This is a genomic window from Kitasatospora sp. DSM 101779 (assembly GCF_025655475.1).
GTDB lineage: Bacteria > Actinomycetota > Actinomycetes > Streptomycetales > Streptomycetaceae > Kitasatospora.
The window spans coordinates 6930066-7016504 of record NZ_JAHTIK010000001.1 but is presented as its reverse complement, the minus strand read 5'-3'; the positions used below and the strand labels follow the sequence as shown (position 1 = coordinate 7016504).

Annotated in this window: 70 protein-coding genes and 5 pseudogenes; 30 read left to right on the top strand and 45 right to left on the bottom strand. The window is 74.8% G+C overall.

What is annotated here, in order from left to right:
* Window positions 1-66 precede the first annotated feature (66 nt).
* The 4 genes from KSNIM_RS31800 to KSNIM_RS31785 all read left to right on the top strand — a co-directional run bounded on the left by KSNIM_RS31800 (window position 67) and on the right by KSNIM_RS31785 (window position 9039).
* Window positions 67-3531, top strand: a complete 3465-nt coding sequence (locus KSNIM_RS31800) for an amino acid adenylation domain-containing protein (protein ID WP_263106593.1) — start codon at window positions 67-69, stop codon at window positions 3529-3531.
* A complete protein-coding gene (locus KSNIM_RS31795; RefSeq protein ID WP_263106592.1) occupies window positions 3528-4328 on the top strand; it encodes a class I SAM-dependent methyltransferase in 801 nt (266 codons plus the stop codon). The genes KSNIM_RS31800 and KSNIM_RS31795 overlap by 4 nt, the downstream gene beginning before the upstream one ends.
* 36 nt (window positions 4329-4364) lie before the next feature.
* The gene (locus tag KSNIM_RS31790) at window positions 4365-7664 is read left to right on the top strand and encodes a non-ribosomal peptide synthetase (protein ID WP_263106590.1); all 3300 of its coding nucleotides are present in this window, start codon (window positions 4365-4367) and stop codon (window positions 7662-7664) included.
* 67 nt (window positions 7665-7731) lie between these two features.
* Entirely contained in the window at window positions 7732-9039 is a 1308-nt protein-coding gene (locus KSNIM_RS31785) for an MFS transporter (RefSeq protein WP_263106589.1), read from the top strand.
* Window positions 9040-9046: 7 nt separating this feature from the next.
* On the opposite strand, the gene KSNIM_RS31780 is transcribed toward KSNIM_RS31785, so the two are convergent.
* Window positions 9047-9412 carry a VOC family protein gene (locus KSNIM_RS31780; protein WP_263106588.1) on the bottom strand — a complete coding sequence of 122 codons (366 nt, stop codon included), beginning with the start codon at window positions 9410-9412 and terminating at the stop codon, window positions 9047-9049.
* The gene (locus KSNIM_RS31775) at window positions 9409-10074 is read right to left on the bottom strand and encodes a LuxR C-terminal-related transcriptional regulator (RefSeq protein WP_263106587.1); all 666 of its coding nucleotides are present in this window, start codon (window positions 10072-10074) and stop codon (window positions 9409-9411) included. The genes KSNIM_RS31780 and KSNIM_RS31775 overlap by 4 nt, the downstream gene beginning before the upstream one ends.
* 498 nt (window positions 10075-10572) lie before the next feature.
* On the opposite strand from KSNIM_RS31775, the gene KSNIM_RS31770 reads away from it, so the two are divergent.
* Window positions 10573-11163 carry a DinB family protein gene (locus KSNIM_RS31770; RefSeq protein WP_263106586.1) on the top strand — a complete coding sequence of 197 codons (591 nt, stop codon included), beginning with the start codon at window positions 10573-10575 and terminating at the stop codon, window positions 11161-11163.
* A gap of 291 nt (window positions 11164-11454) precedes the next feature.
* On the opposite strand, the gene ligA is transcribed toward KSNIM_RS31770, so the two are convergent.
* The gene (ligA, locus tag KSNIM_RS31765) at window positions 11455-13491 is read right to left on the bottom strand and encodes an NAD-dependent DNA ligase LigA (RefSeq protein ID WP_263108200.1); all 2037 of its coding nucleotides are present in this window, start codon (window positions 13489-13491) and stop codon (window positions 11455-11457) included.
* 110 nt (window positions 13492-13601) lie between these two features.
* Between ligA and KSNIM_RS31760 the strand changes: the two genes are divergently transcribed.
* From KSNIM_RS31760 to KSNIM_RS31750, 3 genes are read left to right on the top strand one after another with little or no spacing between them, the layout of a single operon-like run.
* Window positions 13602-14213: a PadR family transcriptional regulator gene (locus KSNIM_RS31760; protein WP_263106585.1), complete on the top strand. Its 612-nt coding sequence runs from the start codon at window positions 13602-13604 to the stop codon at window positions 14211-14213.
* A complete protein-coding gene (locus KSNIM_RS31755; RefSeq protein WP_263106584.1) occupies window positions 14206-15183 on the top strand; it encodes a hypothetical protein in 978 nt (325 codons plus the stop codon). The genes KSNIM_RS31760 and KSNIM_RS31755 overlap by 8 nt, the downstream gene beginning before the upstream one ends.
* A gap of 55 nt (window positions 15184-15238) precedes the next feature.
* Window positions 15239-16006: an alpha/beta fold hydrolase gene (locus KSNIM_RS31750; protein ID WP_263106583.1), complete on the top strand. Its 768-nt coding sequence runs from the start codon at window positions 15239-15241 to the stop codon at window positions 16004-16006.
* A gap of 25 nt (window positions 16007-16031) precedes the next feature.
* Here the strand turns inward: KSNIM_RS31750 and KSNIM_RS31745 are convergent, their stop codons facing one another.
* The gene (locus tag KSNIM_RS31745) at window positions 16032-16274 is read right to left on the bottom strand and encodes a hypothetical protein (RefSeq protein ID WP_263106582.1); all 243 of its coding nucleotides are present in this window, start codon (window positions 16272-16274) and stop codon (window positions 16032-16034) included.
* A 55-nt stretch (window positions 16275-16329) separates the two neighbouring features.
* On the opposite strand from KSNIM_RS31745, the gene KSNIM_RS31740 reads away from it, so the two are divergent.
* The 4 genes from KSNIM_RS31740 to KSNIM_RS31725 all read left to right on the top strand — a co-directional run bounded on the left by KSNIM_RS31740 (window position 16330) and on the right by KSNIM_RS31725 (window position 18861).
* Complete coding sequence (locus tag KSNIM_RS31740) at window positions 16330-16575, top strand: hypothetical protein (protein WP_263106581.1); 246 nt, start codon at window positions 16330-16332, stop codon at window positions 16573-16575.
* A 104-nt stretch (window positions 16576-16679) separates the two neighbouring features.
* Window positions 16680-17201, top strand: coding sequence for a DUF6584 family protein (locus KSNIM_RS31735; protein ID WP_263106579.1), 522 nt, complete (start codon window positions 16680-16682; stop codon window positions 17199-17201).
* Between the two features lie 97 nt (window positions 17202-17298).
* Window positions 17299-17976 carry a DUF6445 family protein gene (locus KSNIM_RS31730; protein WP_263106578.1) on the top strand — a complete coding sequence of 226 codons (678 nt, stop codon included), beginning with the start codon at window positions 17299-17301 and terminating at the stop codon, window positions 17974-17976.
* A 108-nt stretch (window positions 17977-18084) separates the two neighbouring features.
* The gene (locus KSNIM_RS31725) at window positions 18085-18861 is read left to right on the top strand and encodes a polysaccharide deacetylase family protein (RefSeq protein WP_263106577.1); all 777 of its coding nucleotides are present in this window, start codon (window positions 18085-18087) and stop codon (window positions 18859-18861) included.
* Window positions 18862-18940: 79 nt separating this feature from the next.
* Here KSNIM_RS31725 and KSNIM_RS31720 read toward each other — a convergent pair whose 3' ends face one another.
* The 9 genes and pseudogenes from KSNIM_RS31720 to KSNIM_RS31680 form a co-directional block, all read right to left on the bottom strand.
* Window positions 18941-20689, bottom strand: a complete 1749-nt coding sequence (locus tag KSNIM_RS31720; RefSeq protein WP_263106576.1) for a discoidin domain-containing protein — start codon at window positions 20687-20689, stop codon at window positions 18941-18943.
* A gap of 188 nt (window positions 20690-20877) precedes the next feature.
* Window positions 20878-21894 carry a LacI family DNA-binding transcriptional regulator gene (locus KSNIM_RS31715; RefSeq protein WP_263106574.1) on the bottom strand — a complete coding sequence of 339 codons (1017 nt, stop codon included), beginning with the start codon at window positions 21892-21894 and terminating at the stop codon, window positions 20878-20880.
* Window positions 21895-22086: 192 nt separating this feature from the next.
* Window positions 22087-23142, bottom strand: coding sequence for a LacI family DNA-binding transcriptional regulator (locus KSNIM_RS31710; protein ID WP_263106572.1), 1056 nt, complete (start codon window positions 23140-23142; stop codon window positions 22087-22089).
* 208 nt (window positions 23143-23350) lie between these two features.
* The gene (locus KSNIM_RS31705) at window positions 23351-23773 is read right to left on the bottom strand and encodes a hypothetical protein (protein WP_263106570.1); all 423 of its coding nucleotides are present in this window, start codon (window positions 23771-23773) and stop codon (window positions 23351-23353) included.
* Window positions 23774-23960: 187 nt separating this feature from the next.
* The gene (locus tag KSNIM_RS31700) at window positions 23961-24317 is read right to left on the bottom strand and encodes a hypothetical protein (RefSeq protein WP_263106569.1); all 357 of its coding nucleotides are present in this window, start codon (window positions 24315-24317) and stop codon (window positions 23961-23963) included.
* Entirely contained in the window at window positions 24314-24910 is a 597-nt protein-coding gene (locus KSNIM_RS31695) for a Rieske 2Fe-2S domain-containing protein (RefSeq protein ID WP_263106568.1), read from the bottom strand. The genes KSNIM_RS31700 and KSNIM_RS31695 overlap by 4 nt, the downstream gene beginning before the upstream one ends.
* Window positions 24907-25152, bottom strand: a pseudogene (locus KSNIM_RS31690) (4Fe-4S ferredoxin); the annotation flags it as partial. The gene KSNIM_RS31695 and the pseudogene KSNIM_RS31690, both read right to left, overlap by 4 nt.
* An 89-nt stretch (window positions 25153-25241) precedes the next feature.
* Window positions 25242-26327: an MFS transporter gene (locus tag KSNIM_RS31685; protein WP_263106567.1), complete on the bottom strand. Its 1086-nt coding sequence runs from the start codon at window positions 26325-26327 to the stop codon at window positions 25242-25244.
* Window positions 26328-26440: 113 nt separating this feature from the next.
* Window positions 26441-27226 (bottom strand): hypothetical protein, encoded by a 786-nt coding sequence (locus tag KSNIM_RS31680; protein WP_263106565.1) that lies wholly within the window; start codon window positions 27224-27226, stop codon window positions 26441-26443.
* Between the two features lie 54 nt (window positions 27227-27280).
* Here KSNIM_RS31680 and KSNIM_RS31675 point away from each other — a divergent pair, with 54 nt between their 5' ends.
* The gene (locus KSNIM_RS31675; RefSeq protein ID WP_263106563.1) at window positions 27281-27844 is read left to right on the top strand and encodes a hypothetical protein; all 564 of its coding nucleotides are present in this window, start codon (window positions 27281-27283) and stop codon (window positions 27842-27844) included.
* Window positions 27845-27944: 100 nt separating this feature from the next.
* Here KSNIM_RS31675 and KSNIM_RS31670 read toward each other — a convergent pair whose 3' ends face one another.
* Entirely contained in the window at window positions 27945-30023 is a 2079-nt protein-coding gene (locus tag KSNIM_RS31670; RefSeq protein WP_263106561.1) for a SpoIIE family protein phosphatase, read from the bottom strand.
* 151 nt (window positions 30024-30174) lie between these two features.
* Between KSNIM_RS31670 and KSNIM_RS31665 the strand changes: the two genes are divergently transcribed.
* Entirely contained in the window at window positions 30175-31848 is a 1674-nt protein-coding gene (locus KSNIM_RS31665) for a SpoIIE family protein phosphatase (protein WP_263106559.1), read from the top strand.
* Window positions 31849-31880: 32 nt separating this feature from the next.
* Here the strand turns inward: KSNIM_RS31665 and KSNIM_RS31660 are convergent, their stop codons facing one another.
* Window positions 31881-33968: an MDR family MFS transporter gene (locus KSNIM_RS31660; RefSeq protein ID WP_263106558.1), complete on the bottom strand. Its 2088-nt coding sequence runs from the start codon at window positions 33966-33968 to the stop codon at window positions 31881-31883.
* Between the two features lie 102 nt (window positions 33969-34070).
* Between KSNIM_RS31660 and KSNIM_RS31655 the strand changes: the two genes are divergently transcribed.
* Both KSNIM_RS31655 and KSNIM_RS31650 read left to right on the top strand, forming a co-directional pair.
* Entirely contained in the window at window positions 34071-34598 is a 528-nt protein-coding gene (locus KSNIM_RS31655) for a 2'-5' RNA ligase family protein (RefSeq protein ID WP_263106557.1), read from the top strand.
* 84 nt (window positions 34599-34682) lie between these two features.
* Window positions 34683-36254, top strand: a complete 1572-nt coding sequence (locus tag KSNIM_RS31650) for an ATP-dependent DNA ligase (RefSeq protein ID WP_411543806.1) — start codon at window positions 34683-34685, stop codon at window positions 36252-36254.
* 45 nt (window positions 36255-36299) lie between these two features.
* Here KSNIM_RS31650 and KSNIM_RS31645 read toward each other — a convergent pair whose 3' ends face one another.
* Window positions 36300-37250, bottom strand: coding sequence for an RluA family pseudouridine synthase (locus KSNIM_RS31645; RefSeq protein WP_263106554.1), 951 nt, complete (start codon window positions 37248-37250; stop codon window positions 36300-36302).
* A gap of 116 nt (window positions 37251-37366) precedes the next feature.
* Between KSNIM_RS31645 and KSNIM_RS31640 the strand changes: the two genes are divergently transcribed.
* Both KSNIM_RS31640 and KSNIM_RS31635 read left to right on the top strand, forming a co-directional pair.
* On the top strand, window positions 37367-41086 hold the full coding sequence (locus KSNIM_RS31640) for a SpoIIE family protein phosphatase (protein ID WP_263106552.1): 3720 nt from the start codon (window positions 37367-37369) through the stop codon (window positions 41084-41086).
* Window positions 41087-41215: 129 nt separating this feature from the next.
* Window positions 41216-41503 (top strand): hypothetical protein, encoded by a 288-nt coding sequence (locus tag KSNIM_RS31635; protein WP_263106551.1) that lies wholly within the window; start codon window positions 41216-41218, stop codon window positions 41501-41503.
* Between the two features lie 98 nt (window positions 41504-41601).
* Here KSNIM_RS31635 and KSNIM_RS31630 read toward each other — a convergent pair whose 3' ends face one another.
* The 5 genes from KSNIM_RS31630 to KSNIM_RS31610 are packed head-to-tail and all read right to left on the bottom strand — an operon-like array spanning window position 41602 to window position 47420.
* Window positions 41602-42369 (bottom strand): 3-oxoacyl-ACP reductase, encoded by a 768-nt coding sequence (locus KSNIM_RS31630; protein WP_263106550.1) that lies wholly within the window; start codon window positions 42367-42369, stop codon window positions 41602-41604.
* 5 nt (window positions 42370-42374) lie between these two features.
* Window positions 42375-43739 carry an aldehyde dehydrogenase family protein gene (locus tag KSNIM_RS31625; RefSeq protein WP_263106549.1) on the bottom strand — a complete coding sequence of 455 codons (1365 nt, stop codon included), beginning with the start codon at window positions 43737-43739 and terminating at the stop codon, window positions 42375-42377.
* 53 nt (window positions 43740-43792) lie between these two features.
* Window positions 43793-44491 (bottom strand): gamma-glutamyl-gamma-aminobutyrate hydrolase family protein, encoded by a 699-nt coding sequence (locus tag KSNIM_RS31620; RefSeq protein ID WP_317634078.1) that lies wholly within the window; start codon window positions 44489-44491, stop codon window positions 43793-43795.
* Window positions 44488-45846: a glutamine synthetase family protein gene (locus KSNIM_RS31615; protein ID WP_263106548.1), complete on the bottom strand. Its 1359-nt coding sequence runs from the start codon at window positions 45844-45846 to the stop codon at window positions 44488-44490. Before KSNIM_RS31615 ends, KSNIM_RS31620 begins: the two co-directional genes overlap by 4 nt.
* Entirely contained in the window at window positions 45843-47420 is a 1578-nt protein-coding gene (locus KSNIM_RS31610; protein ID WP_411543805.1) for an amino acid permease, read from the bottom strand. Before KSNIM_RS31610 ends, KSNIM_RS31615 begins: the two co-directional genes overlap by 4 nt.
* Window positions 47421-47636: 216 nt before the next feature.
* Between KSNIM_RS31610 and KSNIM_RS31605 the strand changes: the two genes are divergently transcribed.
* Window positions 47637-48368 carry a FadR/GntR family transcriptional regulator gene (locus KSNIM_RS31605; RefSeq protein WP_263106547.1) on the top strand — a complete coding sequence of 244 codons (732 nt, stop codon included), beginning with the start codon at window positions 47637-47639 and terminating at the stop codon, window positions 48366-48368.
* Window positions 48369-48434: 66 nt separating this feature from the next.
* On the opposite strand, the gene KSNIM_RS31600 is transcribed toward KSNIM_RS31605, so the two are convergent.
* The 5 genes from KSNIM_RS31600 to KSNIM_RS31580 form a co-directional block, all read right to left on the bottom strand.
* Window positions 48435-49595, bottom strand: coding sequence for an acyl-CoA dehydrogenase family protein (locus KSNIM_RS31600; protein ID WP_263108197.1), 1161 nt, complete (start codon window positions 49593-49595; stop codon window positions 48435-48437).
* An 8-nt stretch (window positions 49596-49603) separates the two neighbouring features.
* Window positions 49604-50821, bottom strand: coding sequence for a CaiB/BaiF CoA transferase family protein (locus KSNIM_RS31595; protein ID WP_263106546.1), 1218 nt, complete (start codon window positions 50819-50821; stop codon window positions 49604-49606).
* 169 nt (window positions 50822-50990) lie between these two features.
* Window positions 50991-51500 carry a YbaK/EbsC family protein gene (locus tag KSNIM_RS31590; RefSeq protein WP_263106545.1) on the bottom strand — a complete coding sequence of 170 codons (510 nt, stop codon included), beginning with the start codon at window positions 51498-51500 and terminating at the stop codon, window positions 50991-50993.
* A gap of 78 nt (window positions 51501-51578) precedes the next feature.
* On the bottom strand, window positions 51579-52070 hold the full coding sequence (locus tag KSNIM_RS31585) for a hypothetical protein (RefSeq protein WP_263106544.1): 492 nt from the start codon (window positions 52068-52070) through the stop codon (window positions 51579-51581).
* Window positions 52071-52196: 126 nt separating this feature from the next.
* Window positions 52197-53609, bottom strand: a complete 1413-nt coding sequence (locus tag KSNIM_RS31580; protein ID WP_263106543.1) for a DUF6777 domain-containing protein — start codon at window positions 53607-53609, stop codon at window positions 52197-52199.
* A gap of 187 nt (window positions 53610-53796) precedes the next feature.
* On the opposite strand from KSNIM_RS31580, the gene KSNIM_RS31575 reads away from it, so the two are divergent.
* Window positions 53797-55152 (top strand): streptophobe family protein, encoded by a 1356-nt coding sequence (locus tag KSNIM_RS31575; RefSeq protein ID WP_263106542.1) that lies wholly within the window; start codon window positions 53797-53799, stop codon window positions 55150-55152.
* Between the two features lie 325 nt (window positions 55153-55477).
* Here the strand turns inward: KSNIM_RS31575 and KSNIM_RS31570 are convergent.
* From KSNIM_RS31570 to KSNIM_RS31560, 3 genes and pseudogenes are all read right to left on the bottom strand, one after another.
* Window positions 55478-56318 (bottom strand): annotated as a pseudogene (locus KSNIM_RS31570) (serine/threonine-protein kinase); the annotation flags it as partial.
* Window positions 56315-56845, bottom strand: coding sequence for a hypothetical protein (locus KSNIM_RS31565; RefSeq protein ID WP_263106541.1), 531 nt, complete (start codon window positions 56843-56845; stop codon window positions 56315-56317). The pseudogene KSNIM_RS31570 and the gene KSNIM_RS31565, both read right to left, overlap by 4 nt.
* 6 nt (window positions 56846-56851) lie before the next feature.
* Entirely contained in the window at window positions 56852-59203 is a 2352-nt protein-coding gene (locus KSNIM_RS31560) for an FHA domain-containing protein (RefSeq protein WP_263106540.1), read from the bottom strand.
* A 203-nt stretch (window positions 59204-59406) separates the two neighbouring features.
* On the opposite strand from KSNIM_RS31560, the gene KSNIM_RS31555 reads away from it, so the two are divergent.
* The 3 genes from KSNIM_RS31555 (at window position 59407) to dacB (ending at window position 62917) form a co-directional block, all read left to right on the top strand.
* Window positions 59407-59682 (top strand): hypothetical protein, encoded by a 276-nt coding sequence (locus KSNIM_RS31555; RefSeq protein WP_263106539.1) that lies wholly within the window; start codon window positions 59407-59409, stop codon window positions 59680-59682.
* On the top strand, window positions 59663-61060 hold the full coding sequence (locus tag KSNIM_RS31550; RefSeq protein WP_263106538.1) for a PQQ-binding-like beta-propeller repeat protein: 1398 nt from the start codon (window positions 59663-59665) through the stop codon (window positions 61058-61060). The genes KSNIM_RS31555 and KSNIM_RS31550 overlap by 20 nt, the downstream gene beginning before the upstream one ends.
* A gap of 234 nt (window positions 61061-61294) precedes the next feature.
* Window positions 61295-62917 carry a D-alanyl-D-alanine carboxypeptidase/D-alanyl-D-alanine-endopeptidase gene (dacB, locus tag KSNIM_RS31545; protein WP_263106537.1) on the top strand — a complete coding sequence of 541 codons (1623 nt, stop codon included), beginning with the start codon at window positions 61295-61297 and terminating at the stop codon, window positions 62915-62917.
* A 72-nt stretch (window positions 62918-62989) separates the two neighbouring features.
* Here dacB and KSNIM_RS31540 read toward each other — a convergent pair whose 3' ends face one another.
* The 6 genes from KSNIM_RS31540 to KSNIM_RS31515 all read right to left on the bottom strand — a co-directional run bounded on the left by KSNIM_RS31540 (window position 62990) and on the right by KSNIM_RS31515 (window position 68494).
* Complete coding sequence (locus KSNIM_RS31540; protein WP_263106535.1) at window positions 62990-64108, bottom strand: hypothetical protein; 1119 nt, start codon at window positions 64106-64108, stop codon at window positions 62990-62992.
* Between the two features lie 151 nt (window positions 64109-64259).
* Complete coding sequence (locus KSNIM_RS31535; protein ID WP_263106534.1) at window positions 64260-65468, bottom strand: hypothetical protein; 1209 nt, start codon at window positions 65466-65468, stop codon at window positions 64260-64262.
* A gap of 10 nt (window positions 65469-65478) precedes the next feature.
* Window positions 65479-67185: a serine/threonine-protein kinase gene (locus KSNIM_RS31530; RefSeq protein WP_263106533.1), complete on the bottom strand. Its 1707-nt coding sequence runs from the start codon at window positions 67183-67185 to the stop codon at window positions 65479-65481.
* 179 nt (window positions 67186-67364) lie between these two features.
* Window positions 67365-67670, bottom strand: a complete 306-nt coding sequence (locus tag KSNIM_RS31525; protein WP_263106532.1) for a DUF1876 domain-containing protein — start codon at window positions 67668-67670, stop codon at window positions 67365-67367.
* On the bottom strand, window positions 67667-67837 hold the full coding sequence (locus KSNIM_RS31520; RefSeq protein WP_263106531.1) for a hypothetical protein: 171 nt from the start codon (window positions 67835-67837) through the stop codon (window positions 67667-67669). Before KSNIM_RS31520 ends, KSNIM_RS31525 begins: the two co-directional genes overlap by 4 nt.
* A gap of 153 nt (window positions 67838-67990) precedes the next feature.
* Window positions 67991-68494, bottom strand: coding sequence for a phosphohydrolase (locus KSNIM_RS31515; protein WP_263106530.1), 504 nt, complete (start codon window positions 68492-68494; stop codon window positions 67991-67993).
* 92 nt (window positions 68495-68586) lie between these two features.
* On the opposite strand from KSNIM_RS31515, the gene KSNIM_RS31510 reads away from it, so the two are divergent.
* Window positions 68587-69216, top strand: coding sequence for a uridine kinase (locus tag KSNIM_RS31510; RefSeq protein WP_263106528.1), 630 nt, complete (start codon window positions 68587-68589; stop codon window positions 69214-69216).
* 108 nt (window positions 69217-69324) lie between these two features.
* Window positions 69325-70317, top strand: coding sequence for an RNA ligase family protein (locus KSNIM_RS31505; RefSeq protein WP_263106527.1), 993 nt, complete (start codon window positions 69325-69327; stop codon window positions 70315-70317).
* A gap of 30 nt (window positions 70318-70347) precedes the next feature.
* Here KSNIM_RS31505 and KSNIM_RS31500 read toward each other — a convergent pair whose 3' ends face one another.
* Window positions 70348-71136, bottom strand: a complete 789-nt coding sequence (locus KSNIM_RS31500) for a DNA-formamidopyrimidine glycosylase family protein (RefSeq protein WP_263106526.1) — start codon at window positions 71134-71136, stop codon at window positions 70348-70350.
* 153 nt (window positions 71137-71289) lie between these two features.
* Here KSNIM_RS31500 and KSNIM_RS31495 point away from each other — a divergent pair, with 153 nt between their 5' ends.
* Window positions 71290-71721, top strand: a complete 432-nt coding sequence (locus tag KSNIM_RS31495) for a hypothetical protein (RefSeq protein WP_263106525.1) — start codon at window positions 71290-71292, stop codon at window positions 71719-71721.
* Here KSNIM_RS31495 and KSNIM_RS31490 read toward each other — a convergent pair.
* Window positions 71700-73169: a bifunctional phosphatase PAP2/diacylglycerol kinase family protein gene (locus KSNIM_RS31490; RefSeq protein ID WP_263106524.1), complete on the bottom strand. Its 1470-nt coding sequence runs from the start codon at window positions 73167-73169 to the stop codon at window positions 71700-71702. The two genes, KSNIM_RS31495 and KSNIM_RS31490, sit on opposite strands and share 22 nt — an antisense overlap.
* Window positions 73170-73405: 236 nt before the next feature.
* Window positions 73406-74546 (bottom strand): annotated as a pseudogene (locus tag KSNIM_RS31485) (lytic polysaccharide monooxygenase).
* Between the two features lie 28 nt (window positions 74547-74574).
* Between KSNIM_RS31485 and KSNIM_RS31480 the strand changes: the two are divergent.
* Complete coding sequence (locus tag KSNIM_RS31480; protein WP_263106522.1) at window positions 74575-75126, top strand: hypothetical protein; 552 nt, start codon at window positions 74575-74577, stop codon at window positions 75124-75126.
* Between the two features lie 53 nt (window positions 75127-75179).
* Here the strand turns inward: KSNIM_RS31480 and KSNIM_RS31475 are convergent, their stop codons facing one another.
* The 6 genes and pseudogenes from KSNIM_RS31475 to ligD form a co-directional block, all read right to left on the bottom strand.
* A complete protein-coding gene (locus tag KSNIM_RS31475; RefSeq protein ID WP_263106521.1) occupies window positions 75180-76337 on the bottom strand; it encodes a sensor histidine kinase in 1158 nt (385 codons plus the stop codon).
* 5 nt (window positions 76338-76342) lie between these two features.
* Entirely contained in the window at window positions 76343-77038 is a 696-nt protein-coding gene (locus KSNIM_RS31470) for a response regulator transcription factor (protein WP_317634117.1), read from the bottom strand.
* Window positions 77039-77213: 175 nt separating this feature from the next.
* Window positions 77214-78111 (bottom strand): annotated as a pseudogene (locus tag KSNIM_RS31465) (ADP-ribosylglycohydrolase family protein).
* Between the two features lie 45 nt (window positions 78112-78156).
* Complete coding sequence (locus KSNIM_RS31460) at window positions 78157-78870, bottom strand: SMI1/KNR4 family protein (RefSeq protein ID WP_263106520.1); 714 nt, start codon at window positions 78868-78870, stop codon at window positions 78157-78159.
* Window positions 78871-79591: 721 nt separating this feature from the next.
* On the bottom strand, window positions 79592-80677 hold the full coding sequence (locus KSNIM_RS31455) for an IS110 family transposase (RefSeq protein WP_263106518.1): 1086 nt from the start codon (window positions 80675-80677) through the stop codon (window positions 79592-79594).
* Between the two features lie 225 nt (window positions 80678-80902).
* Window positions 80903-81799 carry a non-homologous end-joining DNA ligase gene (gene ligD, locus KSNIM_RS31450; RefSeq protein WP_263106517.1) on the bottom strand — a complete coding sequence of 299 codons (897 nt, stop codon included), beginning with the start codon at window positions 81797-81799 and terminating at the stop codon, window positions 80903-80905.
* Between the two features lie 32 nt (window positions 81800-81831).
* Between ligD and KSNIM_RS31445 the strand changes: the two genes are divergently transcribed.
* Entirely contained in the window at window positions 81832-82821 is a 990-nt protein-coding gene (locus KSNIM_RS31445) for a Ku protein (protein WP_263106516.1), read from the top strand.
* Window positions 82822-82996: 175 nt separating this feature from the next.
* On the opposite strand, the gene KSNIM_RS31440 is transcribed toward KSNIM_RS31445, so the two are convergent.
* Window positions 82997-83884: an S-methyl-5'-thioadenosine phosphorylase gene (locus KSNIM_RS31440; protein ID WP_263106515.1), complete on the bottom strand. Its 888-nt coding sequence runs from the start codon at window positions 83882-83884 to the stop codon at window positions 82997-82999.
* 223 nt (window positions 83885-84107) lie between these two features.
* Between KSNIM_RS31440 and KSNIM_RS31435 the strand changes: the two genes are divergently transcribed.
* A complete protein-coding gene (locus KSNIM_RS31435) occupies window positions 84108-84839 on the top strand; it encodes an alpha/beta hydrolase (protein WP_263106514.1) in 732 nt (243 codons plus the stop codon).
* A 168-nt stretch (window positions 84840-85007) separates the two neighbouring features.
* Window positions 85008-86439 (top strand): annotated as a pseudogene (locus KSNIM_RS31430) (hypothetical protein); the annotation flags it as partial.

Genomic DNA, 86439 nt, shown 5'->3' with positions numbered 1-86439 from the left:
GGCCACTGCACCCCGCGCCCCCCCCCCGGCCCGAAGGGCCCGCCCCAGCCGAAGAGGTGTTGCCCGATGGTCCACGACCCAGCCGAAGCCCCGCCCGACGCCCGCACGGCCGGCGTCCGCTCGCTGCTCGCCCGGCGGCTGCGCGGGGCGGCCGGCGGTCCTGCGGCCGAGGACCGGATCACGCCCCGGCCGGACCGGGACGCACCCGCGCCGCTCTCCGCCGCCCAGCGCCGGCTCTGGCTCGTCGAGCAGCTGTACCCGGGTACCGCCGCCTACAACGTGTCGACCGCGTTCCGGCTGCGCGGTCCGCTGGACACCGCCGTGCTCCGCCGCTCCCTCGACACGCTGCTCGGGCGGCACGAGTCGCTGCGCACCGCTTTCCGCACCACCGCCGACGGCACGCCCGTCCAGTGCCCGCGGCCCGCCACCCGGCTCGCCCTGCCGGTCGCGGAACTCACCCCCGGCCGCGACGAGCAGGAGACCCTGGACTCCGCCCGCAGCCTGCTCACCGACGACTGCGCCGTCCCCTTCGACCTGGGGGCCGGGCCACTGCTGCGGGCCGGTCTGCTGCGGCTGGCCGAGGAGGACCACGTCCTCGCCCTCACCGTGCACCACCTGGTCGCCGACCACTGGACCCTCGCGGTGCTCTGCGAGGAGCTCTCCGCGATCTACCCGGCGCTGCTCCGCGGCGAGCCCTCGCCGCTGCCCGAACCCCCGCTCCAGTACGCCGACTTCGCCTCGTGGGAGGCACAGCGCGGCACCACCGGCGACGGCGCCTCGCTCGACTGGTGGACGGAACGGCTCGCCGGCCTCGCCCCGCTGGAACTGCCCACCGACCGGCCGCGCCCCGCCGTCCGGGCCTTCACCGGCGCCCGGGTGTCCGCCGTGCTGCCCGCCGCCGCCACGGCCGCCCTGCGCACGGCCGCCAAGGACGAAGGGGCGACCCTCTTCATGGCGGTCCTCGCCGGCCTGCAGGCGGTGCTGGCCCGCTGGACGGGCAGCACGGACATCGCCGTCGGCGGTGCGATGGCCGGCCGCGACCGGCCCGAACTCGAACGGCTCGCGGGCTTCTTCGTCGACCTGCTGCCGCTGCGCGGCGACCTCTCCGGCGATCCGTCCTTCGCCGAACTCCTGGGCCGGACCAGGGAGTCGGTACTCGCCGCCGCCGACCACCGGGACGTGCCCTTCGACCGGCTGGTCGAGGCGGCGGCACCGGCCCGCGACCTCAGCCGCCCGCCGCTGGTGTCCGTCGCCCTGTCCTACCTCTCCACCCCGCCGCCGCGGCTGGCTCTCGGTCCGGCCGAGGCGAGCGAGTTCCCCTTCGACCCGGGCGCGGCCCGCTTCGATCTGGACCTGTTCGCCCGGGAGCTCCCCGACGGCGCCCTCGGCCTCGAACTCGACCACCGCACCGACCTGTTCGACCGCGGTACCGCCGAACGACTGCTCGCCGGACTTACCGCGCTGCTCACCGCTGCCGCCGACGACCCGGGCAGCCCGCTCTCCGCCCTGACCGCCCCCGGCGACGCCGAGACCGCCGAACTCGCCGCGCTCGGCAGCAGCCCCGTTCCGCACCCCACCGCGCCGCTGGTGCACGAGCTGGTCGCCCGACACGCCGCCGCCGACCCCGGCCGGCCCGCCGTGGTGCACGGCGCCCGCACCGTCGGCTACGGCGAACTCGACGCCCACGCCGACCGGTTGGCCCGGCGACTGGTCCGCCGCGGGGTCGGCCCCGGCACCCTGGTCGGGGTCTGTCTGGAGCGCTCGCCCGAACTCGTCGGCGCCCTGCTCGCCGTCCTCCGGGCCGGCGGCGCCTACCTGCCGCTGGACCCGGAGTACCCGGCCGACCGGCTCGCCCACATGCTCGCCGACAGCGGCACCCCCTTGGTCGTCACCGACGCCCACTGCGCCGGCCGGCTGCCGGCCTCCGCCGCAGCCCTGCTGCTCGCCGACGCCGAGGACCCCGCCGATCCTGAGGACCCCGCCGAGACCGAGGCCCCCGCCGACACCGAGGACCCCGCCGAGACCTCAGCGGGCCCCGGCGGGCGGCCCGTCGCCGCGGACGACCTCGCGTACGCCATCTACACCTCCGGTTCCACCGGACGGCCCAAGGGCGTGCTGGTCGAACACCGCGCCCTGCTCAACCTCTGCCACTGGCACAACCGCCGCCACCGGATCACCCCGGAGGACCGCGGCACCATGCTCGCCGCCCAGGGATTCGACGCCGCAGTCTGGGAGTTGTGGCCCTACCTGGCCGCCGGGGCCTCGGTCGCGGTGGTCGACGCCGCGGTCCGCACCGACCCGGCCGGGCTGACCGCCTGGCTGGCCGACTCCGGGGCCACCGTCGCCTTCCTGCCGACGCCGCTGGCCGAGGCGGTGCTCGCCGAGGAGGGCTGCGCGAGGCTGCCGCTGCGCTCGCTGCTCACCGGCGGCGAGCTGCTGCGCCGCCGGCCGCGGCCAGGCCTGCCGTTCACCGTGGTCAACCACTACGGGCCGACCGAGAACGCGGTGGTCGCCACCGAGGGCGAGGTCGCCCCGGAGGGCGTCGGCGAGGGCCCGGCGGACATCGGCCGGCCGATCGACAACGTGCTGGCCCGGGTGCTGGCCTCGGACGGAACGCCCGTACCGCGCGGCGCCGTCGGTGAGCTGTACCTGGGCGGCGCCGGGCTGGCCCGCGGCTACCTGGGCGCCGAGGCGCTCACCCGGCAGCGCTTCGTCCCGGACCCGCAGGGCCCGCCCGGTGCCCGGCTCTACCGCACCGGCGACCTGGTGCGCTGGCGCACCGACGGCCGGCTGGACTTCCTCGGCCGCGCCGACCGGCAGGTCAAGGTGCGCGGTCACCGGATCGAGCCCGGCGAGATCGAGGCCCGCCTGGTGGAGCACCAGGGCATCGCCGAGGCCGTGGTCGTGCTGCACTCCCCCGCCGGCGGCGAGGCCGCCCTGGTCGGCTACCTGACCCTGCCCGGCCGCGGCACCACCGCCCCCGAGGGGCTGCGCGAGTGGCTCGCCGAACGGCTGCCGGAGCCGATGCTGCCGGCCGGCTTCGTGGTGCTGGACGCGCTGCCGCTGACCCCGGCGGGCAAAATCGACCGGGCTGCGCTGCCCGACCCTGGCGCACTGCGCCCGCCGTTCCGGGCGCCCCGGCCCGGCACGGAGGCCAGGCTCGCCGCGCTGTGGGCCCAGGTGTTCGGCCTGCCCGAGGTCGGCGCCGACGACGACTTCTTCGCGCTCGGCGGCCACTCGCTACTGGCCACCCGGCTGCTCGGCCGGGTGCGCCGCGCGTTCGCCGTCGAGGTGCCGCTGCACGCGCTGTTCCGCTTCCCGACCGTCGCCCGGCTCGCCGCGGGCGCCGTCGACCCCGCACTGGCCGCCGCACAGGAGGAGACCGACCGCCGTCTGCGCGCCCGGATGGCCGCCCTCTCCGAGGAGCAGATCCGGGCCCTGATCGCCCACGCCGCCACCAGCACGGAGAACACCGCCGCCACGAGCGCGGAAGGCACCGCCGCCACCGCCACGACCGAGGAGACCCGATGACCACCGGGACGACGCCCCAGCCCGCCGACGACGACTACTTCTTCGAGGCCGACCTGTACGACACCCTGTGGGCCGGGCTGAACAAGCTCGACCTGCCGTTCTTCCTCTCCACGGTGAAGGAGTTCGGCGGCCCGGTGCTCGAACTCGCCGCCGGCACCGGCCGGGTGCTGCTGCCCGCGGTCAGGATCGCCGGCAGCGGCGTCGGCGTCGACCTGTCGGTGTCGATGCTGGAGCAGGGCCGCCGCAACGCGGCCGCCGAGGGCCTGGACGAGACCTCGGTGCGCTTCGTCGAGGGCGACCTGCGGACGGTCCGCCTCGGCGAGCGCTTCCCGCTGATCCTGGCCGCCGGTCAGCCGCTGTTCCACTGCGCGAACGACGAGGACTGGGCCGAGGCGCTCGCCACCGTCCGCGAACACCTCACCCCCGGCGGCCGGTTCGTCTCCGGCATCCCGTACTTCCGCTTCGACGAGATGGCCAAGTACAGCGAGCGCCTCTACCTGGCGGGCGAGATCCGCCACCCCGGCACCGGGCAGCGGATCGCCATGTGGGACTACAACACCTACGACCTGCAGGAGCAGTCCATCACCCGCCGCCGGGTCAGCGAACTGCTCGACGAGGACGGTCTGGTGACCGAGCGCCGGCACACCTTCCGGAAGAACTACTACCGGTACCCGAACGAGGTCCGGCGGACCCTGCAGCAGGCCGGCTTCACGATCGAGCGCGAGTACGGCGGCTACGACGAGTCGCCCTACGGCCCCAACTCCGAGCACTACGTCTGGGTCGCCACGGCCCGCTGACCGGCGACACCCGCCCGCCCCGAGGAGGAGACGGCGATGGACGGCATCGAGGAACTGCTCGCGGGCCTGGACCCGCAGCAGCGCCAGGCCCTGCTCGACCGGTTGGAGGCCGCGGACGCCCCGCGCGGGCCCGGGCCGGCGGGCGCACCGGCGCCGCTCTCCCCCGGGCAGCGGCGGCTCTGGTTCCTGCACCGGCTGGAGCCCGGAAACCCGGCCTACCACATCTGCCACCAGGTGGACTGGCCGGGCGTGTTGGACACTGACGCGCTGGCGGCCGCCCTCGGCGACCTCGCGGAGCGGCACGAGGCGCTGCGCACCCGCTACACCGCCGAGGGCGAGGACTTCCGTCCCGTGGTCGACCCGCCCGCCGCCGTCCCGGTGCGGGCCGTCGACCTGACCGCCCTGCCGGCGGCCGATGCCGAACGCGAACTCGCCGCCACCGCACGGGCCGAGGCCGACCTGCCGTTCGACCTGGAGAACGGCCCGGTGCTGCGGGTCACCGCCGTGCTGCTGCCCGGCGGTGCCGCCCGGGTCGTCCTCGCCCAGCACCACATCAACAGCGACGGCTGGTCGGTGGACGTGCTGCTCGACGAGCTCTGGCAGGCGTACCGGGCCCGTTCGGCGGGCCGCGCACCGCAGTTCGCCGGGCGGGCGGGCCAGTACCGGGAGTTCGCGGCCTGGCAGCAGGAGCGGGCGGCGTCCGGAGCGGTCGCCGAGGACCTCGCCTGGTGGCGGGCCGAACTCGCGGACGGCGTCCAACCGCTGGAGCTTCCCGTGGACCGTCCGCGCGCCTCCGGCCGGGGCCGCGGCGCGGTGCTGCGCCGCACCCTGCCCGCGGACCTCACGGCAGCACTGGAGGGCCTCGGCAGGTCGTCGGGCAGCACCCTGTTCATGACCGCGCTGGCCGGCTTCCAGGCGGTGCTGCACCGCTGGACGGGCAGCCCGAAGGTCCCGGTCGGGGTGCCGGTGAGCGGCCGCAGCCGCCCCGAGTTCGAGTCCGCAGCCGGGTTCTTCCTCAACACCGTGCTGCTGCAGGCCGACCTCTCCACCGACCCGGCCTTCACCGAACTGCTCGGGCAGGCCCGCGACCGGGTGCTCGGCGCCTTCGAGCACCAGGAGGCCCCGTTCGAACGGCTGGTGGAGGAACTCGCGCCGGGTCGCGGGGGCCGCAGCCCGCTCACCCCGGTGCTGTTCGCCTTCAACGCGCACCCGGCGGGCGCGGCCCCGGGCCCGCTGCGGGCCCGCACCATCGAGATCGACACCTCCGGCGCCCGGGCCGAGCTGTGCGTCGTGGTGGAGGCGGGCCCGGAGGGCGGGCTGCGGGTCGCGTACGAGTACGACCGCGACCTGTTCGAACCCGCCACCGTCGAACGGCTGCACGGCCACCTGTGCCGGCTGCTCGCCGGTGCGGCCGCCGACCCGGCGCTGCCGGTCTCCCGGCTGCCGCTGCTCACCGAGGAGGAGGAGCGGCAGCTCGCCGCGTGGAACGCCACCGCGATGGACCTGCCCGCCGACACCACCGTCGCCGATCTGGTCGCGCAGCAGGCCTCCCGGACCCCGGACGCCGTCGCCCTGGTCCGCGGGGACGAGCAGGTCGGCTACCGCGAACTCGACCGACGGGCCAACCGCCTGGCGCACCGGCTGATCGGCCTCGGGGTGCGGCCGGGCGACCGGGTCGGTGTCCTGCTGGAGCGCTCCCCCGCCCTGGTGACCGCTCTGCTCGCGGTGCTCCGCGCGGGCGCCGCCTACGTGCCGCTGGACCCGTCCTACCCGGCCGACCGGCTGGGGTACGTGCTGGCCGACGCCGAGGTGCCCGTGCTGATCGGCACCGCGGAGCTTGCCGGCCGACTGGAGGGCCCACTGCCCGCCCTGGTCGAGCCCGGCGAGGACGCCGGATTCCCCGACACCGCGCCGCAGATCGCGCGTGCCGCCGCCGACCCGGCGTACGTGCTCTACACCTCCGGATCGACCGGGCGGCCCAAGGGCGTCGTCAACACCCATGCCGGGCTGCTCAACCACACCGTCTGGCTGCGCGACGCCTTCGCCGTCGACGGCCGCGACCGGGTGCTGCAGAAGACCCCGATCGGCTTCGACGTCTCGCTCTGGGAGCTGCTGGTGCCGCTCACCGCGGGCGCCGCGCTGGTGCTGGCCGAGCCCGACGGCCACCGTGACCCGCGCTACCTGGCCGAGGTGATCGCGCAGGAACGGATCACCGTGGTGCACTTCGTGCCCTCGATGCTCCAGGTCTTCCTGGACGGCGCCGAACCTGACGCACTGCGCGGCGTCCGCCAGATCCTGTGCAGCGGCGAGACGCTGCCCGGCGAACTGGTGCGCCGCTGCCGGGCCGCCGGCATCACCGCCCCGATCGACAACCTGTACGGGCCGACCGAGGCGGCCGTGCACGTCACCCGCTGGACGTGCACGGCGGAGGACACCGCGGGCGTGCCGATCGGCCACCCCGTCGCCAATACCCGACTGCACGTGCTGGATGCGCACGGCCGGCCCGTCCCGGTCGGCCGGCCCGGCGAGCTGTACCTCGGCGGCCTGCAGGTCGCGGCCGGCTACTGGGGCCGCCCCGACCTCACCGAGGAGCGGTTCCTGCCGGACCGGTTCTCCGCCGATCCGGCGGCCCGCCTCTACCGCACCGGCGACCTCGTCCGGCGCCGCCCCGACGGCGCCCTGGAACACCTCGGCCGGCTCGACCACCAGGTGAAGCTGCGCGGCCTGCGGATCGAACTCGGCGAGATCGAGGCCGTGCTGACCGGCCACCCCGCGGTCGCCGAGGCCGTGGTGCTGCTGCGCGAGGACACCCCGGGCGAACCCCGCCTGGTGGCGTACTGGGTGCCGGCCGCGGGCGGCCCCGGTGAGTCTGCGGAGGACGCGGTCCGCGCGTATCTCGCCCGCCTGCTGCCCGGCTACATGGTGCCCGCCGCGTTCGTCGCCCTGGCCGCCGTGCCGCTCTCCGCGAACGGCAAGACGGACCGCAAGGCGCTCGCCGAGGCCCCGGCCCCGACCGCCCGCACGGCCGGCTACGAGGCACCGCGCGACGAGGTCGAGCAGACCCTCGCCGGGCTCTACGGCGAGCTGCTCGGCCGCGAACGGGTCGGCATCCGCGACGACTTCTTCGACCTCGGCGGCCACTCGCTGCTGGCCACCCGGCTCGCCGCCCGGATCCGCCGCGACTTCGGCGTCGACCTCCCGCTGCGGGACCTCTTCGACGCCCCCACCGTGGAAGCACTGGCCGTCAAGGTCGTCGAGGCGGTGCTCGGCGGCCTCGACGAGGACCAGTTGGACGCCGTGCTGTCCGCGGACACCGACCGGGCGCCCGGCGCCTGACCGGCGCCGGCACCAGCACCGCCGCGATCGACCAGAACGCCACCGACCGGAACGAGAGGGCAGCAGGATGGGCAGGCGACGGGCACGGATCCCCGAGGTGCTGCACAACCGCAACTTCGCGCTGTACTACACGGGGCAGAGCCTCTCCATCCTCGGCGACGCCATCGTGGCGGTCGCCCTCGCCTTCGCCGTGCTGGACCTCGGCCGCGGTGCCGGCGCGCTGGGCCTGGTGCTCGCCGCCGGCATCGCGCCGGGCGTGCTGCTGGTGCTGGTCGGCGGCGTGGTCGCGGACCGGATCGAGCGGCGCCGGCTGATGGTCGTCTGCGACCTGGTGCGGTTCGGCTCGCAGGCCGCCCAGGGCGTTCTGCTCTGGACGGGGCACGCCACGCTGCTCTCGCTGGTGCTGCTCCAGCTGGTCTGGGGGACGGCGGCGGCGTTCTTCCGCCCGACGTCCACCGGGCTGGTCGCCGAGTGGGTCGAACCCGACCGGCTGCAGCAGGCCAACGGGCTGGTCGGTCTCAGCGACAACCTCGCCTACACCGTCGGCCCGGCCGTCGCGGGCGTGCTGATCGCCGTCCTCAGCCCCGGGGCGGCACTGCTCGCCGATGCGCTGACCTTCGCCGCCAGCGCCGTCGCCCTGTCGCTCGCCCGCCCGGCGGTGCGGACGGCTGTTCGGGCGGCCGGGGACTCTGCCTCCGCCTCCGCCTCGGTGCTGCGCGGACTGGCCGAGGGCTGGCAGGAGTTCCGCTCTCGCACCTGGCTGTGGTCGATGGTGCTGTGGGCGGCGACCTTCCACCTGCTGGCGCTGCCCTCGGTACTGGTGCTCGGCCCGGCGGTGGCCAAGTCCGACCTGGGCGGCGCCTCCGCCTGGGCGGCGATCGCCGCCTGCTCGGGGCTCGGAGCGGTGGTCGGCGGGGTGATCGCGCTCCGGTACCGGCCGCGCTTCCTGTTGCGCGCCACCTTCGTCCCGCTCGGGCTGTACGGACTGCAGCTGGTGGCGCTCGCGGTGCCCGCGCGGACGGCGGTGGTGGCCGGCGCGGCACTGGTCGGCGGGGTCGGCGTCGCCATGTTCAACGTGTACTTCTACACCGCGCTGCAGCAGCACATCCCGCTGCCGGTGATGTCCCGGGTGGCCTCCTACGAGTGGCTGGGCAGCATCGCCCTGCTGCCGGTGGGCCAGGCGCTGGTCGGGCCGGTCGCCGCGGCGACCTCCGTGCCGGGGGTGCTGCTGGTGGCCGGAGGCTGGATGCTGGTCTCCCCGGTGGTGCTGTACCTGATCCGCTCGGCCCGGAACCTGCGGGCGCTGGACGACTCCCCCGGGGCCGCCGAGGCGGACGCGGACGCGACGCCGGTCCCGGCGGGCGAACCGGTCTGACGACAAGTCAGCCCAGCAGCGACCGCTTCGGGTCGAGCACGCAGAACTCGTTGCCCTCCGGGTCGGCGAGCACCGTCCAGCCGGCGTCGACGGGTTGGCCGACGTCGGCCGGGGTGGCGCTGAGTGCCAGCAGCCGGGCGACCTCGGCCCCGCGGTCGTCCGGAACGAGGTCCAGGTGCAGCCGGTTCTTGCCCTTGCGGCGTTCCGCGACGGGCACGAACACCAGCCCCGGGTAGGCGTGTTCGTCCGCGCCGACGACCACCTCGCCGGCGCTCTCCAGCAGGATGCGGTGGCCCAGCACGGCCGCCCAGAAGCGGGCCAGCGCGGCAGGATCGAGTGCGTCCACGGCCACCTGGTAGAGGCGGACGGTCATGCCGCGAACCCCTCCTCGGCGGTCACCCCGGCCTGGTAGGCGAAGGCGACGAGCTGGGCGCGGTCCTTCAACTCCAGTTTGGTGCGCAGCCGGTAGACGTGGGTCCGCACGGTCGCCTCGCCGATGCAGAGCCGGTCGGCCATCTCCAGCGGGGAGAGACCCTCGGCGATCAGCCGGAGCACCTCGCGCTCACGGATGGTCAGCGACTTCAGCGCGGTGCGGGAGGCCGGCCGCAGCCGGCGGCTGCCGGCGGTGCGGTACCACTCCACCAGGCGGTGGGAGACGCTGGGCGAGAAGACGGCCTCGCCGCGGGCCGCGGCCCGGACGGCGCCCGCCAACTCCTCCCGGCTGGTGTCCTTGACCAGCAGGCCGTGGGTGGGCGCCTGCAGCACGTCCTTCACCATGTCCTCGTTGTCGTGCTGGGCGAAGACCACCAGCCGCGGCCGGACGGGCAGCCGTTCGGCGTCCAGTCGGCGCAGCAGGTCCAGGCAGGACATGCCGCGCAGGTGAAGGCCGGTGACCAGGACGTGCGGGCCGTGCACGGCGGCCAGGTGGACGGCGCGGGCGCCGCTGTCGGTGGCGGCGACCACCTCGATGTCGGCGGCGGGGGCGAGCAGCGTGCACAGCCCGTCCCGGATGACGGAGGACTCGTCGACGATCATGACTCGAACGGACTGCGGGGGTGCACCGGCGGGGTTGCTGCTCCGGGGTGCGACGGCTGGCCCTGGCATCACTACCTCGCAACTCGTGGTCGGCACCGTTTCCCGTGTGATCCGTGGTGACGGAGACAAGCGCCCGCGACAGGTGCCACGCGTGTATCGGTAATTAACATACTATCGCGAAGGAATGTTGGGTCAATGATTTCCGGCCATCACCGACAAAACACCGCTAACCGGTTAACAGACATTCAGCGGAATGCCGAATCGACCGGTGCGCAAGCACCGCAGAGGCCGCCAACAGGACTTCCCACCGCACGACCTGCCGCCGTGTGCGTGCGCAAGGCTTCGGCTCGTCCGCATCGCCCGCCGGCACCGCGGGCGGCAGAACCGGCGCCGGAGGTCGGGGTTCGGGTTGATCGGCGAGGTGTACGTGCGCCGGCGTCGACGTTAGAGTCCTCCTGAAACTTGCTGCAAGGCTTTGCAGAGTGAGAGGGCCCCGCCATGCCGAGAGTCGTCCCACCTGTCGCCGACGAGCGCACGGCGCTGACCGCCTACCTGGCCCACCAGCGGCGCGCACTGCGGGTCACCGCCTACGGCCTGACCGAGGAGCAGGCCCGCACGGCCTCCACCGGCAGCGAGTTGAGCATCGGCGGTCTCATCAAGCACGCCACACGGTGCGAGGAGTTCTGGACCGACCTCATCCTTCAGCAGCAGCACGGGACGCGGCGGAAGACAGAGGAGTCGGACACGGACGAATTCCGGCTCGCCCCGGACGAGACCCTGGCCGCGGTCCTGGCCGCATATGCCGAGGCGGCCGATCGGACCGACGCAGTGATCACCGGAATTCCGGACCTCGGGCAGGCCGTTCCGGTGCCGCAGGGGGCTCCGTGGATTCCCGCAGAGGTCAAGGAATGGTCGATCCGCTGGGTCCTGCTGCACTTGATCGAGGAGACGGCACGGCACGGCGGTCACGCGGACGTCATCCGCGAGAGCATCGACGGCGCGACCTTCGACCCGCTGCTCGCCGCAGCCGAGGCATGGCCCGACCCCTGGGTCCGGCCGTGGGAACCCGCGACCCCGACCGCCGGCTGACAGCGTGTGGGGTGGACGGCGCCGGCCCGGTCGCGGCCGAGCCGCTGCGGGCCGGGCCACACCAAGTCGGCGGTGAAGTCCCCGGGGCACCGGTCTCCTTGGCCCGGTCGCGAGGGTCGAGGCCGATGCGGACCTCCACAGCGGACGACGACCCGCCAGCAGGCCGACACGGGCACGCTCCACACCCGTCGGACCTCCGCCACCCCGCACCCCCTCGCCCCGACGGCACCGGACGTCGGTACCGCCGGGGCAGTGGACGGAGTACGGCTCCGCGGGGGCCCGAGCCCGGACCTACGCCACCAGCAGCTCGGCCACCAGCTCCGCCAGGTCCTCCGGGGAGATGACGCGGATGCCGAGCTCCTCGGCCTTGGCACGCTTGGAGCCGGCCTTCTCGCCGGCCACCAGCAGGGTGGTCCGCTTGGAGACGGACGAGGACGCCTTGCCGCCGGCGCGCTCGATCAGCTCGTTCATCTGGTTGCGGCTCAGGTCGGCCAGCGGGCCGGTCATGCTGCCGGTCACCACCACGGCCTCACCGGCGAGCGGGCCGGCCGGGCCTTCTTCGGAGACGGCTGCGGCCGCGGCGGGCGGGGTGACGGCGGTGCCGACACCGTGCGCCGCCAGTTTGTCCAGCACCGGTGCGAGTTCGACGAGTTCGGCGACGATGACGGTGGCCTTCTCCGGGCCGATGCCGTCGACCTCGGCGAGTGCCTCGGCGTCCGCGGCACGGACGGCCGCCATGCTGCCGAAGTGGGCGGCGATCCGGCGGGACATCGAGCGGCCGGTGCCAAGCACGCCGAGCGCGCAGAACACCCGGTTCAGCGGTCGCGTCCTGGCCTCGGCGATCGCCGCGAGCAGGTTGTCGGCACTGGTGTCGCCCATCCGGTCGAGGGTGAGCAGCTGCTCGCGGGTGAGCGCGAAGAGGTCGGCGAGGTCGGCGACCAGGCCCGCCTCGACGAGCTGGACGGCGCGGGTGCCGCCGAGCCCCTCGACGTCGAGCTGGTCGCGGCCGACGGCGTAGCGGATCGAGGCGACGGCCTGGCAGCCGCGGCCGCGCACGCACCGCCAGCGCTGCTGCGAGGTGTCGATGGCGTCGCCGCAGCGCGGGCAGACGGCGGGGAAGACGATCGGCTGCTCCTCGCCGGTGCGCTGGTCGACGAGCGGCGCCTCGACCCGGGGGATGACGTCGCCGGCCCGGTGGACGAAGACCTGGTCGCCGATCAGCAGGCCGCGGCGGGTGATGTCGGCCGGGTTGTGCAGGGTGGCGTAGGTGATGGTGACGCCGTCGACCTCGACCGGCTCCAGGACGGCGCGTGGTGCGATCACACCGGTGCGGCCGACGTTCCACTCGACGCCGAGCAGCCGGGTGACCTTGTGCACCGCGGGCAGCTTGTAGGCGACGGCCCAGCGCGGGGCGCGGGAGCCGGCGCCGGCCTGCTCCTGGTCCGCCTCGGCGTCGGCCTTCACCACGATGCCGTCGATGCCGAACGGCAGGGCGGCGCGCAGCGCGGCGATCTCCTCGATCCGCTGCCGGACCTCGTCGATTCCCTCGCAGCGGCCGGGCCGGGCGGCGGTGCTGGCCGCGGTGTTGGCGCCGAGTGCGGCGAGCCGGTCGAGCAGGGCGCTGTGGCCGAGGCCGCCGAGGCCGATGGCCCCGTAGGCGAAGAAGGTGAGCTCGATGCGGTAGGGGCGGTCCTTGGCGCGGAGGGTGCCGGCGGCGCCGTTGCGGGGGTTGGCGAACGGGGTGGCGCCGTGAGCGGTGCGCACCTCGTTGGCGTGCTCGAACTGGCTCTGGGTGAGCAGGACTTCGCCGCGCAGCTCGACGTCGATCGGCTCGGCGAGGGTCTGCGGCAGGCCGAGGACGGCGTCGGCGGCGTGGCCGATGTCCTCACCGGCGAGGCCGTCGCCGCGGGTGATCAGGCGGACGAGCCGGCCCTCGCGGTAGCGGGCCGCGACGGCGAGGCCGTCCAGCTTGGGCTCGACGCACCAGCCGTCAACGGGCCGGCCGAGCCGGCGCTCCAGCCCGGCGGCCCAGGCGGCGAGCTCCTCGGCGGAGAACACGTTGTCGAGGCTGAGCATCGGCACGCTGTGCGGGACGTCGCCGAGGGCCGTGCCGCCGGCAACCTTGCCGGTCGGCGAGTCGGGCAGCACCTCACCGGGCTGCGCCTGCTCCCAGGCCTCGATCGAGCGCAGCAGCGCGTCGTACTCGTCGTCGCCCAGCGGCGTGGAGCCGTCGGCGTAGTAAGCCGCGGCCGCCTGCACGGCGGTGGCGACGGCATCGGCATAGGCGGCGTGGGTGGCCAGGGCGGCTGCGTCCTTCATGTCGAACATCATCTCGACCGGCACTGACATGCGGAGCGTGCGGTTCCGCACCGGCAGTCGATCCGGACGATCCGGCTCCGCGTTGCCAATTAGTCTATTTCGACTGATATATTTCGACTATGCCACGACGCGCGCTCGACCACCCGATCGTCCCGGCCCTGCTCGGCCTGCTGCTCGAAGGCGATGCCCATCCGCACCGGATCCTCGCCGAGCTGCGGGAACGCAGCGCCCACCACGCCGCGGCGGTGAACCGCGGCACCCTCTACAACACCGTCGCCGCCCTGGAGGAGGCCGGCTGGGTGGCCGCCCGGGGCCGGGAACGCGCCGGGAGCCGCCCCGAGCGGACGGTCTACGGCATCACCGAGGCCGGTCACGAGGAGCTCGTCCGCCGGCTGGACGAGCAGATCCGCACCCCGGAACGGGAGTTCTCGCCCTTTCTCGGGGCGGTCGGCCACCTCGGCGCCCTCGGTCCGGAGCGGGCCCGCGACGCCCTGGCGGAACGCGCCCGCCGCCTGCGCGACCGCACCGCCGACGACGAACGACGCCTGGCCGAGGCCCTGGTGACCGGCGTGCCGAGGCTGTTCGTGATCGAGGCCGAGTACGCGCTCGCCCTCGCCCGCGCCGAGACCGCGTGGGTGGAGTCGATCGCCGAGGAGATCCGCACCGGCACGCTCGCCTGGCCCAGCGGCGCCGCCCCGCGCCGGGAGCAGGACGGAGCCGACCGTGACTGACCGCCTGCTCTTCGGCGTCTACCCCGGCGGCCTCTCCGGCGACGACAGCGGCGGCCTCGCCGCCGGCCCGCCCGACGACCCCGACCGCATCACCGCCCTGCTCGACCGGCTCCAGGGCCGCCCCGGCCGCCCCTTCCTGGTCCGCGCCTACACCGCCTTCGACGACGACACGGTGCCCGGCGGGCCGCATCCGACGGCCGCCCCGGCCGGTGCCGAGCGGTACGCCGTCCGCGGCCGCCGGCTGGACCTGGTCGCCCAGTACCGGTCGGCCGCCGGCGACGTCCCCGGCTACTGCGCCTTCCTGCGTGAACTCGTCGGCCAGTACGGCGCGGTGACGCAGACCCTGCAGGTGACGGAGGAGCCGAACGTCACCGGCAATGCCGTCCTGGACGGGCACTACCCGGCCGTCCGGGAGGCGCTCGTGCACGGCGTGCGCGCCGCCCGTGCCCGGGCCCGCGAACTCGGCCACCACCACCTGCGGATCGGCTTCAACACCACCTTGCTGTTCGGCCCGGCGACGGCCTTCGCCACCGAACTCGCGGAGCTCGGCGGCGACCGCTTCCGATCCGAACTCGACTACGTGGGGCTGGACTTCTTCCCCGATGTGTTCCGCCCGGTCGCACCGGCCGAGCTCGCCGACGCGGTCGCGGGGGTGCTGCGCCACCACCGCGGGAACGTGCTCGAACCCGCCGGCCTCGGGGACCTGCCGCTGCACATCACCGAGCACGGCTGGCCCACCGGCCCCGGCCGGACGCCGCAGCGGCAGGCCGAGGTGGTCGGCACGGTGGTCCGCACGGTCGCCGAGCACGCGGCCGCGCTCGGGCTGAGCGGGTACACCCACTTCTCGCTGCGCGACGCCGACAGCAACGGCCCGGGGCCCTTCCACCGCTTCGGGCTCACCTCGGACGACTACACGCCCAAGCCCGCCTTCGACACCCTGTGCACTCTCGTCGAGCGGTACACGGCCTGAGGGCCGGCACGGGCCAGACTGGTACCGGACCGGCCGCCGCCGACGGGAGAACAGCGTGACCACGGGCAGCTACGCGCACGTCAACGGGCTCGACCTGTACTACGAGGAGCACGGCAGCGCGACCGGCCGGCCGCTGGTCGTGCTGCACGGCGGCCTGCTGACCGCCGAGCTGTGCTTCGGCGCGCTGCTGCCCGCGCTGACCCGCGGCCGCCGGGTGATCGCCCCGGAGCTCCAGGGGCACGGCCACACCCGCGACGGCGACCGCCCGTACCGGGTCGACCTGCTCGCCGCGGACGTGCTCGCCCTGCTCGACCGCCTCGGCGTCGAGCGCACCGACGTCCTCGGCTTCAGCCTCGGCGGCTACGTCGCCCTGCAGCTGGCGCTGGACCACCCGGAGCGGGTCGACCACCTCGTCCTCGCCTCCGTCAACTACCGCCCCGACGGCTACCACGAGGAGATCCGCGCCTCAGAACTCGCGTCCGGCTCCACCCGGCTGCCCACCGCGGACGACTTCGCCGGGATGCGGGCGGCACACCTCGCCGTCTCCCCCGAGCCGGAGCACTTCGACGCCTTCGCCGCCAAGGTCTCCGACGCGGTGGCCGCCTTCGAGGGCTGGCCGGCCGCGCGGCTCCGCACCCTGCGGGCCCCCACCCTGCTCGTCGTCGGCGACCACGACTTCGTCCGCCTCGACCACGCGGTCGAGATGTACGACCTGATCCCGGACGCCCGCCTCGCCGTCCTGCCGCGCACCACCCACATGGACGTGATGCGGCGCACCACCCTGCTCGCCCCGCTGCTCGAAGGATTCCTGCCGTCCGGCTGACGTCGCGGACCTCAGGTGGCCCGCCTCAGTTCTGCGCGGCCGGCTCCGCGGCGAACCGGTCGGTCATCATCTCCAGGATCTCGGGGAACGGCGAGCCCGCCATCAGGGCCAAGTGGTCGCGCACGACGTGCAGGTTCGGGTACTCGTCGGCCGGCAGCTCGGCAGGGTGGGTGGTCCAGGCCGCACCCTGCTGCTCGCGCCGGTGCTCGTCCAGGTCGAGCACCGCCGCGTCGACCGCGGCCTGGGCGAGCACCGTGTCGACGAACAACCAGTAGTCGCGTACAGCGCGGTCCGGCGGGAAGCCGGCCCGGAACAGGATGCCGATGCCGAATGTCGACGGCGCGCGCCTCCGGGGCTGGACCGAGCCGGGCGCCCTCGGCCACGCCGAGGCCGTGGCCGACCTCAACCTGCTCGCCTACGCCCTGGCGCAGGCGAACCGCCCGGACGACCCGGCCCGGGTCTTCGAGGCCGTCGGCCCGACGATGACGAAGCGGCCGTGGGGCTCGACGGCGATCTCCTTCAGCAGTTCACCCACTGGCACGACCAGGTCCTCACCCCCGGTGACCTGACGGCCCGAGCCACCCGCGACGTCCCGGGTCCGTCGGCGGCGGACCCCGGATGGCGTCGGCAAAACCCCTGTGAACCGGTCCGCAGGGTCTGCGACCATGCTCCGATGACCGTCGAGACCACCCTCGCCAAGGCCGACGCGGACCTCCGCGCCGGCCGGACACCCGTCGCCCGCCAGCGCCTGCGCGGGCTGGTCGGGTCGTGCCCGGCCGACCTGACGGCCCGGCGGCGGCTGGCTGAGGTCTACCGGCTGTACGGCGAACCCGCCGAGGCCGGCCGCTGGGCGTACCTGGACGAGGACCGCGATCCGGCGGAGACCGCCGCATTCGAGGCCCGCTACGCCGACCCGGTGGAGCGGATGCTCGCCCTCGCCTGGCGCGGCCCGGAGGCCGGGGCGGCGACCGCGACGGCCCGGGCCCGGCTGGCCGAGGTCCGCGAGGCCGCCTCCGCGCACCTCGGGCGGCCGATCGACGTGTGGAGCGTGCAGGTGACCCGCAGGCCCGCGGGCGCCGAGGAGCAGAAGGACCGCACCGAGACCCTGTTCTGCGCCGGATTCGCCGTCATCGGCCTGTTCCTGCTCGGCCTCACCGTGCTGGGCGCCGTCACCGCCGTAGGGTGGCTGCTCTGACGCCGTGTCCGGAGGCCACCGTCTTGAACTCGCCTTGACGCACAATTGACCTGATCACGGGCGAGAGCCGCCGAAGCCCGTCGCTACCGTCGGGGCCATGTCACCCCTCCCCCGGACGCCGGCGATCCCGGTGCTGCCGTACCGCAAGCCCACCCGTGGCCGCGACTACTGGGTCTTCGACGACGTGCTGCCCGACGCGGAGGCCGTCCGGGCCCGCACGCTGGCCCGCGACGACTGGAGCGAGGGGTACCCGCACAAGCCGGAGACCTGGCCCGGCCTGCGCACCATGCCCGGCCTGGAGCCGGACGAACTCGCCCATGTCGAGGCCCTGGTGATGCAGGCCACCGGCGCCCGCAGGATCTGGCCGGAGGCCGGGCCGGGCGGCGCCACCGTCAACCACAACTGCATCCAGGTGGTCGGCCGGGACGAGTGCGAACCACGCCCGCACACCGACTCCCGGCTGGTCTGCCGCTACGCCGCCGTGCTCTACCTCAACCCGGCGGCCCCGAAGGACTGCGGCACCAGCTTCTACCGCCAGCAGATGCCCAACGGCGCGCTCGGCGGCAACATCGTCGCCGCGCCGCACAACAACCTGGTCGACGCCCTGGGCACCCGCTTCGTCCCCTCGAACGCCTTCGTGGAGGACGTCCGCGTCCCGCACCGCTTCAACCGGCTGCTGCTTTACAGCGCCAACATCATCCACACCGCGACGGGTTACTGGGGCAGCACCCTGGAGGACAAGCGGATGACCGCGGTCTTCTTCTGGATGGCCTGATCCACCACCCTCGGGGGCACCCACCCACATACCCGGTATGCAAGCTCGCCTAGGGTCTTCTCGAACGCACCTCCGACCGGGGGGTGCGTCCGAAGGGAGGGGGGCTCCATGCCGCCGGTCGAGAAGAGGATTCGCAGGCGCACGACACAGGCTCTGCTCACGGCGGTGGCGACCGCCCTGGCACTGGGCGGCTGCGCCTCGTTCGACACCACCGCGCCGAAGGAGGCCCGCGAGCGGGCCTCGGCGGTCTCGCGGGACACCGCCGTGCCGGGCGTCGACTGCCGGAAGGCCACCTGTGTGGCGCTGACCTTCGACGCGGGGCCGAGCGAGTACACGCCGAAGCTGCTCGACATCCTGAAGCAGGAGAACGCCCACGCGACCTTCTTCATGCTCGGCAAGAACCACGTGGAGCAGCACCCGGACACCGTCCGGCGGATCGTCGCCGAGGGGCACGAGCCGGCCAACCACACCTGGACGCACCGGATCCTCACCGACATCCCACCCGCCGAGGCCCGCAAGGAGATCTCCCTCACCCAGGACGCGGTGCAGCGCATCACCGGCCGGCGACCGGTGCTGATGCGCCCGCCGCAGGGCCGCACCGACGACGAGGTGTCCAGGATCTGTGCCGAACTCGGCGTCGCCCAGGTGCTGTGGAGCGTCACCGCCAAGGACTACGACACCAACGACTCGGCGCTGATCCGGCAGCGGGTCCTCGACCAGGTCCGCCGCGACGGCATCATCCTGCTGCACGACATCTACCCGGGCACCGTCCCGGCCGTGCCCGGCATCCTCGCCGAACTCCACCGCCGCGGCTACACCGTGGTGACGGTCTCGCAGCTGCTCGCCCCGGCGACCCCGCAGCCGGGCACCGTGTACCGCCCCTGAGCGGGCGGCCCGGCACCGCCGGCCGGGGCCCCGCGCGCGGGGCTCCGGCCGGCGGCGAATCCCGCTACGGCAGGGAGGCCTACTGGTACACGCGCACGTAGTCCACGAGCATCTTCTGCGGCAGGACGGTCGAGGCGTCCGGCGCGCCCGGCCAGTCGCCGCCCACCGCGTTGTTGAGGATCAGGTAGAACGGGTGGTCGTACACCCAGGGCCCGCGGGTGGCCTCCAGGGCGGTGCGGTCCACGGTGAAGAAGGCGCTGCCGTCCACGGAGAACGTCATGTGGGCGGAATCCCAGTCCACCGCGTAGGTGTGGAAGGCGCCGGCGAAGTCGGTGCCCGCCAGGGTGTACGGCGAGCCGTACCCGCCGGCGCCGTTGTAGGCGGGCGCGTGCAGCGTCGAGTACACCGAGTCGGCGACCTTGCCGACGTGCTCCATGACGTCGATCTCACCGGAGTACGGCCACGGCGTCCCGGTCTTGAAGTCGGAGCCGAGCATCCAGAACGCCGGCCACAGGCCCTGGGTGCCGGTCACCTTGATCCGCGCCTCGGCGTGGCCGTAGGTGAAGTCGAAGTGGCCCGAGGTGTTGATCCGCCCCGAGGTGTACTGGCAGACGGTGCTGCCGGAGAGGGGGTCGCGCGGGCAGGCGGATCCGGGGGTGACCTCCTTGCGGGCCTCGATCACCAGGTTGCCGGTGCCGTCCTGGTAGAGGTTCTTGTTGCCGGTGGTGTAGTACTCCAGCTCGTTGTTGACGCCCGCACCGGGGTCGGTGGTCCACTTGCCGGTGTCCGGCGCGGTGCCGTTGGAACCGCTGAACTCGTCGCCGAAGACCAGCCGGCCGGCCGGGAAGGACGGGTTGGGCGGCAGCGGCGGCGGGGGGACTGGGCTGCCGCCGGTCCCGAACACCTGGAACTCCCAGAGCGAGTAGCCGTACTGGCCGACCCGGGCGGTCCCGTACATCCGGACGTAGCGGCCGGTGCCGTTCAGGTTGGTGATGGTCTCCTTGAACCCCTTGCCGGTGGTGGTGGAGTAGATGTCCGTCCAGTTGGCGGCGTCGTCGGAGACCTGCAGCTTGTACGCGGTGGCGTAGGCCGGGTCCCACTGCAGGATCACCTTGTGGACGGTGGCCGTGGCGCCGAGGTCGATGGAGATCCAGCCCGGGTCGCTCCAGGCGGCGGTGGCCCAGCGGGTGGCCGGGTCCTGGTCGACCGCCTTGCCCGGGGTGCAGTTGCCGCAGCTGCCGTCGTTCTGGCTGCTGGAGGCCACCGCGGGCTTGTTGTACGAGAGTTGGACGTCGCCGCCGCCGGAGCCGCCGCCCGGGGTGCCGTAGACCTGGAACTCCCAGAGCGAGTAGCCGTACTGGGTGGCGCGGGCGGTGCCGTACATCCGGACGTAGCGGCCGGTGCCGCCGACGGTGAGGTTCTGGGTGCCGCCGGTGCCGCTCGCGGTGGTGTAGACGTCCGTCCAGGTGCTGCCGTCGGCCGAGGTCTGCAGCTTGAAGCCGGTCGCGTAGGCCGCCTCCCACTGCAGGACGACCCGGCTGACGGTGGCGGTGGCGCCGAGGTCGACCTGCAGCCACTGCGGGTCGGCGAAGGCGCTGGACCAGCGGGTGCCGGCATTGCCGTCGACGGCGGCCGAGGCGGGGAAGGCCACGCCGTTCTCGGTGGAGGAGGCGGTGACGGTCTTGCCCTGCGAGAGCAGGCTCTCCGCCGCGGGGGCGGCCGGCGCGAACGGCACGAGCAGGGCGCCGAGGGCCAGCACGAGGGCGGTGAGCAACCGGGTCAGCACCCGGTGGGGGCGCGCCGCGGCGGCCGGTGGTGCGGTGGTCATGGGGAACTCCAGCTGGGTGGGGGTGGTGCGGAGTCGGTACTGCGGTGCACGGGGTGAGGCGGTGCACGAGTGGGGCGGTGCACGAGTGGGGCGGTGCGCGGGCGGTCCGCGCGTCGGCAGCCGGTACGGTCGGGTCCGGTCCATGGCCGTCCTCGGGGTGGGGGAAGGGACGGGTGGGCGGGTGCCGGTCAGGCGGAGTCGCGCAGGACGAGCGCGGTGGGCAGCACCAGCGCCGGTCCGGCCTGCTCCCCCGCCGCCAACCGCTGCACCAGGCGTACGAGTTGGCGACCGAGCTGCTCGATGGGCTGGTGCACGGTGGTGAGCGCGGGTTCGGTCGTCCGGGCACAGTCGACGTCGTCGAAGCCGACCACGGCCACGTCCTCGGGTACCCGCCGCCCGGCCCGGCGGAGCGCCTCCAGGGCGCCCAGGGCCATCAGGTCGGAGGCGGCGAACAGGCCGTCGATCCGCGGCTCCTGCGCCAACAGCCGGGCCGTGGCGGCCTGCCCTCCCTCGACGGTGAAGTCCGCCTCGGCGACCAGCGGACGGCGGTGCACCCGGCCGGTCTCCCGCAGATAGGCGCCCAGCCGGTCCTGCCCGGCCGGGGTGGACGAGGGTCCGGCGACGGTGGCGATCCGGCTGCGGCCGATCTTCTTCAGGTAGCGGACGGCGGCGGCCGCACCGCCCGCGTTGTCCACGCCCACATAGGGCAACTGGACGCCGCCGTAGGCGCGTTCGCAGCACACCACGGGGATGCCGGTGCCCGCGAGCAGCTCGGGCAGCGGATCGCGGTCGTGCACCGAGGCCAGCACCACACCGTCCACGTGCCCGCCCCGCGCGAACTGCTCGATCCGCCGCCGGCCGGCCGCCGACCCGGCCAGCAGGATCACCAACTGCTCGTCGGAATCCTCGAGTTCCGCGGTGGCACCGCGGATCAGGGTGGGGAAGAAGCCCTCCGAGAAGACCTGCCCCATGCCCTCCGGCAGCACCAGCGCGTACGAACCGGTGCGGCGGCTCACCAGCGAACGCCCGGCCTGGTTGGGCACGTACTGCAGATCGGCGACCGCCCGCAGCACCGCCGACCGGCGCCGCTCGCCGACCGGGTGCGATCCGCTGACCACCCGGGAGGCGGTGGCCCTGGACACCCCGGCCCGTTGGGCCACGTCCTCCAGGGTCGGCCGGTGCCACTCCGGGGCGGTCAGATCCACGAGCCGTCCTCCTCCGAGACAACCGAGAGAGCGCTCTCTCGTCAGCGCCACGAGAGTGCCCCCGAAAAACCTCCGGTGTCAATGGGCGCGTACCCGACTACTGGCCAGAATCGAGAAAAGGCTCTCTCGGAGGACAAGGCTCCAGGGGCGCGTGCGGGCACCCGGTGGTGCACCACACGCCCCGGGGCCGTCTCAGGCGGACTGCCGCACGACCAGCGTCGGCCGGAACACCACCATCGGCATGGTCTTCGCCGGCTCCGCGATCTGCCGCAGCACCAGCCGCGCCATCTCGGCCGCCATGTCCTCCACCGGCTGCCGCACCGTGGTCAGCTGCGGGTCGCAGGCCAGCGCGGCACTGCTGTCGTCGAAGCCGACCACCGCCACGTCCTCCGGGACGCGCCGCCCGCTGCGCGACAGCACCGGCAGCGCCCCGAGAGCCATCAGGTCGGAGGCGATGAACACCGCGTCCAGGTCGGGCGCGCGCTCCAGCAGTGCCCGCATCGCGCTCGCCCCGCCGTCCTGGGTGAAGTCGCCCTCGACGTGGACGGCGTCGCCGCGGCCGTGCGCCGCCAGCGCCTCGCGGAACCCGTCGAGCCGCTCCCGGCTGGCCGGCATGTCCAGCGGCCCGCTGATCGTGGCGATGCGCTGCCGTCCGAGGCCGACCAGGTGGTCGACGGCCAGCCGTACGCCCTCGCGCTGGTCCACGTCCACGTAGGCGATGGAGGCGGAGGAGGCGGGCCGGGAGGCGAGCACGGCCGGGATGCGGGCCTCGGTGAGCCACTGCGGCAGCGGGTCCGCGGCGTGCGAGGACACCAGGATGACGCCGTCCACGTGGCCCTGCCGGAGGTAGCCCTGCAGCTGGCCGCGCGACTCGGCGTCGTCCGCCAGCATCAGCACCATGGCCATCCCCTGCGGGCGCAGCACCTGGATCACGCCGCTCACGACCCGGCCGAAGTGCGGGTCGGTGAACATCCGGCCGACGAACGGGTCGAGCGGCTGGCCGCGGCGCTCCGCCTCGGAGACCACCAGTGCGACCGAGTTGGTGCGCCGGGTGACGAGCGAGCGGGCGGCCGAGTTCGGCACGTAGTTGGTGGCGGCGACGGCCTCCTCGACGATCCGGCGCAGCTCCGGATCGACGGTGGACTTGCCGTTCACCACGCGGGAGACGGTCGCCCGGGACACGCCGGCCACCTTGGCGACGTGTTCCAGCGTCACGGGCCTGGTCGACGGTGGCAGATCGGTGGTCACGCTGCAGTTATACCCCGAGCCCGCCCGCCGTCGGCCCCCGCCTCCCGAACCGGCGGCCCGCAGCGCCCGGGGGCGGGGACGGTCCGCCGTCCGCTCTGCACCGACGGGCCGGTGCGCCGGACCGTGCGGACCGCCCGCCGCCTACGTCCCGCAGCCGTCAGGGCCGGCGGCTACCGGGTCGCGGCGCGGAAGTGCACTCCGGGAAGTGTCAGGCGCAGGCGAGGTGCCAGACGTCGTAGGTGCCCTTGATGTAGGTGCCGCTCTCCTCCAGGCCCGCCCGGAAGTAGAAGCAGGCACCCTCGGCGAAGTCCTTGTTGCTGTTCGCCGCCGAAGTCCAGTGGAAGCCGGTGTAGCCGCCGGTGTAGTCGATGGTGTGCTTGCCGTCGGAGGTGCTGGGCTGGCCCTTGGTGGGCGTCGTGTACTCCACGCGGACGCCGTGGCCGTCCTTGCAGTGGTCCTGGAAGTAGAAGTTGTCGCCGTTGGTGGCGAAGCCCGCGTAGCCGCAGCTGTCGGGGTTGGACGACGACCAGACGTCGACCTGGGGCTCGGTGGCGGAGGCGGTGCCCGCTATGCCGACGACCATGGCCACGGCGGCGGCGGAGGCCACGGCGAAACGCTTGAGGGTGAACACGCTGTTCCTCTCCTGATCGCCGAGGGCCGTCACGGACGACGGCATTGGGGGTGCCCCGGTGATCATGGGCATGCACTATGCCGGAGAGAAGATCATTCAGCAATTCGGGCGACAGCGAGCATTCTTGACGATCCACCACGAATGCTCTCGCCCGCCCGGACACCTGCACCACGTCCCCCGCGAACGGCTACCGGTCGCCCCGCGGCGCGTACCACCAGACGACCAGCACCACCAGGAAGGACAGCGCCGAGAACCCGGTGCACCACCAGGCGGTGCCGGTGCGGCCCTCCGTCCACGCGTCGGTGGCCACCGTCAGGGCCCACAGCTGGCCGATCACGACGGTGCAGGCCAGGGCCACCCGGGCGCTGAGCATCGAGGAGCGCTCGGGTTCGTGCTCGCCGCCGGCCCCGGGTCCCGGGCCGGGGGCGTGCACCCGCGGGTCGGCGTGGCCGCTGGTCGCCCGGATCTGCGGACAGCGCTGGTGCAGCGGCCGGTTGAGCCCGGGCTGCTCGCTGCCGGCGTGGTACTCCTCGGGGGCGGTCACGAGTCGCAGCCGATCCGGTCGGCGAGGTCCGGGTCCCGTTCCCGCAGGCCGCGGCAGAGGCCGGCCTGCGGGTCCTCGCCGGACCGGGCGGTGCCGACCGCCCAGACGGCGCCGCGGGCGTCCTCGACCAGCAGCACCCTGGGCAGCGGCCGCGGCGGCGGCCCGGCGGTGACCGCGCCGGTGCGGATGTCGAACTCGCCCTCGTGGCAGGGGCAGTAGAGGTCGCCGTCGCGTCCGTGGTCGGGGCGGCGGACCACGCCGCAGGCGAGGTGGGTGCAGATCGTCGACCAGCCGACCAGGGTGCCGTCGGCGAGCCTGGCGGCGATCGCCCGGTCGTCCTCGCCGGGGTAGGAGAAGGGGACGGCCTGGCCTCGGCCGATCCGGTCGGCGATCCGCAGCGCGGTGGCGGTGCCGTCGCCGTGCCGGGGCAGCACACCGGCGGCGACGACCGCGGAGCCGACGGCGAGGCCGCCGGAGACGGTGGCGACGATCCGCAGGCAGTCGCGGCGGGTGGTGAGGGAGTCGGCGGAGATCCGGTCGACCGGGGCCGCGTGTTCGAGCGACGCCCCTTCGGGGTCCGTCGGGTCGGTCATCGCGCTGCTCCGTTCCCGGGCTCGGGGCGCCCGTTGACCTCGACGAGCGGCAGCAGGCCGCCCGGGACGGGTGCGCGGCGCTCGGCCGGCACCACGGCGGCCACCCCGGTGGCCACCTCGGCGTCGCCGAAGGAGAACTGCGCGGAGACCTCGACGCCGGACCGTTCGGCCTGGAGCTCCTCGACCGTGCCGTAGCAGCGGACGCCGGCCGGGCCGACGGTGGCGCACATCGGCGCCGGCCCGCGCGAGGCGTCGCGGAAGCCGCGGGTGCCGGGCGGTGCGATCACCGGGTCGATGCGGCGGGCGGATGCGGTGCGGCGGGCGGAGCCGGTCACCGGAAGCCCCGTTTCACCTGGGAGAGGTAGGCGCCACCGCGCAGCACCCGTGTGCAGCGCGGGCAGGTCTCGGCCCAGCTGTCGACGTCGAGGTGGAGGTCGCGCATGGTGCCGCGGAGGTTGGCGATGTACGCGGCGGTGTCGATCGGCCGGCCGCAGTTGCGGCAGGGCAGGATCCCGCCTTCGGTGCGGGAGACCGGTTTGACCAGTTGCATGCCGACGGCGGCGGGGCGCTGCACGATGTGGAAGAACTTGCCGAAGGGCAGGTAGACCAGGGTGAGCACGACGGACGCCATGTGCAGCACGGACAGGAACTGGTAGCCGCCGCCCTCGAGGGCGATCTCGGAGAGGGTGAGCAGCAGCCCGGTGACGGAGACGGTGATCAGGGCGAGCAGCGGGACGAGGTCGTAGCCGAGGCGCTGTCCGGTGACGGCCTGCCGGTCGCGCATCCGGCGCCACAGGAAGTAGCCGCTGCCGGCGATCACCATCACGGCGGCCAGGTCGAGTCCGTGGTAGAGCGCCCAGCCGAGGGCGCTGTCGTAGGTGAAGCCGACGAGCTCGACGCCCCACAGCCGCATCCGGTAGCCGGGGCCGTCCGGGCCGACGGCGGTGAAGGTGAACCAGCCCCAGGTCAGCGGGAAGGTGATGGCCGCGGCCAGCAGACAGCCCCAGAGGAGGAGTTGGCGGGCGGCCCGGTGGGCGTGCGAGCGGGCACCGAGGAACTTCTGGAAGCCGAGGCAGGTGACGGCGAGCCGGGGCAGGGCGGTGGGCAGCCGGCGCAGGTTGTGCCGGGAGAGGACGGCGCGCCGTCCCTGGCGGAAGAGGCGGGCGACCGCGGGGGAGGAGATCCAGACGGTGCAGCGGTAGACGACGCCGAAGGCGAGGAAGACGGTGGCGACGGCGTAGGGCACCAGCGCGGAGTCGAAGTCGCGCAGGCCGCGGCTGCCGAGCACGATCGCGAGGACCAGCAGGACGCAGGCGCCGCTCGCGGTGAGGGAGGCCCGCAGGGCGACCCGCCGCGGTGGTGCCGGCTCGGGCGGGGGTGCCGGCGGTGCCTCCTCCGGCAGGCTGGTCGTGGCCACCCGGTGCCTCCGTCGTCGTGTCCGCAGGGATCCCGACGACCGTATGCGGGGCGGCCGTTCGCAGCCCGCCGGGGCGGCCGGGCGGGTGAGCGGCGGCGCCCGCGGGCGGGCCGTCAGGGCAGCGGACGGACGGGTGTGCCGTCCGCGCGGGTGCCCTCCACGGTGGGGCGGCCCGCGCCGGGCCGGTCGACGACCAGGGTGCGGTCGCCGACGGAGCGGTCGGCGGCACCCGGCTCGTGCACGGTGAGGCCGACGATGCGGCGGCTGGCGGCGACGAGCAGCAGGTCGTGCCCGTCGGGGGCGCGCCAGCGGCTCCAGGCCACGGTGTCCTGGTCGAATCGGCTGCAGCCGCGGCCCTCGGCGTAGCCCGTCCTCTCGGGTTCGGCGGCACCGGGCAGCAGCAGTTCGGTGGCGGCGGAGCCGGTGCCGTTCCAGCGGTCGGTGCGCAGGCAGACCCAGGTGGCGGTGCCGGCCCGCTGGGGCAGCGGCTGGACGGCGAAGGCCCAGGCGTTCAGGGCCTTGACGCCGGGGGTGCGCTCGGGGAGGGCGCAGACGGTGCGGGCCCAGGTGGTCAGTGCCTCGGGCCCGGTGGCCTCGCGGGGTGCGCGGGCGGCCCCGGTGGTGGGCGGCGGGGTGTAGGTGAGGTGGGCGGGGGCGAGGCCGCCGAGGTCGGCGAGCAGGAAGGCGTGGTTCTCGGCGACGTCCCGGGAGGAGCGCAGCTGCAGGGCGGTGAGGTCCGGGCAGCCGCCGGCCGGGGGCGCGGGCACCGGGTCGGTGACGCCGTCCCGGCGGCCGAGCGGGCGGGCGGGCGTGTCGGGGGCGCGGAGGCTGCGGAGCGAAGCCTCGGAGATCCAGGGGGCGAGCAGGTAGCGGACGGACTCGCCGGTGCGGTGCAGCACCAGGGCGGCGGCCGTGGTGACGTCGGAGTCGTCGGAGCGGGCGAGCAGCAGGCCGTGGCCGTCCGTCCACCGGGCGATCCGGGAGCCGTCGGAGAGCAGGACGACCTGGTCGCCGTCGACGGTGCCGGCGTACAGCAGCTGCGGGGGCTCGGCGGGCGGGCCGGCGGCGGTGCCGGGTTCGAGGCCGGCGGGGGCGGTGCCGTCCCAGGCGGCGAGGGCACGGCCGAGCAGCGCCCGGTCGCCGGTGCGGTCGCCGCGGGCGGGCCAGGCGGTGTGGTCGAGCCGGGCGGTACGGCGCCACAGGCCGGGGGCGGCGCGGACGAGGCCGCCCGGTCCGGCTGCGGCGGTGGCCGAGTCGGAGCCGGGCAGCCGGAGGGCGGGTGCGCGGGACTCGTGCTGGACGAGCTGCGCGCCCGCGGCAAGGGGCAGGAGCAGCAGTGCGGCGGCGGCGATCCGGGCGGCCCGTCGGCGGCGGATCAGGTCGCCGGGCTGGACGCGGACGGTGCACGGGTCGAAGCGCTCGCCGTCCCAGTGCCGGGCGGGCGGGGCGGGGCGGCGGGCCGCGGCGCGGGGCGGCGCAGGGTGGGGCGGTCCATGGGAGCGGGCTCCGGTGGCTAGGGCTTGTCTGACAGTTCGCGTCGCAGCGGCGCGCGTCGTCGGACGAGCCCTGCGGTTCGGGCGGCAGCCGGGGTGGACTGCAGATGATCCAACGAGTTGATCATGCGATGGTTGCGGCCCGCACCGGGTCGGGGACGCGCTGCTCGGACCAGACGGTCTTGCCGCGTTCCCCGTACCGGGTGCCCCAGCGGCGGCTCAGGTGCATCACCAGGAACAGGCCGCGGCCGCCCTCGTCCCCGCTGCGGGCGAGCCGCATGTGCGGGGCGGCGGAGTTGCTGTCGGAGACCTCGCAGAGCAGGCCGCGGTCGCGGATCAGCCGCAGCCGCACGGGTCCGCGGCCGTAGCGGATGGCGTTGGTGACCAGCTCGCTGACGATCAGTTCGGTGTCGGCGACGATCGAAGCCAGTCCCCAGGCGGTCAGCTGCTGGGCGACGAGGGTGCGCGCGGTGGCGACCACGGCCGGGTCGGCGGGCAGCGTCCAGAGGGCGACCCGGTCGCTGCCGAAGAGCTTCGTCCGGGCGAGCAGCAGCAGCGCGTCCTCGTCGAGCCGGTGCGGCACGGCGGCGTACGCGACGTCGTCGCACAGCTCGCGCAGGCTGCGGTCGGGGTGGGCGAGCAGCCGGCGCAGCCGGTCCCGGCCGGACCGGTCACCGGTGTCGGCGCCCGCGGTGAGGCCGCGGGTGTGCAGGGCGAGCAGGCTGCCCTCGGGGAGTTCGGCGGAGACCGCCTCGTAGCCCTCGCCGCCGCCGCGGCCGAGCGCCGGGCCGACGGGCACCTCGAAGTCGAGCAGGCCGCCGTCGCGGGCGATCGGCACCAGCGGGGGGTGGCCGGCGGCGGCCGCGCTGCACCGGCCGGTCACCGGGTCGTAGACGAGGTAGAGGCAGCTGGCGGCGACCGGCGGCTCGCCCGGTTCCGGGACGGTCTCCTCGGCGAGGCGCCGGACGGTCTCGTCGAGGACGCCGAGCAGTTCGTCGGCGGGGAGGTCCTGACGGGCCAGGGTCTGCACGACGGTGCGCAGCTGGCCCATGGTGGCGGCCGCCTCGACGCCGCGTCCGGCGACCGTGCCGCAGACCAGGGCGACCCGACCGCCGGAGAGCGGGACGACGTCGAACCAGTCCGCGCCGGCGTCGCCGGACAGGTGCAGGTAGGCCGTGTCGACGGCGGGCAGGTCGGGCGGCCGGACGGGCAGCAGGCGCCGCTGCAGTGTGGTCGCGATGGTCCGCTCGTGCAGGTACTGCCAGGACCGGTGGACGCTGAGCGTCGTCCGGCCGGCCAGCTCGGCCGCCAGCTCGAGGTCCTGCTCCCCGAACGGCGCCCCGGTGGTCGTCCGGATGAAGGCGGCGAGGCCGAGCGCGGTGCCGTGCACGGTGAGCGGCGCGACGATCAGCGAGTGCGCCCCGGCCTCGGCGAGCCGCCGGGCCCGCACCGGATCGGCCGCCAGCAGCGGTTCGTCCGGGGTGAGGCGGGCGATCAGCCGGGGGTGGTGGTCGTGCATGCTCTGGGTGAGCACGGTCGGGAAGTGCAGTGAGGTCAGCTCGCCGGGCTCCGTCGCGCTGCGGAACTCCTCCACGGAGCGGAGCACCACCCGGCGCAGCGGCGCATCGGCGGCGACCGGTCCGGGGAGCAGTCGGCGCCCGCGCAGCACGTCGTCCAGCAGGTCGACGATCACGGCGTCGGCGAACCGGCCGATCGCCACCTCGGCGAGTTCCCCGGCGGTGGCCGAGGCGTCCAGGGTGGAGCCGATCAGCCGCTGGGCGTCGTGGAGGATCGCCAGCCGGTCCGCCGTGGCCTGCTGCTCGGTGACGTCCTCGACCATCACGGCCAGGCCGAGCACCCGGCCGCCGGGCGCGCTCAGCCGGAAGACCGACAGCGAGACGACCATCGGCCGCTCCGGATCGTGCGGGAGCGTGCCGGTGACCTGGAAACGCCGCACCGACTTGCCGCTGGCCAGCACGGAACGGGCGAGCTCGGTCAGCTTCTCGTGCGGGAAACCGGGGGCGAACTCCTCCACCGTCCGACCCACCACCGCGTCCGGCGGCATGCCGCGCATGCCGCGCGCGGCGGTGTTGAAGCGCACCACCCGCAGATCCGGATCCAGCACGAACAGGCCGGCCGGGGCACGGGTGAACAGCGCCTCCAGCAGAGCGGCGTCGGTGCGGTCGCGGTCGTTCGGCTGCACGGGTGCACCCCTCTCCGGGCCTAGGGCTCGCTCTCCACCTTGTCAGCGCCCGGGCGCGCGGCAAGTCGGCGCCGGGGCGGGTGCGGATGCAGCCGCCCCGCCCGCCCGCGACGATGGAGGGCAGACCTGCTGCCGGAAGGCGGTGACGCCCGTGGCCGACGACCGTGTGTGGCGCACCCTGCCGTCCCCCGTGCGCGAGCTGCTGGAAGGCACACCCGGCGCGGTCGGCGTCCTCGACACCGACCTGCGGTACGTGTACGTCAACACCGCCCTGGCCCGGCTGAACGGCGCACCCGCCGCCGACCACATCGGCCGCACCATCGCCGAGATCGTGCCCGGCATCGACGCGCGGCTCGACGTGCTGCGGGCCGTGCTCGCCGACGGCGTCCCCCGCGAGACCACCTCCAGCGGCCAGACCCGGGTGCCCTCCCCGCTCGCCCGGCGCTACTTCCACGGCGCCTACCACCGGCTGGAGGTGGACGGCACGGTCGTCGGCCTCGCCGGCATCGTGCTGGAGGTGACCGCGTCCCGGCAGCAGCAGAACGAGCTGGAACGCGCCCGCGAGCGGCTCGCCATGCTCGACAGCGCCTCCACCCGGATCGGCACCACCCTCGACATGGACACCACCTGCGTCGAACTCGCCCGCTTCCTCGTCCCCGAACTCGGCGACGCCGCCTCGGTGGACGTGCTGCCGCCCGAGGACGCCCCCGCCGCGCACACCCTCCCCGGCGTCCTGCGGCTGCGCCGCGCCTCCCTGGTCGCGGTGCCCGAACTGGAGGAGACCGCGGCGGCGCTCGGCAAGGCCGGCGAGCACATCGACCACCAGCCCGGCTCGGCCGCCCGCCGCGCGCTGGAGAGCGGGCGGCCGGTGATCGAGAACATGCCGAGCGACGACCGGCTCGGCCGGGCCGCGGCGCACCCGGACCGGCTGGCGGCGCTGCGCCGCGGCGGCGTGCACTCCGGCCTGGTGGTACCGCTGGTGGCCCGCGGCCGGGCGCTCGGCACGGTCACCCTGATCCGGGCCGGCGACTCCCCGCTGTTCACCCAGGACGACACCGTGGTGGCGGCCGACCTGGCGCTGCGGGCCGCCGTCAGCATCGACAACGCCCGCCGCTTCACCCGCGAGCACGGCATCGCCCTCGACCTGCAGCGCGCCCTGCTCGCCGAGCCCGGCGCCCCGCACCCGGGCCTCGAAGTGGCCTTCCGCTACCGGCCCGCCGGGGCGAGCGCCCTGGTCGGCGGCGACTTCTACGAGACGGTGGCCCGGCCCGACGGCAGCACCCTGCTGGCGATCGGCGACGTGATGGGGCACAGCCTGGAGGCCGCCGTCGAGATGAGCCACTACCAGGCGATGCTGCGGATGGTCGCCGCCGGGAACCTGCCGCCGGGCCGGGTCCTGGACCGGATGGACCGGCTGACCGCACCGCTCGCCACCGGGCGACCGGCCACCTGCCTCGCGCTGGTGATGTCCCCGGAGACCGGCACCTGCACCTTCGCCAGCGCGGGGCACCTGCCGCCGGCCCTGGTCGCCCCCGACGGGACGGTCCGTCTGCTCCCTGTCGAGCCCGGCCCGCCGCTCGCCGCCGGGTTCAGCGGGTTCCCCGAGGCCACCGCGCAGTGCCCGCCCGGCCATCACCTGCTGCTGTACACCGACGGCCTGGTCGAGCGCCGCGACGAGGCCATCGACGCCTCGCTCGCCCGCCTCACCCACCTGCGGCTCCCCCCGGACGCCCGCGGCGAACAGCTCCTGGACGCCGTCCTCACCGGCCTCTCCCCCACCGCCGACGACGATGTCGCCCTGCTGACGGCCACCCTGCGGACCTGAGCACCACCACCGGGGCCGCAGGTCCGAAGCCGCTAGCCCTGGCGCCTGCCCGTCCCTGCCTCGTTGCCCAGCATCCTCGCCGGGAGGCCCTCGGTCAGGTCCTCCGCGATGAGGCGTTTGGCGATGGTGTCGACGGCGGCGCGGAGTTCGGCGCTGCGGGGGCGGCCGGCCTCGCGTTCCAGCTGTTCGTTCAGCCACTGGGCCCAGGCGTGGCCGATCTGCTCGGCCTCCCGCTGCCCCGCCTCGGTGTGCATGAAGTAGCCGTTCACCCGGGACAGCCACCCCTCACCGACGGCCCGGTCGAAGACCGGTTCGAGCACTTCGCCGGGCAGCCGCCGGCGGGCCGCGATCAGGGTGAGCGAGGCGTGGCCGACCGTCCGGGTGAAGAGTTCGACCTGCATGACGGCCCAGGCCACGGCGGTGTCCAGCCGAGTGCCGGAGCGGGCGACGATCTCCCGGGCGGTCTGCTGGTCGGTACCGCGGATGATCTTGGCGACGGCGAGTTCCAGCACCCGCGCCGAGTCCCCGGAGACCGGGGAGGCGAAGCCCTCGCCCATGTCGGTGGAGGTGGCGCGGGTGGAGTCGCGGAGCCTCACCTGCTTGAGGAAGAGCGCGACGACGAAGCCGACCGCGGCCACCGGCACCGTCCACAGGAAGACGGTGTGCAGGGTGTCCGCGTAGGCGTCGACGATCGGCGCGGCCTGGTCGGCGGGCAGCGCGTGCAGGTCCTTCGGGTTGGAGGCGGCGCGCGCCAGGGCGGCCGGGTCGGCGCCGGTGAGCCGGGCGGACGTGGCGATGCCCTCGGCCAGCCGGTCACCGAGGGTGTTGGTGTAGATGGTGCCGAAGACGGCCGTACCGAACGAGCTGCCGAGGGTGCGGAAGAACGTGACGCCGGAGGTGGAGGTGCCGAGGTCGGCGTAGTCCACGGTGTTCTGCACGGCGATGGTGAGCACCTGCATGCACAGGCCGATGCCGGCGCCGAGCACCAGCATGTAGAGCGACTGCAGCCAGCTCGGGGTGTCGGCGTCCATCAGCGACAGCAGGTACAGGCCGACGCCCATCACGGCCGAGCCGACGATCGGGAAGATCCGGTAGCGGCCGGTGCGGCTGACCATGGTGCCGCTGAACACCGAGGCGATCAGCAGGCCGAAGACCATCGGCAGGGTCCGCACCCCGGAGACGGTGGCCGAGTCCCCGTCGACGTACTGCAGGAAGGTCGGCAGGAAGGTCATCGCGCCGAGCATCGCGAAGCCGACGATGAAGCTGAGCACCGCGCAGACCGTGAAGACCGGGTTGCGGAACAACCGCATCGGCAGCATCGGCTCGGCGGCGCGGGTCTCCACCCGGCAGAACAGGCCGAGCGCGACGGCGCCGCCGACGAACAGGCCGAGGATGACCGGCGAGCTCCAGGCGTACTGGTTGCCGCCCCAGCTGGTCGCCAGGATCACCGCGCTCGCACCGACCGCGACCAGGGCGATGCCCAGGTAGTCGATGACCGGGCGGCCGGGGGCCCGCACCGAGGGGAGCGTCCGGGCCGCGGCCAGCACGACCACGATCGCGATCGGGACGTTGACGTAGAACGCCCAGCGCCGGGTCAGGTGGTCGGTGAACAGCCCGCCGAGCAGCGGGCCGATGACGGTGGCCACGCCGAACACCGCACCGATCGCGCCCTGGTACTTGCCGCGTTCGCGCAGCGGGATGACGTCGGCGATCAGCGCCATCGAGGTGACCATCAGACCGCCCGCGCCGACGCCCTGCATGGCCCGCCAGGCGATCAGCATCAGCATGTCGGTGGACAGGCCGCACAGGAACGAGCCGGTGATGAAGACGATCGCCGACACCTGGAAGACCAGCTTGCGCCCGAACAGGTCGCCGAATTTGCCGACCAGGGCGGTGGTGACCGTCTCGGCGAGCAGGTACGAGGTGACCACCCAGGACATGTGCTGGGCGCCGCCGAGGTCGGAGACGATCGTCGGCAGCGCGGTGCCCACGATCGTCTGGTCGAGGGCGGCCAGCAGCATGCCGAGCATGATCGTGACGAAGACCACGTTGCGCTGCCGCCGGTCCAGGACGGGCGGCGCGGCGGCCGGGGCCGGCGGGCTGCTCTCGGTGGTGGTCACCCTCGCATGGTCGCCCGGCGGGCGGCCGGGCGCCCGCCTGGGGCCGCCGCGGCGGTGAACCCGGTCGGCCGGGGCGCGGCGGCCGGGTCGTAGCGTGGGCCCATGCAGACCGTCGAGCTGACCTGCGCGCCCGCCCTCGACGCGGCGGTGCGCGGGGTCTGGCAGCAGCTCTCCGGGGCCGACCTCCCGAGCCTCGCCCACAACACCCACCCCGGGCACCGGCCGCACCTGACGCTGGCCTCCTGCGGGGCCGCGCCCGAGGGGGCGTTGGACGCGGTGGGCGAGCTGCTCGCCGAGGCGCTGCCGCTCCCGGTCCGGCTGAGCGGGCTGCTGTCGTTCTCGGCGCGCAGCCGCCGACGGGTGCTCAGCTGGGCCGTGGTGCCGAGCTTCGAGCTGGTCGACCTGCACCGCCGCGTCTGGCTCCTGCTGGACGGCGCCGCGGACCCCAACCCGCACTACCTGCCGGGCCGCTGGGCCCCGCACATCGGCCTGACCCGCCGCCTGGAGCCCGAGGAGCTGGCCCTCGCCCACACCGTGGTCGGCCGCCACCCGGACCTGACGGGCAGCTTCGACGCGGGCCGGAGCTACGACACCCTCACCGGCGCGACCGTGCCCCTCGGCCGGCTCTGACCGCGCCCCACCCCATCGCGCACCCCATCGCGCACCCGATCCCGCACCCGGGAAGCACGGCGGCGGGCGCGGCGCCGGGGCAGGATGGCAGGCACAGGCCCCGCCACGGAAGAGGAGTCGGCCGTGCTGGAACGTGTCGCCCTGGCCTCGGAGGCCGTGGCCGCCGAGCCGGGTCGGACGGCGAAGATCGTCCTGCTCGCGGACTGCCTGCGGGAACTCGGCCCGCGGGAGGCCCCCGCGGCGGTCGCACTGCTCTCCGGGGAGTCCCGGCGGATGCGGGTCGGCGTCGGCTACGCGGCGCTGCGCGAGCTGCCGCCGCCGGCCGCGGCGGCCACCCTCGGGACGGCCGAGACCGAGGCTCTGCTCGGCGAACTGGCAGCGGTGCACGGCCGCGGTGCACAGGCCGCCCGGCGGACGCTCCTCGACACCCTCTTCGGACGGGCCACCGCGCCCGAACAGCGGCTGCTGCGCGGCGTGCTGGTCGGCGAACTGCGGCAGGGCGCGCTGGACGGCGTGATGGCGGAGGCCGTGGCCAGGGCCGCCGGGGTGCCGGCACCGGCGGTGCGGCGGGCGCTGATGTTCCGCGGCTCGGCACGGGCGGTCGCCGAGGCGGCGCTCACCGGCGGGGCCGCGGCGCTGGCCGCGTTCGGGCTGGAGGTCGGCCGGCCGGTGCGGCCGATGCTGGCCTCCTCCGCGCCGGGCGTCGCCGAGGCGCTGGCGAAGGTCTCGCCCGCCGCCCTGGAGTGGAAGCTGGACGGCATCCGGGTGCAGGTGCACCGGTCGGGCGGCGAGGTGGGGGTGTTCACCCGCAGCCTGGACGACATCACCGCCCGGGTGCCGGAACTCGTCGAGGCCGCCCTGGCCCTGCCGGTCCGCTCGGCCGTCCTGGACGGCGAGGCGATCGCGCTCGGCCCGGACGGCAGGCCCCGGCCCTTCCAGGTGACGGCCGCACGCACCGCCTCCCGGCAGGACCCGGAGCGGCTGCGCGCCGAGGTGCCGCTGCACCCCTACTTCTTCGACCTGCTGCACCTGGACGGCACCGACCTGGTGGACGAGCCCGGTGAACACCGCTGGGCCGCCCTCGCCGGCCTGGTCGACGAGCCGCGGCGGGTGCCCCGGCTGGTCACCGCCGACCCCGAGCAGGCCGCCGGCTTCCTGGCCGACGCGCTCGGTCACGGCCACGAGGGCGTGGTCGTCAAGGACCTCGCGGCACGGTACGAGGCGGGCCGGCGCGGCGCCGGATGGATCAAGGTGAAGCCGCACCACACCCTGGACCTGGTGGTGCTTGCCGCCGAGTGGGGCACCGGGCGGCGCCGCGGGTGGCTGAGCAACCTGCATCTGGGGGCGCGGTCCGGCGGCGAGGCGGGCCTGCCGGAGTGGGTGATGCTCGGCAAGACCTTCAAGGGGCTGACCGACGAACTGCTGGCCTGGCAGACCCGGGAGCTGCTCGCCCGGGAGACCGGTCGCGGCGACTACGACGTGCAGGTGCGGCCGGAGCTGGTGGTCGAGGTCGCCTTCGACGGCCTGCAGCGCAGTCCCCGCTACCCGGCCGGACTGGCCCTCCGCTTCGCCCGGGTCGTCCGCTACCGGCCCGACAAGACCGCCGCCGAGGCCGACACCGTCGCCACCGTCCGTGCGCTCGCCGCAACCCACTAGGAGTCGCCTTCGAAGGTGCGGTCGATTCAGGGGCGCGTGGGGGCACTAAACACCCTCGTCCCAGGCCTCGGGGGAGGTCCAGGCGGCCAGGGTGCGGCGGCTCTCGAAGTGGAGCGGCTCCTTGCTGACCGGGTCGGTGAACTCCAGTACTGCGGCCAGCAGTTGGAGCGGGCGACGGAAGTCGTCCGGGGCCTGCTCGGGGAGCACCCGGGGGTAGAGCGGGTCGCCGAGGATCGGCAGGCCGAGCGAGGCCATGTGCAGGCGCAACTGGTGGGTGCGGCCGGTGTGCGGGTGCAGCCGGTAGCGGGCGAGGCCGTCGCGGTGCTCGGCGAGTTCGATCCGGGTCTCGCTGTTGGGCTCCCCCGCGACCTCCCGGGCGGCGAGCTCGCCGCGCTCCTTGACCATCCGGCTGCGGACGGTGACCGGCATCGGCCTCTGCGGGTCGTACCCGGCGATCGCCTCGTACTCCTTGCGGACCGCCCGGCGTTCGAACAGGCCCTGGTAGGCGCCGCGCAGCTCGGGTCGGGCGACGAAGAGCACCAGCCCGGCGGTGAGCCGGTCGAGGCGGTGGGCGGGGCTGAGGCCGGGCAGGCCGAGGTCGCGGCGCAGCCGGGCGAGGGCGGTCTCCGTGACGTGCCGCCCGCGCGGGGTGGTGGAGAGGAAGTGCGGCTTGTCGACGACGACGATCCGCTCGTCCCGGTGCAGGACGTCGACGGCGAAGGGGACCGGGGTCTCCGGCTCCAGCTCCCGGTGGAACCAGACGTACGCGCCGGGCCGGTAGGGGGCCTCGGCGGCGAGCGGGCCTTCGGCGGTGACGAAGACGCCCGACCGCAGCATCGCCGCCACCCGCTCGGGGCCGACGGCCGGGCCGTAGCGCTCCAGCAGGTACGCGCCCGCGGTGGGCCACGGCCCCTCCGGCGGCAGCCGGAGCCGGACCGCGTCGATGCCGTCCCGCTGCGGCAGCGGGCTCGCCGGAATGCCTGACCTGCGTCTCACCGTGCGAACCCTATCGGCCGTACCGGGCCGCCGTGCGGTCGTGCGCTCCTCTGGGCGGGCTCCGGCTGCCATGGGAGGATGGCAGGGCGGAAGGCCGATCTCTGGACGGTGCCTGGATGGACAATCCCGAGCAGGGCACGAGCTCCCCGAACCGCCGGGATCCGGCTGCGGAGGGGCCCGACGGGCACGCCCGCGACGGGCTGCTCATGGTGCCGATCGCGACGGCGCTGATCGCCGAGGACGGGCGAATCCTGCACTGGAGCCCCGATGCGGAGACCCTGCTCGGCTACAGCACCGAGGAGGCGATCGGCGAGTTCGCCGCGAACCTGCTGATCACCGAGGAGCAGCGGGGCGACGTGCTGACGCTCTTCGACCACATCGTCAGTGGTCGGGCCTGGTCCGGGGTGTTCCCGGTCAAGCACCGCGAGGGCCACCACGTGAACCTGGAGTTCCGCACCCACCCGATCGCCGGCCCCGACGGGCGTCCGCTCGTCCTGGCGGTGGCCTCGGACGTCACCGCGCTGCGCCGCCTGCAGGCGGACCTGGCCGTACTGGACGGATTCTTCACCCAGTCGCCGGTCGGCATGGCGGTGTACGACTCCGAGCTGCGGTTCGTCCGGCTGAACAGCGCGCTGGCGAAGATCAACGGCCTGCCGGTCGACGAGCACCTCGGCCGGCGGGTCACCGAGGTGCTGCCCGGCATCAACGGCCGCGAGGTCGAGGCGGTGATGCGCAAGGTCCTGGACGGCGGGCCGCCGGTGGTCGACTCCCGCTCGCACGGCCGCACCCCGAGCGACCCGACGCACGACCATGCCTGGTCGGCGTCGTACTTCCGGCTGGACGAGCCCGGCGGACAGGTGCTGGGGGTCAGCTCGACGATCGTCGACGTCACCGAGCGGTACCGGGCCGAGCACGCCGCGGCGATGGCCCGCGAGCGGCTGACCGTGCTGGCGGAGGCCACCGTCTCCATCGGCACCACGCTGGACCTGCGGCAGACCGCGCGGGAGCTCGCCGAGGTGATCGTGCCGCGGCTGGCCGACGCGGTGGGCGTGTTCGCCCTGGAACACCTCGTCTCCGGCGCGGAGGCGACCGCCTCCGAGGAAGGGCTGCGGGTGCGCCGGCTCGCCGTGGCCACCGCCGATCCGGAGCACCCGATCGGCGAGCTGCCGACCGAGGCGGTGTACCGGATCCCGCCCGGGTCGGTGTACGAGCAGGCGCTCACCTCCGGCCGGACGATCGTCGCCCCCAACTGGGACCTGCCGCTGCTCGCCGACGAGGCGCTCACCGAGCGCGTCCGCGACTACCTCGACGACCGGCCTCGGCCGGTGCGGGTCGCGCCGCTGGTCGCCCGCGGCACCGTGCTCGGCATGGTGGTGTACTCGCGCAGCCCGGAGCGGGAGGGCTTCGGCCCGGAGGACAGCACCCTCGGCGACGAGCTGGCCTCCCGGGCCGCCGTCGCCATCGACAACGCCCGGCTCTACCTGCACCAGCAGCAGACCGCGCAGGCCCGCGAGCAGGCCCTCACCGAGGCGCGCGCCGCGCAGGAGCGGCTCGCCCTGGTGAACGCCGCCTCGGCGCGGATCGGCACCACCCTCGACCTCGCGCAGACCGCCCGGGAGCTCGCCGAGACGGCCAGCCCGCGGCTGGCCGACACCGTCGTCGTCGAGGTGCTGGACGCGCTGGTGCGCGGCGCCGAGACCGGGGCGCCGGGCCGCGCCGACCGCTCCGCCGTGCTGCGCCGGATGGCCTTCCACACCGTGCCGGGCAGCGGCATGAGCCCGGTCTCGCCGGTCGGCAGCGTGCACCGCTTCCACCCGTCGACGCCGTACGCCTGGGTGCTCGCCCACCGCCGCCCGGTGCTGCTGCCGGAGCTGGACGAGCCGACGCTCAACTGGTTCAACGACGACCCGGAGCGGGCCGCGGCCGTCCGCGAGCAGCGTGTCCGCTCGGTCATGGTGGTGCCGCTGATCGCCCGCGGCTCCGCGGTCGGCGTCGCCACCTTCTACCGCAGCGTCACCGAGCGCCCGTACGACCAGGAGGACCTGCGCCTCGCCGGGGAGCTCGCCGCCCGTGCCGCCGTCTCCATCGACAACGCGCTGCTCTACACCCGGGAGCGGGACGCCGCCGAGCAGCGCCAGCGCGCCCTGGAGGCGGCGGGCGCCGCACAGGCCCGGCTCGCGCTGTTGAACGAGGCCTCCACCCGGATCGGCACCACCCTCGACCTGCAGCGCACCGCGCAGGAGCTGATCGACGTGGTGATCCCGCGGTTCGCCGACTTCGTCACCGTCGACCTGCTGGAGTCGGTGCTGGAGGGCGACGAGCCCGAGCCGGTGCCGCGGGACGGCTCGGTGATGCTGCGGGCCGTCGCGGTCGGCGAGGTCGGTGCGAGCGGGACGATGATCGGCGCGGCCGACCCGGTCGGCGGCGGTTCGCGCTCCGCGCAGCTGTACGCGCAGAGCCTGCGCACCGGCCGGTCGATCCTGGTGCCGCACGTCGACGAGGCCGCGCTGCGCCGGATCGTCGCCCACCCGAACCGGATCGCCCCCAGCCTGGAGGCCGGCGTCCACTCGTACCTGATGGTGCCGCTGCTGGCCCGCGGCACGGTGCTCGGCGGCGTCGAGTTCGTCCGCACCCACAACCCGGAGTCCTTCACGCACGCCGACGTGGCGCTCGCCGAGGAGCTCGCCGCCCGGGCCGCCGTCTGCATCGACAACGCCCGGATCTACCGCCGCGAGCGGGACACCGCGCTCACCCTGCAGCGCAGTCTGCTGCCGCAGGACGTGCACCGCACCCCCGGCCTGGAGATCGCCCACCGCTACCTGCCCAGCAGTGTGATCAGCGAGGTGGGCGGCGACTGGTTCGACGTCGTTCCGCTCAGCGGCGGCCGGGTCGCGCTGATCGTCGGCGACGTGATGGGCCACGGCATCCGGGCCGCCGCCACGATGGGCCAGCTGCGCACCGTCGCCCGGACGCTGATCACCCTGGAGATGGATCCGGCCCGGGTGCTGCGCCGGCTCGACGACGCGGCCGCCGCGATCGGCGAGAGCCAGTTCGCGACCTGTGTCTGCGTGCTCTTCGACCCCGTCGACCGGATCTGCACCGCCGCGACCGCCGGCCACCTGCCGCCGGTGATCGCCCGCGCCGACGGCTCCACCGAGTTGCTCGAACTGCCGCCCGGTGCGCCGCTCGGCGTCGGCGGCGTGCCCTTCGAGTCGGTGCACACCACCCTCGACGAGGACGCCATCCTCGTCCTGTACACCGACGGCCTGGTCGAGCGCCGCGGCCGCGATCTGGACGAGGGCATCGACCTGCTGCGGCACACCGTCGCCGAGCGCCGCGACTCGCTGGAGCAGACCTGCGACGCGGTGCTGGCCGCCCTGGGCGCCGCCGCCGGACAGGACGACATCGCGGTGATCATGGCGCACTCCCGGCCGATCGGCAGCGACCGGCTCGCCACCCTCACCCTGGCCGGGGACCGCGCGATGGTCCGGCACGCGCGGCGGTTCGCGCGCGAGACGCTCACCGAATGGGGACTGAACGGGCTCAGCGACATGGTCGAGCTGCTGACCAGCGAGCTGATCACCAACGCCCTGGTGCACGCCGGCGCACCCGTGCAGCTGCGGATGTTCCGCAACCAGGTGCTCACCGTGGAGGTCGCCGACCGGGACCGGCACGAGCCGCGGCTGCGCCGCGCCCGGGCCGAGGACGAGGGCGGCCGCGGCATGCACCTGGTCAACGAGCTGGCGCACCGCTGGGGCGTGCGTGCCACCAAGGACGGCAAGGTCGTCTGGTACGAGCTGGAGCTGCCGCCCGGCGCCACCCGGGGCGCCGCCTGATCTCACCCGGACGGCGCACGGGCTGCTCCGTCGAGGTGAGGCGGGCGGGTGATCGGGTCGTGTCGGTTCGTACGCGGGCGGTGGGGGCCGCAGGATCGGTGCCGTCCGGCTTCCCGACCAGGAGGACTCATGCGCTCCAGCCTCGCCAGGATCACCACCGCCGCGCTCATCTCCGGCCTCGCCGTCTTCGGCGCCGCAGGCTCGGCCGCCGCCCACGGCTCGCTGGCCGTCGGCGGCGACGCCAGCTCCACCGAGGGCGGGGCCCTCGCGGTCGGCGGCGACGCCGACGCGCTCCTCGAGCAGGCGCTCGCGGTGGGCGGCGACGCCTCCTCCGCGGAGGAGGCGGCCTTCGCCGTGGGCGGCGACGCCGCCGGTTACGGCATCGGCGTCGCGGTCGGCGGGGACTCGTCCTCCTGACCCGTGCACCCCGACGCCGTACGGCCTGACCCGTACGGCCGGCGCCGGCCGGGCGGCTCCCCTGGGGGCCGCCAGGCCGGCGCGCTGCCGCGTACCGGCTACTGCGGGGTGACGTAGGCGCCGGAGATGCCGCCGTCCACCAGGAAGGTGTTGGCGGTCATGAACGAGGAGTCGTCGCTGGCCAGGAAGGCCACCGCGGCGGCGATCTCCTCCGGCTCGGCGAACCGGCCGAGCGGGATGTGCACCAGGCGGCGGGCGGCGCGCTCCGGGTCCTTGGCGAACAGCTCCTGCAGCAGCGGGGTGTTCACCGGCCCCGGGCAGAGCGCGTTGATCCGGATGCCCTCCCGGGCGAACTGCACGCCCAGCTCCCGCGACATCGCCAGCACGCCGCCCTTGGAGGCGGAGTAGGAGATCTGCGAGGTCGCCGCGCCCATCACCGCCACGAACGAGGCGGTGTTGATGATCGAGCCCTTGCCCTGCCGCTGCATGTGCGGGATCGCGTACTTGCAGCACAGGTAGACGCTGGTCAGGTTGACGTCCTGGACGCGCTTCCACGCCTCCAGGCCGGTGGTGAGGATGGAGTCGTCGTCCGGCGGGGAGATGCCCGCGTTGTTGAACGCGATGTCCAGGCTGCCGTACTCCTCGACCGCCCGCTCGTACATGGCGCGCACGGCCGCCTCGTCGGTGACGTCCGCCTGCACGAACAGGCCGCCGACCTCGTTCGCGGCCTTGGCGCCCGTCTCCTCGTCGAGGTCCACGCAGACGACCTTGGCGCCCTCGGCGGCGAACCGCCGCGCGGTGGCCAGGCCGATGCCGCTGCCCGCTCCGGTGATGACCGCCACCCGGCCGTCCAGTCGCTTGGTCATGCTGGTCACTCCTCCGTGGAGATGAAGACGTTCTTGGTTTCGGTGAAGGCACCGAGGGCGTCCGGGCCGAGCTCACGGCCCAGACCGGACTGCTTGAAGCCGCCGAACGGCGTCGAGTACCGCACCGAGGAGTGCGAGTTGACGGACAGGTTGCCCGCCTCCACGCCGCGGGCGACCCGCAGCGCGCGGCCCACGTCCCTCGTCCAGATGGAGCCGGACAGGCCGTAGTCGGTGGCGTTGGCGATGCGCAGGGCGTCCTCCTCGCCGCGGAACGGCACGACCGCCACCACCGGGCCGAAGATCTCCTCGGTGAACGCCCGGTCGTCGTGCCGCACCGGCGCCAGCACCGTCGGCGGGTACCAGAAGCCCGGCCCCTCGGGCGCGCTGCCGCGGAAGGCCGCCTCCGACACGTAGGAGGCCACCCGCTCGCGGTGCGCGGCCGAGATCAGCGGCCCCATCTCGGTCTTCTCGTCCGCAGGGTCTCCGACCCGCACCCCGCGGACGGCCGGTTCCAGCAGCGCCATGAAGTCCTCGAACACCGACTCCTCGACCAGGATCCGGGACCGCGCGCAGCAGTCCTGGCCGGCGTTGTCGAAGACGGCGTAGGGGGCGGTGGCGGCGGCCTTCGCCAGATCGGCGTCGGCGAAGACGATGTTGGCGCTCTTGCCGCCGAGTTCGAGGGTCACCGGCTTCACCTGCGCGGCGCAGCCCGCCATGATCTCCTTGCCGACCCGGGTCGAGCCGGTGAAGACCACCTTGCGGACGTCCGGGTGGGTGACGAAGCGCTGCCCGACCACCGGGCCGCGGCCGGGAAGGACCTCCAGCACGCCCTCCGGCAGGCCCGCCTGCAGGGCGAGTTCACCGAGGCGCAGCGCGGTGAGCGGGGTGAGCTCGGCCGGCTTCAGCACGACGGTGTTGCCTGCGGCCAGGGCAGGGGCGAAGCCCCAGGCGGCGATCGGCATCGGGAAGTTCCACGGCACGATGATGCCGACGACGCCGAGCGGCTCCTGGAAGGTCACGTCGATGCCGCCGGCGACCGGGATCTGGCGGCCGAACAGCCGTTCGGGGGCCGCCGCGTAGTACTCGATGACGTCGCGGGCGTTGCCCGCCTCCCAGCGGGCGTTGCCGACGGTGTGGCCGGCGTTGGCGACCTCCAGGGCGGCGAGGTGCTCGCGGTCGGCGTCGACGGCCGCGGCGAAGGCCCGCAGCAGCCGGGCCCGGTCCGCCGGGGCGACCCGGCGCCACTGCTCGAAGGCGGCCCTGGCCCGGGCGATCGCGGCGTCCGTCTCCGCGAGGCCCGCCAGGTCGACGGTGGTGATCACCTCCTCGGTCGCGGGGTTGACCACCTGGTAGCGGTCGGGGTCGGTCATCAAGTGCTCCTTGTCCGGTGGAGAAGCAACGCGTGCGGTGGCCGTGCCGGGGTTCATCCGCGGGCGGCCCGGGTGAGTGCCTCGAAGAGGCGGAGGTCGTCGGGGTCGGTCTCGGGGTGCCACTGGACGGCCAGGGCGAAGCGGTGGTCGGGGAGTTCGACGGCCTCGACGGTCTCGTCGGCGCTCCAGGCGGTCGGCCTGAGGCCGGTGCCGAGGCGGGCGACGGCCTGGTGGTGGTAGCAGTTGACCTTCGTGTGCTCGCCGAGGATGCCGGCCAGCCGGCTGCCCGGACGGATCCGTACGGGCTGCTGCACGAACACCGCCGGGACCTGCTGGTGGCTGCCGTCGGGCAGGTGCTGCAGCAGGCTGCCGCCCAGGGCGACGTTGAGCAGTTGCAGGCCGCGGCAGACGCCGAGCACCGGCAGGTCGTACGCCAGGGCGGCCGCGAGCACCTCGAACTCCCAGTCGTCGCGGGCCCGGTGGGGCTCCCCCGTGCGCGGGTCGGCGGCGGCGCCGTACCGGGCCGGGTCGATGTCGGAGCCGCCGGCGAGGACGACACCGTCGAGCGCGTCGACCAGCCGGCCGACCCCGCCCGGCTGCGGGGGCAGCAGGACGGGCGTGCCGCCGGCCCGGGAGACCGCGTCGACGTAGGTCTGCGGGACGAGCGAGGCGGGCTGCCGCCACACCGACCAGGCGGCCTCGTCCTGGTAGCTGGTGATGCCGATGAGCGGGCGGTGGTGCACGGTGCTCACAGCCGCTCGAATCCGCGGCGCCGCTCCCAGTCGGTCACCGCCCGGTCGTAGGCGGCGAGTTCGACCCGGCCGGCGTGCGCGTAGTGCCGGACGACGTCCTTGCCGAAGGCCTCGGTGGCGGCCTCGCTCGCTTCGAAGGCGTCCACCGCGTCGCGCAGGGTGGCGGGCACCCGGGGGGCGTCGGAGGCGTACGCGTTGCCGGTGAACTCCGGTTCGAGCTCGAGCCGGTGCTCGATGCCGTGCAGGCCGGCGGCGATCAGTGCGGCGACCGCGAGGTAGGGGTTGACGTCACCGCCGGGGACACGGTTCTCGAAGCGGAGCGAGGCGCCGTGGCCGACCACCCGCAGTGCACAGGTGCGGTTGTCCCGGCCCCACGCGATCGCGGTCGGGGCGAAGCTGCCGGGCACGAAGCGCTTGTAGGAGTTGACGGTCGGGGCCAGCAGCAGCGCGAACTCGCGCAGGCAGGCGAGCTGCCCGGCGAGGAAGTGCTCCATGGTGCGCGAGAAGCCGTACGGGCCGTCGCCCGCCATCACGGGTGCGCCCTCGGCGTCGCGCAGGCTCAGGTGGATGTGGCAGGAGTTGCCCTCGCGCTCGTCGTACTTGGCCATGAAGGTGAGGCTGCAGCCCTCCTGGGCGGCGATCTCCTTGGCACCGGTCTTGTAGACGGCGTGGTTGTCGCAGGTGGTGAGCGCCTCGGCGTACTTGAAGGCGATCTCGTGCTGGCCGAGGTTGCACTCGCCCTTGGCGGACTCCACGGTGAGGCCGGCGCCGGCCATCCCGTTGCGCAGCCGCCGCAGCAGCGGCTCGACCCGGGCGGTGCCGAGCACGGAGTAGTCCACGTTGTACTGGTTGGCCGGGGTGAGGCCGTGGTACGCGCGCTCCCAGGCCTGCTCGTAGGTGTCCCGGAAGACGATGAACTCCAGCTCGGTGCCGGCGTACGCCTGCCAGCCGTAGCCGGCCAGCCGGTCCAGCTGGCGGCGCAGGACCTGCCGCGGCGAGACGGTGACCGGGCGGCCGTCGTGGTGGTGGACGTCGCACTGCACCATGGCGGTGGCCGGGTGCCAGGGCACCATCCGCAGGGTGGCGAGGTCCGGGGTGAGCACGAGGTCGCCGTAGCCGCTCTCCCAGGAGGAGATGGCGTAGCCGTCCACGGTGTTCATGTCGGTGTCGACGGCGAGCAGGTAGCCGCAGCCCTCGGCGGCGCCGGGGACGACGTCGGAGAGGAAGTACTCGGCGGCGAGGCGCTTGCCCTGCAGCCGGCCCTGCATGTCGGTCATGGCGAGGACGACCGTGTCCACGGCGCCGTCGGCGACCAGCTCGCGCAGCCGGTCGAGGGTGAGCCTGGGGCTGGTCATCGGATCTCCAGTTCGGCTTCGAGGGCGGCGAGTTCCTCGGGCGTGCCGTGGACCTTGGGGCCGGTGAACCAGTGCCTGGCGGAGACCAGCCACCACAGGCCGGCGAAGCCGAGGACGACGGCGACCGCGACGGGTGTGTAGTTGAAGCTGACGGCGGTGACGGGGCTGACGGTGGGCAGCATGAACAGCACGGTGATCACGGCCGTCCAGCCCACCGCGACGGTCCCGATGATCCTGCTCCAGCGGCCCAGATGCCAGGGGCCGCGCTGGAAGGCGTCACCCTGGCGCAGTCTGAGGAATGTCGGGATGACGTACGAGATGTACAGGCCGATCACCGAGATGGAGGTGACCGCGGTGTAGGCGGTGGAGTTCCACAGGGCGGGCAGGCCGAGCAGCAGGGCGCCGCCGGTGGCGAGCCAGACCGCGTTGGTGGGGGTGTGGGTGCGCGGCGAGATCCGGTGCCACAGGGCGGAGCCGGGCAGCGCGCCGTCCCGGGAGAAGGCGTAGATCATCCGGGAGTTGGCGGTGACGGAGGCCATGCCGCAGAAGAACTGGGCGCCGATCACGATGAGCAGCAGCAGCTTGGCGCCGGTGGTGCCGACCGCGTCGATGAAGATCTGCGCCGGCGGCACGCCGGTCGGCCCGTCGAGCGCACCCTGGTAGTCCTGGATGGCGAAGGTGATGCCGAGCAGCAGCACCCAGCCGGCGACCAGCGAGACGGTGATCGCGTTGACGATGCCGCGGGGGCCGGAGCGGGCCGCGTCGTGGGTCTCCTCGGTCATGTGCGCGGAGGCGTCGTACCCGGTGAGGGTGTACTGGGCGAGCAGCAGGCCGAGCATGGCGACGTAGAACTGGCTGTGGAAGCCGGTGTTGTTGACGAACTCGGTGAAGACGAAGGACGCCGAGGCGTGCTTGGACGGCAGGATCGCGAGCGCGCCGACGATCACGGTGACGCCGACCAGGTGCCACCAGACGGAGACGTCGTTGAGGCGGGCGACCAGCTTCACGCCGAGGGTGTTGAGCAGGCCGTGCAGCAGCAGGATCACCGCGAAGATCTCCACGGTGTGCGCCGGGGTGGCCGCGAAGTCGAACTGCAGGGCGAGGAAGGCGTTGGTGAAGAACGCGGCGCCGTAGTCGACGCCGGCGGTCACGGCGACCTGCCCGAGGAAGTTGAACCAGCCGGTGAACCAGGACCAGGCTGCGCCGCGGCTGCGGGCGAGCTTGGCGGACCAGTAGTAGAGGCCGCCGGCGGTCGGGTAGCTGGAACAGATCTCGGCCATCGCCAGGCCCACGCAGAGGGTGAGCAGGCCGACCAGCGGCCAGCCCCAGACGATCATCGCCGGGCCGCCGGTGTTCATGCCCATCCCGTAGAGGGTCAGGCAGCCGGAGAGGATCGAGACGATCGAGAAGGAGACGGCGAAGTTGGAGAAGCCGGACATCGAGCGGGTGAGCTCCTGGGCGTAGCCGAGCTCGTGAAGCCGCTGTTCGTCGGCCGAAACCGGCGGGGTCGCCGCCGGAAACACGGATGCGGGAGTGTGGTGCGCTGCCTGGTCGGGTGTGGGGTCGGCGGACATGGGCACCCCTGGGGAGTGAGGCGGGCCTGGACGCGCGCAGCCACGGCGGTGTGGATGCGCCCTCCGAACGTTCAATGGCCCGAAACCAGACCATTGGATGGGCAGCATCGTTCACCCTGGGTTCGGGGCACGTCAAGAGGGAAGCGACGAAGAACCCCCTGCGGAACGGGGGCGGCCGACACGGGGCACGCGCCGGGCCGTGGGTACGATGCCCGCGTGGACGAGGCAGGGATCGACTGGCAGGCGGGGGCGATCTTCCGTCCCGTCCGGACGGGCAACGCCTTCGAGGAGACCGTCGAACGGCTGCTCCAGGCCATCAAGCTCGGCGTCTTCGGCCACGGCGACCGGCTGCCCGCCGAACGCGACCTCGCCGCCCGGCTCGGCGTCGGCCGGGAGACCCTGCGCGAGGCGATCCGCTCGCTGCAGCAGGCCGGCGCGGTGGAGTCCCGCCGCGGCCGCTACGGAGGAACCTTCGTCACCTACCGGATGCCGCCGCCGGACGTCGCCGACCTGCGCCGCGCCGCCAGCGACCTCGGCGAGGAGCTGGAGGACGCGCTGACCTACCGGCTCGTCCTGGAGGCCGGTGCGGCGGAGACGGCCGCCCGCCGCGACCTCACCACCGAGCAGCGCGCCTACCTGCAGCGGCGGCTCACCGACCTGGAGCAGGCCCCGCCGGAGGAGTACCGGCGCCTCGACTCCCGCTTCCACCTGGCGATCGCCGAACTCACCGGTTCCCGCTCCCTCGCCACCGCCATCGCCGAGGCCCGCATGCGCCTCAACGACCTGCTGAACGCCATCCCGATCCTGGACCGCAACATCGACCACGCCGCCCACCAGCACCGCGGCATGGTCGACGCCATCCTCGCCGGCGACGCCGACACCGCCCGCCGCGCCACCGAGGAACACCTGGCCGCCACGGCCGCCCTGCTCCGCGGCTTCCTGGGCTGACGGCCGGGCACGACGCCGGAGCCCCGCCGGACGGGTCCGGCGGGGCTCCGGCGTGCGGTGCGGGTGTCAGCGGTAGGCGGGGATGCCGGTGAGGGCCTGCCCGATGACGAGGGTGTGGATCTCGCTGGTGCCCTCGTAGGTGAGGACGGACTCGAGGTTGTTGGCGTGGCGCAGCGGCGAGTAGTCCAGCGAGATGCCGTTGGCGCCCAGGATCGTGCGGCACTCCCGGGCGATGGCGATCGCCTCGCGGACGTTGTTGAGCTTGCCGACGCTGACCTGCTCGGGGCGGATCCGGCCCTGCTCCTTCAGCCGGCCGAGGTGGACGGCGAGCAGGGCCGCGTTGTTCAGCGAGACGGCCATGTCGGCGAACTTCTGCTGGGTGAGCTGGAATCCGCTGATCGGCCGGTCGAACTGGATCCGCTCGCCACCGTAGGCGAGGGCGGTCTGCAGGCAGTCGCGGGCGGCGCCGACCGCGCCGAACAGGATGCCGAACCGCGCCTCGTTCAGGCAGGACAGCGGTGCACCGAGCCCGCGGGCCTCCGGCAGTTGCGCGGAGGCGGGCAGCCGGACGTCGGCGAAGCTGAGCTCGGCGGTGGTGGAGGCACGCAGCGAGAGCTTCTGCTTGATCTCGCGGGCCTCGAAGCCGGGGGTGCCGCGCGGCACGAGGAAGCCCCGGACGCCCTCCTCGGTGGCGGCCCACACGGTGGCGATGTCGGCGATCGCGCCGTTGGTGATCCACATCTTGGCGCCGTTGAGGATCCAGTCCTCGCCGTCGCGGACGGCCCGGGTGCGCATGCCGGCCGGGTTGGAGCCGAAGTCCGGTTCGGTGAGGCCGAAGCAGCCGATGGCCTCGCCGGCGGCCATCCGCGGCAGCCACTCCTGCTTCTGCTCCTCGGAGCCGTACCGGTGGATGGAGTACATGGCGAGCGAGCCCTGCACCGAGACGAAGCTGCGGAAGCCGGAGTCGGCGGCCTCCAGCTCCAGGCAGGCGAGGCCGTAGGCGACCGCCTCGGTGCCTGCGCAGCCGTAGCCCTTCAGGTGCATGCCGAGGACGCCGAGCTTGCCGAGCTCGGGGGCGATCTCCCGCGGGAAGTGCGCGTTCTCGAACCACTCGGGCAGGTTCGGGCGGACGTGGTCGGCGAGGAAGCGGGCCACGGTCGCCTGGATCTCCCGCTCCTCGTCGGTGAGCAGCGAGGGGATGTCGAGCAGGTCCAGCGGGTCCTTCATCGGGCCGGTCACGGGAGGTCTCCGTTCGTGGGGTGGTTCGTGGGGTGGTTCGTGGGGTGGTGGGGTGCGTCGAGCCAGGCGAGGAGTTCGTCGGTGTGCTCGCCGAGCCGCGGTGGTGCGAGGCGGTAGGCGGGCGGGGTGCGGGAGAGGCCGATCGGGTTGGCGACCAGGCCCTGGTCGGTGCGGGGCGACAGTCCGAGGCGCTCGGCGAGGCCGAAGGCGTCCGCGAGGTCGTTGACCGGGCCGCAGGGGACGCCGAGCGGGGTGAGGTGCTCGAACCAGGCTGCGGCGGTCCGCTCGCGCAGGCGCCGGCCGAGCTCGTCCGCGAGTTCGTCGACGTGGGTGACGCGGTCGGCGTTGGTGGTGAAGCGCGGGTCGTCGGCGAGGTCGGGGGCGTCCACCCCGCGGCACAGGGCCCCGAACTGACGGTCGTTGCCGACCGCGATCACCAGCGGCCGGTCGGCGGCGCGGAACACCTCGTACGGGGCGATGGAGGGATGCCGGTTGCCGAGGATACCGGGCACGGCACCGGCCAGGGTGTAGCCGGCCGACTGGTTGACCAGGCTGGAGAGCAGCGTGGAGAGCAGGTTGACCTCGACGAGCTGGCCGCGGCCGGTGGTGTCGCGCTCGCGCAGGGCGGCCATGATGCCGAAGGCGGCGTGCAGTCCGGTGAGCACGTCGACCAGGGCCACACCGGCCTTGACCGGCTGGCCAGGGCCCGGCCCGGTGACGCTCATCAGGCCGCCGACGGCCTGGATCAGCAGGTCATAGCCGGGCAGTGCGGCGCCCTCGCCGGCGCCGAAGCCGGTGATCGAGCAGTACACCGCGCGCGGGTTGGCGGCGCCGACGTCCTCGTAGGCGAGGCCGTGCCTGGCCATCGTCCCGGGGCGGAAGTTCTCGACCACCACGTCGGCGCGACGGACGAGTTCGAGGGCGCGGCGGCGGTCGTCCGCGTTGCCGAGGTCGAGGGTGAGCGAGCGTTTGTTGCGGTTGACCGAGAGGTAGTAGGTGGCCTGGCCGTCAGGCGCGTACGGCGGCCCCCAGGCCCGGGTGTCGTCGCCGCCGTCCGGACGCTCGACCTTGACCACGTCCGCGCCGAGGTCCGCGAGGAGCATCGTGGCGTACGGGGCGGCGAGCACCCGGCCGAAGTCCGCGACCAGCACTCCGGCGAGCGGCGCACGCGCATCCGCTGCACCGGCGATCGATTCGGTCGGTTCCGTCCCCATCGGCACCTCCTTCGTTCGGTGTGACGCACATTCTGTGCACCCGAACCGCGCTTTGGCAGGCGACGAAATGGAGTGTCGCAAGGGGGAGCCGCTGGACGTTCCGTCCAGGTCCCCGCCGGTGCAGCGGCCGGATGCACTCAACGCCCGGGCGTCGGGCGGTGAGCGGGCGTCAGACGGTCGGCGGGGCGGTCGACAGGTCCTCGACCACCTCGGCGCCCGGCAGGTGCGCCAGCAGCGCGCCCGGGGCGATCAGCAGCTTGCCCGCCCGGTCCCCGCCGCCCAGCACGATCTCGGTGCGGCCGAGCACCGGCGCGTCCACGTACACGGGCATGCCGGGCGGCAGCGCCACCGGGGTCACCCCGCCGACCTGCATCCCGGTCAGCGCCACCGTCTCCTCGGCGCTCGCGAAGGAGACCCGGCGGGCGCCGAGCAGCCGCTTGACGGCCCGGTTGACGTCCAGCCGGCGGGTCGCCTGCACCAGGCAGGCCGCGTAGCGGCGCGGTTCGGTCTTGCCGACCACCAGGATGCAGTTGACCGAGTCCTCCAACGTGTAGCCGTACCGCTCGCAGAACTGCGCGGTGTCGGCGAAGGACGGGTCGATGTCCAGCCAGGTGTAGGGCGCTCCCCAGCCGTCCAGCAGGGCGCGGACGGACCCGGCGATACTCTGCGTGCTCTCCATGTGCCCCGAAGCTACCAGCCGGTCGCCCCGGCCCGGCAGACCGGTCGCGACACACCCGCCCCGGTGGCGCGCGGCAGTTCAGCCGGCCGCGGCGAGCAGCGCGGCCGGGAGGCCGAGTGCGGCGAGCAGGACGAGGACGAGCTCCTCGGCGAACGGGTCGGACTCGGCGGTGAGCACGGCCGCCAGCGCCTCGCGGTCGGCGGCCAGGCCGTGGGCGGCGGCCCAGTCCGCTGCGGTCGCGGCGGTCTCGGCCGGGTCGCCGAGCCAGTCCTGCGGACAGTCGTGGTCGAGGGCGGCCTCCGGCGACAGGACGCACGTCCAGGCGGGCCGGCCGGTGTCGAACACCTCGACCACGGCGAAGTCGCTGTCGAACACGAAGGCGTTGAGCACCGGCCCGCCCGTCTCCCGGGCGAGCGCCGACGGCTTCAGGTCGTCGCCGCTGCTCGCCAGCAGCTGCCAGCCCTCCGCGGCGGCGGACCGGTCGGCGACGCCCCCTGCGGCCCGGACGGCGGCCGTCCCGTCCAGTGGGGCGTCGAGGCGGGCGACGGTGAGGTTTCCGGTGAATCCCATGCCGCGCAGGCTAGGCGCCGCCTGCGACAGACGGTCGGTCCGCGGCCCGGCGGCGGACGTGCCGCGGTGGCGAACAGGGCTCGATGCCGGGCACCGACGGCGCGGTGCCCGGCATCGCAGGTGCGGTCAGGACTGCGGCGAGGCCGGCTCGACGGCCGACTGCGGGGATCCGGCGGACTGGCTGGACGCACCCGCGCCGCCGGCCGAGGACTGGCCGCCCTCGCTCTTCGGGGCGGGCGCCGAGCTGGGCGCCGACGGCGAACCGGACTCGGAGCCGGACGGGCCGGAGCTCGGGTGGCTCGGCGGGCTCGACGGCGGCGTGGAGGTCGACGGCGTCCCGGAGGACGGGGTGCCGCTCGACGGCGAACCGGAGGACCCGGAGGATCCGGAGGTCGACGGGGAGCCGGAGGACGAGGAGGTCGTCGGCGGCATCGTCACGTTCGTGGTGTCGTTGTGCCCCGTTCCGCCGGTCGGGCGGCCGAACGCGGTGCCGTTCGGGTCCACCAGCACGACCGTCTGGATCGGCTGCGGCGCGGGCGTCACCGTGACCACCTCGTGGCCGTTGAAGCCGGCCCAGGGCTGCCCGTTGTAGCTCGCGGGGGCGCCGGGGTCGACCGGCGGCGTCAGCGGGTTGCCGCAGGCGCAGCGGACCCGCGGCACGCCCTGGTTGTCGATCAGGACGGCGGTGCCGGTCTGCAGTACCGCCTGGTAGGCGGTGGCCTGGCCGTTGCTGAAGCCGTGGTTGGTGACCCGGGTGTCGGCGCGCAGCACGACGGGGGTGAGGCCCTTGAGGTAGCCGTCGATCTGGTTCGGCTGGATGCCCTCGACGCCGGCCCAGGCCTTGGCCTTGTCCGGGTTGGCCGCAAGGTAGCCGCTCAGCTTGGGCACGTCGCAGCTGGAGACGTTCATCGTGCCCCCGTAGAGCCCGACGTCGCCGCCGCTGCGGTTGCCGCCGGTCGGTGGCGCGACGGTCGGGCTCGCGGTGGGGGCGGCGTTCTGCCCGGCGACCGAGTCGGTGAACGGGTCCTGCCCGGCGGTGCCGGCCGGCTGCAGGGCGACCGACTGGGCCGCCGCGGTGGAGCCGGAGCCGCCGGAGAGCACCAGGCCGAGGACGACGCCGAGGACCACGGCGGCGATGCCCGCGGGCAGCACCGTCCGGGGGTTGCGCCACCAGGACGTCCGCCGGTGCCCGCCGCCTCCCCCGCCCCCGCCGGAGCCGTCTCCCCCGCCTCCGCCGCCGTCCCCACCGCCACCGCCACCGGTGACGACCGTCCGGGCGTTGCTCGGCGGGCCTCCGCGGCCGCCGGTGCCGCCCGGTCCGCCGGGGTGCGCCCCGGGCCCGGAGGTGGGGCCGGACGGCGGCCCGGAGGGTGCGCCGGGGAACGAGGAGGTGTGACCGGGGCCGGCCGGCCGGTTCCCGGAGGACGGCGGGCCGGAGCCGGGGCCGGACAGCGGGCCGGAGGGCGGCCCGGCCGGACCGTCGGGCGGACCGGACGGCCGGTCGGACGGCTGGTCGGGTGACGGTGGCAGCGGGCTCACGGGTCTTCCTCCCGTCCTGGGCACCCCCCGCAGGCCATTCTCCGCGCGCCCGGCCCGGCTCGCGCGACAGCTCGCCGTTTCCCGCCCGCGCGGCTCCCCGCTTCCGCCCCGCGGGCTCGCCGTTCCCCGTCCCCGGGCGGAGGCTGGAAGGAGTCCACCGGAGAGCCGACCCGGCAGGGAGCCGATTGTGCGGACGAGCAGCGGGCCCGGCGCCCGTACCAGCGGCGGGCCCGCGGCCCGCACCGGCGGGGCCGCGGGCGAGCTGCGGCACTGGGGCGAGGCACTGCTGGCAGTGGCGGCCGCGGTGGTCGCCATGCTGGTGGTGGCCGCGATCGGCCTGTACTTCGCCGGCGCGAACGACCTGCCCTCCGGTGGCTACCGCTCGGTGGTCGCGGCGACGGTGCTGATGGCCTGCGGAGCCTCCGCCCGGGTCGAAGGCGGGGCGGCGTTCGTGGCCGGGGCGAAGGGCGGCATCGAGGCAGTCCCACTCTCGGTCGCGCTGACCGGCGCGCTGCTGCTCGGATGGCTGTTCCTGCGCCCGATGCGGCTGCACGCCACGGTGAGCGGCCGGGAACTGCTGGCCCGGGTGGGCCGGATCGCCGTGCTGTGGGCGCTCGCGCTGCTGCTGCTGTCGATCCCGGCCGAGAAGAGCTTCGTGGTGTCGACCGGCGAGCCGCTGGTCGACGAGCTGGGCGGCTTGATCGGGGCCTCTCCCACGGTCGGCTTCGCCGTGGACACCGGCCGGGCGGTCGGCCTCGGCCTGCTGTGGCTCGCGGTGGTGCTGCTGCTCGCCCTGGCGGTCTCCCGGCGGACCCCGCTGCCGCTGCCGCTGCTGCGCTTCCACACCACCGTCCGCCCGGCCGCGCACGCCGTGCTGACCCTGCTCCTGGTCTACGTCGCGCTGGCGGTGCCGGCCGGCCTGGTGGAGGCCGCGGTCGGCGGGCACGCCCGGCAGACCATGGCCGTGGTCTTCCTCGGCCTGCCGAACCTGGCCTGGCTGGCCCTCGGCATCGGCATGGGCGGCGCCTGGCACGGCCACGTCGCCGGCACCCTCGGCCTGCCGATGCCGCAGCCGCTGGCCGGGGTGCTGCAGCAGAACGAGGACGTCCGGTTGGACGCGGCCACCCTCACCGAGCAGGACTCCCGGACCTGGCTGCTCGTCGCCCTGGCGGTGGTCGCGCTGCTGCTCACCGGCCTCGGCATGGCGATGCACGCCCCGCCCCGGGTCAAGGTGTGGCAGCACGCGGTGCACCTGGCGGTGGCGCTGGCGGTGGCGATGCTGCTGATCGGCGTGCTCACCCGGATCCACGCCGCGTACGGCCTCACCCTGCTCGGCTTCGGCGGCAGCGGCGCCGCGGTACTGGAGCCGGACCTGCTGGTGCTGGTGGCGGTGGGTGCGGTCTGGGGCGCGGTGGCCGGGCTGATCGGCGGCTGGACGGCGGCCCGGGTGCGCCGCGACACCGCGCCGGCGGCGGAGCAGCGGCCGGAGCCGGGCGAGGGCGGACCCGACGCGTCCGGGGCTCAGTCGCGGTCGGTGCCGTAGACCGGCAGCGCCCAGTCGGGCGGCTCCGGCGGGCGGGAACCGGAGGCCGGCGGGGGCGGGACGGGCGGCACCACGGACTTCCGGGGCGCGACGGCCCCCCGCGGCGCAGCCGGCTCGGACGACACCGCCGGCTCGGACGGCGCGACGGCCTCCCGCGGCGCGGCCGGCTCGACCGGTGCGGCGGACTCGGGCGGAGCAGCGGCCTCGGGAGGTGCGGCGGCCTCGGGAGGTGCGGCGAGTTCGGGCGGTGCGACGGACTCGGGCAGCTGCGGGACGAGTTCGGTCGGCGTCGGTACCGGGATCGCCGCGACGTGCTCCACGCCGTGCAGGGCGCCGACGAAGGCCAGACAGCTGTCGTACCGGTCGTCCGGCGCCTTGGCGAGTGCCCGGATCAGCACGTCGTCCAGGGCGGCGGGCAGGTTCGGGCGCTGCTCGCTGAGGTGCGGCGGGTCGTCGTTGAGGTGCGCCCACAGCTGGGCGAGGTCGTCGTCGCGCTCGTAGGGCGGGGTGCCGGAGAGCATCTCGTAGACCACGCAGGCGAGGCTGTAGACGTCGCAGCGGCCGTCCACCGGCTTGCCGTTGATCTGCTCGGGGGCGACGTAGTCCAGGGTGCCGACGAACTGGCCGACGGTGGTCAGGCCGGAGAGCGAGAGGGACTTCTTGGTGAGTCCGAAGTCGGTGAGGTAGACGTGCTCGGGGTGCTCGGAGTCGGTGCCCTCGGCGACCAGGATGTTGCCGGGCTTGACGTCGCGGTGGACGAGGTCGTGGCCGTGCGCGGCGTCCAGCGCGGAGGCGACCTGGGTGGTGATCCGCACGGTCTGGCGCAGCGAGAGCGGGCCCTCGCGGTCGAGCAGGGCGCGCAGGTCGCGGCCGCGGACGTAGCGCATGGCGATGTAGAGCAGTCCGTCGGCCTCGCCGGCCTCGTAGACCGGCACGATGTGCGGGTGGTCGATGGCCGCGGCGGCCTTGGACTCGCGGGCGAACCGCTCGCGGAAGACGTCGTTGCGGGCGAGGTCGGGGGCGAGCAGCTTGACCGCGACCGTCCGGCCGAGGCGGAGGTCCTCGGCGCGGTAGACCACCGCCATGCCGCCGCGGCCGATCAGCTGCTCCAACCGGTAGGCGGCGAGTTGGTGGCCGGTGAGGTCGGCCGGTGCGGCGGTCGTCATCCGGCGTCACCCCGGGCGCCGGCCGCGGACCGCCTGGCGGAGGGCGGGTCGACGGTGGCGTACGTCTGCATCCTGGCGCCGTCGCTGAAGAACCAGCGGCCCTGGTCGAGGTCGAGCAGCCAGGCGGAGGACCCGTCGATGACGGCGCCGAGCCGCAGGTTGCGGCTGCGGTCGCGGAAGGTCTCCAGGTCGATCAGGCCGTCCGCGTACTCGCCGACGAGGCGGCGGTAGGTCGCCAGAGCCTTCTCGAGGGCGGCGAGCAGCGGGCGCGGGTCCTCCAGCGGGGTCAGCGGGTGGTCGGTGCCGGACGGCGGGTGCGGCAGGGTGACCAGCAGCCGGCCGTCCACCCAGGCCGACCAGCCGTTGGAGCAGACGATCCGCGCCCAGTTGCCGCTGCTGTCGGCGAGCCGGACGGGCAGCAGCGGGTCGAGCCGCACGGACGGCCGGGACGGGTCCGGGCTCACCCAGGTCTGCAGCCCGTCGGCGGGCGCGACATGGGTGGGCTGGAACTCGTACGGGGCTGTCATCGGCGGTCACCTCCGCATGACGGCGGGTTCGTGACGGCGCAGCAGGCGCAGGACCAGCAGGCCGAAGACGATGCTCAGCACCACCATCATGCCCATGTCCAGCAGCCAGATCGAGGCCTCGTGCCGGAAGAGCGGGTCCGCGGTCAGCGGTTTGGGCACGGAGGCGTGCAGGTCGACGGTGGAGGCCATGGCGGCGAACGCCCAGCGGGAGGGGACGAGCCAGGAGAGCTGGGCGAGCACGGGGGTGCTGTTGAGCTGGATCAGGGCGCCGCAGAACACCACCTGGACGATGGCGACCAGCACCAGCAGGGGCATGGTCACCTCCTCCTTCTTCACCAGGGCGGAGATGAGGAGGCCGAGCATCATGGCGGTGAAGGCGAGCAGGGCGACGGCCAGGGTGATCTCCACCAGCGGTGGCATGAGGACGCCACCGCCGCCCTGTGGACGCAGGTCGACGCCGAGCAGCGCGACCATGGTGAGCACCACCGCCTGGACGACGGTGACGGTGCCGAGCACGATGATCTTGGACCAGAGGTACGCCGATCTGGACAGGCCGACGGCGCGTTCTCGCTGGTAGATGACGCGTTCCTTGACGAGTTCGCGCACCGAGTTGGCGGCGCCGGTGAGCACCGCGCCGACGCAGAGGATCAGCAGGGCGTTGAAGACGCTGTCCTCGGCGAGCTTCTTGCCTGCCAGGGCCCTGGCCATCACGCCCATGACGAACGGCAGCGCGATCATGACCGCGAGGAAGGTGCGGTCGGCGGTGAGCGCGGTGGCGTAGCGGCGGACGAGCGTGCCGACCTGGTGGTGCCAGCGCTGCGGGCGCGGAGGCTTGGCGGCCGGTGTCTCGGCGGCGGCCGGGGCGGGCAGCGCGGCCGGCCGCGAGTGGTCCATGGCGCCGGCGATGTAGCGGCGGTAGGAGGGCGAGGAGCGGTACTGGCCGGCCCAGTCGCGCTCGGTGTCGTTCTCGAAGGCGTCGAAGGCGTCCGGCCACTGCTGGAAGCCGAAGAAGTCGAGGGTCTCGCCGGGGGGGCCGTAGAAGGCGATCCGGCCGCCGGGGGCGAGGAGGAGCAGCCGGTCGCACACGTCGAGGCTGAGCACGCTGTGCGTCACGACGATGACGGTGCGGCCGTCGTCCGCGAGGTTGCGGAGCATCTGCATGACCGAGCGGTCCATGCCGGGGTCGAGGCCTGAGGTCGGCTCGTCCAGGAAGAGCAGCGAGGGCTTGGTGAGCAGTTCCAGAGCCACGCTGACGCGCTTGCGCTGGCCGCCGGAGAGGCTGGAGATCACCTGGTCGGCGCGCTTCTCCAGGCCGAGTTCGTGGATCACCTCCTCCACCCTGGCCTCCCGCTCGGCGGCGGCGGTGTCGTCGGGGAACCGCAGTTCGGCGGCGTACCGCAGGGCGCGGCGCACCTTCAGCTGGGTGTGCAGGATGTCGTCCTGCGGGACGAGGCCGATCCGGCGGCGCAGCTCCGCGTAGTCGCGGTAGAGGTCGCGGCCGTCGTAGCGGACGGCGCCCTCGTCCGCGGGGCGCAGCCCGGTGAGGGCGTTGAGCAGGGTGGACTTGCCGGCGCCGCTCGGGCCGGCCACGGCGAGCAGCATCTTCTGCCCGACCGGGAAGGTGACCGAGTCGAGCAGGCGGCGGCCGCCGGCCACGGTGACGCTGAGGCCGTCGACGTCGAGGTCGACGTCGCCGGTGTCGACGAACTGCTGCAGTTCGTCGCCGACCAGGCAGAACACCGAGTGGCCGATGCCGATCAGGTCGCCCTCGCCGACCAGGGCGTCGAGCACCGGCTGGCCGTTGAGGTAGGTGCCGTTGTGGCTGCCGAGGTCGACGATCTCCCAGCGGCCGTCGGAGCGGGCGCGCAGTTCGGCGTGCCGGCGGGAGACCGACAGGTCCCCGACGACCAGCTCGTTGTCGAGGGCGCGGCCGATCCGGACGACCTTGGCCGGGAGCGGGCGGACGGTGGTCGGCGGCCGCATCGAGCCGGTGATGGCGGTCAGCGCGGACGGCTGCCGGTCGACGGCCGGTTTCCGGGGCAGCTCGCGCAGGGTGCACCGGGGGCCGTCGGCGGCGCTGCCGAACCGCAGCTCGCTGCCGGGGCCGACGTCGAGGTGCCGGATCCGGTGCCCGTCGGTGTACGTGCCGTTGGTGGAGCCGGTGTCGTCGAGCGCCCAGTGGTCGCCGTCGGCGTGCAGCACGGCGTGGTGCCAGGACACCCGGGGGTCGGTGAGGAAGACCTCGCTCGTGGGGTCGCGGCCCACGTGGTAGGTGCGGCTCGGGCTGATGACCTGCGAGTCGCCTTCGGTCTCGAGTACCAGCTGCGGCGCGGTGAGCGCGGCGGGTCGCTCTCCCATACCGCCGATGGTAGCCGTGCCCCGGGAGGCACGCCCGCTTCCGCCGTGCGCCGCAGGCCACGGCACGGCCGGGAGCGGGCCCCGGCGCGGGGCATCCGGCGACATGCCCACGACGGGGCGATTCGGCCGGAAACACGTGTGTCACCCGGTATGTCTTGGGGCATGACGAGTTCGTACTGTCGGCCGCACACCGGGGAGGCTCCGTGAACACCTGGGCGACCTGGACCACGCAGGGCATCCTCGCCGGCACCGGAGGGGTGCGAACGGTCGAGTTGGGCGTCATCAAGGGCGATCTGACGGTCCACACGACGTGGATCGAGGGAGAGGCCCGGCTGACGGTCCAGTACAGCGGCGCGCTGGACTGGTTCACCGTGGAGGGCAGCCCGGTGCCCGCCGGGGACGAGTCGACGGCGCGCGAGCTCCACCAGCGCATGGTGGAGGCGGTGAAGGCCGGCGGCGGTGCGACAGCTCCGAGCTGACCGGCGGGCGCCGCTGCCCGCCGTCGCCGCGGCCCTGGCCGTGCTGCTCGCCGGGTGCACCTCGGGCGGCGGTTCGGCGGTCAGCACCGCGGCGCCGTCCACGGTGGTCGCCGGTACGGCCTCGCCGACCCCGCTGCGGGCCGGTGACTGGCCCACCTACCACCGCGACGCGCTGCGCACCGGCACGGCCCCCGACGCCGCCCCGGTCGGGCCGCTCGGCACCGCCTGGACGGCGAAGCTGGACGGCGCCGTGTACGGGCAGCCGCTGGTGGTCGGCGACAGGGTGCTCGCGGCGACCGAGAACAACACGGTGTACGGCCTGGACGCGGCGAGCGGCGCGGTGGTGTGGAGCCGTCACCTGGGCGCCCCGGCCCGGGCCGCCGGGCTGCCCTGCGGCAACATCGACCCGCTGGGGATCACCGGCACGCCGGTCTACGACCCGGCGACGGGCCGGGTCTTCGCGGTCGCCGAACTGGCGGGCGGCCGGCACGTGCTGGCGGGGCTCGACGCGGCGACCGGGGCGCTGGAGGTGCAGCGCGAGGTCGAGCCGCCGAAGGGGGACCCGCTGGCGCACCAGCAGCGCGCTGCCCTCGCCCTGTGGAACGGCCGGGTGGTGATCGCGTTCGGCGGTCTGTTCGGTGACTGCGGCAACTACGTCGGCAGCGTGCTGTCGGTGCCGACCAGCGGCGCCGGGACGGTGCTCTCCTACGCGGTGCCGACCGGCCGCGAGGGCGGGATCTGGGCGAGCGGCGGGCCGGTGGTGGACGGCGACCGGCTGCTGGTGACGGTCGGCAACGGCGAGTCGACGGGCGGCTCGTACGACGGCTCGGACTCGGTGCTGGCGCTCTCCCCCGAGCTGCAGCGGATCGACTGGTTCGCCCCCTCGACCTGGGCGGACGACAACGCCCAGGACCTGGACCTCGGCTCGCTCTCCCCGGTGCGGGTCGGCGGCCACGTGCTGACCGTCGGCAAGCGGGGCGAGGCGTACGTGCTGGACGCGCAGCACCTCGGCGGCATCGGCGGGCAGGTGGCGCAGGCGACGGTCTGCCCGGCGTACGGCGGAGCCGCGGTAGACGGCTCGGCGGTGTACGTGCCCTGCCAGCAGGGCCTCGCCCGGGTGACGGTGGGCCAGGACGGCTCGCTGCACCGGGACTGGCAGGTGGACCTGGAGCGCGGCGGCTCGCCGGTGGTCGGCGGCGGCGCGGTCTGGGTGGTGGACGACCACCGCGGCGTGCTGCTCGCCCTCGACCCGGCGACCGGGCGGGTGCTGCAGCAGGCGAAGACCGGCCCGGCGCCGCACTTCGCCTCCCCGGTGCTCGCCGGCGGGCGGGTGCTGGTGGGCACGGACGCCGGGGTCACGGCCTTCTCCGTGGGCTGATCCCCCACCCGGCCGCGGTCCCGCGCGCTTCCGCAGACCGGTCGAAATTCCCGTGAGACCTTCCGGCCCGCCGAGGCGTGTCCATGGACAGGAGCGTGTACCCGGGCTCGGGGGACGGCCGCACGGCCGCCCCACCCGAAGATCAACTGATGTTGCATCAACTGATAATGTGCAGGCCAAAACGGGGGCGTGGGCGACGCGCGCGCCCCGCCGTACCCGATTCCTGGAGCATCTGTGCCCGCACGCCTGTACCGCCGCGGCCTGCCGCTGGCCGCCGCCGCACTCGCCGCGTCCCTGCTCGCCGGCTCGGCCCAGGCCGACAATCCCGCGCCTGCCGACGCGACGCTGACGGCCGACCTCGACGCGCTGCTCGCCGATGCCCGCCTCGCCAACGCGCAGGCCGGCGTCCAGGTGCTCGACGCCGCCACCGGCCAGGTGCTGTACTCCCGCCAGCCCGGCGCGCTGCTCACCCCGGCGTCCACCATGAAGACCGTCACCTCGACGGCCGCCCTCGACCTGCTCGGCGCCGACTACCGGTTCACCACCGAGGTCCGCAGCACCGGGACCGTGTACGGGAACAAGCTCGCCGGCGACCTGGTGCTGAAGGGCGGCGGCGACCCCAGCCTGCTCGTCCAGGACCTGGAGGACCTGGCGGCCAAGGTCGCGGCCTCGGGCATCACCACCGTCACCGGCCGGGTGCTCGCCGACGGCACCCGCTACGACTCCACTCCGCTCGGCCCCGGCTGGACCTGGGACGACGAGCCGTACTCCTACAGCCCGCAGATCTCCGGTCTGACGATCGCCAACGACGCCGAGTACACCATGGACACCGTCCAGGTGACCGTCACCCCGGGTGCGGCCGGCGAGAAGGCCAAGGTCGCCCTGGTGCCCGCCGAGGCGCCGATGAAGTTCACCGGCAGCATCACCACCGGCGCGGCCGGCAGCGGCGCCTCCGCGGGCGTCGACCGCCGCCGCGGCGCCAACGAGCTGCTGCTCACCGGCAGCATCGCGGCCGGCTCCGCCCCGGCCACCTACTGGGTGACGGTCGAGGACCCGGCCACCTACGCGGCCAAGGTCTTCGCCGGTGCGCTCGCCCGGCACGGCGTGACGGTGCAGCACGGCGTCGCGTCCGCCACCGGAGCCGAGACCTCGGCGCCGGTCGCCTCGCACCAGTCCAAGACCCTCGCCGAGCTGATCGTCCCGATGCTGAAGATCAGCAACAACGGCATAGCCGAGCACCTGACCAAGGAGATCGGCAAGGTCAAGGGCGGGAAGGGCGACTGGGCCACCGGCGTCGCCCAGGTCAAGGGCTTCCTCAAGGCCAACGGCCTGGAGAACCCGGGCGGCCGCCAGGTCGACGGCTCCGGCCTCTCCCGCTACGACCTGATCACCCCGGCCAAGATGGCCGGCCTGCTCAAGGTCGCCCAGGACAAGCCCTGGTTCAACTCCTGGTACAACGCCCTGCCGGTGGCCGGCAACCCGGACCGGATGGTCGGCGGCACCCTGGCCGCCCGCATGCGCGGCACCAAGGCCGAGAACAACGTGCACGCCAAGAGCGGCTCGATGAGCGGCGTCGACAACCTGATGGGCTACGCCACCGCGCCCGACGGCCACAAGCTGATCTTCTCCGTGATGATCAGCAACTTCGCCGGCACCAGCCCGCGCCCGGTGATCGACGCCATCGCCGTCCGGCTCGCCGCCGGCCCCGCCGCCACCCCGAGCGCGCCGGCCGCCACCCCGGTCACCCCGAAGCTCAAGTCGCTGAACGCCCCCGCCCGCGGCGGCGACGAGGCCACCGGCACCAAGTCCGGCACCGGCACCCGATGGGAGGACTGCGAGGCCGTCGGCCGCTGCTGACGGCCTCCCCCCGGCACACCGCGGCCGGGCCCCTCGGGCGGTGTCCCGACGGGCCCGGCCGCGGTCGTTGCATCAGCCGGTGCCGCCGGCCCCCGCCTTCCCGGAGTCGCCCCCGCGCGGTGGCCTGCGGAGGCCGCGGGGCGCGCCGCCCGGTTCGGAGGCGGGCTCGGCAACGGGTTCGACGACGGGACGGCGCTGCCGCGGCGCGGCCTGCCCGGCGGCCCCTGCCCGGCGGACCGTCCGCGGCGGCTTCACCAGCGGCAGGGTGCGGCCGCGGACCACCCGCCACACCCCGACCGGGCACGGCCCGGCGTAGCGGCGCAGCCGGTCCGCCGTCAGGGTGCGCAGCCGAAGGTCGAGGCAGCTGTCGTGGGCCGCCTCCGGGTTCCAGGCACCGGTGGGCAGCCGGATGTGGTCGCTGCGGCCGAGCCGGTCCTGGCTGGTGCTCCTCAGCACCTCCAGCCGGCCCTCCAGGACCCGCACCACCAGCACCGGCCGGTCCTTGGACCCGCCGGACTCCTCGAACGGCACGTCCGCCCACCACATCTCGCCGGGCACCGGCCGGCGCTCCGGCGGTCGGACGCCGCCGCCGGTCCACTCCACCGGGGGCAGCCCGGCCAGCAGCCGCACCCGCGGCACCCGCCAGACCGCGGCCGCCGTGGTGCCGAGCGCCACCAGCAGCGCCGCCGCGGCCAGTACCGCGACGGTTGAACGCTCGGGCGCGCGCGCCAGCCAGAGCGCCGAGGCCGCCAGCGCGGCCACCGCGCCGGCCGCCGCCCGGGCCGGGCCGAGGTTGAGCAGTCCCCAGCCGAGGATGCACAGCACGACCGCGAAGGTGGTGACGGCGCCGAGGCCCAGCAGGTGGTCGAAGTCGGGGCCGCCCCGGTGGTACGAGAGCAGCGCGACGGACACGGCCGTGACGAACAGCGCGAGCGCCCGCGCCGCCAGCCGGTGCCAGGGGAACCGGCGACGCCGGTCGGGCCGCCGGGCCCAGGCGGTGGCGACCGCGGTGGCCACCGCGAGTGCGGCCAGGGCCGGCCACCGGTCCGCGCCCTGCGCGATCTCGCGCTCGACCTCCGGATCGGTGTGGCGCAGGTGGACGAGCAGCACGGCGCAGGCCACGTAGGTGAGCGAGGTCAGCCAGAGCACCGGCAGAAGGAGCACGAGCCGCTTCGCGGAGCGCAGGATCATGGACGCAGGGTAGGGCCTCCGTGCGCCCGCCCGACAGGGGCGTCCCACCGGCGTGTTGACACGGTGTCAGTAACGTGCCGGCACCCGGCCGTTGCGGGCCGGGTGCCGGGGTGCCTCCGACAGGGGAGGGTGTTCCGTCAAGTGCAGGTCATCAGGGGCAGGTGTAGGGGAAGGTCACCGAGGAGGTGCCGCTGCCCGGGCCGACGATCTCCAGGGTGGCCGTCGCCTGCATGCTGCCGTGGCCCTGGAAGGTCCAGCGGAGCACCACGTCCGTGGTGCGACGGCCGCTGGACACCGGCTGGGTGAGGACACCGGAGTCGGTGCCGTCGCTGCGCTTCCAGCGGTAGCGGACATTGCCCGCGCCGCCCTCGGTGGAGATCGCTCCGGTGATCACCGCCGTGCCGTCGCAGGCCGGGCCCTTCGCGTTGTCCGTACGGACGGCGACCCCGGTCACCGCGACCGGCCGGCCGTAGCGGTCCCAGGCCAGCCAGGCGAGCACCGCGATCAGCAGGAGCAGCGGCAGCAGCAGCCAGCGGCGGCGCCGGCGCTTCGGCTGCTCCGGGGCCGGCGGGACCGCGGTCGCCCCGTGCCAGACGGCGGCCGCCTGCGGGGGCACGCCCGGCCCGAAGCGCTGCAGTCCGTCCTGCGCGGCGGGTGCCGGGACCGCAGCCGGGGGCACCGGGGTGCCCATGGCCGGGGTGACCGGGGTGCCCATGGCGGGCGTGAGGGGGGTGCCCATGGCCGGCGTCGGCGCGGGGACGGCGGTGCCGACCGGCGGGGTCGGCCAGACCTGCGGGTCGAGGAAGGTGGCGCTCTCGAAGCTCTCGGCCGGCGGCTGCTGCTGCGAGGGCGGCGGAACGTACGCCTGCGGGGCGGGCCGCGCCCCGGCACCGCCGAGCCGGACGGTCGCCTCGGGGTTGGGCTGCGCGGGGTTCAGCCGGACGGTGCCGTCCGGGTCCGCCGCGGGCACGGGGGACGAGCCGAGGCGGACGGTCGCCTCCGGGTCCGGCTTCGCGGCGTTCAGCCGGACGGTGCCCTCGGGGTCGGCCTGCTTCGCCGGGCCGAGCCGCACGGTGCCCTCCGGGTCCGGCGCGGGCGCGGGCGCGTTCAGCCGGACCGTCGCGTCCGGGGTCGACCGCGGCGCGTTGAGGCGCACGGTGCCGTCCGGGTCCGGCTGCTTCGCCGGGCCCAGGCGGACGGTGCCCTCCGGGTCCGGCGCGGGCACCGGCGACGAGCCGAGGCGGACGGTCGCCTCCGGGTCGGCGGCGGGCGCGTTGAGGCGCACGGTCTGGTCCGCCCGGGGCGGCTTCGAGCCGAAGCGGACGGTGGCGTCCTCGTCCGGCTGCTGCGGGGTGCTCATGTCTCGTTCCTCAGGTCAGGATGACGCAGGTGCTCGTGTTGACGGGACCGGACGAGCTGCCCTGACCCGATTCGGCCGCCGGATTCGAGCTCACCCGCGCGCTCCAGGAGCCCGTGGTGCTCGGAGCAGACAGGGTGGTGGTGAAGGTCTTCGTCCCCTTCGGGATGGTGACCTGCACGGTGGAGGCCGGCAGCCGGCTCACGCCCGAGTACCAGGCAACGGTCACGGTGCCGCTCGCCACACCGTCCGTCGCGGCCGTGATCCTGGCGACCACTTCGTAGGACCGGTTGCCACAGGTGGTGCTCACGCTCAGCCGGAGGACCCGCAGGGTCGGCGGCGGCGGGGCACTGGTCGTGGGCGTGGTCGGCGGGGCGCTGGTCGGCGGCGTGGTCGGCGGGGCCGTGGTGGGCTTCTTGGTCGGGGTGGGGCTCGGCGAGGCGAACGGCGAGGTGGTCGGGGAGGTGCTCGGGGACGCCGAGGCCGACGGGGAGGCCGAGGCCGAGGCGGACACCGAGGGCGATCCGGACGGCGAGGCGCTCGGCGACGGTACCGCCACGGGCCCGTCGGCACCGAAGGTCGTGGTGGCCTTCGGTGCGGCGACCTCGGTGGTGGTGGTCGAGTCGGAGGCTCCGGCGGCCGCGACCCCGGCCAGGGTGCCGCCGAGCAGGACGAGTCCGGTGGCCGCGCTCAGCAGCTTGGCTCGCGGACCGAACCGGCGGACGGCCGTGACGCCGCCGCCCGCGCCCTGCGGGAGGGTGGTGGTGGCGACGGAGGTGTTGCCGGCGGCATGCCCGTGCGGGTGGGGCAGCAGCAGCGGCAGCAGGGCGACCAGGCCGGCCAGCTGGCGGCGGCCGCGCTCCTCCCACTCGGGCCCGTACGTGCCGGCGGCGACCGCCTCCAGGTCGGCGACCAGGTCGGCGGCGCCCTCCGGCCGGTCCTGCGGGGTCTTGGCGAGGCCGGAGCGGATCAGCGGGCGCAGCGCCTCGGGCGCCTGCTCGTCGGGGATGTCCGCCTCGGTGTGCTGGACGGCCAGCTCCATCAGCGTGGTGCCCGCGTACGGCTTGGCGCCGGTCAGGCACTCGAAGAAGGTGGCGGTCGCGGCGTAGACGTCGCCCCGCGGCGAGGCGGGCTCGCCGGCCCACTGCTCGGGCGCCATGTAGGCGGGGGTGCCGGCGATGTCGCCCTTGGCGCCGCTGGGCACCGCGATGCCGAAGTCGACCAGCTTGGAGACGCCCTCGGTGGTGACGATGACGTTGCCGGGCTTGTAGTCGCGGTGCACCACGCCCGCCCGGTGGGCGTCGGCGAGGCCGAGCAGCGAGCCCTTGAGCACGGCCAGTGCGGCCTCGGGGCCGGTGGCGCCCTCGGCCTGCAACAGGTCGCGCAGGGAGATGCCGTCGACGAGCTCCATGACGATGGCGGCGCCCTGCGGGCCCTCCACGTACTCGTACAGACGGGTGACGTGCGGGGAGTCGAGGCCCGCGAGCAGCTCGGCCTCGGTGCGGAAGTTCTCGTGGTCGGCGTGGTCGCCGTTGAGGTACTTGACCGCGACGGGGGTGCCGGTCGCGTCGTGGCTGGCCAGCACGACGCGCCCGGCTGCTCCCGCACCGAGCTCGCGCTCGTGCGTGTAGCCGGGGAGCTCCCAGCGCGCGTCCTGCGGTATCGCAGCGTCCTGGGGGGCCTGGCCCTCGGGGCCGCCCTTGCCTCTGTTCTCGTCCACCGTTCCTGCCACCATGACGTCGGTCACCGTACCGGGCGTACGGCCACCGACAGTGACGCACCCGCGGTCCGGCGGGTTCCGGTCCGCGGGTGCTGGAAGGTCACGATTCAGCTGTTTCGCACACTACTTGTCGCCTTCGGCTACCTTCTTCCGGCGGTGGGCGGGTCGGTCGTGCACGGTTACTCCGTGTCGCGGCGGCGGGCCGACTCGGCGGCCTCGGCGGCGACGGAACCGGCGTGCACCAGGCGGTGTCCGAGGTCGAGCAGGGCGCGGCCGACGGCGAGCTCGTCGCCGATGGCGGGGACGGCGGGATCGTGGGTGCTGCGGCGCGCCTCGGCGTCGGCCTGCATCGCGCCGGTGCCCTCCATCGCCGTGCCGCCGGACTCGAGGACGGCGTGCGCCCTGGTGACGTCGCCGTCCTCGGTGATCACCAACCGCACCTGCCACTCGCTGGTGTGCGGCCCCTCGCCGGCGAGCGCGCTCACCGGCCGAGCTCCTCGGAGGGCTCGTCGAGGCGGTCGCCCTCGGCCGTCGACTCGTCCTGCGCGTGCGCGGTCTGGTACGAGGTGATGCCCTCCTCGGGGTCGCGCGAGCGCACGTCCTCCTCGTCCCGCTCCGTCTTGTCGTTCATCCGCTGGTGCATGTCGGACATGGCCGCTCCCTGTGCTCGGGCGGTCGGCGGGCCCGTGACACCCGGCGGCAGCGCGCCGCCGCGGCGGGCGGGGCCGGCCGCGTTCCTGCTTCCAGCGTGCTCCTGCCCGGGCCCGGGGGCCACACCGGTCCGGCGCCGCCACGAGCACCGGTGTCAGCCGAGCTCGGCCAGCAGAGCGGGGTTGACCAGGCCGACGACGGCACGGACGTCGGCCTCGCCGACCGCCGGCCACAGCACCCGGCGGGCCGCCCGGTAGCGCTCGGCGAGCCGCCGCCGGTCCGCCCCGTCGAGCCGGGCCACCCGCTCGGGCAGCGAGTTGTGCGCGTTGTCCGCGATCTTCAGCAGGGCCGCGGAGTGGTCCCCGGCGATCTGCGCCAGCATCTCCTCGTAGGGCGTGCCCGGGACCTTGGTGACCCGCCGGACGGTCGCCACCACGGCGGACGGCACCCCGGCGCGCAGCAGGTCCTCGGCCGTCAGCGGAGTGTCCTCCAGCACGTCGTGCAGCAGCCCGGCCATCTGGAGACCGGTGCCGAACGGGGCGAGACCGGCCGCCACCGCCCGGACGTGCTCGACGTACGCGACGCCGATCTTGTCGACCTGCCCGGCGTGGGCGCGGGCGGCGAGAGCATCGACATCGGCCAGGGTCGGTTCGGACACGGCGGTCTCCCCTCGGGTACGGCGCCGGGCCCCGACGGCCCGTCAGTCGCGGCGAAATATAGTCGGCCGGGCCGACGGGAAGGAGCAGCAGGGTGCGGGTGACACCGATCTCCACGGAACGGCTGACCGCCCTGGTCGCCGACCGGGTCGAGGACGCCGCCCGGGCCGCGCCGTGGGTGCGGGTCGCGGTGGACGGCGCCGACGCCGCGCGGCCGGGTGAGCTCGCGGACGCCCTGGTCGGGCCGTTGCGGCTGCGCGGCCGCCCGGTGCTCCGGGTGTCCGCCGCGGACTTCCTGCGGCCGGCCTCGATCCGCCTGGAGTACGGCCGGCGGGACTCCGACGCCTTCCACGACCTGTGGCTCGACGACGGCGCACTGCTGCGCGAGGTGCTGGCACCGCTCGACCCGGGCGGCAGCGGACGGGTGCTGCCCTCGTTGTGGGACGCCGGCGCCGACCGGGCCACCCGGGCGCCCTACACCGAGCTGCCGCCGGGCGGGGTGCTGCTGCTGGACGGGCCGCTGCTGCTCGGCCGCTGGCTGCCGTTCGAGCTCACGGTGCACCTGGCGATGGGCCCGGGCGCGCTCGCCCGGCACACCGCCGAGGCGGAGCGCTGGACGCTGCCCGCCTTCGCCCGCTACGAGGAGGAGACCCGTCCGCGGGAGGCCGCCGACCTGGCCGTGAAGGTCGACGACCCGCGGCACCCGGCACTCGTCGAGCCCTGACCACGGACGGGCCCGACGACGGACGGGCCCGACCACGGACGGCGTGGACCGGCCGGCCGGCTGGTAATCCCGTTGCCGCCCGGCGGGACCGGCCGGGATGCTCGGCGGATGTCCGAGAGCGTCTTCGCCCCCTATCCGAAGATCCCCGAGCGGGCGGCGCTCAGCCGGTCCGCCGTCCGCCGCTGGACGGCCACCGAGAAGGTGCACGGCGCCCACCTCGCCCTGCTCTGCGAGGGCGGCACGGTACGGCCGGCCAAGCGGCGCGAGCTGCTGGAAGGCGACGCGCTGGACGGGTTCTTCGGGCTCGCCCGGATCTGGCCGGGCCTGGCGGTGGCCGCCGCACGGGCCGCCGGGGCGCTGCGGGAGGAGTACCGCACGCCCGGGCGGGTGGTGCTGTACGGCGAGCTCTTCGGCGGCCGCTACCCGCACCCGGCCGTCCCGCCGGAGGACGGTGCCCAGGCCGTGCAGACCGGGGTCTGGTACGCGCCGGGCCTGCACTGGTCGGTCTTCGACGCGGTGGTCGAGGTCCGCGGCGAGCGGTGGTGGGCGGGCGACGCGGTGCTGCGGCGGGCCGCCGCGGCGGCCGCGCTGCCGTGCGCGCCGCTGCTCGCCGAGGGCCCGCTGGTGCGGCTGCAGCAGTTGCCCGCGGCCTTTCCCAGCCTCGTCCCCGCCGGATTCGACCTGCCGCCGCTCGCGGCGAACCTCGCCGAGGGGTACGTGCTGAAGCCCGCCGAGGACGTGCCGGTGGAGGCCGGGCGGCCGGTGCTCAAGGTCAAGCAGGCGGGCTTCGCCGAGGACGCCCGGTACGGCGGCGCCCGCCCGTACGCCGTCCCGGCCGGTGGGGCGGCCGGCGTGCCCGGCTGGCTGGTCGAACAGGCGGCCGCCCTGCGCACCCCGGCCCGGGCGGCCTCCGCCGTCTCCAAGCTCGGCCCGGCGGCCGGGCCGGCGGAGGTCGCCGCCGAGATCGCCCGGGACACCGTCGAGGACCTCGCCGACCGCCTCGGCGGACTGCCCGCCGCACAGGCCTCCCGCCTCACCGCCTGCCTCCACCCGGCCGCGCTGCACCTCGCCCGCCTCGACGCCACCGGGCGCACCGCGTGAGGCAGCCGCGCCGTCGGGGGCGCCGGCGGTTCAGCCGGGGGTCGGGCCGCGCTGGCAGCGTGGGCACCAGACGGCGGGGCGGTCCTCGGCGTGCGGGGCCGTCCGCAGCGGGGTGCCGCAGCGGGCACAGGGGCGACGCGCCCGGCCGTAGACCCAGGTCCGGCGGTCCGGGTGCGGGTCGCGGGTGGTGATCCGCTCGGCCCGCAGCTTGTTGGCCTCCAGCAGGTGCTGCGCCTTGGCGAGCACCCGGTCGAGCACGGCGACCTCGCCGACCGGCGTCCACGGGGTGACGCCGGCCATGAAGCACAGCTCGTTGGCGTACACGTTGCCGATGCCGGCCAGGTTGCGCTGGTCGAGCAGGGCCTCGCCGACCGGCCGGGCCGGGTCGGCGGCGAGTCGGCGCAGCGCCTCGGCGGCGTCCCAGTCCGGGCCGAGCAGGTCGGGGCCGAGGTGGCCGACGGCCCGGTCCTCGTCGGCGGTGCGGAGCAGTTCGACGACGGGCAGACGGTAGCCGACGGCCGTCCGCTCGGCGGTGCCGAGCACGGCGCGGATCTGGTGTGCCGGGCCGCCGTGCCACTTCTCCCCGGCACGGAAGACCGCCCACCGGCCGTCCATCCGCAGGTGCGTGTGGAGGGTGAGGCCGCCGTCGAAACGGGTGAGGAGGTGCTTGCCGCGCGGCACGACGTCCAGCACCAGGCGGTCCGTCAGGTCGGCGGTCGCGTGGGCGGGCACGCGCAGGTCGGCCGCAGTCAGCCGGTGGCCGGCCAGGGCCTCCCGCAGCTGCACGGCCGTGCGGTAGACGGTGTCGCCTTCGGGCACTCCCCCATCATGCCCGTCGGCCGGGGCGCCAGGTGCCGGGCGGACCTCCCGGCGGCCGACCGGGACGGCCGGGTGTCCCCGACCTGCCGTCCCTGGTGCAGGCGGTGGCAGGATGCGTCCCGGAGAAAGGGGGGCTCGGTGACCGTTCAGGCCGTGCGGAGAACGACGGAGTGCGGGAGGTGCGGCGGCGCCCTCCTCGAGGACATCGGCCAGTTCGTCCGGTCGGGGCGGCTCGGCTGGGGCATCGACACGGACTGCGCCGGTTGCTCGCTCGTCTCCTGCGGCGACGAGTGGGGCCCGGCGCCCGCGTCCGTCCGGCGGGCGCTGCTGGCGGAGCACGGCACGTTCGCGGTCCGCCCGGCGGGGCCCGCGGTGAGCCTGGTCGGTCTGCTGCGCGCGCTGCGCGAGGACGGCACCCGCTCGCTCGCCGAGGCGCGCCGCCTCGCGGACGAACTGGCCGCGACCGGTCTCACCGGCACCCTGGTGGAGATGGAGTTCCTCGCCGAACGGCTCCGCCACCGCGGGGTCGCGGCCGTGGTCGGGCCGGCCGGGGCCGGGCCGGGTCAGGACTCGGCCGGGCGGTAGACCGTCAGCCCGGCGGGCGTCTTGGCGAGGACCAGGTGGTCGGGCGCGTCGACGACCTCGCCGTCCACCGCGGCGTGGGCGACGCCGCGCAGGTCGGTGAGATCGAGGGCGGACAGCCGGGCCTCGCGGTAGACCGGGGAGCGGCCGAGGGTGCCGAGCAGGAAGGCGGCGACCAGCCGTGTCCGGGCGAACGGGTGGCTGCCGTCGACCGCGCGGACGTCGAGCAGTCCGTCGTCGAGCCGGCTGCGCCGGGTCGGGGCGAAACCGGGCGGGTCGTACACGCTGTTGCCGGCGAACAGCAGCCACAGGTTGCGCGGCACCCCGGCGACGGAGACCCGGACGGGTTCGGCGGAGGAGAGCACCTCGACCAGGGCGACGGCGAGGGCGGGCCACTTGCCGAACCGCTTCTCGTGCCGTTCACGGACGCGGACGAGGTCGGGGTAGACGCCGATGCTGAAGGTGTTGAGGAAGGGCAGGTCGGTGCCGTCCGGTGCGCTGACCCGGCCGAGGTCGACGGCGACCGCGCTGCCGCTCTCCACCGCCTCTGCCGCACGGGCGAGTTCGTCGACGCCGAGGTCGAGGGCGAAGTGGTTGAGGGTGCCGCCGGGGAAGACGGCGAGCGGCAGGCCGGCGCGGCGGGCGACGGTGGCGGCCAGGTTGACGGACCCGTCGCCGCCGCAGATGCCGAGCGCTCCGCCGGCCTCCGCGGCCCGGGCGGCGGCCCGCTCGACCAGGGCGGGCAGGTCGTCCTCCGGTCCGCGTTCGACGATCTCCGCCTCGGGGAGCAGACGGCGCAGTTCGACGAGGGTGGCGTCGGGGCCGTCCGGCCCGGAGTCGGCGTTGACCACGACGACCAGGCCGGCGCCGCGCGGCAGGGCGGGGGCGGCGATCCGGGCCGGAGCGGCCCGCGCGGGCTCCTCGGCGGCGCGCGGCCACCACCGGGTGGTGAGCAGCGCGGCACCGGCGCCGAGTGCCGCTCCCGCGAGCACGTCGCCCGGGTAGTGCACCCCGACGTACACCCGGGAGGCCATCACACCGAGGGCCAGCGGGGCCGCGCAGGCGGCGAGCGCGGGCGACTCGATCGCCAGGCCGACGGTGAAGGCCGCGGCGGAGGCGGAGTGCCCGGAGGGGAAGGAGGTGGTCAGCGGCTGCACGGCCAGCCGGCGGGCGAGCGGGACGTCGTCGAGCAGCGGCCGGGGCCGCCGGGTGGCGTACTTGGCCGGGACGTTCGCCAGCAGCGAGGCCAGGGCGAGCGAGCCGGCGCCGCGCAGTGCGGCCCGCCGGGCGGTGCGGTTGCCGGTGGCGGCGAGCGCGGCGGCGACGCCGAACCAGAGCACCCCGTGGTTGGCCGCCTTGCTGAGCCGTGGCAGCACGGGGTGGGCCCCGCGCAGCCGGCTGACGGCGACGCGGGCGAAGAGTCGGCGGTCGAGACTGCGCAGCGCCCTCATGGAGCCAGCCTAGGCGGTACCGGCCGGGGCGTGCTCACCTCGCGGTGCGGGTCGGCCGGGTCTCCGCAGCGGCCCGCGGGCGGCTGACGGTCCGCCACACCGTCGGGTGCGGGACGGCCACGGCGGCGGGCGGGGCCGGGCCGTGGTGGGCCTGCCGGCGGGCGGGGCCGGGCCGTGGTGGGCCTGCCGGCGGGCGGCGCGCCGGCAGGCCGGGGGACGGCCGGGCCGGACGGCGGTCACATGACCGTGCGGGAGTACCCGGCCGCGGGGTCGGGCGCGCCGCCGTCGGCGACGAAGCCGAAGGTGGTGGAGGCACCGACGGCGAGGGATCCGTTCCAGTCCGCGTTGTCGACGGTGGCGGCGGTGCCCGTCCCGGTGCTGACACCGTTCCAGACGCTCGCCGGCGACTGGCCGCCGGGCAGGGTGAAGTGGACCACCCGGCCGAGGATCGGGGTGGTGCCGGTGTTCTTGACCGTCACCTCGCCCTGCTAGCCGCCGGACCAGCTGCCGACCGTGCGGTAGGCCGTGGAGCAGGCGGCGCCGGCCGGCGGCGGTTCGGTCGGGCCGCTGCCGTCGCCGACGCCGGTGACCTGGCCGGTGCCGCCGTCGAAGACCACGTCGGAGCAGGAGTAGGAAGGTCTCGGTGCTGTCCGAGCGCTGCCAGACGGTGTAGATGACGTGCCGTCCGGACGTGTTCGCGGGCAGCGGGCCGCTCCAGGTGTACTTGTCGTCGATCGTGCCGACCGTGCCCGAGAGCGGCGGGTCGGCGACCGACCGGAAGGGCGTGCTCTTCAGGGCGTCCCAGGTGAGCGGCTCGGTCGGGTCGTAGCCGTCCTTGGTGACGTACTGGCGGAAGCTGCCGGGGTGGGCCGCCCAGGCGTTGTCGCCGAAGGTGAACGGGGCACCGCTGGTCAGGCGGGTCAGCGGCCGGTCGGTGCGGGCCTGGTCGAAGCCGGTGACGTCGGGGTTGCCGCCGCTGCACAGCTGTCCGTCGGGCACGAAGCCGCGGGTGCGGCCGGCGCCGTCCGAGCGCAGCACGGAGAACCAGTTGTAGAACGGCGTGGTGCCGCCGGTGGCGGCCGCGGAGGCGCAGGCCGCGTTGCGGGGCTTGATCTCCCCGGTGGGGGTGATGGCGTCCCGGTAGCAGAGGAAGGTCCGGCTGCCGGGCGCCATCGGCGCGCCGTGGGCCGCGGCCCGGGGGCTGCCCAGCACCACCAGCACGAGTGCGGGCACTGCGGCGAGCAGAGTCAGCAGGCTGAGCAGGTGTAACCGTCGGCGGAGGTCGGCCACGTGCGTCGTCCCTCTCGACAGGTGGGGCGGGCCGGGTGGCCGCGCCCCGGACGGCCCCGCCGCGCCGCCGGAGCCCGTCCGGGTCATGGTCGAGGCAGCACCCACCCCTAGGAGGTTGACGGCCACCCTGGCGGCCTTACTCGCCGCTGGCAGCCCGCTCGTGCTGGCCGCGCCGGCATCGGCGGTCACCCTGGTCGGCATCGACCGGGCCGTGATCGACCCCAAGATCCCGAGCCGGGTCCGGGCCGATGTCACCTACCTCTGCGACAGCCCGTCCGGCGAGCGGTCGTTGAACGTGTCCGTCGAGCAGACCGACCCGGAGGACTCGGAGGCCGTCTCGTTCGGCACCACCCGGGCGGCGCCGGCCGGCATCCTCTGCAACGGGCTGCCGCACACCCAGACGGTCATCGTGCAGTCGAAGACCTACAACTGGCTGGCCGACGTCCCGGCGATCGTCACCACCACGCTGACCGACCTGGGCTCGGTGCCCAACCCCGCCTACGCGGACGCGAAGAGGATCGTGCTCACGGTCGGGGCCGCACCGCCCGCCACGACCGAGCCGCCCACCGACGGCACCGCTCCCCCGCCCACCGGTGACACCACCCCTCCGCCCGCCGACACCCCGGCGCCGCCGGTGACCGAGCCGGCCCGGCCGTTCGCGCAGTGACCCCGGCCCGTCCGCGGGACCGGGGCTCCCGGCCCCGCGGGCGGGTCCGCCGCTCAGACCCGGGCGGCCTCGGCGGCCGGCAGCGCGATCTCGAAGCAGCAGCCGCCGGCGACGTTGCGGACGGTCGCCCGTCCCTCGTGCGCCTCCACGATGCCCCGGACGATCGCCAGGCCGAGGCCCGCCCCGGAGTCCCCGTGGTGCGGGCCGGCACCGCCGCTCGCGCTCCGTGGCGTCCGGGCGGCGCCGCCGCGGAAGCCGGTCTCGAAGACCCGTGGCAGGTCCGCCTCGGGGATGCCCCCGCAGCCGTCCGTCACCGATACCAGCACCTCGTCCTCCGCACGCCGTGCCGCGACCGCCACGACCCCGTCCGCGGGGGTGCAGCGGATCGCGTTGACCAGCAGGTTCCCGAGCACGCGGCTGATCTCCCGACCGTCCACCTCGACCGGTTCGGCGGCCACCGGGCCGCCCTCCAGCCGCACGCCGCGCTCGCGGGCCAGCGGGGCGGCGCCGGCGATCGCGTCGCCGACCAGGTCGTAGACCGACAGGCGCGACGGCGAGAGCGTCAGCGCGCCGGCCTGGATCCGGGAGAGTTCGAACAGGTCGTCCACCATGCCGGTCAGCCGGTCCACCTCGGTGCGCATCCGGGTCAGATAGCGCTGCGGCTCCTCGGCGACCCCGTCCTCCAGCGCCTCCGCCATCGCCCGCAGGCCCGCCAGCGGGGTGCGCAGATCGTGCGAGATCCAGGCGATCAACTCCCGGCGCGACTGCTCCAGTGCCTGCTCACGCCGCCTGGACTCCGCGAGACGGGCACTCGTCGCCGCCAACTCCGCGCTGAGTTGCGCGAGTTCGCTGCCGAGCGGCTGTGCCGGCGGGGCGAAACCGTCCTCACTGCCCACCGTCCGTGCGGCCGCGGCCAGCGCCCGGCTGCCCGCCACCACCTGGCGGCCCAGCAGCGCCGCGGTCGCCAGCGAGACCACTGCGGCCATCAGGGTCACCGTGACCACCACGCCGAGGTCGTGCTCCGACAGGAACATCGCCTGCGCCACGGCCACCGTGCCCGCGGTCATCGCCACGACCGTCACCACGGCGACGCACAGCAGCGACAGCGCGACCGAGCGGCGGCGCAGCAGCCGCACCGCGGGCCAGCCGAGCAGGCCGGCCGCGCCGGCGCCCAGGGCCGCGAAGGCGGCGATCAACAGCAGGTCCCTCATGGCGGTCAGCTCCCCACCGGGTCGAAGCGGTAGCCGACGCCCCAGACGGTGCTGATCAGGCGCGGCGCGGCCGGGTCGTCCTCGATCTTCTCGCGCAGTCGGCGGACGTGGACGGTCACCGTGGACAGGTCGCCGAACTCCCAGCCCCACACCCGTTGCATCAGCTCCTCCCGTCCGAAGACCTGGCCCGGGTGCCGGAGGAAGAACGCCAGCAGGTCGAACTCGCGCAGCGTGAGCGACAGTTCGGCACCGGCCCGGCGGGCGCGGCGGGCCTGCGGGTCGAGTTCCAGGTCGCCGCTCGCCAGCAGCGCGGGGGCCGCCGCAGGGGTCGCGGCGGCCGCGGCCCCGGCGCGGCGCAGCACGGAGCGGACCCGCAGCACCAGTTCGCGCGGACTGAAGGGCTTGGTGACGTAGTCGTCCGCACCGAGTTCGAGGCCGAGGATCCGGTCGGACTCGTCGCCCTTGGCGGTGAGCATCACCACCGGCAGCCGGGCGCCGTGCTCGGTCTCGCGCAGCCGGCGGCAGACCTCCAGGCCGTCGATCCCGGGCAGCATCAGGTCGAGCACCACCAGGTCGGGGCCGCTGGCGGCGGCGGCCAGCGCCTGGTGGCCGTCGGCGGCCCGGTCCACGGTGTACCCGGCCCGCCGGAGGTAGCCGGTGACGACCTCGGCGACGGTCGGGTCGTCGTCGACCACCAGGATGCGGCCGGCGTTCGGGGGGCGGCTGTCGCCGTCGGGCACGTTCACGCCTCCGAGGATAGGCAGGTGGCCCGGGCCCGCCGACCTGCCCGGGCGTTCCGTCCGACTTCCGTAAGGAGCTCCGTCACGGCCTGAAGGCCCGGCAGTGGGCGGTACGCGTGCGGGGCCGCCAAGGGGTTCAGGAGTCCAGGCGGTGGGCGAGGTCGAGGAGGTCGGACAGGCGCAGGACGCGGCCGGCGGAGCTGGGGAGGGGGACGTGCAGGGGGTGGGTCCAGCGGGTGGGGACGGCGTCCAGGCCGTAGACGGCGCCGGCGAGGGTACCGGTGACGGCGGCGACGGTGTCGGTGTCGCCGCCGAGGTCGACGGCGGCCCGCAGGGCCTGCTCGAAGCCGGTGGTGGTGCGCAGCGCCCAGACGGCGGAGCCCAGGCAGGGCCAGACGGCGCCGTTGGGCTCGGTGGCGCGGTCGGGGTGCCGGTCGGGGGCGCAAACGGCGGCGTGGCGGTCGCGGTTCTCCGGGTCGACGGCGATGAGGGTGGCCGGGAGGGCTGCGAGCGGGTCGCCGCCGGCTAGGGCGATCCGTACGAGTTCGTGCAGGATCGCGGTGCCCTCCCAGGCGGCGCGGTCGCCGTGGGTGAGGGCGGCGATCCGGCGGGCGGCGTCCATGGTGGCCGTGCGCCCCGCGCGGGCGAAGCGGACGGCCGAGGTCGCGGCCCGCATGAGTGAACCGTTGCCCGCGGCACGGAGGTTGGTCTGGAAGTGGATCGCTGCCGCCAAGTCCCAGGGCAGGCCGCCGGTGAGGACGTCCTCGGTCTGGATGCCGATGTCCTTGGGTTCGGAGGCCGCCCAGTGCCGGAAGCGGTCGAAGAGGTCCGGCAGGTCCAACCCGCCGCGCTCCAGCGGCGATTCGGCGACCAGGATGGCCATCTGGGTGTCGTCGGTGGCCTCACCGGCCTCCCAGCCGCCCCCGCCGCACATCTCGCCGCCCGCGCCGGGCGCCGGGAAGCGGGCCGAGAAGGCCCCGGCCGGCCCGAACTCGAAGGGTGCCCAGGGCGTCCCCGACGGCCGAGCCGACCACGGCGCCGGCGGCGCGGGCGGCCCGGCCGTCGGGGGGCCGCGCGGTTCATGCGCCGTCGGCGTTCAGCCAGGTGCCCGGGAGGTTCTTGCGGAGGTCGGCGAGGGCCTCGGGGGTGCGGGCCCGGACGTACAGGGCGCCGCCGTCGTCCTCGCGGAGCAGGACGTCGTCCCCGGCGAACCAGCGGCTGCCGGACGGGGCGGAGAACACCGGGTAGTCGGGGAAGGGCAGTTGGACGTAGCCCTCCTCGATCCCGAGGAGGGTCCGGACGTCGAGCGGTTCGAGGTGGTCGGTGCGGTCCTCGGGCGCGCGCAGGGACTCCGAGAGGACCAGTTCGACCAGGGCCACCGAGAGCCGGTCCAGCCAGGGCCGCCAGGTGCCGCCGGTCTCCAGCACCACGGACGGGTCGGGCCGGTGCAGTTCGTCGACCGGGATGCCCCAGGCGGCGCCCTGCTTCCCGTGACGGAGGACCAGGACGCCGCCCCCGGCGTCGAGGTGGAGCTCCGCGGGGCCGAGCAGCGGGTCGTGGTTGGCGGTGAGGTCCTCGCGCCGGCCGAACCGCCCGTACGCCTCGCGGAGCGCCGCCGGCAGCCGGTGCCCGAGCCGTTCCTCCGCGGCGGCGAGGTCGGCCTCGGCCCAGCCGTCGCCCTCCGCGAGCGGAGCGACCCAGTGCTCCGCGAAGTCCTGCACGAACCACCAGGCCGCCGCACGGTCCTCGAGACCGGCCGCGACACCTTCCACGAGATCGAACCCCTGTGTCATACCCCGGACCCTACCCGCCGGGTCCGACCACCCGGCACGGACCCGGAAACCCGGACGACGGGGCGTCAGCCGTGGTGGCACGCTGGTCCGATGGCCACGACGATCACCACGGGTCCCGCGGAATGGGTGACCCTCTTCACCGTCGAGAACCTGTCCGGCCTGCCGCGCCCGGGGTTCACCCTCGCCGTTTGACTGCGCGACCGCGGCATCGACTGGTGGCCCTTCGGCGAACGGGACGTCCGCTGCGACCTCGCCTGCGGGCCCGGTCCCGCGCCCGGCGGACGCTGGGGCGGCGACATCACCGTCCGGGTCCGCGCCGCCCCGCTGCGCCGCCTCGGCCTGCATCCCGAACAGCCCTGCGCCGACGCCATCCTGCCCTTGACGCGGGACTAGTGGGGCCCCTGGACGCGGAGCCGGACGTGGGCCGTCCGCCGCGAGGAGATCGCCCTGGCACGTCTGCTGTGGGCCCCGGCCGGGTGACACCGCCCCGGCAGCTGCCCTTGCGCGGCACTTGAGTGGCGTGTGGGGCACCTCCCGGCCGAGGGCCGGGGGAGAGGGGAAGTGCGCAATCCGGGGGTGGGTGTCACGTCAGCACGGGCCGAGCCGCGATTCGTCCGGTGACCCGTTTCCGGATCACACAGTCCCCCGCGCCCCGGAGGTGTGCCCATGGCCGCGGAAGCCACGCCCGGGGCCGGGAGTCCGGGGGATGCTCCTATGGCTGTCAAGCCGCGGGGGCGAGGGCGGGTTGGGTGACGTGGGTTGTTGGTGTGCTGGTCAGGCTGCGGTAGACCTCGCGGGCGACGAATCGCTTGAGGCAGCGCATGATGTCCTTCTTGGACATGCCTTCCTTGGTGCGGCGTGCGACGTAGGCGCGGGTGCGCGCATCGAAGCGCATCCGGGTCAAGACGATGGTCTGCAGGGCGTTGTTCGCGGCCCGGTCGCCACCGCGGTTGAGGCGGTGGCGGTGAGTTCGGCCGGAGGACGCGGGGATCGGGGCGACCCCGGCCAGGTGGGCGAACGCGGCCTCCGAGCGCATCCGTTCGGGGTTGTCCCCGGCGGAGGCAAGGAGCTGGCCCGCGGTCTCGGGGCCGACGCCGAACAGCGCCAGCAGTGCGGGTGCGGCCTTTCTGACCAGTGGGCCGATCTCGGTGTCGAGCTCGGCGATCTCCTCGTCCATCGCCCGGTGGCGGCGGGCCAGCCGCCGCAGTGACGCCCGGGTCGCCGCCAGCGGGCCCGAGAGGTCGTCGCCGGGCCGCAGCCGGGCCAGCGTGCGTATGAGTTCCGCGCGGTGCAGGCCGGCGACCTGCTCGCGCAGCAGAGCTGGCGCGGAGACGAGCAGGCCGCGGATCTGGTTCATGGCCTGGGTGCGGGCCTTGACCGCGCTGCGGCGGGCGACCCGCAGGACGCGAACGGCCTCGACCACGCCGTCCCGGCTCTTGGGGACGCCGGTGGCCCGGCCGGACAGCACGGCGGTGGCGGCCGCGTAGGCGTCGATCGGGTCGGACTTGCCCTTCGTCCGCCGGGCCTTGCGGTCGGGGCGGTCGACATCGACGACGGTGACGCCGGCGGCGGTCAGGACCCGGGCGAGTTCGGCGCCGTAGGCGCCGGTGCCCTCGACCCCGACCGCGCTCGGCGTGCCGTGGGAGCGCATCCAGTCCAGCAGGTCGCGATAGCCGCGGATCGTGGCCGGGAACTCCCGGTCGGCCAGGTGCCGGCCGATGGAGTCGATCACCGCCGCGTGATGGGTGAGGCCGTGGGTGTCGACTCCGCCGGTGATCTCCCGGTGGTCGTGCGTCATGCTGGTCATGTCCGTCCTTGCGAGTCCGTTCCGAGGGCGGCACGCGCCGGTCGGGCGGGTGGACAAGACAGTGACGGGGCTTCTGGACCAAGCTCCTATGAAGTCACAAGCACCCGTCCGGCCGCGTGCGTGGTGATGCCCGGCGGGCCGACAAATCCCAAACAGGACAGTCGAGACGTCAGTCAGTCGGAGGGTCAGACCCACCGGCAACATCACCACGTCACATCCTCACTGTCAGTCGACGCCCGGCAGTTCTGCGGCCTGGCCGAGGAGAGGGGCGAGCAGGTCGCCGTGCTCGGCGATGCGGGCGAGGACGTCGTCGGGGGTGAACGCGAGCTCGTCGGGGGTGGCGCACTCCTCGACCTCGCCCCAGGTGAGCGGGGTGGAGACGCCGGGCACGGCGGTGGCGCGCAGCGTGTAGGGCGCGGCGGTGGTCTTGGCGGTGGTGTTCTGTGACCAGTCGACGAAGACCTTGCCGCGGCGCAGCGCCTTCGCCATCCGGCTGACCACGTGCCGGGGGTGCTCGGCGGCGAGGCGTTCGGCGAGCGAGCGGGCGTAGCCGACGACGGCGGAGGCGTCGCTGGGGCGCAGTGCCGCGTACAGGTGGAGGCCCTTGCTGCCGGAGGTCTTGGCGTGGGCGGTGAGGCCGTCCTCGGCGAGGTGTTCGCGGACGAGCTGCGCGACCCGGCAGCAGAGCGTGATGTCGGCGCCGGGGCCGGGGTCGAGGTCGATGACCAGCCGGTCGTGGGCGGCCGGCCCGGTGTCGGCGCTCCACTGCGGGACGTGGAGTTCGAGGGCGTACCCGTTGGCGAGGGCCATCAGGGTGGGCAGGTCGTCGACGGTGACGCGCTCCTTGGGGCCCTCGTGGCTGTCGACGACCATGGTGCGGACCCAGTCGGGCAGGCCGGGCGGCGGGTTCTTGGCGAAGAAACCCTCCTCGCCGACTCCGGAGGGGAACCGCAGCAGGGTCGCCGGCCGCCGCCGCACGTGCGGCAGCAGGTGCGGTGCGACCTGGGCGTAGTAGTAGAGGGCCTGGCCCTTCGTCCAGCCGGTCGCCGGCCACAGCACCTTGTCGAGGTGGGAGAGGACCAGGCGGCGGCCTTCGACTTCCGTGACCTGTCGCTCCGGCATACCGTGGTAAATCCCCATGAAAGGGACAGGTCATGCCACAGGTCACCTGGAAAGGTGTCATCACGTTCGGGCTGGTCAGCGTACCCGTACAGCTGTACGCCGCGACCGAGGAACACAGCGGCCCGACCCTGCACCAGGTGCACGCGAAGGACGGCGCCAGGATCCGCCAGAAGCGGTTCTGCGAGGCCGAGGGCGTCGAGGTGCCGTACAGCGAGGTGGCCAAGGGATACGAGAGCCCGGACGGCCGCCGGGTGGTGCTGGACGAGGAGGACCTGGCGGAGCTGCCGCTGCCGAGCAAGAAGATCATCGACGTGCTGGCCTTCGTACCGACCGACGCGATCGACCCGCTGATGTACTCCAAGGCCTACTACGTGGCCACCGCCGACAAGGCACCCGCCAAGCCGTACGTGCTGCTGCGCGACGCGCTGGTGGAGAGCGGGCAGATCGCGGTGACCAAGGTGGCCATGCGGACCAGGGAGTCGCTGGCGGTGCTCCGCGTGCACGGGAACGCGCTGGTGCTGCAGACCTGCCTCTGGCCGGACGAGGTCCGTTCGGCGGAGGGCATCGCCCCGGACGAGACCGTCTCGGTGCGACCGCAGGAGCTGAAGATGGCCCGCTCGCTGATGGACACCCTGTCGGAGGACTTCGACCTCTCGGCGCTGCACGACGAGTACCAGGCGGCGCTGCAGGGCCTGATCGAGGCGAAGCTCGCCGGGGTGGAGGTGCCGCACGGCGAGGAGGAGGCGGCGGCCGCGGGCGGGGACAACGTGATCGACCTGATGGCCGTGCTGCGCAGCAGTGTCCAGGCGGCGAAGAGCGGGCACGCGCGGTCCGCGGCGGACTCCGGAACGGCCGGGGCGGACGCCGCGGACGAGCCGGCAGCCCGGAAGGCGCCGGCGAAGAAGGCGCCCGCCAAGAAGGCCGCCGCGGCGCGCAAGGCCCCGGCCGAGAAGACCGCCGCGGCAAGGAAGACGCCGTCGAAGACCGCCGCCAAGAAGGCGGCGCCGCGCCGGGCATCCTGAGTCCCGGCAGGGCGGAGGGAGCACCGCCTCGTCCGAGGGCCCGGCCGCGTCGGGCGGGCCTGACCCCCGGAACCGCCAGACTGGGTGGCGTCCGGAGCAGCGAAACGGTTCTCCCTGCGGGACTCGCGCGGCGCGCCCGGCGGCGCCGGTGCGCCGGCTCCGGCGGCCGGCGCGGTCACCCGGCGGCGGACGGCCCGGGGACACCGGCCAGGCCGGTCTCCAGGCCGTCGAGGGCGTGCGAGCAGACGCAGTCCCGGGCGGTGGGCAGGTCGGCGACCGCCTTGAAGAGGACGGTGCGCAGCCGGTCCACGTTGCGAGCGAAGACCTCCAGCACCTCGGCGTGGGTGACGCCCTCGCCGGTCTCCACGCCCGCGTCCAGGTCGGTGACCAGCGCCAACGAGGTGTAGCAGACCCCGAGTTCGCGAGCCAGGACGGCCTCCGGGTGGCCCGTCATGCCGACGACCGACCAGCCGTTCGCGGTGAACCAGCGGGACTCGGCACGGGTGGAGAACCGCGGACCCTCGACAACCACCAGGGTGCCGCCGTCGACCGGCTCCCAGGCGTTGGCGCGGGCGGCGGCCAGCGCGGCCCCGCGGCCGTCCGGGCAGTACGGGTCGGCCATCGAGACGTGCACCACCTCGGGCAGCGAGCCGTCCGGCAGCGGCAGGCCGTCGTAGAAGGTCTGGGCCCGGCCGAGGGTGCGGTCGACGAACTGGTCCGGCACCAGCAGCGTGCCCGGACCGTACTCGGTGCGCAGTCCGCCGACCGCGCAGGGGCCGAGCACCTGCCGCACCCCGAGCGAGTGCAGCGCCCAGAGGTTGGCCCGGTAGTTGATCCGGTGCGGCGGCAGGGTGTGCCCGCGGCCGTGCCGCGGCAGGAAGGCGACGCTGCGGCCCGCCACCTCCCCGAGGAAGACGGAGTCGCTGGGCGGCCCGTACGGGGTCTGCACGGCGACCTCGGTGACGTCGTCGAGCAGCGCGTACAGGCCCGAACCGCCGATCACGCCGATCTCGGCCCGGACGGGGGTGCCCGTGGCGGGCGGGGTCGAGGGGGCGTCAGGCATGGCCTCTCCTTCGGGTGTGACGGTCTCTCGTCGAACGGCTGCCTCCGGACCGCGGACCGGTCGGCCGCCCCCCACATTACGAGCCGCGGGGCCGCCCCGAGCGGACGGACGCCGAACGGTCCGCGGTCGGCGCCCGGCCGGCCCCTGCGGCGGCCGATCCGTCCTTACGGCGGCCCCGGGACGCCGCGTACAGTGACAGCCTCGGCTGACAGGAGTGACGACGATGGACGGACAGGCGGTCCCGGGGGCACCCGGCCACCGTGCACTGGTGTGGCGCGAGCGGCCCGAGGCACCGGCCGCCGCGGTGCTGGTGCTGCACGGCGGCCAGGAGGCGGGACTGCACCGACCCGGCCCGGTCAACCTGCCCGGTCTGCGGATGCGCCCGTTCGCCCGTGCCGTGGAGAAGGCCACCGCCGGCGCCGGGGTGGCCGTCGGCGTCGTCCGCTACCGCTGCCGCGGCTGGAACGGCGAACGCGCCGACGCCGCGCAGGACACCCTCGCCGCCCTGCAGGACCTCGCCGAGGAGCTCGGCCCGGTACCGACCGTACTGATCGGCCACTCGATGGGCGGCCGCGCCGCCCTGCGGGCCGCCGGGCACCCTTGTGTGACCGGCGTGGTCGCGCTCGCCCCCTGGTGCCCCGAGGACGAGCCGTGCGAGCACCTGGCCGGCCGCCGCCTGCTGATGCTGCACGGCGACCTGGACCGGATCACGGCCCCGGACGCCACCCTGCGCTTCGCCGGCCGGGCCCGCGGCGCCGGCGCCCGGGCGGCTGGCTACCGGGTGGCGGGCAGCGGTCACACCCTGCTGCGCCGCGCCGGCGACTGGCACCGCGCGACCGCCGAACTCACCGCCGGCCTGCTCGGGTTGCGCGACCTCCCGCCGGACGTGGCGGCCGCGCTCGACCTGCCGTCCTCGGCCGACGGCGGACTCCAGCTCGCCCTCGCCCACCGCTGACCGACCGCCTTCCGGGGCCCGCGGGAAACCGCTGCCCGGGCTCTGGGCGCGGCCCCGCGGCGGCGCTACAGTGTGCCGGCCGTCCCGCCCGCACACCCCGTGGGCCGGAGCGGCACGGCACGTCCTGATGGCGCGGGACGCCCCGAACGGGGCGGAGGGGCGGCGGCGATGGGTTCTGCGGTCCGGGCGGGAGCGGCCGGTGCACTGGGCGGCAGGACGGCCGCCGCGGTGGCGGCCGGGGCCCTGGTGGTCACCGGGGCGGTCGGCGCCGGTGTGTGGTGGGCGAGGTCGGAGCCGCAGCTGCGCGTGGTGCAGCGCAATGCGCAGGTGGCGCTGGCGGCGGGCGGGCAGCAGACCGCGGTGGCGGGTTGCGCCGCGAACGAGACGGCCCTCGGCGGCGGGTACGCGGTCGACGGCGCCGGGTACGCCACCACCAGCGAGTTCGTCGGCAGCAGCGCCTGGCTGGCGTCCGCGTACAACCCCGGCAGCACGCCGGTGACCCTCACCGTGTACGCGCTGTGCGTGAACGCGCCGGTGGAGTTCGCCCCGCGCGGTGCCTACACGCGGCGGGCACTGGCCTTCCGGGACCGCTCCGACAAGTGGACCGGCAGCACCCTCCACGACCTGACGACCGACGGCCCGTGGGCCGGGCTGGCCGGCTCCGCGCTCGGCACCGACACCTGCATACCCGGATTCACCATGACCGGTATGGAGTTCCGGGCCGGCAGGGCCGTCGCCGGGCACGGCGCGGCCCCGCTCCCGCTGGACGGGCTCTCGCCCCTCGACCGTTCCGCCACCGCCCCGTTCGCCTGGTCGGCCTCGGTCAATCCCGGTACCGAACTCACGTCCCGTACCTACCCGTTGACGAACAGCGAAGGCGCCGAACGTCGCACCAGGATCGAGGACCCGCAGCCGCCGCAGGCCAACTACGCGGTCGGCGTCCGGGCGATCTGCGCCAAGCTCGAGGACGTCTCCGTGGTGACCGCACAGGCGGCCGTCGCGGCCGGCGGCACGGCCGAACTCACCGTGCACTGCCCGAAGAAGACCTTCGCGGTGGGCGGCGGCTTCGCCTTCACCGTGGCCGCCGCCAGCGGCGGCGGCACCCGGCCGCAGCCGTACTTCGGGGACGGCCTGCTGTACGCCTCCGCGGACGGACCGCCGCCCGGCAGCTCCGGGCACGTGGTCAGGGACTGGCACCTCACGGGCCGCAACGAGCAGTCGGCCGGCACCGAGTTCCGCGACTCGGTGTGGATCGAGCACAGCAGCCGCGAGGAGCTCACCGGCAACGGCTACTTCGGCTCCCGGGCGCGCGGCGCGGACGACCAGGAGCTCCGCGGCGCCACCGTGCCCGCGAGCCAGCAGATCACCGGCATCGCGATCTGCGGCACGGTCGACGCCCCGCCCACCCGGCCGGGTCCGACGGCGACCACGGCGGCCCCGGGCGTGCCGCTGCCGTCCTGGGACCTGCCGACCGCGCCGGGGCTGCCGACCGTGGCGACGGCCGGGCCGAGCGGCTCCCCCGGCCCGTCCGCGTCCGCCGGCACGCCCACGGCCGGACCCTCGGCCTCCGGCGGCGCCTCCCGTACTGCCGGTGCCACGC

Excerpts from the sequence above, each read along its gene's own strand:
- KSNIM_RS31625 (WP_263106549.1), bottom strand. The coding sequence starts at position 43,739 with ATGACCGACCCCGACCGCTACCAGGTGGTCAACCCCGCGACCGAGGAG.
- KSNIM_RS31440 (WP_263106515.1), bottom strand. The coding sequence starts at position 83,884 with ATGCCTGACGCCCCCTCGACCCCGCCCGCCACGGGCACCCCCGTCCGG.
- KSNIM_RS31720 (WP_263106576.1), bottom strand. The coding sequence starts at position 20,689 with ATGACCACCGCACCACCGGCCGCCGCGGCGCGCCCCCACCGGGTGCTG.
- ligA (WP_263108200.1), bottom strand. The coding sequence starts at position 13,491 with ATGTTCGACATGAAGGACGCAGCCGCCCTGGCCACCCACGCCGCCTAT.
- KSNIM_RS31535 (WP_263106534.1), bottom strand. The coding sequence starts at position 65,468 with ATGAGCACCCCGCAGCAGCCGGACGAGGACGCCACCGTCCGCTTCGGC.
- KSNIM_RS31730 (WP_263106578.1), top strand. The coding sequence starts at position 17,299 with ATGTCACCCCTCCCCCGGACGCCGGCGATCCCGGTGCTGCCGTACCGC.
- KSNIM_RS31585 (WP_263106544.1), bottom strand. The coding sequence starts at position 52,070 with ATGGGATTCACCGGAAACCTCACCGTCGCCCGCCTCGACGCCCCACTG.
- KSNIM_RS31565 (WP_263106541.1), bottom strand. The coding sequence starts at position 56,845 with ATGACAGCCCCGTACGAGTTCCAGCCCACCCATGTCGCGCCCGCCGAC.
- KSNIM_RS31795 (WP_263106592.1), top strand. The coding sequence starts at position 3,528 with ATGACCACCGGGACGACGCCCCAGCCCGCCGACGACGACTACTTCTTC.
- KSNIM_RS31775 (WP_263106587.1), bottom strand. The coding sequence starts at position 10,074 with ATGATCGTCGACGAGTCCTCCGTCATCCGGGACGGGCTGTGCACGCTG.
- KSNIM_RS31800 (WP_263106593.1), top strand. The coding sequence starts at position 67 with ATGGTCCACGACCCAGCCGAAGCCCCGCCCGACGCCCGCACGGCCGGC.
- KSNIM_RS31695 (WP_263106568.1), bottom strand. The coding sequence starts at position 24,910 with ATGACCGACCCGACGGACCCCGAAGGGGCGTCGCTCGAACACGCGGCC.
- KSNIM_RS31760 (WP_263106585.1), top strand. The coding sequence starts at position 13,602 with ATGCCACGACGCGCGCTCGACCACCCGATCGTCCCGGCCCTGCTCGGC.
- KSNIM_RS31460 (WP_263106520.1), bottom strand. The coding sequence starts at position 78,870 with ATGACACAGGGGTTCGATCTCGTGGAAGGTGTCGCGGCCGGTCTCGAG.
- KSNIM_RS31490 (WP_263106524.1), bottom strand. The coding sequence starts at position 73,169 with ATGAGGGCGCTGCGCAGTCTCGACCGCCGACTCTTCGCCCGCGTCGCC.
- KSNIM_RS31780 (WP_263106588.1), bottom strand. The coding sequence starts at position 9,412 with ATGACCGTCCGCCTCTACCAGGTGGCCGTGGACGCACTCGATCCTGCC.
- KSNIM_RS31770 (WP_263106586.1), top strand. The coding sequence starts at position 10,573 with ATGCCGAGAGTCGTCCCACCTGTCGCCGACGAGCGCACGGCGCTGACC.
- KSNIM_RS31590 (WP_263106545.1), bottom strand. The coding sequence starts at position 51,500 with ATGGAGAGCACGCAGAGTATCGCCGGGTCCGTCCGCGCCCTGCTGGAC.
- KSNIM_RS31630 (WP_263106550.1), bottom strand. The coding sequence starts at position 42,369 with ATGACCAAGCGACTGGACGGCCGGGTGGCGGTCATCACCGGAGCGGGC.
- KSNIM_RS31445 (WP_263106516.1), top strand. The coding sequence starts at position 81,832 with ATGCCACAGGTCACCTGGAAAGGTGTCATCACGTTCGGGCTGGTCAGC.
- KSNIM_RS31595 (WP_263106546.1), bottom strand. The coding sequence starts at position 50,821 with ATGGGGACGGAACCGACCGAATCGATCGCCGGTGCAGCGGATGCGCGT.
- KSNIM_RS31455 (WP_263106518.1), bottom strand. The coding sequence starts at position 80,677 with ATGACCAGCATGACGCACGACCACCGGGAGATCACCGGCGGAGTCGAC.
- KSNIM_RS31725 (WP_263106577.1), top strand. The coding sequence starts at position 18,085 with ATGCCGCCGGTCGAGAAGAGGATTCGCAGGCGCACGACACAGGCTCTG.
- KSNIM_RS31540 (WP_263106535.1), bottom strand. The coding sequence starts at position 64,108 with ATGATCCTGCGCTCCGCGAAGCGGCTCGTGCTCCTTCTGCCGGTGCTC.
- KSNIM_RS31435 (WP_263106514.1), top strand. The coding sequence starts at position 84,108 with ATGGACGGACAGGCGGTCCCGGGGGCACCCGGCCACCGTGCACTGGTG.
- KSNIM_RS31475 (WP_263106521.1), bottom strand. The coding sequence starts at position 76,337 with ATGAGGGACCTGCTGTTGATCGCCGCCTTCGCGGCCCTGGGCGCCGGC.
- KSNIM_RS31610 (WP_411543805.1), bottom strand. The coding sequence starts at position 47,420 with ATGTCCGCCGACCCCACACCCGACCAGGCAGCGCACCACACTCCCGCA.
- KSNIM_RS31650 (WP_411543806.1), top strand. The coding sequence starts at position 34,683 with ATGGCAGGCACAGGCCCCGCCACGGAAGAGGAGTCGGCCGTGCTGGAA.
- KSNIM_RS31655 (WP_263106557.1), top strand. The coding sequence starts at position 34,071 with ATGCAGACCGTCGAGCTGACCTGCGCGCCCGCCCTCGACGCGGCGGTG.
- KSNIM_RS31640 (WP_263106552.1), top strand. The coding sequence starts at position 37,367 with ATGGACAATCCCGAGCAGGGCACGAGCTCCCCGAACCGCCGGGATCCG.
- KSNIM_RS31785 (WP_263106589.1), top strand. The coding sequence starts at position 7,732 with ATGGGCAGGCGACGGGCACGGATCCCCGAGGTGCTGCACAACCGCAAC.
- KSNIM_RS31735 (WP_263106579.1), top strand. The coding sequence starts at position 16,680 with ATGACCGTCGAGACCACCCTCGCCAAGGCCGACGCGGACCTCCGCGCC.
- KSNIM_RS31615 (WP_263106548.1), bottom strand. The coding sequence starts at position 45,846 with ATGACCAGCCCCAGGCTCACCCTCGACCGGCTGCGCGAGCTGGTCGCC.
- KSNIM_RS31560 (WP_263106540.1), bottom strand. The coding sequence starts at position 59,203 with ATGGGAGAGCGACCCGCCGCGCTCACCGCGCCGCAGCTGGTACTCGAG.
- KSNIM_RS31505 (WP_263106527.1), top strand. The coding sequence starts at position 69,325 with ATGTCCGAGAGCGTCTTCGCCCCCTATCCGAAGATCCCCGAGCGGGCG.
- KSNIM_RS31790 (WP_263106590.1), top strand. The coding sequence starts at position 4,365 with ATGGACGGCATCGAGGAACTGCTCGCGGGCCTGGACCCGCAGCAGCGC.
- KSNIM_RS31520 (WP_263106531.1), bottom strand. The coding sequence starts at position 67,837 with ATGTCCGACATGCACCAGCGGATGAACGACAAGACGGAGCGGGACGAG.
- ligD (WP_263106517.1), bottom strand. The coding sequence starts at position 81,799 with ATGCCGGAGCGACAGGTCACGGAAGTCGAAGGCCGCCGCCTGGTCCTC.
- KSNIM_RS31740 (WP_263106581.1), top strand. The coding sequence starts at position 16,330 with ATGCCGAATGTCGACGGCGCGCGCCTCCGGGGCTGGACCGAGCCGGGC.
- KSNIM_RS31635 (WP_263106551.1), top strand. The coding sequence starts at position 41,216 with ATGCGCTCCAGCCTCGCCAGGATCACCACCGCCGCGCTCATCTCCGGC.
- KSNIM_RS31600 (WP_263108197.1), bottom strand. The coding sequence starts at position 49,595 with ATGAAGGACCCGCTGGACCTGCTCGACATCCCCTCGCTGCTCACCGAC.